Consider the following 115,343-nt stretch of genomic DNA (forward strand, 5'->3'; position numbering starts at 1 on the left):
CAGTTATGTAAATAAAGTTACCAGTATAAAAACAGAATGCGTCATCAATATTTATTAATTACTAACTGAATTAATAAAAAATAAACTTAGGCGCACTGGATAATAAATTATCCGGCGATTATTTAATTTATTGCTAACTCTCAATAAATCATAAGAAAAAATCATTACAGAAAATCTGACGTTAAACAGAGAATAAAATAACTCTCAACATATTGAAAATAATAAAATAAAAGCATGACACCCCATTGACAACGTTAAATACTGTATGCGATTTAAGCATGAATGTTATTGATAATGCATTTTTTGCATCAAACATGTGACGTAACTTTTATTACGCAGAAAAAAAAGCAGTAAAAACTCGATTTCGTTGTAATATCTGCGCCGCAGACACAGCACCCCTCCATAACAGGCCAGTGTAACGATTGCGTGCATTGATAAATGCGCGTTCATCGGATGCGCTGCAATAACACTGTGTGTTGTCTGAACACGGTCATCAACATGAGGTTAATATGCAAAGGCAGAAGTTAGTCATACAGATAGCATTGGCTATCATACTGGGGATTCTTGTTGGCTGGGCTTGCCATCAATATCTCGACGGCGGGCGCGCCAAAGAAGTCGCTTCCTATTTCAATATGATTACCGATATTTTCCTGCGGTTAATCAAAATGATTATCGCACCGCTGGTATTCGCTACGCTGGTATCCGGTCTGGCCAGCATGGGCAACTCTTCTGCCGTAGGCCGCGTTGGCCTGAAAGCCATGACCTGGTTCATTACCGCGTCCTTCCTGTCGCTGCTGATCGGTATGTGCCTGGCCAACTTCTTCAAGCCCGGCGTAGGCATGAACCTGGTGGCTACTGCCAACCACGTCACCACCGGTCTTAATACCGATGGCTTCACACTGAAGAATTTCATCAGCCATATCTTCCCGAAAAGCATCGTGGAAGCGATGGCCAATAACGAAATTCTGCAAATTCTGGTGTTCTCGCTGTTCTTCGGTTCTGCGCTGGCTTACGTCAAACACCATCACAAACAGGCCAACTTCATTCTCTCCACCATTGAAGAACTGGCCAAAGTGATGTTCCGCGTCACCGACTACGTGATGGCGCTGGCGCCGATCGCGGTCTTTGCCGCCATCGCTTCCGCCATCACCACGCAAGGCCTGGGCCTGATTTACGATTTCGGCAAACTGATCGGCGAGTTCTACATTGGTCTGGCGCTGCTGTGGTCAATACTGTTTTTGGTCGGATACGCCTTCCTGGGCAAATCCATCGCGGTACTGGCTCGCCTGATCCGCGAACCCACCATGCTGGCCTTCGCCACCGCCAGCAGCGAATCCGCCTATCCGAAAACCATGGAAGCGCTGAGCCGTTTTGGCGTACCGAAGAAAATCACCAGCTTCGTGCTGCCGCTGGGTTACTCATTCAACCTTGACGGCTCGATGATGTACCAGTCTTTCGCCATTCTGTTCATCGCCCAGGCGTACAACATCGACCTGAGCCTGACCCAACAGATCCTGATCCTGCTGACGCTGATGATCACCAGCAAAGGCATGGCAGGCGTGGCTCGTGCCTCCGTGGTGGTGGTTGCCGCCACACTGCCGATGTTCAGCCTGCCGGAAGCCGGTATTCTGCTGATTCTGGGTATCGACCAGTTCCTGGATATGGGCCGTACCGCGACCAACGTCATCGGTAACAGCATCTCCACCGCCGTGGTCGCCAGCCTGGAAAAAGGCGTAACCGACGATGAAGACGAAGAGGACGTTGAGGAAACGGTGGTCTTACAACAGGCCAACGCAACACAAGACGCCTGATGCGTTTCTGAACGTCATCTTCGCAAACAGCGGCCATCCGGCCGCTGTTTTTTTAAGGGAACGCTCTCACACTGCGGGATGCAACGCCTTCATCGTTCGCCAGAACGACTCCGAAGCCGTATTCAGGCGTGCATCCAGTCGATATAGATAAACCTGCATCGCCATGACTGCGTTTTCCAGATTCAAAATCGCCAGTTCCCGATGTTTAAGCTCTTCCCTGATGGAGTAATCCGGTAGCCAGGCGACGCCGAAGCCCTGCTTCACCATCCGCTTGAGCAGATCGCTCATGGAAGAGACGAACGTCACCGTGAAACGCTCGCGCCCGACGGCAGCGAGGTAGCGGTTCACCTGCCGCCCCATGTAGCTGGTATCGGTGTAGTTCAGCAACGGCAGCGAAGGTGCGCGCGCATCAAACAGCGGTTTGCCGGCGGTATCGCAGGCGCAGACCGGATAAAGCCGCGACGCCATCATCCGGGTATGCAGAAAAGGTTCCGACATCAGTTCTTCGTTCTGAAACGAAAAAATGAAATCGCTGCGCCCCTCTTTCAGATTGAGAACCGCGTCATCCACGTCGATGGACTCAACGTAGACGATACTTTCCTGCGGATTCGGCAGGGACTTCAGCAGCTCAGGCATGACGAACACCGACAGCGAATGCGCGGCAGCGATAGTAATGCGATGCCGCGAGTGGGCACCGCCGTGCAGTTTATTAATTTGATACTCCAGATCGTCGAGCGTATTGCGAATATGCGCATGGAAAACACGCCCCGGCTCCGTCAATTGCAGCGGTGATGCTGAGCGATCAAAAATTTCGAATCCTACCGCCTCCTCCAGCGCCCGAATACGACGGCTGAATGACGACTGCGAGATGTTGCGTTGCTCCGCCGCCAGCGTAAAGCTGCGGCACTCCTCAAGGGAGATAAAGTCATAAAGCCATTTGGTTTCAATGTTATTTAGCATTGTCGTTCACCACGCCAGTTTCGCCTGTAGATATCATAAAAAGCATAGCGTAATAGTGCTTATGCAAAACAGGGATAGCGAATGGGAATTTCGCAATTCACATTTCGAGGTGCTGTGCGATGATTTTCGCACTTGTACTGATTTCCACACCGGCACTGATTTTCGTACCGGCACTGATTTTCTTACCGGCACGGGAGATGATGAGATGAACCCTGTTATTGGTATTTTGGGCGGCATGGGCCCCGGCGCCACTGTCGACGCCATGCAGAAACTGATCAACAACACACCGGCGCACACCGATCAGGAACACATCCCGATGATCGCTGTATCCATTCCGGATATTCCCGATCGTACCCGCTGTATTCTGCAACAGGGCACATCCCCGCTTAGCAAAATGATCCAGTACCTGCGGATTCTGGAAAACGCCGGTGCGTCCTGCATCATCATGCCCTGCAATACCGCCCACTATTGGTTCGACGACCTGAAACGCCATACCCGAACCGAAATGATCAGCATCATCGACGCGACCTGTCAGTGGATCGACGAGCAGTCGCTGCGGCACGTCGGCCTGCTTGCCACTACCGCTACGGTACGCGCCGATATTTACCAACACGCGCTAAGCCGCCAGCAGGTGCGCTGCACACTTCCCTCCCAGACGGAACAGGATGTGGTGATGGACAGCATTTATGCTTACAAGGCCGGAAACTTCACCCTCGCCCGTCAGTTGCTGTTACCGATACAGGCGGAACTGCAACGACAAGGGGTGGAAAAGATCATTCTTGGCTGCACCGAACTACCGCTGATTCTGGCGCCGGAGATACTCGCCGCTCCGGCCGCTTATCTCGATGCCACCGAAGCGCTGGTACGCAAGACCGTCGCCTGGTACTACACGCACTCACACTCTGCCGCAGCCTGATACCGGAATGCCCACGCGCCCCGCGCCCCATGACCACTCATGCGGGATACCGGTCGACAATCCCTTGCCGACCGGACATCTGCTATCATGACGCCCTGCCCGATACCCAGGAACCCCGTCATGAAAACGAAACCCGTAACCTTGAACGAAGTGGCCGCCTATGCCGGGGTTTCGTACCAGACCGTATCCCGTGTGCTGAACCGCTCGCCCCAGGTTTCTCCCGCCACCAAAGAGAAGGTCGAGCAGGCCATGGCGGCGCTCAACTATATTCCCAACCGCGTCGCCCAACAGTTGGCGCGTCGGCGCCCCACCACCATCGGGCTGGCAACTATCGATCTGTCGCTGCATGCGCCGTCTCAAATCGCAGCCGCCATCAAAACCACCGCCAGCGAACAGAGCTTCAATGTGGTGGTCGCCATGCTCAGTGCCGCCGACGGGTATGACGCCCGGCGCGCCGTTAGCGAGCTGTTGGCGCAGCGGGTCGACGGGATTATCGTCAACGTCCCGCAGGAGCCGGCAATGGCCGAACCGCTCAACTCGCTTTGTGCGACAACGCCGGTGCTGTTTCTGGATACTCAACCCGATACCCCCTGGCCCCGCGTTATGTTCGACCCGATCCAAGGGGCGAGGTTGGCGATTGAGCATCTGGTCACGCGGGAGCATCGCCGGATCGCGCTGCTGACCGGCCCGCTCAGCGCCGTTTCCGCCCGCTTACGTTACGAAGGCTGGCTGCAAGGCTTACGCGAGCATCAACTCACCCCCTGCGCCGTTGCCGAAGGCGACTGGAGCGCACAGTCCGGTTATCGTTGCACGCCACAACTCTTGACGGCATCGCCCCAACCGAGCGCCATCGTGGTTGCCAACGATCAAATGGCGCTCGGCGTGCTGCGGGCGCTGCACGAATATGGATTAAGCGTACCGGATCAGATCTCGGTTATCGGATTTGACGATACCCAGGACAGCGCGTATTACCAGCCGCCGCTGACCACCATTCGGCAGGATTTCCGTCAATTAGGCCACGAAGCTGTGTTACATCTGGTCGCCCGTCTGCTGGCGCAGGAGCCGGCTGCCTCTCTGTTGCTGGAAACCGTGCTGGTGGAACGACAGACCACGGCGCACTATGCATCAAAGACCCCAGACACTCAGGCCATCGCTCATCAACTGATCGCGCTCGCACGGCGGTTGCAAGGATAAGTATCGACGGTTTTGTGATCTTCGACACCTTCCGTTCATCCCTTGTCTTACGCATTTCCATCCTTTTTTATGCTATAAAATGTGAGCGAATAACAAACCATCTGTAGCCAACACCCTCACGGAACAATCAAGGAAAACGCGCCATGTCCATCACCGCCACACAGCCCACGCTGGCACATATTCTCGCCAGACGGGACTGGGAAAACCCGACCTGCAGCCAGGTTAATCGGTTGGATGCCCATCCGCCATTTTCCAGTTGGCGCAATCTGCAGCACGCCCGGGACGATAAACCTTCCCGTCGACGCCAGCCGCTGAATGGCGAATGGGTATTCAGCTATTTCCCCCGTCCGGAGGCGGTGCCGGAAAGTTGGCTGACACAGGATTTACCGCAGGCGGATCGCACCATCGTACCGTCCAACTGGCAGCTATCCGGCTACGACGCCCCCATTTACACCAACGTGAAATACCCCATCCCGGTCAACCCACCCTTTGTACCGGCAGAAAATCCCACCGGATGTTATTCGCTCACATTCAAAGTTGATGATAGCTGGCGACAACATGGGCAAACACGCATCATTTTTGACGGTGTGAATTCGGCTTTTCATTTGTGGTGTAACGGCTGCTGGATCGGCTACTCGCAGGACAGCCGGCTTCCCGCCGAATTCGACCTCAGCAACGCTTTGCAGGAAGGAGATAACCGGTTGGCGGTCATGGTGCTGCGCTGGTCGGACGGCACCTATCTGGAAGATCAGGATATGTGGCGCATGAGCGGCATCTTCCGCGATGTGTGGCTGTTGCATAAACCGACGACGCAACTGCGCGACATTCAGCTCACCACCCCGCTCAGCCGGGATTATACGCACGGCACGCTATGCGTTCAGGCCAGCGCCAGCCTGTTGCCGGAAACGGCGGCCAACTGGCGTCTGCATGTACAGCTCTGGCGTCATGGTGAGCTTGAGGCGGAAGCGATCGCGCCCTTCGGCAGCGCCCCTATCGATGAGCGGGGCAACTATCACGATCGCGTCGACCTGCAACTAGACATCGCCAACCCTGCCTTGTGGAGCGCCGAAACGCCGCACCTCTATCGTGTGGTGGTGGCGCTGGAATATGCCGACGGCATGCTGGTGGAAGCAGAAGCTTACGATGTCGGGTTTCGCGAAGTGAGCATCAGCAACGGGCTGTTGAAACTCAACGGTAAACCGTTGCTGATCCGCGGCGTCAACCGCCATGAACACCACCCCGAGCACGGTCAGGTGATGGATGAAGCAACCATGCTGCAAGATATCTTATTGATGAAGCAGCATAATTTTAATGCAGTACGCTGTTCGCACTATCCCAACCATCCGTTGTGGTACCGCCTGTGCGACCGCTACGGTCTGTATGTGGTGGATGAAGCCAATATCGAAACCCACGGTATGCAGCCGATGAACCGATTGTCTGACGACCCGCGCTGGCTGCCTCCGATGGCGGAGCGCGTCACTCGTATGGTTCAGCGCGATCGCAACCATCCGTGCATCATCATTTGGTCGTTGGGCAACGAATCCGGTTATGGACGTGCGCACAGTGCGCTCTATCAGTGGGTCAAACAGCAAGACCCTACCCGCCCGGTGCAGTACGAAGGCGGCGGCGCCGATACCCCCGCCACCGATATTCTCTGCCCAATGTACGCCCGGGTCGATCAGGATCAGCCGTTCCCCGCCGTGCCGAAATGGGCCATCAAAAAGTGGATCGGCCTGCCGGACGAATCGCGCCCGCTGATCCTCTGCGAATACGCCCATGCGATGGGCAACAGCTTCGGTGGATTCGCCCGCTACTGGCAGGCATTCCGCCAGTATCCCCGGCTGCAGGGCGGGTTCGTCTGGGATTGGGTAGATCAGGCGCTGACCCGCTACGATCGCCATCCGCCGCACTGGGCCTACGGCGGCGATTTCGGCGACACGCCCAACGATCGCCAGTTCTGCCTCAACGGGCTGGTATTTCCGGATCGCACCCCGCATCCAGCGCTGTACGAGGCCCAACGCGCGCAGCAATTCTTCCAGTTCGAGTATCTTTCCGCCGAGCCGCTGACCATCGCCGTCACCAGCGAATACCTGTTTCGCGCCAGCGATAACGAAACCCTGCAATGGCGCATCATGCAAGACAATCTGACGCTTGCCGAAGGCCGCGTTGAACTGTCGCTGCCGCCGGAAGGCAGGCAGATCATCACGCTACTCGACACATTACCGACGGTTCGCCACCCCGCCGCCCTGTGGCTGAATCTGGACGTCATCCAACCCACGGCAACGGCATGGTCGCCCGCCGGCCATTGCTGCGCCTGGGATCAATGGGCGCTGCCGGCCCCCATGCCGACGCCGGCTCTTATGCCGTCAACAGGCGCCGCACCGCGATTATCCTCCACCGAGGAGGCCTTTGAGATCACGCACGGCGACCAGCGTTGGACGTTCCATCGTCATAGCGGATTACTCACGCATTGGCAGCAAGACCATCGGCAACGCCTGCTTAGCCCGCTGCGGGATAACCTCACCCGCGCCCCGCTGGACAACGATATCGGTATCAGCGAGGTGGATCGAATCGACCCAAATGCCTGGGTGGAGCGTTGGAAACTGGCGGGATTGTACCAGTACGAAACCGACTGCCTCGAGATGCGGGCCGACGCATTAGGCGACAGCGTGATACTCAGTACCACACATGCGGGCCGCTATCAGCAACAGACGCTGTTTGTCAGCCGCAAGCAGTGGCGCATCGATAGTCAGGGGCGGTTGAGCGTGAGCGTGGATGTCGAGGTTTCGCCGCACCTGCCGCCGTTGGCCCGCGTCGGGCTGAGTTGCCAGTTGGCAGAGGTGTTTCCACAGGTCAGCTGGCGCGGACTGGGGCCGCATGAAAATTATCCGGACAGACGCCTCTGCGCGCGTCACGGCCGCTGGCAGTTGCCGCTGGAGGCCATGCATACGCCTTATATTTTCCCATCCGAAAACGGCCTGCGCTGCGATACGGAAGAGTTGAACTACGGTGACTGGACTATCGACGGTGATTTCCACTTCGGCATCGGCCGGTATAGCCAACAGCAGTTGATGAACTGCAGCCACCACCATCTGCTACAACCGGAAACCGGCGTCTGGCTCAATCTGGACGGCTTCCATATGGGGGTCGGCGGCGATGATTCCTGGAGCCCGAGCGTTGCCCCCGACTTTCTGCTGACCCGCCCGCGCTACCACTACCAGTTGCGGATCTCACTCGGTTAAACCCTGACAGACCGGCGGCCTACTCTGCCGGTCTGTCACCCGGCGCGTCGGCCTCCTATGAAAAAACTCAGGCGTTTACCAAGAAAAACCACCCTATTGAGCAATCCCTCGCCAAACGCGCCGAAAAGAGGTGTTCTGCCTTTGACATACAACATCCCCACCGTTATCATGCGCCCCACTTCACCGATTCCTCTGTAGTTCAGTCGGTAGAACGGCGGACTGTTAATCCGTATGTCACTGGTTCGAGTCCAGTCAGAGGAGCCAAATTCAGAAAAGCAGATGTCGAAAGGCATCTGCTTTTTGCTTTTATATCCAACGCGATAGCATCGAAACCCTTTGCGATGTATGCCCGCTTTTCCCTCCGCATCGGGAGAATTTGGTGGTCAGATTTGGGGTCTTTCCGGTTCGATAATGCAGTGCCCCCTAAATATCGCTTAACGACGCGAAAATCCGCAACGTAAAACCCTCCGCAAAACCCTACAAAGTTTCCGATTCTCACGGTTTGTACCTGTTGTTTTTTACCTGTCCAGATACATGTCACGCCGCCACACACACCGGATTAGGCGCTGTCACTGCGAATGCCGCTTGGGGTGATTTGGAATAGCGATGTGTTCATGGCCACCGCGTTTATACCGGTGAGTGGGCTGCTGATAACTTGTAAGCAGCCCGGCAACCCAACACATTCACTTTTTGAGATTTTAGGGTCTTCAACCATCAGCCGATAATCCGCCGAACAGCACGGCCCGCTACGGGAGTCTCTGCGGCATCGTCCCTGTCATGGGTTAAGTGATAACAGGTGTCTGGACATATAGGGGCCAATTCACCGAGAGGCTTGACGCGGCCTCCGCCATAAGCCATTTTTTGAACCGTGCGCACTTTTCGTTCTGACTCAAGGCCTTTGGCGACAGCAGGCAGTAGCTGGAACCATCGCGAATAAAACCGTAAGGAGCATGTAACTGCCCACTTTCCAGTTCGTCCTGCACCATCAGAAACGAAACCATAGCCATCCCCAAGCCAGATGCCGCCGCCTGAACACACAAGTAGAAATGTTCGTAGTCCACGCGGATGCTGCCTTTCGTTGAAACACCCGACAAGCGTTGCCAAGCCGACCATGCTTTCGGCCGGGTTCCGGAGTGCAGCAATCGCACACCGTCAAGGCGCACTTTGGGTTCCTCCTTTGCACGAGTTACCGGCCCCATCCACTCGTCACAGATTTTCTCGGCATGAACATCCTGATCCCAATGGAAGTCGTCGCGACGTAGCGCCATATCGACCCCGGATCTGGCGAAATCGATCGGGCCGCCGGCAGCCACCAAATGCAGGTTAATATCGGGGTTTGCACGATGAAACGCGGGAAGCCGGGGAATCAGCCATTTCATGGCGATGGTCGGCTCACAGGACAGCACAATCACCTCTTCCCGCGCCGACTGCTGCAATCGATACACGGCACCTTCAAGTTGCTCAAACACCGAGGTGGTCGTCGCATGTAATAAGCGCCCGGCCGCATTCAGGAAAATCGCCCTGTTACGCCGCTCGAACAACTCAACACCCAGAGCCTCTTCCAAAAGCCGTACTTGCCGACTGACGGCGCCATGTGTCACATGCAGTTGTTCAGCCGCTTTCACAAAGCTGCCGGTTTGAGCTGCCGCTTCAAAAAAGCGGAATGAGGCCAACGATGGAAGTTTCATATACACGACGAAATCTGACAGATTTCCTTCAAGATAAATCGCTTTTTTCTCCAGTACAAGCACTCAATAATTCAATCGAAACCACACAAAAGCCAACGAAAAAATAAATATTGGAGTAATAAATGGAGAGATTATCGTCTGAAACAGACATTGTTGAACCAAAATTGAAACCGGCGGCAAATCATGATCGCATCAACAATCTGTGCGAAATCATCGCTAAAAAAGATTACATCATATTGCCATCCGAAATGTCCCAGTCGCTGCTCTCCGCTGAGGATGAGGACGTGCTGGACGATAGGACTGAATTCCAGAGGCGCTGGAACCGACGGGAACACGCCCCGTTCATGAAAGGTGGCGGGACGTATCGGTGGTCTACAACGCCACAGCATTCCAATGGAGTGTTAAAACAATGAACGAATTGATTGCAGTCGCCACTATCACAATTCTGGCCGTTATCAGTCCCGGCCCCGATTTCGCGATGCTCACCCGAAACAGTTATGCCTTCGGAGCACGCACCGGCCTGATTTCTGCGTTTGGTATCGCCTGCGGCGTACAGATCCATGTGATGTATACGGTACTGGGTATCGCCGTCGTCATCGTCAACTCGCCCCTGCTGTTCCTGGCAATGAAGGTGCTGGGTGCCTCTTACCTGATCTACCTCGGGTACAAATCGCTGACCAACAAAACCATGCTCAAACTGGGAGAGGCCTCTGGCGCTTCGCCATCTACCTTGGCGGCTTTCCGCATGGGCTTTCTAACCAACGCACTCAATCCCAAAACCATGCTTTTCGTTGTCGCGACCTATACCCAGGTTGTCCACGCGGACAATCCAATGAGCCATAACGTCGCCTACGGCCTGTTCATGTCGGTAGCTCACTGGATCTGGTTCAGCATCGTTGCGCTGTTCTTCGCAGCCCCAGCCATGCGCCGTCGTTTGCTCGAACACCAGCTGACTGTCGACAAGTTCATCGGCGTTGCCCTGATCGTGCTCGGTACATCCCTGGCTTTTACCAATGTCAGTGCCTGAGAGGGAAGAGAATCTGATGAAAATTGCCTGTATTGATCTCGACGGTGTTCTGATTCCATCGCCCGCTTACTGGAGCAGGGTTGCCACGTTCTGGCTGCGGGTGACGCCTTCAACGATCTTGCCATGTTGCGCCTGGCGCACAACGGCTTTCTGGTTCGCCCGTCGCAAGCGACAATGACGGCCGCCCAGGGCCTGATGGTGGTGGAGCACCTGCATGAAATCATCGAGGCCATCGGTGCCGTCGAGCCGTCATCGGACAAGCACATATCACGGTCTGGGTGAGGCAATATGGGTTGGTCGACAGCCTGCCGGGTACTTTTCAACCGGGATCAACGGGATCGCTATCCGATGATGTAGCAGCCCAATAATATCGCGCATGACACCGAGCAACAGCGGGTAAACGACGCATCTCCCGTATTAGCGTATACGGTGAATCGCATGGTTAAAACGTCCGGTATTCATCGCTAAAACAATCCTGTTCATCAGGAAAATGATTTAATGCGTCGATGGCTTCCCTGTTCTCTTCCTGCCACGCTGCCCGCCGTGGATGACGTTTTTCAATAGTCGAAACGCCCAACCATCCGCTGCGGTAATCGCGGGTAGTTTTACGCCGCCGCACATCCTGCAGTGACCAGGATTCATCGTTTCGCGGCGATCCCGGTCACAGAATCAAGACGGCAATTATTACCCTTAGACTAATAATCAGCGCCCTAGCTTAATTGATGCGCAACGTATCGGAGCGCAGACTGAACTGCAAGCAAAGCTCATCAAATTATTTGCTGAATCAGGAGGTTAATAATGAATGCTGGTCAAACTCCGGCACGGGCGTGGAACACCCGCCGCACGGAAAAGCAGCGCCGACTGGCGTCTGTTCCGGTGCAAGGCAAAGTGCTCCCGACCGACCAACTTGTTGAAATGCTAGAAAAACTGTTAGCGCCGGGCGACCGCGTGGTGCTGGAAGGCAACAACCAGAAACAGGCCGATTTCCTCTCCCGCATGCTGGCGGAAGTCGATCCGGCCAAAGTGCACGACCTACACATGATCATGCCTAGCGTCGGGCGTAGCGAGCACCTGGATCTGTTTGAAAAAGGCATCGCCCGCAAGCTGGATTTCTCCTTCTCCGGCCCGCAAAGCCTGCGTATCTCGCAGCTACTGGAAGACGGCCTGCTGGAAATCGGCGCGATTCATACCTACATAGAACTCTACTCCCGCCTGTATGTCGATCTGGTGCCGAACGTGGCGCTGGTTGCCGGCTATAAAGCCGATCGCAAAGGCAACCTCTATACCGGGCCGAGTACCGAAGACACCCCGGCGCTGGTGGAAGCCGCCGCGTTCCGCGACGGCATCGTGATCGCTCAGGTTAACGAACTGGTGGATGACGAGTGCGATCTGCCGCGCGTCGATATTCCCGGCTCGTGGATCGACTACGTGGTGGTCGCCGATAAGCCGTTCTTCATCGAACCGCTGTTTACCCGCGATCCACGCCTGATCAAACAGGAACATATTCTGATGGCGATGATGGCGATTAAAGGTATCTACGCCGAGCATCAGGTGCAGTCGCTCAACCATGGCATCGGCTTCAACACTGCGGCGATCGAACTGCTGTTACCCACCTACGGCGAACAGCTCGGCCTGAAAGGTAAAATCTGCCGGCACTGGACGCTCAACCCGCACCCGACGCTGATCCCGGCGATTGAAAGCGGCTGGGTCGACAGCGTGCACTGCTTCGGCGGCGAACTGGGGATGGAAGAGTATATCCGCGCCCGTCCCGACGTGTTCTTTACCGGCGCCGACGGCTCCATGCGTTCTAACCGCGCATTCTGTCAGCTGGCCGGTCAGTACGCGGTCGATATGTTTATCGGCTCTACGTTACAAATCGACGGGCAGGCCAACTCCTCCACCGTCACCCGCGGCCGCCTGTCCGGTTTCGGCGGCGCGCCGAACATGGGGCATGACCCGCACGGCCGCCGACACGCCACCCCGGCCTGGCTCAATATGATCAATGAACCCGACCCGATGCAGCGCGGCAAAAAGCTGGTGGTGCAGATGGTGGAAACCTTCCAGGCCGGCGTGAAACCGACTTTCGTTGAAAAACTTGACGCCGTCGACGTCGCTAAAACCGCTGGGATGCCGCTGGCGCCAGTGATGATTTACGGCGACGACGTCACCCATGTGCTGACCGAAGAAGGCATCGCCTACCTTTACCGCGCAAACAGTCTGGAAGAGCGCCGCGCCATGGTCGCCGCCGTTGCCGGCATCACCGACATCGGCCTCGGCGTGGATGCTCAACGTGTCGCCGCATTGCGCCAAAGCGGCAAAGTAGCGTACCCGGAAGACATGGGCATCCGCCGCAGCGACGCAACCCGCTCGCTACTGGCCGCCGGCAGCGTCGCCGACCTGGTGGAATGGTCTGGCGGCCTTTACAACCCGCCGGCGAAATTTCGGAGCTGGTAATGAAACAACTGTCACCGACACGTGCCGAGGCGCAGGCGATCCGGCTTGCCGAGGCCGCCACACAGTGCCTGATCGACGAAGCGCGCCTAAGCCCGAAGCCGGGTCTGGTAGACAGCCGGGGGAGCGGCGCCCATCAGGATCTCAATCTGGCGCTGATGGAGCGCTCGGCGCACAGCCTGACCCCGACGTTTTTACGACTGGCGCAGCAAAGCTGGCAACGCCCTGCCGATATCGCGCTACGCGAAATCATCGGCCGACTCGGGCGCGAAGGCGAACAGGACATGATGCGGGCAACCGACGGCGTGAACACCCACCGTGGCGCGATCTGGGCACTCGGGTTGTTAGTCAGCGCAGTCGCGATGCAGGGCGGCGATGCCTGTCCGCATCAGGCGGCGCAAACGGCTGCGGTCCTGGCCCGTCTGCCAGACCGCGCCGCGCCGACGATTTTCAGCAACGGCCGCAAAGCCAGCCGCCGCTGGCGCGTCCCCGGCGCTCGTGAAGAGGCGCAGCAAGGCTTCCCGCACCTGATGACGCTGGCCCTACCGCAGCTTAACCACAGCCGCAGACAGGGCGCCGCCGAGTGCGACGCCCGGCTCGACGCGCTGATGGCGATCATGACCTCGCTCAGCGATACCTGTGTGCTGTCACGCGCCGGGATGGCCGGGCTCGAGGCGATGCAACACGGTGCCCGCGCTGTCTTGCTGGCAGGCGGTTGTGCCCATGCACAAGGCCGCCAGGCGCTGGCCAGGCTCGATCAACAGCTGCTGGCGCTCAATGCTTCGCCGGGCGGTGCGGCCGACTTGCTGGCCGCTACGTTGTTCGTCGACCGGGTCTGCCGGCTCGCGCCCCGCTAACTCATCAAGAGGATGTTATGGAACAGATTAGATTGTCATTCCCGGCCCATCGCGCCTTGCGCGGTCACGCCCTGGCAGGTGTGGTGGGTTCCGGTGATATGGAAGTGCTGTACACCGCAGATAGCGGGCACAGCCTCATCGTTGAAATCACCACCTCGGTGGATAACAGCACCGCGCGCTGGAACGCGCTATTCGAACGCCTGAACCTGACCAACGGCCTGCCCGCCGGAAAGCTGGTGATTCACGACTTTGGCGCGACGCCGGGCGTGGCGCGCATTCGTATCGAGCAGGTCTTTGAAGAGGTGAACCATGCGTAACGACAGCAGTTTTATTGAATTACGCGCCCGTGAACGCGCCCACGCCCTGCTGGACGACGGCAGCTACCGCGAACTGCTCGACCCGTTTGAGGGCATCATGTCGCCGTGGTTGGGGCCGCAGGGGATCGTCCCGCAGTCCGATGACGGCATGGTGGTCGCCAAAGGCACCATCAACAGCCGGCCCGCAGTGGTGATCGCCATTGAAGGCACCTTCCAGGGCGGCAGCATGGGCGAAGTATCCGGCGCCAAAATGGCCGCCGCGCTGGAACTGGCGGCAGAGGACAACCGTAACGGCATCCCGACGCAGGCCGTACTGTGCCTGGAAACCGGCGGCGTGCGCCTGCAGGAAGCCAATCTCGGTCTGGCGGCGATTGCCGATATCCACGCCGCGATTGTCGATCTACGCCGCTACACGCCGGTCGTCGGCATCGTCGCCGGCACCGTCGGCTGCTTTGGCGGCATGTCCATCGCCGCCGCACTGTGCAGCTACTTGATCGTCACCCGTGAAGCACGCCTGGGGTTGAACGGCCCGCAGGTCATCGAGCAGGAAGCGGGCATCGAGGAGTACGACTCCCGCAATCGTCCGTTTATCTGGAGCATGACCGGGGGCGAAATCCGTTATCACAGCGGGCTGGTTGACGCGCTGGTCGGCGACGGCGTCAACGCGGTGAAAACCGCAATGAATACGGCCATTGCACAAGGCGTGCCGGCGCAGCATCGCAGCGATAAATACGCTGATTTTCTGGCCCGTCTGACCCGCTTCGACACCCGTCAGCAGGCCAACAGCGCACAAATTAAACAGCTTTTTGCCGGGGAGGAAAAATGATGAGTCAATTCAACAGCCGCGGCGCGTTATGGCTGAACACGTTGGCGCCGAACGCGCCGCTGATGCCCGGCCTGTGCCCGTCCGTACAGGTCGCCGACGGTGAACTCAACGGTGAGAGCGTGCGGTTTATCGCTGTCGTTCCCGATGCTGCCAACCACTATCCGCGTGCGGTACACGGCGAAGTCGGCCTGTTGGAAGGCTGGACGCTGGCGAAAGTGGTCAACGAGACCCTCGACGCCGATGCCGGCCGCACCGTTAAGCGCCCCATCGTCGCCGTGATCGATGTGCCAAGCCAGGCGTATGGCCGCCGCGAAGAGGCGTTCGGCATCCATCAGGCGCTGGCGGGCGCCGCGGGCGCCTATGCCAAGGCGCGCCTCGCCGGCCACCCGGTGATTGGCCTGATTGTCGGTAAAGCGATGTCCGGCGCATTTCTGGCGCACGGTTATCAGGCCAACCGGCTGATCGCGTTTAACGATAGCGGCGTACTGGTACATGCCATGGGCAAAGAATCGGCGGCGCGCATCACGCTGCGCACCGTCGACGCACTGGAAAAGTTGGCCGCCACTCTCCCACCGATGGCCTACGACATCAGTAACTATGCCACGCTGGGCCTGCTTTCCGCACTGCTGGACATCAGCGACCCGGACGCGCCGACCGCCAGCGATCTGGCGCAGGTTATCGACTCGCTGAACGCCGCTATCCGCGATGCGCGTCAGGATCCCAGCTTGAAATCCCGCCTGGGCGCCGACAACCGCCACAGTTCCGCGCGGGTGCGCGAACGTATGCGCGCCAGTTGGTAGCACGGAAGAACAAAACCGGCGGGCTTGTCTCACGCCGCCGGTGACGGTTCGCAACAGCGGGACAGGCTGACCGCCGGATGAAAAAACCTGCCGAAAGCAGCCTTTGCCGGGCGTCGTTATACGCCCGCGTTAGCCGTAATGCCGATTGGCGGCGTCGAGTCAGACGGGAAACGCAGGGAGGTTCACGGAAGAACGCCTTCCCTTCGCGGTCACGGTGCTGACATTGATACGTCGCTGACAACCATTACCCGCGTCAAGCGCTGCTTTTTGAAAATAATAACCATCGCGCCAGTGCTCTTTCCTTTTTATCTACAGGTGATTTATGACTTATGTGATTGTTCATGCTCTCGCGCCCATTTTCGTCATCATGCTGCTGGGCTTCTGGGCCGGCAAAGCCAAAATGGTCGATAACCAGAATGTTTCCCTACTCAATATTTTCGTGATGGATTTCGCGCTCCCCGCCGCGCTGTTCAGCGCCACCGTGCAGACGCCGTGGTCGGGTATCGTCGCGCAGTCGCCGCTGATTGTGGTGCTGACGCTGGGAATGTGGATCACCTACGTCGCCCTCTATTTCCTGGCCACCGGCGTATTTAAAAAATCGCCTCAGGATGCCGCCGTGCTGACGCTGACAGTCGCCTTGCCCAACTATGCCGCGCTCGGCCTGCCGATCCTCGGCAGCGTGCTGGGCGATGGATCGTCCACCTCGCTCTCCGTCGCCGTCTCCATCGCCTGCGGCTCGGTACTGATGACGCCGTTCTGCCTGCTGATCCTGGAACGCGAGAAAGCCCGCGCCAGCGGGGAAAACCGTGGTTCAACGTTGTCCATGCTGCCGGTGCTGATGTGGCGTTCGGTGAAAAAACCGATTGTGCTAGGCCCGCTGTTAGGGGTGGCGCTCTCCGCCATTGGCGTCAACATGCCGGAACTGCTGCTGGCATCCATCAAACCGTTGGGGTTATCGGCCACCGCGGCGGCGCTGTTCCTGACCGGCGTCATCCTCTCCGCCCGTAAACTGAAGCTCAACACCATGGTGGTCAGCGCCACGATCGCCAAACTGCTGATCCAACCGTTTATCGCCTGGGGTATCATTATCGCGTTTGGTCTGCACGGTTCCGTGGCGATCACCGCGATTCTGATGATTGCGCTGTCGGCCGGTTTCTTCGGCGTGGTGTTCGGCAACCGCTTTAACGTACAGTCGCCGGATGCAGAAGCCGTACTGCTGTTAAGCTCGGTGCTGTGTATCCTGTCGCTGCCGCTGTTTATCACCCTAACCGCTGGACTCTAATCATGTTATTCACGCCGCGCCCCCATGATCTGCTCTGGCTTCACGCCGCCGAGATGCTGGAAGACATTCAGGATGAGTGGGTCGCCAGCCAGTGGCGCGCCAGCCTGCCGGTGGTGGTGCGACGTGATCAAGACGCCGCCGGCCGCATTCCGGTCGGCGTGCGCGGCATGACACGCGGGCAGCGCGCCGCCGGCTGGGTGAAAGCCGAGGCGATCGCCCGCCTCATCACGCCGGAGATGCTGGTCGACGCCGCGCTGCTGCGCTCGCCGTTTCGCGCCCAGCCGCCGGTGCGGGCGGCCGCCACGCTTGCCGCGTATGACTGGCCGTGGCCATGGGGCATCCTTGGCAGCACCGCCTATGCGTTGGCGACCGACATCCCGGTACTGCATGCCGACAGCGATCTGGATTTGCTGATCCGCGCGCCGCTCGAACCGGCACGCGAGGCGCTACTGCGCTGGCAATCCGTCGTAGCGACGCTGCCGTGCCGCGTGGATACGCAGGTGGAAACCCCCGTCGGCGCATTTGCGCTCAATGAATGGCTGCGTGAAGGCCGCGCGCTGCTGAAAACCTCGCACGGCCCGCGCCTGAGCGCTTCACCCTGGAGCAGGGAGGAACCATGAAAATTCTGTTTACGTTTCCCGGTCAGGGAACGCAGTACCCCGGTATGTTGCAAACCTTACCGCACGGAGACGTGCTTGACGCCGCGCGCGCCGTTCTCGGCGCAGAAGCGGAAACGATCGACTCGCCACAAGCACTGCGCCACACCCGCGCCGTGCAGCTGTGCCTGTTAATCGCCGGTGTTGCCTGGGCGCGGGAGTTACAGCGGCACGGCATCCATCCCGATATCGTCAGCGGCTTATCCATCGGCGCCTACCCGGCCGCCGTGATCGCCGGGGCGCTGGATTTCACCGACGCGCTGCGTCTGGTCGCCCTGCGCGGCGATTTGATGGAACAGGCGTATCCGCACGGCTACGGCCTGACGGCCATCATGGGGCTGACCCGTGATCGCATCGAGGCGCTGATCGCCGACAGCGACGTTTATCTCGCCAACCTGAACGCAGAAACGCAAATAGTGATTGCCGGCAGCGATAAGGCGATGTCGGAGGTGGCCCAAAAAGCGCTGGCGGCAGGCGCCGGCAAAGCGCAGCGGTTGGCCGTCAGCGTACCGTCCCACTGCGCGCTGCTGGATAAACCCGCCGCCGAACTGGCGCAGGCGTTTTCCGCCGTGATGCTGACTCGACCACGCTGCGCCTATCTGAGCGGCACCACCGGCCGCGTACTGTGGGATCCTGCGCGGATTGCCGACGATCTGGCATTCAATATGGCGCGAACGGTGCAATGGCAAGACGCCATGGTGTCGGCGAACCAGCGCGATGCCCGGTTGGCGATTGAAATGCCGCCCGGCAGCGTGCTGACCTGCCTGACGCGGCAGGCCGCCTGGCAAGGAGAGTGTCTTTCGCTGGAGCGCAGCGGCATCGACGTGGCGCGCCATCTGGCGCAGGTGTTCAGGCGTTGACGTTGAGACTGCGGGTGTACATGCGCCCTTCCGCCGCCAGCGCCAGCAGATCCGGGTCGCGCTCGCGGTTATGGGCATAGACGATCGAAATCAGCTGGCGCATCTGGTACGGCTCCGCCAGCTTCAACAACTGTACATCCTGCTCATACACCTTTTTCATGCGGCCCGGAATCAACGCGAACCCGACCCCGGCCTGTACCAGGCTTATCATCGAGAAAATATCGTTCACCCGGGTCACGATCTTCGGTTCAAATCCGGCGATATGAAACGCCTCCTGAAAACCGTCATAGGTGGCGAACCCTTCGGCTAACGAGACAAACTTACGGTCGGCATAATCGCGCAGATCGGCAAGCTGATGGGTATCAAGCCGTTCGCTGGCAGGCACGGCCAGAAAGATATCGTCATGAAACAGCGGGATCACATCAAACGTCGACCCGTTGAACTCGCCTTCGCGGGTGGAGATCAGAATTGCGTCCAGCGCGTCATCCTCCAGCATATTGAGCAACATGTGGTTCGATCCCATCGTCAAATCCAGCTCCAGCGACGGGCGTCTGAGCTTCATGCCCATAATGATGCGCGGCACGGTTTCCAGCGTCAGCGAATACAGCGTGCCGATGCGCAACCGCCCCTGCCCGACGCCCGCGACCTTGCGGGTTTCTTCCAGGCCGCGCGTCATCAGGCCAATCACATCCTGGCAATACTCCAGCAGCGTCCACGCCGCAGGCAGCGGCACCAGGTTGCGGCCTTTATGGATAAACAGCGGGCAGCCGACGCCCTCTTCCAGCGTATGTAACGCGCGATGTACGCTGACACCGCTCAGCGCCAGCGCCTCCGCGGTGCGGGCGATATTGCCTTTCGACATAAACATCATGAAAACGGACAGCTTGCGGAAAGTAATATCCTGATTAATTTCATCTTTCATTGCGCGTTATCCTTAAAATGCGCTGAGCCGACCCGCAACAATGGCGACTGCCTAGCAGCCGCGCATCATCACCCAGCAGTAACACGCCTTACTTCACGCTGAAGCTGTATTGACCCTGGCTTTTATGCCCATCCACAGACAGCACATGCCAGTCGACGCTGTATTTTCCCGCGCTCAGCGGCGCGGCAAGCGGCGCCACCAGCCGGGTTTTATCCGCCGCATCGACAACTGCCTTGCCGGTTTTTACCGGGCTACCGGCGGCATCCTTCAGTTCAACGCCGCTGAAGGCCGCTTCAACGCCTTCGGTAAACGTCAGCGTCAATTGCCCCGGCGCAACCGCTACTTCGCTCTTGTCGGCCGGTTCGGCGGATTTCAGGTGGGCATGAGCATAAGCCTGCGATACCGGGAGCAGCGCCACCGCTAAAGATGCCGCTAACGTCAGGTGTTTCCATGAGTTTGTCATGTTCAAATCCAGTCAACTGATAATAAAAAAACCGCCGGGAAACCGGGCGGAAGCGAAAAAATACGGCGTGGTCATGACCGCCGGAGATAACCTTACCCTGAGCCGGGCTGCGCCCCTAGTAAAACAAAGCCTCCGCTGTCCCCCATACTGGCTGAACGCCCGTTATGGCCGCAGCTGCTATCGCGCATCAGGCAGAACATCGCCTGATACCCCGCGTGCAGCGCCTCGCTTTACTCATCGGCCTGTGGTGCTCCCGTCTCTGACGTCATCCCCAACATCCCGCCCTCTCGTGATGCCGTCTCCCGATAGAGTGACAGCGATCACATTGTCTCTAATTCGATAAATATTGTCCTTACATAACAATATATGCCATCGAGGTTGGCGGATAATTCTCGTCAGGCAGAGAGTTCAGCCGACATGACGCCGCGCCCTCTCGGCAAATCTCAATTTAACTCAGTGGCAAACTTCCATGCGTATGTCCATCAACGGTTTCTGGCATCAGGCCCGGGCGTTCATCCTGATTTACGCCTGTCTGTACCTCGGCAGCGGCATTGCCGCCCTCCTTCACATCAGCCTCCCGGGAAGCATCATCGGCATGCTGATCCTGTTTTTGCTGCTCGCCACCCAGTGGGTACCGGTGCAGTGGGCCAAACCGGGGTGCCATATACTGATTCGCTACATGGCGCTATTGTTCGTGCCGATTGGCGTCGGTGTGATGCAGTACGCCGACCTGCTGCGCACCCAGTTCGGGCCGGTGGTGATCTCCTGCACCGTCAGTACGCTGATCGTGCTCGTCACAGTAAGCGGGTGCTCACACCTCATTCATGGCCGCACGTCATCCCGGCAACCGGCCAAACCAAAGAAAGGAGCCGATCATGTGGCATGATATCTGGTGGTCGCTGCCACTGACATTATTGGTGTACTTTGCGGTACGTCGTCTGGCGCAGCGGCTGAATACGCCGCTGTTCAATCCACTGCTGATCTCCATGCTGGTGCTGATTGCCTTCCTGCTGGTCAGCCACATTCCCTACGCCCGTTATTTCAACGGCAGCCAGGCGCTGAACAGCCTGCTGCAACCTGCGGTGGTGGCGCTGGCGTTCCCGCTGTATGAACAGTTGCATCAGATCCGCATGCGTTGGAAATCGATCATTTCCATCTGCTTTCTCGGTAGCGTGGTCGCTATGGCGACCGGTACCTGGATTGCCCTGCGGCTGGGCGCGTCGCCCGCTATCGCCGCTTCCATTCTGCCGAAGTCCGTGACCACGCCGATCGCCATGGCGGTCGGCGGCAGCATCGGCGGCATTCCGGCCATCAGCGCGGTATGCGTCATTTTCGCCGGGATCCTCGGCGCCGTTTTCGGGCACAGCCTGCTGAACCTGATGCGTATCCACACCAAAGCCTCGCGCGGGTTGGCGATAGGCACCGCCGCGCATGCGCTTGGCACCGCCCGCTGCGCCGAGCTGGACTACGAAGAAGGCGCCTTCAGCTCGCTGGCGCTGGTGATTTGCGGGATCATCACCTCGCTTATCGCGCCGTTGCTGTTCCCACTGTTGCTGGCGGTGGCGAGCTAGTCGGCGTCGCACGCTGGTGGGCTGCAGACTGATAGCGCGTCGGCGGTACGCCGAACATCTGGCGGAAGGCAAAGGTAAACGACGCGGTGCTGGAATAACCGAGATCCAGCGCCACCTGGGTGACACTGCGGTTATCTTTCAACATGATGATCGACTCCAACAGCCGCAGACGCTTCTTCCATTCGCTGAACGACACGCCGGTTTCCTTCCTGAAACGGCGGGAAAAAGTCCGTACCGACATCCCGGTACGGGCCGCCCACGCCTCAATACCGTGCGCGGCATCCGGCGCTTGCTGGATATCGCGGCAGACCCGCACCAACACGACGGACTCCGGCCACGGTAACGAGAAACCCGCGTCGGGTAACTGTCGCAACAACGCCGTCAGCACATCGACCATTTTGCCGTCATCCCCGGCCTCGTCGTATTGTTCTGGTATGTGCTCCGTGGCGTAGTGGATAAATTCCCGCACGAAATCGCTGATCACCACCACCTTGCTGCTGCCATGGTCAATCGCGGCATACTCCGGTTCAACATACAGACTCTCCAGCAGTACATTGCTGGTCGCCAGAATCTGGTGCGGCACATTGGCCGGGATCCAGACGCCGTAAAGCACCGGCACGATCAGCGTCTTCCCTTCAATCTCCATACGCATACCGCCTTCGCGCGCATACAGAAACTCGACAAACGGGTGCTGGTGCTGCGCCACCTGCGTTCCTTTCGTCAACGGATAAGTCCGGAAATAGACCGAACGCGGCAGTGAGAATGGCGCCGGTGCGGGCATCAGCGCTGGTGCGGATAAAGACGGCATCACACTTGTCCTCTAATCAATGAAACTTGTCTTTATATAGTAAAACAGGACAAGGCGATTTACCCAATAATACGTCATTCTCCATTTTCCCAGTCACCAGAGAGAATCGCTCATCATCAAGGACGGTAGCACGCCATGGCATAAAAATTCGCTTTAAATCAAAGTGTTAATAGTGTCATTAGCGATCATGCCGGCTTGTATCCGGGAAAATGTCGAGTACCACCAACCGTTTCACTCATCGCCAATACCACGGAGATATCATGAGTAATGTATGCATCGTCACGGACGATGACCGTAACAATGAATGGATCCGAATAGCCAACGATATGCTCAGCCAGGCAGATATCACGATCAATGGCACGAACCCCTGGGATATCCGGGTAAAAAATCCGATGTTTTTCAAACGGGTATTACAACAGGGTTCTATTGGGTTGGGTGAAAGCTATATGGACGGCTGGTGGGAATGCGATCGGCTGGATATGTTTTTCCACCGGATATTAAACGCCCATCTGGATGAAAAGTTGCCGACCCGGCTCACGGATATTTTGCGCATCGCCGTGGCGCGGCTGGTGAATCTGCAATCCAGAAAGCGCGCCTGGCAAGTGGGAAAAGAACATTACGATCTGGGCAATGACTTGTTTTGCCGCATGCTCGATTCATACATGCAATATTCCTGTGGTTACTGGCAACAGGCCGATGATCTTGCTGCCGCCCAGCAGGCCAAACTGGCGATGATTTGCCAGAAACTGCAACTGCGGCCAGGAATGACGCTGCTGGATATCGGCTGTGGCTGGGGCGGGCTGGCGGCCTATGCCGCACGGCACTACAACGTCAGGGTACACGGCGTCACCATCTCGGCTGAACAGAAAGCGTTTATCGAATCTCACCACGATGGACTGGATATTCAGGTGCTGTTGCAAGATTACCGCGACTTGCGCCAGCAATATGACCGCATCGTCTCCGTCGGCATGTTTGAACATGTCGGCCCTAAAAATTACGCCGCCTATTTCGAGGTAGTCGACCGTTGCCTCAAACCTGGAGGCTTATTTCTGCTGCACACCATTGGGGCCAATAAAACAGCACGCAATGTCGACCCCTGGATCAATAAATATATTTTCCCCAACGGCTGCCTGCCTTCCATCAAACAGATCGCCGACACCAGTGAAAAACACTTCGTGATGGAGGATTGGCATAACTTTGGTGCCGATTACGACAAAACGCTCATGGCCTGGTATGCGCGTTTTCTTAACGCCTGGCCGCACCTGGCCGGCAATTATTCCGAACGCTTCAAACGCATGTTCACCTACTACCTCAATGCCTGCGCCGGCGCTTTTCGCGCCCGTGACATCCAACTGTGGCAGGTGGTGTTCAGCCGAGGAGTCGACAATGGATTGCGAGTACCGCGCTAACGGCGACGGTCTGGTCATCAACAGATCCGCCGCACCGACGCCAGGGGCCAGCATAGGCTCCGTACCCTAAAACATCATCGGCCCGCGTCGCTCCTCTCCACCGTTTCGGTTGAAGGTCGGGCCGTTTTATTTGAAAGAGAGAACCCAATGAATGTGAATGTCTTTGTCACCTGCCTTGGCGATGCCTTGAAATCGCGGATGGCGCAAAACACCGTGCTGCTGCTGGAGCAGCTCGGTTGTCAGGTACATTTCCCGGAAAAACAGGGATGCTGCGGGCAGCCCGCCCTCAACAGCGGTTATATCCAGCAGGCCACGCCGGGAATGAAAACGCTGATCGCCGCACTGGAGGAGAATGACGACCCGATCATCTCCCCCGCCGGTTCCTGCACCAACGCCATTCGCCACTACGCCCATTGGCTGGCGGACGAGCCCGACTGGGCCGCCCGTGCCGACCGGGTCGCCGCCCGCATGTACGATCTCACCTCCTTCATCGTCAACCGGCTGGGCATCGCCGACGTCGGCGCCCGGCTGCCGGGGAAAGCGGTCTATCACCCGTCGTGCAGCCTGTTTCGCAAATTGGGCGTGCGCGATGAACCCCTCACGCTATTGCACAATGTCCGCGATCTGGAATTGCTGCCGTTTCACGCCCAGGAGACCTGCTGCGGCTTTGGCGGCACCTTTTCCGTCAAAATGGCGGAAATCTCCGGTGAGATGGTGAAAGAAAAAGCGGCACACATCATGACGGCCGCACCGGATTACCTGATCGGCGCGGATATCAGTTGTCTGATCAATATCGAAGGCCGCCTGCGCCGCGAAGGCCATGCGGTCAAGGTGATGCATATTGCCGACGTCCTGATGAGCCGCTAAGGAGATAACATATGTACCTCAAAACCAGCGATGTGCCGTTTCGAAAACGTATCCGCCAGCAGATCGCCGACGACATCATGCGTCCGGCGGTCGCCAATGCTCAGGAGCGCATCGGCGCTAACCGGCAGAAAATGGTGGATGAACTGGGCCACTGGGACGACTGGCGCACGCGCGCGGCACAGATTCGCGCCCACGTACTCGACAATCTGGACGCCTACCTGTTCCAGTTGGCGGAGCAGGTGACGGCCAACGGCGGCAAGGTCTTCTTCGCCCAAACCCGTGAAGACGCCACCCGCTACATCCTGCAAGTGGCGCAGAAGAAAAACGCCCGTAAAGTGGTGAAATCCAAATCCATGGTGACGGAGGAGATCGGCATGAATGCCGTTCTGCAACAAGCCGGGATTCAGGTGATCGAAACCGATTTGGGGGAGTACATCCTGCAGCTGGACGAGGATGCGCCTTCCCATGTGGTGGTGCCCGCCATCCATAAGGATCGGCATCAAATCCGCCGGGTCTTGCAAGAAAAACTGGGCTATGACGGCCCGGAAACGCCGGAGGCGATGACGCGCTTCATCCGTCACACCATCCGTCAGGAATTTCTCAGCGCGGAAGTCGGCGTGACCGGCTGTAATTTCGCCGTGGCGGAGACCGGCTCGGTCAGTCTGGTCAGCAACGAAGGCAACGCCAGATTGTGTACCACCCTGCCCCGCACCCATATCGCCGTCATGGGCATGGAGCGCGTCGTCCCCACTTTTGAAGAGCTGGATATTCTGCTGGCCATGCTGGCGCGCAGCGCAGTCGGCGCACGCCTGACCGGCTACAATACCTGGCTCACCGGCCCGCGCGACGCCGACGACGTGGACGGCCCGCAGGAATTTCATCTGGTCATCGTCGACAACGGCCGCTCGAAAATTCTGGGGTCGGCCTTCCACGACGTGCTGCGCTGCATCCGCTGCGGCGCCTGCATCAACACCTGCCCGGCTTACCGCCATATCGGCGGGCACGGCTACGGCTCCATCTATCCAGGGCCGATCGGCGCCGTTCTCTCGCCGTTGTTGGGCGGTTATGAGGACTTCAAATCGCTGCCTTACGCCTGCTCGCTGTGTACCGCCTGCGACGATGTTTGCCCGGTACGCATTCCACTCTCCGGGTTGATTCTGCAACACCGGCGCGTGCTGGCGGAAAACAGCATGACGCCGGGTACCGAGCGGCTCATCATGCGGCTGTTTACTTACGCCAATAGCCATCCGGGGATATGGAAAGTCGGCATGGTGGCCGGTGCCCATGCCGCCCACTGGCTGATACGAAAGGGGAAAACACCGTTCAACCTCGGCGCTATCGGTGAATGGACGGAGGCGCGCGATTTACCCCAGCCGGACGGCGAAAGCTTCCGCAGTTGGTTCAAAAAGCATCAGAAACAGGAGCAGCAATGATGGAAAACCGCGATAAATTTCTGGCGACGATCGCCCGCCAGCTTGGTCGCGATCTGCGCCTGGCACCGACGCCGCTGCCCGCGCCGACGCACGACTACGCCGGAACGCGGCTGACGGATCTGACGCCGCAACAGCGATGCGACGCTTTTATCGACTACGCTTCCGGCGTGATGCTGGCGCATTGTGAGCTGACCCATGAAGCCGACGCCGCCGATGCCGCCGTCCGCCTGTGCGACCGTTACGGCCATGCGCCGGTGGTGGTCAGCGGCGACCCGCAGCTGCAAACGCTCGGGATTACCGATCGCCTGCGGCAGGCCTGCCAGGCCCACTGTTGGGACGCGCATCTGGGCGACGAAAATCTGCGGCTGGCGGAGCAGGCCAAAGTCGGCGTGGTTTACGCCCGGTACGGTCTGGTCGAATCCGGCGGCGTGGTGCTGTTTTCCTCACCGCAGCAAGGGCGCGCCATCAGCCTGTTGCCGGAGTCGACGATTTTCGTCGTGCGCAAAAGCACGCTGCTGCCGCGCGTCGCCCAGCTGGCGCAGGCATTACGCCAGTTGGTTCGGCAGGGAGAACGCCTGCCCTCCTGCATCAATCTGATCGGCGGCCCCAGTTCCACCGCCGATATCGAACTCATCAAGGTTGTCGGAGTTCATGGCCCGCTCAACGCGGCTTACCTGATCATTGATGACACGCCGGCGTCATAAGCGAGCGATGGGCGGCCTCTCGTGATGACGAAGACGCCGCCCATCTCGCTCGCCTGCGTCGTCACGGACAACCCTAAGGGCCACCCCCTGCGACCTGAAGTATGACGGGTATATTTACAGGAAAATAAGCTGGGTATTATTTCATTCACGCCTTTTATGAATAAACTATCGTTCGGTTAAAAAATTAAATTAATTAACAATCAGGCAAAATCAACCTCCCATTCTTAAATAACTTCAGTGACAAAAAAGCGGCAAGAGAGTGAATTCCGATGCGCTTATTCCACTAAATGATTCGAGTAAACAAACACAACCGACGCCTCTGTAATATAAAGTAGCCCGGGTATATTGCCTTCAATGATAAAAAGGCATCTAATAGCCGGTAATTTTGCTCACCCCGGCGTAACACATGACGTTCAAGCAACTCGAAGCACTTTATTGGGTCGCCCAGTTAGGCGGCTTTTTACCTGCCGCAATAAAGTTGCATACCACCCAATCCGCTATATCCAAACGCATACATGAATTAGAAAGTTTATTGGATGTCGATTTATTCGACCGGCATCAGCGCACCTCTCGTCTGACGGAAAAAGGCGAAGAGATGATGATTCTGGCCAAAAGAATGCTGGATATGCGAACTGCTTCGCTGGAGCAAATCAGCTCGCCGCACGTTATCGAACGTACCATCCGTATCGGGGTGACGGAGTTGACGGCAATGACCTGGCTACCCCGGCTGATCGCGCTGATCCAGCGCAACTATCCCCGGGTGACGGTTGAGCCTGACGTCGATATGAGCCTTAACCTCCGGGAAAAGCTGTTCACCGACGATATCGATCTGATGATTGTGCCCGACGCATTCGCTGAAGCCCGTTTCGCTTCGCAGCCTGTCGGCCAGGTTGAAAACGTCTGGATGTGCAAACCAGGGTTGCTCGACCACACTCAGCCCATTCAGTTGCACGAACTGGGCAAACATAAACTGTTGATCGATAAATCTGGCTCCGGTCTGCTTTACCACCGTTGGTTTAAATCGATCGGTTTTAAACCGGCGGATAAACTCATCAGCAACAGTATTGTCGCACTGATGGCGCTAACCATTTCCGGTCTGGGCGTCGGTTATTTTCCCCGTCACTGTCTGCAACAGTTGGTGACGATGGGAAAACTGGTGGAACTGGATATTTTCCCCACATTACCACTCACAACCTATGTTGCCATGTATAAAGCGGATGTTCGCAGCGAACTGGTTTCGTCTATTATTATGCTGGCGCAGGATTGCTGTAACTTTAATACCATCTTACGCAGCGAACCTTAAAAAAACGTATTATTCCCCGGCATAAAAATACCGACACCGACAAATAAAAAATCGCTTCCTGATATTCAGAAAGCGATTTTAAAATCATATTATCTTATATTTTAAGGCATCAACCGGGATAAATGCCGCGCTCTTTTCTTGCCGTCAGAATACGCTCACAGGCCACAATATAAGCAGCGGTTCTTAACGTACAATCTTTCTCTTTGGCTTTATTCCAGACATGTGTGATCGCATCACGCATAATTTTATCCATGCGGGCATTGATTTCATCTTCAGTCCAGAAATAACTGGCGATATCCTGCACCCATTCAAAATAGCTGACCGTCACCCCGCCGGCGTTACAAATGACGTCAGGAACCACCGTGATGCCGCGCTGCGTCAGGATGTCGTCGGCTTCCGGATAGGTCGGCCCGTTGGCGCCCTCCAGCACTAACCGGCAGCTCAGGCGTTGCGCGATATCGGCGGTGATTTGCCCCTCCAGCGCCGCTGGAATGAGAATATCCATGTCGATATCCCAAAAGCGGTCGCCCTCAATGGCCTCCGCGCCGGGGAAACCGGCAATACCCCGGTGCGTTTTTTGCCATTCCACCAGTTGTTCAACTTCAATGCCGTCGCGGTTATACAGGGTACCGGTGTGATCCTGCACACTGACAATATGAGCGCCGGATTGAGCGAACAGCAAAGCCGCTTCGCTACCCACATTGCCAAACCCCTGCACCGCCACCCGCAGGCCCGCCACCTCGATCCCCAACTGCCTGGCCACTTCAGCACCGGTGACAAACACACCGCGCCCGGTGGCCTTCACACGCCCTAGCGACCCACCGAGATGCACCGGTTTACCCGTGACCACGCCAGTCACCGTCGTGCCCATATTCATGGAATAGGTATCCATCACCCAGGCCATGACTTTGGCATTGGTGCCTACATCCGGCGCCGGAATATCCTGCTGTGGGCCGATAATCAACCCAATCTCACTGGTGTAGCGCCGGGTCAACCTTTCCAGTTCGCTTTCGGAGAGCGACGACGGATCGACCCGAATACCGCCTTTGGCGCCGCCGAATGGCAGATTGAGCGCGGCGGACTTGATAGTCATCCAAGCGGACAGCGCCATCACTTCGTTCAGGTCTACGTCGGGGTGATAACGAATGCCCCCTTTGCCCGGCCCGCGCGATAGATTGTGTTGCACACGAAACCCTTCAAAATGCCGGATGGAGCCATCGTCCATCACAATGGGAATATCCACAATCAACGCACGTTTGGGATGACGCAGCGTATCAATCCACGGCGACAGCTCCCCCAGATAGGGAGCAACGCGATCAATCTGCGCCAGGTAGGTTTTCCATGCTGTTGTCGCATTTTCACTGACATAAGAAAGCTGAGACATAATAACGATCCTGTATCAATCAATGATCTGGAACTTCTCGACGGTATCACTTCATTATGTATAACCGCAGCGGGCGGTTATTCCACCACAACCCGAAAATCTTACGGCGATGCCCCACCGCGCCAACCGATGCCGCGGTAAGAAATCATGCCAAATAGCGCCGATGCAAACAGGATGGCGCTCACATATGCCATGAAAATCAGGATGCCGTCATCCTGCCCTGCCGCTTCAGCCTGACGATCAACAACCCGGTCAGCGTCACATTCACCAGCGACAGCACCGTCACCGCCAGCAACACACTGCGGGCACCGCCGAACTCAAACAGATAACCGCTGAGTAACGGCGTCATCGCCTGCCCGATCAACGACGGTCGGGCGATGTTCCCCATCACCACGGCAAACTCTTCAGGGCGCAGAATGACCAACGGCAAGGTGCCGCGCACAATGGCGCGCATCCCATTGCCGGCGCCGTATACCACCACCGCCAATGCGGCATGCGCCGGGAATACGGCGATAAACACCACGCCAAGTAACACCAGCGTGACGGAAAACAGCAGCGACCAAACCGGATGACGAATGCGCGCCACCATATCCAGCACCCGCACCGCCACCTGGCTCGGCCCGATTAGCGCGCTTATGCCAATCGCTGCGGCAAGGCTTAGCCCTTCATCTTGAAGAATATCAATCAGTTGTACTGACATAACGGTCATTGTCACCGCTGAAAGCATGAAGATATTGGCCAACAGCAGGTACAACCGACGATCAACGGTAACGGCGACGGTCTGCGAGTGCGCGGCATTGGCACGCGCCTGGCGAGCAACAGGCAAGGTACTGCGATAAACCGGCCAGACAACAGCGACCAACAGGACGGCCCACAACACGCAGGTATGTCGCCATCCCCAGTGGGCAACGCCGAACGCCAGCAGCGGCCAGGCTACCGTAGTGCAAAAACCGGAAATCAGCGTGATCAGCGTAATGGCGTGTTTCGCCTGTTTGCCGTAACAGTCGCCCAGCGTGGCATACAGCGCGTCGTACAACCCCATCGCCATTGCTACGCCCAGCACCACCCAGGCACCGATGAACATCGGCAGTGTGGTGGAATACGCCATCAGTAACATGCCAAGCGCCGTGACTATGCCGCTCCAGGCCAGCATGTCGCGGCCGCCATGGCGAGAGATGTACCTGCCGCACCGGGGCATCACCAGACCGGACACCAGAATCCCGATCGACAGAGAGCCATACACCCACTGACGTCCCCATCCGGTCTCCGCCATAATCGGCCGGGCCAGTACGGACAGCACGAAGAAGGATCCCCCCCACACCAGTATTTGCGCCACGCCAATCATCACGATGGCTAACAATGTCGGGCGATCATTGACGACCTGCACCCCCACATCTGAATAAGACTGACTCACCACACACTCCCGCTACGCGCTCCCAAGAACCGGTAACGCTTCCCAAACATGACTCGTCGGAAACTTTTCAACGCTGCCCCGACATTTTTTTCAATTAAAACAGATAGAAAGTGCTGTGACGAACGAGTTAATTTCTCGCTGTCAGATGAAAAAAAGCGATATGAGCGTGACGTATGCCATCAAAAAACGCGGCAGGCAGCGGAGCAGGGTAACGTCGGAAGCCGTCGGTGGAATGCTGGAATGGCGCGCCGCGCTACCGACATGGACAGGGAATTGGCCGTCAAGACCGAGAGCAAGCAGTTGTTGGCGTTATAGGCTAACTTCATTACCATGTCGCGTTTGCATCAATGTATTGTCGGTAGACGTCAATCAGAGGAGACCAGGTTGTCCTTTTCTCAAACTTCCCAGATCTATTGGATGAATAGAAAACGGGCCGCCATCCTGTTTTCCTGTATGTTGCTAAGCGCATTTCTGGTGATCAGTTGGAGCAGTTATCAGGTTGCCCGCCACTCGCTATTCGATGAGATTTCAGAAAACTCGCTGCCGCTCACCAGCGACAATATCTACTCCGAAATCCAGCGCGACCTGCTCAACCCTATTTTCATTTCATCGCTGATGGCGCACGACACCTTCGTCAAAGACTGGGTGCTGGCGAATGAAACGGATCCACAAGCGATGATTCGCTATCTCAGAGAGATAGACCGCCGCTTTAACACGGTGGTTTCCTTTTTTGTTTCCAATAACACCCGCCGCTATTACGATCCGGATAGGATAAACCACACGCTTTCCGAGCAATCACCGGAAGACCAGTGGTTTTTCGACATCAGGAATGCGCAAAGTAGCGACCCTTACGACATTGAAATCCATACCGATCCGGAAAATCGCACCCGGATGGATATTTTCATCAACTACAAGGTGTTCGACTACAACGGTAATTTTATCGGCGTCACCGGCGTCGGCTTGCCGGTACAGCGGGTGACTCAACTGATTGAAACTTACGAACAACGCTACAACCGCACCATCTACTTTATCGGTGAAAACGGCGATGTCATGCTGCACAGTAAAACATTTCGTCGCGAACTGAACATTCATCGGCAACCGGGATTACAGCAGCTAGCGACACAAATATTGACGGCGCCCGGCGGTAACTATCAGTACCGATTGGATGATGACAATATCTTTCTGAACACCCGTATCATTCCGGAGTTTGGCTGGAAACTGATGGTGGAACAAAGCAGCAATCCGCACGACCAACGATTGTGGCTCATGCTGCTGAAAAACACCGGTCTCAGTATTCTGGTCAGTGTCACCATGTTGATATTGCTCTGGTTAACTATCGGCGCTTACCAGCGGCGGCTTGAGCTGATGGCAACCACCGATAAACTGACCGGCCTGATGAACCGACAGGCATTTGAATACATATTCCGGACGCTGCGCATGAAGCAATCGGCGCAGCACCACACCTTTTCCATCATTCTGATTGATTTGGATCACTTCAAAAAAATCAACGATAAGTACGGACACAACATCGGCGATCGGGTGCTGGTGCGCGCCGCCTCGCTGATAAAACGCGCGATTCGCAAAACGGACTTCGCCTGCCGCTGGGGCGGCGAAGAGTTCGTGGTACTGCTGGGGGATTGCTCGCTGCATCAGGCTCATCAAATCGCCGAGAAGATACGTCAGGCCGTCCGTTTTGCGCTGGTATCGCACCGGCATCAGGTCATCGATATCACCCTCAGTTGCGGTGTGGCGGAGTCCCATTCGGGCGAGAGCATCGACCATCTGGTGCAGCGCGCCGACAAAGCGCTGTACCAGGCCAAGCGCCAGGGGCGAGATCGGGCGATCATGGCCGATTAAACGCGAAAGAAGCGGTGTCGCCCCATCGGATGCCAAGAAACGGTATCGCCTAAATCGGCGCACCGGGGGAAGAAATACCGCCGGCTAAGCGTCAGTTACAACCGCCATCACATTTATCGCCGAAAAAAACGCGACCGCTTTGACTTTGGTACGAAGTCAGGAGTACATGAAACTATAAGGCGTGTAACTGGTAATGCAGGCAAGACCTGAAGTCAGCTTCTCTCTAGGAGAGATAGCGGCTTCAGGTTTTTTTTTGGCTCCGAGAAGGGGATCCCTCCGATGAATCTTCAAAAGACGGCGCAAGACATCATCCAACTGGTGGGTGGGCTGGAAAATATTACGCACATTGAGCACTGTTCGACGCGATTGCGTCTGAGCCTGAACGACAACGCTCGGGTCAAGGTCGCCGAACTGGAAAAATTGCCGGGGGTGCTGGGCGTAAGACTGAACGTACAGTGCCAGGTGATCATCGGCAACGACGTGATCAAGGTGTATGAAGCCGTGCGCGCACTGGCCGGCGACCAACCGGCGGCCACGGGCAATACGCCACCGAACGCTTCAGGCCGACTGGCGCTGGTGGTGGACTTCGTCATCAGCATCTTTCAGCCGTTGATTCCAGCCATCGCCGGCGGCGGGGTGCTCAAGTCTCTGCTGCTGCTGTTGGATCTGGTCGGTTGGCTGAGCCGCAACAGCGCTACCTATAAGATTCTGGATAATATCGGCTCCGCACCCTTGTTCTTCCTGCCGATTCTGGTGGCGATCACCACGGCGACGAAGCTGAAAGTCAACGTGTTGGTCGCGGTGTCCGCCGTCGCCGCGCTGGTGCTCCCGGCTATGACCAAGCAGTTGGCAGACGGCGCGGTGTTCATCGGGTTCGACCTAAAAAACATCGCCTACGCCTCGCAGGTGTTCCCGGCCATTCTCTGCGTCTTGTTCTACGCCCAGACCGAGAAAGTGTTTAACCGCTATTCGCCCGGTGCGGTGCGCATCTTCTTGTCGCCGATGCTCTCGCTGCTGGTAACGGTACCGGTGACACTGTTGATTCTCGGGCCGCTCGGCTACCAGTTGGGCAGCGGTTTGGCTACCGTCATCCTGTTTCTTTACAGCAAACTGGGGTTTGTCGCTACGGCGCTGCTGGCTGCCGTGTTGCCGTTCATGGTGGCTTCCGGCATGCATAAACCGATGATTCCGTATGCCGTCTCCTCCATGAGCCAGTTCGGGCGCGAGATGCTCTATTTGCCCGCTTCGCTGGCGCACAATATTGCCGAATCCGGCTCCTGCTTCGCCATTGCCTTAAAAACTAAGGATAAAACACTGAAATCCACCGCGCTGTCCGCCGCGATCTCCGCCCTGTTCGGCATTACGGAGCCCGCACTGTACGGGGTCACGTTGTTGAATAAAAAAGCGCTCTACAGCGTGATGACCGGCAGCATTATCGGCGGCGCGTTCATCGGCTGGATGGCGATCGATGCGTTTGCCCTGGTGGGGCCGGGGCTGGCCAGTATCTCGATGTTCATCTCGCCGGACAATAAACTGAATATCGTCTACGCCTTCGTCGGTGCAGGTATCTCCTTCGGCATCGCCTTCATCACCGCCTTGCTGCTCTGGCAGGACAGCCAACCCGAGACCACAGCAGCCACACCGTCGGCCGAGACCACCAGCATGATCGATCTGGGTTTCAACAGCCCGGCCGACGGCAAAGTGATCCCACTTAGCGAGGTCAACGACGAGGTATTTTCAACCGGCATCATGGGGGATGGCGTCGCCATTATTCCGTCCCACGGCGTACTCTATGCCCCCGCCGCCGGTACCATCGCCAACGTATTCGAGACCGGCCACGCGGTCAGCATGCTGACCCATACCGGCACGGAACTGATTTTTCATATCGGTATCGACACCATCAAACTGTGCGGTCGTTATTTTCATCCTAAAGTCGCCGCCGGTCAGGCGGTCAACACCGGCGACGTACTGGTGGAGTTCGATCTGGAAGCGGTCGTCAACGCCGGCTACGACCCGGTGATCATGATGGTGGTCACTAATAGCGGTCGCTTCCATGTCAACGCCGAAACGGCTGAAACCTCTATCAGCAACCGTCAAATCATCATGACTGTAAAGGAGTCTGTGTAATGGAAAAACCTGCGGCATTTCCGGATAACTTTCTGTGGGGCGGCGCCATTGCCGCCAACCAGGCCGAAGGCGCATGGAATCAGGGCGGCAAAGGGCCGTCCGTGGCCGATGCCATCGCGTATAAGTCGAATCTGGACGTCAAGAATTACGCCGGCCATATGTCGGTCACGGATGAAAACATTGCCGATGCCCTCAACGGCCTCAACGATGGGCAGTACCCCAAGCGGCGCGGCATCGATTTTTATCACCACTACCAGGAAGATCTGGCGCTGTTCGCCGAAATGGGGTTCAAAGTGCTGCGGGTGTCGATCGCCTGGTCACGTATTTTCCCTACCGGCGAAGACTTGGAGCCTAACGAAGCCGGTTTAATCTTCTATGAAAACCTGTTCCGCGAAATGCGGCGCCTGAAGATTGAACCGCTGGTCACACTGTCTCATTACGAAATGCCGCTGGCGCTGAGCGAGAAATACAACGGCTGGGTACATCGCAAGGTGGTGGACGCCTTCGTGCGTTTCTGCAATGTCTGTTTCGACCGCTACCAGCATCAGGTGCGTTACTGGCTGACCTTCAACGAAATCGACAGCATCCACCGTCACCCGTTCACCACCGCCGGGATCCGCGAGGAGAAATCCCAACCGGGTAAAGCGAAACAGGATATTTACCAGGGGCTGCACCACCAGTTCGTCGCCTCGGCGCTGGTCACGCGCGATTGCCACGCGAAAATTCCGGGTAGCCAGGTCGGCTGCATGCTGACCAAACTGACCACCTACCCCCGCACCTGCCGTCCGGAAGACGTGGAAGCGACGCTGCACAAAAATCTGGAAAACCATTTCTACGCCGACGTACAGGTATTCGGCGAATATCCGCCGCTGATCTTACGCAATCTCGAACTGCGCGGCATCCATATTGAGATGCAGCCGGGCGACCTGGAGATCCTCAAGCAGCATACGGTCGATTTCGTTTCATTCAGTTACTATATGTCGCTGACGGAATCCACCGAGGCCGATGCAGAACGCACCGCAGGCAATACCGTCCTGGGGGTGAAAAACCCGTATCTGCCCGCCTCTGAATGGGGTTGGCAAATAGACCCTGTCGGGTTGAAAATCTCGCTGCTGGAACTGTACGACCGTTATCGCAAACCGTTGTTTATCGTGGAAAATGGATTCGGTGCTCGGGATACGGTCGAGGCGGGGAAAATCCACGATCCGTATCGCATCGACTATTTTCGCGCCCACTTTGAACAGATGCGGGACGCGGTACATCTGGGTGTCGATCTGATGGGCTTTACAAGCTGGGGGCCGATTGACATTATCAGTGCGGGCACCTCGCAAATGTCGAAACGATACGGTTTTATCTATGTCGATCAGGATGATGAAGGCCAGGGTACGCTCAACCGGCTGAGAAAGGATTCGTTTTACTGGTACCAGAAGGTGATTGCCACCAATGGTGCAGATCTGACGTAAACCGCTGCACACAGCCGCAGGTGAATACGGTGATAATAGTCAAGAAATCCTTGAATAACAGTATGTTGCTTGTCGATAACAACCATCAGGAGATGATCCTGTTCGGCAAAGGCATCGGGTTTGGCACCAAACCCGGCACGCCGATCGACATGGCGCAGGTCGAGCAGGTGTTCATTCCGCTCGAAAACCCGAAATCAAGGCATTTTCTTTCGCTGGTCGACACCATCCCTGCGGCCTTTTTCGATGTTACGCACGACATCATCGCACTGGCGCAGCCGCAGTACACACGCAAACTGAACGCCATCCTGTTGTTCACGCTGGCGGAGCATCTCTACTTCGCGGTGGAGGAAGCCCGCAGCGGCAACCGATTCGCCAACAAGCTCAGTTGGGAAATCCAACGCTACTACCCCACAGAATACGCGATCAGCCTACAGGCCAGAGACCTGATCGGCGAACGCTTCGCCATCCATTTGCCGGATGACGAAGCCGTCAACATCGCTTTTCATTTCATCAACGCGCAAAGCAGCGAAGAGAGCGCCAGCGCCCATCAACAGGTGGAACTGGTCAACCGTATCGCCGAGATCGTTCGCTATCGTCTGAACCGGGATCTGGATACCCACTCGGTCAACTACATGCGTTTTATTACCCATCTGCGCTATTTCGCCGAACGGGTGCTCACCGGCAAAACCGTTGCCGACAACAACGAGGATTTTTATCAGGAATTCCTGAAACATCGCCCCGATGCGATGAAAGTGTCCTGGGCCATCCGGGACTATATTCAGGAAAAATACGCCATCAGCCTGCCGAACGATGAACTGACCTACCTGACGATTCATATCAGTCGACTCGCGACGAGCCCCTAATAGCGCCGACAAACCAGCGCCTGCCCCCCACAAGAGGCTGTTATCCTTCAAGGCCTATCCGTTAAAAAATCGGGCGTGCGGGACATCGTCGGGCGAGGCTCCCATGGCGAACCGCCCCCTTCTTTTTCCCGTGTATCACGACCCGATGGCTTAGGCTTGAGCGCATGGCATGACGTTATCCCCGTCATGACCGATGTTCAGGAACCCAGATAGTTGAAGATGGTCGCCCCCTGCTCTGCCGACGACACCGCTTGCCGGAAAACAGAAAACAGCTCCCGACCAGACCCGGCATGCTCGCGCGTCAGATCGATAACCGCGTTATCCCGTTGGCTGATATCCGTCAACACATCCATCCGCCCACTGGCGGCGTCAACCCGCACCCGATCACCGTCACGCAGACGCGCCAGCGGCCCGCCGCGCTGCGCTTCCGGCGAGAGGTGGATCACCGCCGGCACCTTGCCGGAGGCGCCGGACAGGCGGCCATCCGTCACCAACGCCACCTTCAACCCGGCTTTCATCAGGTTGCCGAGAATCGGCATCAATGTATGCAGTTCCGGCATCCCGTTCGCCGCCGGGCCGTTATAGCGCACCACGATCACCACATCCTGAGTAAATTCGTTAGCCTGGTAGGCTTTTTCCACATCATGCTGCGACGAAAACACCCGTACCGGCGCCTCGATGAAATGGTGCTCCGGCGCGACCGCGCTGATTTTGATCACGCCACGCCCCAGATTGCCCGATACCACTTTCAAGCCGCCTTGCTGGCTAAAACAGGCGCCCGCAGCGGCAATCACGCTCGGGTTGGTTGATGCGCCGGCAGGACGATAAATCACTTGTCCGTTCTCCAGTTGCGGCGTTTTCAGGTAGTCCGCCATCACGCCAAAGACCGGTGTCGCATCCATATGCAGCAAACCGCGATCCGCCAGTGCGCTCATCAACGCCGGCACGCCGCCGGCCTGCTGGAATTCATTGATATCCGCCGGGCCGTTCGGGTACATCCTCGCCAATAACGGCACCCCCTGCGACAGCGCGTCCAGGTCGTCCCAGGTCAGAATGAACCCCGCGGCCGCTGCTACCGCCACCAGATGGATCGAGTGATTGGTGCTACCGCCCGACGCCAGCAGCGCCACCAGACCGTTGACGATCGCTTTTTCATCCACCACCTGATACAGCGGGCGATACTGCGTGCCGTTCTGCGCCTGCGCCGCGACCTGTTCGGTGATCATGCGCGTCAGCGCCGCACGCAGCGGCGTATTCGGCGCAACAAACGATGCTCCCGGCAGCATCAACCCCATGGCTTCAAACACCAGTTGGTTGGTATTGGCCGTGCCGTAGAAAGTGCAGGTGCCCGGCGAGTGATAGGCATCGCATTCCATCTGCAACAGGGCGTCTTTCCCGACCTGCCCCGCCGCATATTGCTGTCTGACCTTCACTTTTTCGTCGTTGCTGATCCCGGTCGACATCGGGCCGGACGGCACAAATGCGGTCGGCAGATGGCCGAACGACAATGCCCCCATCAGTTGGCCGGGGGCAATCTTGTCACACACGCCGAGCAACAACGTCGCATCAAATGTATTGTGACTCAGAGAGATCGCCGTCGCCTGTGCGATGGCATCGCGGGAAAACAGCGACAGATCCATGCCGTCCTGCCCTTGCGAAATCCCGTCGCACATGGCAGGCACACCGCCGGCAATCTGGGCGCTGTGCCCCAGTTCCGCCAGTACCGCTTTGATCTGATCCGGGTAGTTGCCATACGGCTGATGCGCGCTCAGCATATCGTTGTAGGCGGTGATGATGCCGACATTGGCGCGAGTGAAATCGAGAATGGCGCTCTTTTGCGACGAAGAGCAGGCGGCGACGGTATGCGCCAGATTGCCGCAGGAGAGCTGCTTACGGGTTTTACCGTTCGCACCCTGCGTGCGCATTCGCGTCAGATAGCGGTCGCGGGTCTGGCGGCTACGTTCGGCAATCCGGCGAGCAACCTGTTCAATCATAAGATTCATGACACCACCTCCAGATGCCGCTCGGACAGACGTTCGATGGCCTTAAGGCAGCGTGCCACCACGTCGTCAAACGAACCGGCGATATCAATGTTCACCACATCGGTTTCCTCCGCCAGCGGCGCTTCCAGCGTATCGAACTGGCTTTTCAGCAATTCTACCGGCATGAAATGGCCGTTACGCGCCTGCATCCGCTGCCGTACCAGTTCAAAATCTCCGGCCAGATGCAGAAAAATGACACGCTGATTACCTTCGCGGATCTGATCGCGATATTTCTTTTTCAACGCGGAACAAACGATGATGCCGGTTTCGTTTTTCTGTTCGAGACTGAATGACGCATCACGGATACGTTCTAACCAGGGGGCGCGATCCTCATCATTCAGTGGCTGTTTACTGGCCATTTTTAGAATGTTGTTGCGCGGATGCAAATCGTCGCCATCAATAAATTTTGCCGACAACGCTTTAGCCAGCGCGGCGCCCACTGAGGATTTTCCGGTACTGGACACCCCCATCAGAATAAAGCTACGTCCCGTCATGATTTGGCCTCGGTCTCAAAAATTTTCATTACTTTCGTCACTACCGACGACTTTACCACGTTACCGGTAACATGTTACCGGTAACAATCAAATTTGTGACAAATGCCGCAAATCAGCATGTCATTCAAACCATGTGCTAAGCATCAATAGCCGCATGTTTATAGGCAACACATAGGATGGCGTTATAGACAGAAGAAGAGGCCGGGAAGAAGGAGGCTGGCGCACGGTTATTTCATCACATCGGGCGACGCGTTATCTTCTGGAGGGATAAAACCGGTTTATCAAATTTCATGTGTAGAATTACGCTGAGATACTACGCAATTCGGTAATTATCGCTTTACAATCTTAAAGCTGAGTCCCGTGATTATTCGCGACGCCGCCCAGATGCCACCAGGATAATTAATTTTTACGTTGATAATAACTATGTATAAACGAATTGGCATTTTCGCTGCTTACACACGCATTCTGTTTTATGGTCTGACACTATTTTATGGTCTGGTAATGTTTCCCAGCGGGACGGCATGGGCACAAAATGCCCGTATTCCGCTTAGTGAGTATTTCTTTGAAACCTGGTCGACAAAAGACGGCCTGCCACACAACAGCATTAACGCTATCGCACAAACACGGGAAGGATATCTGTGGTTTGGCACTTGGGAAGGCTTTGCCCGCTATAACGGCCAGAGTTTCCGCTTGTTTGAACGCGGCGCCGAAACCGGATTGCCCGATTCGGGTATTCAAGCGCTGATCGCGGAGCCGGACGGCGGTCTATTGGTGGCAGGCGCTCGCGGCGGGCTGTCATCGTACCAGAACGACATCTGGCAACCCTATGCGCCCGCGCCCACCATGATCAATTCCGTCATGCGTGACCAGGCCGGAAACCTGTGGATGACCATGCCAGGGAGAGGCGTCATCTTCCGTCCCACCGCTGAAAAAAGCGCCGCGCAAGATCAGCAAATTATCGATAACGTCACCGCCTACAAAATCGTGGAAGACGATAACGGCACGGTTTGGGTCGCTACTGACAATGGCCTTTATCAGGTGATCGACCATAAAGCCACGCTGGTTCCATTTGCCAGCGGTTTACCGCAAGTTCGCGTGTTCAGCCTGCTCGTCACCCGCGACGGCACACTGTTGGTCGGCACCGAAAAAGGCGTATGGAAACGCGACGGTCAGAATTTCACGCTGTTGCATCCCGCATTAGCCGGTGAAGTGGTGTCCGCCATGTTGCAGGATAACCAACAGGATATCTGGTTCGGCACCATCAACCACGGCATCTTCCGGCTCAGCCCGGCGGGGCTTGAGCAGCTCAACATCGATAGCGGCATTATTCGTAACCGCGTACAGGTGATGTTGCAGGATCGAGAGCAGAGCATCTGGATTGGCACCAACTCAGGGTTGCTTCGCCTGCGGCGGGCGCCGTTTATCACTATCGGTACCCGTCAGGGCCTGAACGGCGACTACATCCGCACAGTGATGGCGCATTCCGATGGTAGCCTGTGGGTCGGCAGCAGCACCGGCCTGAACCGCATCAATAATAGCCGGGTTGAGCAAATCAACTGGAGCGAACACACTCAACCATCGGTACTTAGCTTGGGGGAAGCCAGGGACGGTAGCGTGTGGATTGGTACCTATACCGATGGCCTATTACGCTGGAAAAACGGGCAGCTCACCGCCGTATTACGGCAAAACGACGGTCTGCCCAGCAACGAAATACGTTCAATCATCACCGACAGCCAACAAAACCTGTGGATCGGCACGGCGTCAGGGCTCAGCGTATGGCGCACTGACGGCACGATACGTAATTATACCGCCGATGATGGTCTGCCCGCCGGCTTCATCATGGCATTGCAGGAAGATGAACAGCATCGCATTTGGGTCGGAACCGGTATCGGCGTTTCTGTTTTCAGCGACGGCAAGTTCCACAAAATCGATATTTCCGGTATGGACAACGCGGAGTATGTCTTCGGTTTCTACAGTGAACCCGGCTATATGTGGATGACGACCGATCGTGGTCTCATTCGTTACCGCTTTCGGGATGGCGCCATCGGCATGGTTGGACGCAAAGCCGGCCTTCCCATCGACAAGCTGTTTCAAGTCACGCCTGATCATTTGGGGTATTTCTGGCTAAGCTCTAACCGCGGCATGATACGCATACGCCAGGATGATGCCCGGGATGTGGTGGAAGGCAAGAAGCGGAAACTCACCACTCAGCAACACTTCGGTGAAAGCGACGGTATGGTCAGCGCGCAGGCCAACGGCGGTTCGACACCTGCCGCCACCGTCGACCAGAACGGCAGCATTTGGATAGCCACCGCCAGAGGTGCGGCAATGGTGCATCCTGAAAGTTTGTCTGATTTCGGCAAAACACGACTGACGGCGGTGATCGAATCCGTCGACGGCAACCACAAACCCACTCGTGAGCACGATGGCCTCGTGTTCCCCGCCGGAACCACTCGCATCCGCATCAACTATTCGGGGCTGGGCTATGTGCTCCCCACCCGTATTCTCTATCGCACCCGGCTGGAAGGTTTCGATCCGCAATGGATCGACAGGGGTAATGATACGTCGGCGGAATACACCAACCTGCCGCCGGGCGTCTACCGCTTCCGCGTGACCGCCAGTTACCCTTATGGCGAGTGGAACGGTGCCGACACCGTCGTCAATCTGCGTATTGAGTCCTTTATCTGGCAACGTTCTTCCTTCCAGGGGCTGCTGGCGCTGACGCTGTTACTGACGTTGTTGCTGTTGTTCCGCTGGCGGCTGGGCCTGGCCCGCCGTAACGAGGCGCGCTTACGTGATCTGGTCGCCGTTAAAACGCTGGCATTGCAGGAGCAGGCTGAGGCGTTTGAACGCCAGGCCAGAGAAGATCAACTGACCAAACTGGATAACCGCCGGGTATTCGACGAACAGTTGATACGCTGTTTTGAAGACTCACAACGTCACGATTACCCATTAACGCTGGCTATCTTCGACATTGACCATTTCAAACAAATCAACGACCGCTGGTCGCATGTAGTCGGCGACAAAGTGTTGCAAACCATTGCCGATATCCTGCGAAATTTTCATCAGGATGCGATGTTGATCGCCCGCTGGGGCGGCGAGGAGTTTACCTTGCTGTTTCCCCGGATGGCGGTCGAACAGGCAGCGGTAGTATGCGAATCGCTGCGACTGGCGCTGACTAAAGCCGACTATCAGACCATCGCCGACGGGTTGAGCGTGACAGCCAGTTTCGGGCTGTGTGATTCATTCACCGCCAAAGACAGCCAAGAGCTGATAAGACAAGCCGATCATGCGTTATATCTCGCCAAACAAAGCGGCAGAAACAAGGTGGTGTGCTGGTCAGATAGAAACCCTATCGCTGCCGATCATTTCCACATCTGACGCGACTGCGCGTCGGACTGGGTAACGACGTCGCCCCGGCGTCCTCTGGGCCGGGGACGCACCGTTTCCGGCCCTTTTCTCAACCCGCGCACACCAGGCACGACACGAGAAACCCGTCGCCGTAATAGATTTGTATAACAACCTTATTAACGGAAATTATCTGGGGTACTATATACCCAAGCGATATTATTTCGGGCCGAAACGTGCAAACGCTACCGTACTACTCTCCTGATACAGATCATTTGAAGCTACGGGCTTTCCGCTTCATCCGGCGCATGTTTCTTATGCGTCAGCTCGGCACGTTTCTGTGCTTTTTCCCCATCGCTTCCGTACTGTATGAATTATCCCGCAGTTGGCCGCTGTTCTTGCTGCTGGTGCTCAATGCTTTCGTCTGGCCGCATATTGCCTATGCCGTTTCTTCGCACGCACGGGATCCGGTAAAAGCCGAATTTATTAATATGACGCTGGATACCGCTTTCGGCGGTGCCTGGGTCGCCTTGATGGGGGTATGCCCGCTTCCATCGGCGATCATCATCTCTATTCTGATCGCCGACCGCTACGCCGCCGGGGGGTGGAAGCTGCTGCGTATGTCGACCGTCGCCTCTTTCGTTTCCTTTATCCTGGTCTGGACATTGCTGCGCTTCGAGCATTACACGATATTGTCTGAACGCACGCTCTGGTTGACGCTGCCGCTATCCACCATTTACATGATCACGCTCAGCGTGGTGTCTTATCAGTTGGCGGCACGGCTGCGTGAAAAAAGCCGGGAACTGGAACGTATAACCCTGATGGATCCCTACCTCAGCATTCCCAATCGGCGGTTGTTCGAACAGCGCCTCGACAAGGAGTTTCTGCGGACACAACGCGGTGAAAGCCATGCATACCTGATGCTGATTGATGTTGACCATTTCAAGTATGTCAATGACAGTTACGGCCATGAAGCGGGGGATTACCTGCTGACCGAAATTTCCGTGGTATTGCGCACCATCGCCGGGAAATATGATGTGCCCGCCAGATTCGGCGGTGATGAGTTAGGGATCATTATCCAAAACAGCACGGATAAAATCGTCACGATGACGGCTCACCAACTTCATGCCAAAGTGGCGACCATTCGCCTGCCCGCCGACCCGTCCTTCTGTTGCACCATCAGTATCGGCATCGCCAGAGCCGAACACGCCGCCACCCCGCAAAGTTGGCTGAATAACGCGGATCAAGCGCTCTACGCCGCTAAAAAGAGCGGCAAAAACCGCTTCCATATGATGGAGCACGAGTCTGCGGCGTAATCAGCCGCGCCCATCAATGCCAGTATCCCTTATCCGCTTGCCAAGTGATAACGCGCGACAGACGAAATAAATCAGGCACCCGATGACGGATGCCTGATAGGTGTGACGCAGTCAACTTAGAAGCCGGTATCGATATCCACCACCGAGATCAGTTTGTGGTTAACGAACTCTTTAATACCGAGCCAGGTTAATTCCCGACCATAGCCGGAGCGACGGATCCCGCCGAACGGCAAATCCGCTTTAACCCGGGTCGGATGGTTGACATAGACCATACCGGTGGACAAACGCGACGCCACTTCAGCACCGTGCGCGGGGTTGCCGGTAAACACCGAACCGCCCAGACCAAAGGGCGAATCGTTGGCGATACGTACCGCATCATCTTCATCTTTAGCGCGGAACAGCATGGAAACCGGCCCAAAAAATTCCATATGGTAGGCCGGGTTATCCGACGTCACGTTGGTCAGAATGGTCGGTTGTACGAATGCGCCTCGCTCCGGCACTTTCGGCCCCACCTCTACCGCAGTGGCGCCATGCTGCACCGCCAGTTGAATTTTTTCCTTCACTTCATCCGCCGCGGCCTGAGAGGACAACGGCGCCAGCGTGGTTTCCTCACTCATCGGGTCGCCGGTACGCAGAGCGGCAACACCCTGGGTATAGCGTTCCAGAAAGGCGTCATAGATTTTATCGACGATGATCATCCGCTTGGACGATACGCAAACCTGACCGGCATTCCAGTGACGGCCGAATACTGCCCATTTCGCCGTTTTTTCCAGATCTGCATCCGCCAGCACCACGAACGCATCGGCGCCGCCCAGTTCCAGTGTGGACTTCTTCAACGCCGCCGCCGCCTGTTGGGCGACAATCGCGCCTGCGGCTTCGGAACCGGTCAGTGCAACCCCATGCACACGCGGATCATGCAGGATGGTCTCAATCTGCTGGCGTGTCGCGTACAGGTTTTTGAAGCAACCGGCCGGCAGGCCGGCATCCGCCATCAGCCGTTCAAAACGGGCGGCGCTTTGCGGCACGTTGGACGCATGCTTGAGCAGAATGGTGTTACCCGCCGACAGCTGCGGCGCAATAATGCGGGCGATCTGATAGTAGGGGAAGTTCCAGGGCTCAATCGCCAGCAGCACACCGAGAGGTTCATGGACAATGTGTGATGTGGCGTGCTTATCCGCGGTGGGAAGCGCCTCCGGCGCCAGCAACCGCTCAGCATTGTGGACATAGTATTCGAAAATCTGCGCCGACAATTCCACCTCGGCACGTGCTTCAGACAACAATTTGCCCATCTCCAGCGTCAAGAATCGGGCAAACTCGTCCGCGTTTTGTCGCAGGATATCGGCAGCCTTCTGCAAGATGGCGCCACGTTCGGCAAACCCGGTTTGCCGCCAGGACAAAAACGCATTGTGCGCATTGGTTATTGATTCAGCAACTTCGCTATCCGTAGCATTGGGGAAAGTCTTTATCTGTTCTCCGGTGTATGGATTTGTTGTTGCATATCCCATGATGACCTCCGTGAATAAATCCCGGCATACAGCAGGCGGCCTCCCGCAAAATAAGGAGCCCAAACCCGAGGGGACAGTCTGTCATACCGGGCAAGACCATTGTATATACCATCGCAACCATTGCGATCGGACCGGCATCCTTGACGTTGCCAATGGTGTCAAAGATGACTAGCATCATACGCCACCCAAAATGCAATACAAGTTTAACCACCATACGATACAGGACCGATGAGTCATGCAAAAATCAGGGGGTATTCAGGTTATCTCGAAGGCCGTAAAAATACTGCGATTACTGGGCAGTCAAGGGATGAGCCTTGGTGATCTGGCGCGGCAGGCCGGTCTTCCCCGCTCCACCGTTCAGCGCATTATCGATACGCTGGCAGAGGAGAATCTGGTGGAAACCGGCGTTTGCGGCGTCAGGCTAGGTTGGGGCATCAGTGAACTGGCCCAGAACGCCTATTCCAACGTAGCGGCGCGTTTGCGGCACCCGTTGGAGAAGCTATTTGAAAGCACACGGGAAACCGTCGATATTTCCACTTTTCACGGCCGGGAGGTGCTTTTTCTCGATCGCATTATTTGCGATCAGGCCGTCAGGGTCGTGCCGGTGTATGACCGGCTAAAACCGATGTATGCGATGGCGAACGGCAAGGCCATGCTGTCGCTGATGACCGATGAGGAGATCATCCGGTTGGTGAACAATGACTTGTCGGCGTTGACGGAAAATACCATCACCGGCATCGACCCGTTGTTGGAGGAAATTCGCCAAATCCGCACAACCGGCGTCGCGATTGATCGTCAGGAACATGCCGAAGGCGTCTGTGCGATCGGTATTCCGTTAGTGATTCCAGGCAAACAGACACACGCCATTTCCGTCGTCGTCCCGTCCTACCGTTTCGAGGCGCGGCTGCCGGCTATCCGGGAAGCGCTGGAAAACACGCGGGAAGCCTGCCGCAGACTCCTGGCGGGCTAACGGCCGCCGTTCGGCGGCCGCGCAGACTACAACCTTACACATTGATTGCGTCCTTTTTTCTTGGCCAAATACAAGGCCTGATCAGCGCCATCCTTAAGGCGCTGTACATCACAGGGGTTGGCGCTGGAAAAGGAGTAAACGCCGACACTCACCGTGACAATGTGATCCGGCAGCAAGGACTCTTGATGTGGAATTGCGCATGCCCTTATCGCCTCAACCACCTGTTCACCCAGCAACTCCGCCTGCTCGCCCGTCACATTGGGTAGGATCACCGCAAATTCCTCGCCGCCATAGCGAGCCGGCAGCGCACCGGACGGCCAGATCCTTCCCAACAGCACACTGCCGATCTGCGACAGACAGCGATCGCCCCGAACATGCCCATAGGTGTCGTTAAAATATTTGAAGAAATCCACATCCATCATAATCAGCGACAACACTTTGCCTTCATCACGCATTTTTTCCAGTGATTGCTCCAAATAGCTGTCGAAGCGACGCCGATTCGCCAGCCGGGTTAACGGGTCAACCAACGCCAACTTTTGCAAAACCCGATTTTTATCGGTTTCTTCCTGATGTAAACGTGTCAATACGTCCTTATTTCTGACCGTCAGCCGGATCTGTTTCAGCACCAGCGTCCCCATAAAAAGGATGGGAAACAGCACAAACACATTCAGCAGCATCGCCGGGAGATTTTCCACCAGCCAGCGTCGTTGTACCGCCGCTTTTTCCACACTGGCCGCCACCACCAGCGGATAACGTTTAAGCCTGACATACCCCACAATGCGCACTTTATTATCCAGCGTGACACGCCAGGTTCCACTGCCGCTGGCGAGTTGCTGACGTTGCTGGTCAAACAATCCGCCGGTTGTAAAATCGTCATTAATATAGGAGGCCGGATCGGGATAGATAAAAATAGCGTGGGCATCGGCATTCATCAGTGATAACACGCTGTTATAGCCGAGCGTAAAATAACGATAAAAATTACCGAAATAATTATGATCAATGGTCGCCAGAAAAATACCTTTGAACTCGCCATTTTCGCCAGTCAATCTTTTCGCCACAGGAATAATACGCCGCCCGGTCGTTGAACTGGTACTGACCTGACTTATATATAATGCCGACGTATTATGTTCTTTGAGCCAAATAAAATATTCTCTTCGTCCTGCATTATAAATATAGAGCGGCACTTTAGAGGTGGAGGAAACCAGATTCCCTCTTTCATCAAACAAATAAAAACCCACTAATTGCGGTAGCACCGCCCGATGGGTATCGAGAACGCTTCGCACTTTGTTGGAGTCCAGCATTCCGGTCTGTGCAAACTCCCGTAGCATATCGTCAATGGCGACTTCGACTGGGACGAAGGTATCCTCTGCCTGACGCGACATCGCGAATGATAAGTTGATCACATTATCTTCAGCTTCATCCAGACGATGCTGATAAGAAGTCCAGAAGTTCCAGACGCTGGTAACGCAGAATATCAGCCCTAACATCACTAAAAATCCCATCATGGTGATGCCCGGTGACGAAAAACGCCGGAACAGGAGCAAAAAGCGGCCAACATTCATAGGGGGAGGATTATTCGATGGCATATCCACTCTCGGGAAACAACTCTAAAAACAACCAATTAACAAATTAAACTCTAATTTTAGAGCGAGTTATCAGAATAAAACCCCGGTTCATTCTTAATAATCTCACTTTTGTAAGCATAATAGCTAAAAACCGCTCTCCTCACCACACACGAATTTGCATTTCGTCCATCTGTCGGCCTTGCCCTTTTTCAGGGCATAAGGCGATACGCCTTCCGCCTGAAAACTCGCTAATGCATCGAAAAAGCGCGCTTTATTAACGCACTCATCAAGCCTTATTATTATTGCATTAACATTTAACAATGATTATCTCAGCCATGATTATTACACCGTGCAATGGCACCAAAATAATGCAAAGGCTGCACGTATAAGACTTTTTTATTACCAGAGCATGTCATAATTTATAAAAATCGGCACACATTCATTTTTTAACTTTTTTTTGGTTTTTTATTTTTAACACAATCAATAAACCGTCACATAACGACACAAAAAAGGCGACAACGTGGAATAAAATTCTTATTTTTTATCAATATTGACAACATAACACTGCTTGGTAATATCAAACACAACACAATTCAGTGTGATTCCACTGTGATGACGATCAGATTTTATTTTTCGCCATCAACCCTGTTATTTCATCGTCGCATAATTAGCGATACGGCGGCCTATTGTCTTGAGTTTTATTTCAGGAATGGAGAATGTAATGAATATTAAAAAACCTTATTTGTTGTTTTTAGGTGATGCTCATGACCAACTGGCCGCTAAGGTGGCAATTGGTATTAAACAATGGCATCCGGAATATTGCGTCGGCCAATACCGTATGCCTGGTTGCCATGCCGATTGCGATTTGCCAGATTTGGACATCCCCGCCGCCCGCGCCGCCGGCGCGCAAACATTGGTCATCGGCGTCGCCAACCGCGGCGGCATCATCTCCGATGCCTGGATCGCCGTTCTGCGCCAAGCGCTGGAATGCGGCATGGATTTGGCGGCAGGTCTGCACAATAAACTGGCCGACGTGCCGGAACTGAGCGAGCTGGCAGCCCGCCTGGGGCGTTCGCTGTTCGATGTGCGCCATCCAACTCAAACCTATCCGGTAGCCAGCGGACGTAAACGTAGCGGCCAACGCCTGCTGCCGGTCGGCACCGACTGTTCCTGCGGCAAAATGTACACCGCGCTGGCCATTGAAAAAGAACTGCTGTCGCGCAACCGCAAAGCCACATTCCGCGCCACCGGCCAGACCGGGATCCTGATCTCCGGCGCAGGCGTTAGTATCGATGCCGTGGTTTCCGATTTCATCGCCGGCGCGGTGGAAACCTTAGCACCGGATAACGATGCCGATCACTGGGACGTGATTGAAGGTCAGGGTTCGTTGTTCCACCCGTCGTTCGCCGGCGTCACCACCGGGATCATCCACGGCGCGCAACCGGACGCCCTGGTGCTGTGCCACGAACCTACCCGCACCCACATGCGCGGCGTCGATTATCCGCTGCCGGATCTGCAGGCCTGCATCGACCTTAATCTGGCCATGGCGCGCCTGACCAACCCTCACGCGCGTTTCGTCGGCGTATCCATCAATAGCGCTCATCTGAGTGAAGCCGATGCCCTGTCTTATATGACGAAACTGGAACAACAACTTGGCCTACCCGTGGTGGATCCGTTCCGTCAGGGCGTTGGGCGCATTGTCGACCAACTCTGAGGAATTCGGCATGGCGGAACTGATTTTCACCCACGAAAGTTGGGCCCTGCGGGAAACGTTCACCATATCGCGCGGCAGCAAAACCCATGCGGAGGTGATTAAAGTCACCCTGAGCGACGGCAATCACATCGGACATGGCGAAAGCGTTCCCTATGCCCGGTATGGCGAAAACATCAGCCATGTAGAAGCCCAATTGCACAGCGTAGCCGACGCGATACGACAAGGAATGACGCGAGAAGCGTTGCAGGACGCGCTACCCCCGGGCGCTGCACGCAATGCGCTGGACTGCGCCTACTGGGATTTGGCCAGTCAACAGCAGGGCAAACCGGTGTGGCAGTTGGCCGGATTACCGCGCCCGACGCCGCTCGTCAGCGCTTATACGCTGTCGCTAGACACCCCGGAGCGTATGGCGCAATCCGCACAACGCAATGCTTACCGCCCATTGCTCAAACTCAAGCTGGCGGACGAACAGGATATCGATCGTGTAGCCGCTGTACGCCGCTGGGCGCCTGAATCGCGGTTGATCGTCGACGCCAACGAAGGTTGGGACGCCGCACTTTATCAGAGATTGGTACCGGAACTGCTGCGGCTGGGCGTCGCCATGATTGAACAGCCGCTACCCGCCCGCGAAGATGCGGCGCTGGCGTCGTTGCCGCGTCCGATTCCCATCTGTGCGGATGAATCCTGCCATGATCGCCGATCACTGGCCGGGCTTGCCGCACGCTATGACCTGATCAACATCAAGCTGGATAAAAGCGGTGGGCTAACAGAAGCCCTGCATCTGCGCCATGCCGCACGCGCCCAGGGGTTGAAAGTCATGGTGGGATGCATGGTCAGCACCTCGCTATCGATGGCGCCGGCCACGCTGGTGGCCCAAGGCGCTGACGTGGTCGATCTCGACGGCCCATTGCTATTGCAGGACGATCGCGTCGGTGGGCTCGAATGGCGCGATAGCCAACTGTACCTGCCGGAAAACGGCTTATGGGGCCAGGGTCAGTCCCGCACATGTTTAACAGGAGTAGCGTGATGTCTCGTACTGTTTATGTTAACGGGCAGTATCTGCCTGAAGAAGCAGCCAAAGTCTCCGTGTTCGATCGCGGTTTTCTGTTCGCCGATGCGGTGTATGAAGTGACGGCCGTCGTCAACGGCCGGCTGGCGGAATACGACGGGCATATGGCGCGGCTGGCGCGTTCCTGCCGCGAGCTGAACCTGCGTCTGCCGGTCAGCATCGAAGCATTGCGAGAGATCCACCTCGCGCTGATAGAAAAAAACCAACTTCAGGAAGGTGGCATCTACCTGCAACTTAGCCGGGGCAATACCGGTGATCGCGACTTTGCGTTTCCCGCCGACGCCGAACCGACGCTGGTCTTGTTTACGCAAGCGCGGCCGGTGATCCATCACCCCTGCGCCGAGAAAGGTATCAAGGTCATTACCTGCCCGGATCTGCGTTGGCACCGACGGGATATCAAGACCGTCAGCCTGCTGATGGCCTGCATGGCGAAGGAATGGGCGCACGAAAAAGGCGCCGACGACGCCTGGCTGGTTGAAAATGGCCTGGTGACGGAAGGCAGCTCCAGCAACTGCTACATTGTCGACGCTAACAACCACGTCATTACCCGGCCACTCAGCAACGACATTCTGCACGGCATCACCCGTGCCGGCCTGCTGAAACTGGCGGAGCAGCATAACCTGGTGATTGAAGAACGCGCCTTTACACCGGAAGAAGCCCGCCATGCCAAAGAAGCCTTTATCAGCTCCGCCACCACCTTTGTCTGGCCGGTTGTAGAGATTGACGGCGTCACGATCGGCGATGGGCGTCCCGGCCCGTTGGCGCGTCAATTGCGTGAGATCTACGTCGGCATGGTGCACGATCAAACGGCCGGATAAACGACATACCGTTTTCTTTCCATCGTTTATCTAAATCACCACACCTATCTATCGGATAGATAATGCAAAGGGGAGGCCCATGAGTGCCTCCCCCTTAATGTATTCGTTGCCGTCAGCGATAGGATCACGCTAATGGGAACAGCTGCCTAATCTCACCCTTTACTGCACAGTGGATTGTCGCCGATTTTGACCTTACCGCATTGCCAGCGGGTTGCCCCATCACTGATGGTATAGCCATTAAGTTCCGACTTCAGCTTAACATCGTCAGACTTCAGGCCTGACAACAACACCGGCTCCACGCCCAGAAACCAGACGCGCTTGCCGTCCGTCACCAGTTTGTCCGTTCCACGGACAACCTTGATATCTTCAACGTTCACTCCTGCCGGTAAGCCGGGATAAACACGATCGAACACATAGAATTTCTGTTTATCCAGCGCCGCGTTGAACGTCAGGCAACGAAAGCTGGCGACATCCACATCTTTGCGCGACTCCCCGCGAAAAAACGCCACGCCATCAACCGACGCCCAGCCGAAGCAATTACCGAACGCAGCGACTTTCTTGCTGTAGGGGGTCACGGTGATTTCCCGCTCAGCGTAATAGTAATTTTTCTTGTCGAACGCCTGACTACGACCTATCGATTTGAAACTATCGGCGTCCACGCCCTCCAGCGTCTCGCCGTCCGGCAGCCAGACATGGGTGCGATCGCGGAAGAAAGGGAAATCCAGCGCCTGAAAGGTATTAGCGTCAATATTGTGATTCATACGTTCGCAACTGAGGTAGGAACCAACATTCGACACCAGGAAGAACTCACCGCGGATCCTGGCGCTTTCCGCATTAAAACCGGCGGGCAGCGGCCGCTGGTTGCAGTAAAAATTGTTGCCCGACGCAGCCAGGATCATGCCCCGACTCTTCTGCAACACCCGGAAATTCTCCGGCTTTGCCCCCGGCAACACCTGCGCGGGCACATTCACCGAAATCTGCAACGCCACCTTCCCATCCACCACCTTATACGGCGGCGGAACATCCGCATAAGATGACAGCGTCACCATGCCCAAACTCAAGGCGCTCAACCAGATCCTTTTCATGGCGCTTCCTTCCTGCTCCGTTATCCAATCAACGCATGACTGCGTATCCGTTTCTTCCCGTTGCATCATCGATATTGCTGGTGCCCGATGAAATCTCATCACCACGATTTCAGCCGCGCATCAGAATACCGATCATCCCAAACACGTAGCTCTGTACGGATGGCAATATAGCTTGTGCTAAACACCTCGACTCAACTATCTCTCCGTTTTGCGACATTCACCAATATCTGACTAAACGTAAACAGTGTGTCACGGTGAAATGGGCAACAAACGCGCCACCAATGCACTCCATAACTGAACGCCGGTTTCGAGCAGTTCATCATTGAAATCATAGAATGCGTTATGCAAGGGACGGGAAGGCGCCAGACCATCAGCCCCCAACCAGAAATAGGCGCCAGGACAATGCTCCAGCATGCAGGCAAAATCCTCCGATGCCATGGAAGGTTTAACCTGCCAATGTACGCGATCATCGCCCAAAAGCGCCCGGGCGACATCGCTGACGGCCAGTGCGGCGGATGGGGTGTTCATCGTGACCGGATAACCGGGGAAATAGCGGATGTCTCCCCTGACGCCAAACACCACCGGTAACTGAGTGACGAACTGATCGATCAGAGTTTTTACCCGCTCTCGCACATCGGCCTGCAAACATCGGATCGTACCGCGCAAGATCACTTTCTCAGGAATAACATTGATAGCTTCACCGCCGATAATCTGCGTCACGCTGACCACTGCCGAGGATTGCGGCGACAAACATCGGGAGGTAATGGTTTGCAGCGACAGCACCAGTTGCGATGCGGCGACGATAGGATCCGCGCCACTTTCCGGCATGGCGGCATGACAACTCTTCCCGGTCAGCTCGATTTCAAAAGAATCCAGCGACGCCATTATCGCCCCTTCGCTCACGCCGACATGCCCGGCGGGCAGCCCCGGCCAGTTATGCAGCGCGTAGATACTTTTCATCGGGAAATGCCGGAATAACCCGTCTTCCACCATCCGACGGGCACCGCCCAGATTCTCTTCAGCAGGTTGAAAAACGAAATGCACCGTACCATTGAAATGAGGCTGTTGACTAAGATGACGCGCGGTTGCCAGCAGAATGGCGGTATGCCCATCATGTCCGCATGCATGCATCACACCATCATGCAGGGATTTATGTTCGCAATGCCCCAGTTCCGTCACGGGCAGGGCATCCATATCTGCACGCAACCCTATGGCTGGCCCGTCGCCATTTTTCAGCGTGCCAACAACGCCAGTACCCGCTAACCCGGTATGCACCTGTAAACCGAAGCTCGTCAGTAATTCCGCCACCATGCGTGATGTTTGATGTTCCTGATAGCCGAGTTCAGGACAGGAATGCAGTTGACGCCGCCACCTGACGGCCTGTTCCAGCAACGCCGGAGGAATGCTCATAGTCGTGCTACCCCTTCGTTATGCGAGCCGGCAAGAACATACACCACACGCACACCGTCTTTATCGATAACTTACTCTACGTCACCGGCCAAACAGAGTGAAATCACCTCTCTGCATAACTCATAACCGGATCCGCCTTCTGAATGAATGAGTATGGCGCGAGAGCGGCTTACTCATCCCAAGTGGCGCAGCCCCGTCAGGCCCATACGTTACGGTATCGTCGGATAAATCATGTTTCTTATCGTCCGTGCATCGCCCCTGTGTCACACTACTGCATTAGGCTGAGTCCCGTCGAAACCCCACCAAGGAGAAAAGATGAGTTACGTACCCGGAGCCGGTCTTTCCGCCAGCCAGGCGATCGATAAACTGGAAGCGCTCTATGACAATGCCGTCACCGCGCTGCGCGCTGCCATCAGCGCCTTTATCACCGACGGTTCATTGCCGGATGAAGCCGCCCGCGCCAAAGGGCTGTTCGTCTATCCGGAATTGCGCATCAGTTGGGATGGACAATCCCAGAAACATAACAAGACCCGAGCCTACGGCAGACTGACCCACGGCGGCAGTTACAGCACGACCATCACTCGTCCGGAGTTGTTCCGGGCCTATCTGGCCGAACAATTGGCGATTTTGGAGAGTGAATATTCGGCGGTTATCGAAGTGGTTCCTTCCGATAAGGAAATCCCTTATCCCTACGTGATCGACGGGGCTAATCTTGGGCTGAACCGCACCATGAGCGTCGGACTGGCACAGCATTTCCCCACCACCGAACTGTCGCTGATCGGCGATGAAACCGCCGACGGCTTGTTGCCGGATAGCGAGCATTATCCGTTGTCCCATTTTGATGCATTGCGGACTGACTTTTCGCTGGCACGGTTGCGCCACTACACCGGCACTCAGGCCGAACACTTTCAACCGTTCGTACTCTTTACCAATTACACCCGCTACGTGGATGAATTCGTTCGCTGGGCCTGTGACCAGATTGTCGACCCCACCAGCCCGTATGAAGCACTGGCGTGCGCAGGCGGGACGATCGTCACGGCAGATACCGCCTTTCCCGAACGCGCCGTGTCCGACCTGGCATGGAAAAATCATCAAATGCCGGCCTACCACCTTATTTCCCGCGAGGGACGGGGCATCACGCTGGTCAATATCGGCGTCGGGCCGTCGAATGCCAAGACGATTTGCGATCACCTGGCCGTATTGCGTCCACACGCTTGGCTGATGATCGGCCACTGCGGCGGGCTGCGGGAAAGCCAGTCCATCGGCGATTACGTGCTGGCGCATGCCTATCTGCGCGACGATCATGTGCTGGATACGGTGCTGCCGCCGGACATTCCGATCCCCAGCATTGCCGAAGTGCAGCGAGCCTTGTACGACGCTACCAAAAAAGTCAGCGGCATGCCGGGGGAAGAGGTGAAACAGCGTCTTCGTACCGGTACCGTCGTCACCACGGACGATCGCAATTGGGAGTTGCGCTACTCCGCATCGGCGCTGCGCTTTAACTTGAGCCGTGCGGTCGCCGTGGATATGGAAAGCGCCACTATCGCCGCGCAGGGTTATCGCTTTCGCGTCCCCTATGGAACGCTGCTGTGCGTGTCCGACAAACCGTTGCACGGTGAAATCAAACTACCGGGGCAAGCCAACCGTTTCTACGAAGGCGCGATTTCCGAGCATCTGCAAATCGGCATCTGCGCGGTGGATCTGTTGCGTGCCGAAGCTGAACATCTCCACTCTCGTAAACTACGCACCTTCAACGAACCGCCATTCCGTTAAGTACAGCCTCCGCCCGTATCACGCGGGCGGAGAACCGGTTTCCTGAAACAATGGGCCGCTAGATTCCCCCCACCATCAACAGGCATAGGCTTACATTGGCTGTGGGTATGATAACCACCGCAAATCGCTATAACAGGTATTCGCAAACAGCCATTCTCCGTATCACTACGTATAATGACGTCATACAACCTGATTCATGACAGTAAAAAATCATTGTCTTCCGCTGACAACGGATTTACATAAAGATCATGATGTTGTCATCCGGTCTTATGATCGACAGAGTTAGGTTTACACGTGAGGCCGTCATGCCTGAAACTGTCCCACATTGACATGCGGCCCGGTAATACTCACTGATAAGGAGAGCATATATGTCTGGCAGTAAGAAGAAAAAAAGCCCGATCGGCCTTGATGTTCAGCTATCAGAAAAAATTTCCGGCAAGCTGAACAAGCTGTTGGCGAATTACCAGATTCTCTATATGAATGTACGCGGTTATCACTGGAACATTTCCGGCGCAGCCTTCTTTGAACTGCATGCCAAGTTTGAAGAGATCTACAACGATCTGTTGCTGAAAATCGACGAGCTGGCGGAAAGAATTTTGGCCCTGGGCGGGCAACCGTTACACGCTTATAGCGATTATCTGAAAGTGGCCGATATCAAGGAAGACGTCAACGTCACCGACGGGAAATCCACGCTGGAAGGGCTGCTGGCCGGTTATGCCGCCTTATTGCAACAGCAGCGTGAAATTCTGCCGCTGGCGGCGGAAGCCGGCGACGAAGGTACCGCCTCCCTGATGACCGATTACATTCAGGAACAGGAAAAACAGATCTGGATGTATAACGCCTACCTGCGTTAATCCATTCGGCCACCGTCAAGCTGATACAAACAACAACGGAGCGGGGTTGCAGGCACCCCGCTCCGTTTTTCATTTTACGCCGGGCGGCGTTACGTCACGCCCGACAATCAGAAGTCCACGTTCACACCCAATTGGAAGGTTCGTCCCGGCATCACCGCCAGCGCCTTGTTGTAGAGATCCTGATTGGTCGCCAGCGTCAACTGACGGCTGCTGAGATAATCCCAGTATTTGCGATCGGTCAGGTTATACACGCCGCCGCTCAGCTTGACGTGAGGCAGCACCTGCCAGTAGGCGGTCACATCCACCAGCCCGTAACCGGGAATACGCAGGTAGCTGGACGACGAGTCCGTCAACGCCGCACCGCTGTTGCTGTAACTTTGACGGTTGGTCGCCGTGGCCTGCTTGCCTTTCTGGAAAGTGGTGTTAACCGCAGCGCCGTAGCGTTTTTCAGGGTCGTCCCATGCCAAACCGATCACCGCTTTCACCGGCGCCACGCTGTCCAGATCCACATAGCGATCGCCCAGATAGCTGGATTTAGACTTTCCTTCGCTATAGCCCACCGCCAGCGTGGTGCTCAACCCGTTCAAGGTGTTGAACCACGTCCCCCACTGAATACGGCTGCTGAATTCGGCGCCGTAAATATAGGCTTTGTCGCGATTTTCCGCCTGATAAGCGGTGTAAATGTTGCTCGGAACAGTGGTAAACCGCTCCGGATTGGCGGCGCGGGTGTAACGGGTATAGGCGATAAAATCACGATAGTTGTTGTAGAACAGCGCAGAACGGAAGGCCACGCCTTCGGTGATATCACCTTTCAGGCCCCATTCGTAGTTATCACTGGTTTCGGTTTTCAGCGAGGTGTTGCCAATCAGCGCGTACTGGGCGCGCCCGGCGTAGTTGGAGCCCAACCCCCAGGATCCGTACAACTGGCCGGCATCCGGGAACTGCGCGCCGCGGCGGTACTGCAGATAGGTGCTCAGACGCGGCGCCAGCTCATACTGCAAACTCAGCGACGGCAATACCTGCGTATCGCGGTTCGTCTTATCGTACAACGCCGTCACATCGTCGCTGTCAATCACGCTGCTGCCCGCGCTCAGGCTGGAGAGATTACGCGGTTTGGTATTCTGGTAAGCCACTCGCACGCCCGGCGTGATGGACAGCGTTTTGCTCACCACCTCGAAATCCATTTTATCCTGCGCAAAGCCGCCCAGGCTGTCGCTGCGGCTGTCCGCTTCCGGCTGCATGATCGCGTTGGCGTAGGTTTGCGTCGGCACCTGATGGAACGGGCGCTCGGTGTTGGACTGTTGCGCGTTAAAGCCCCAGGTGAACTGATGCCTGCCCCACTCTTTCAGCAGGCTGGTTTCGACGCCGAAGGTCTTCACATTGTAATCCGAGTAGGTGGTGTACATGCTGCCGCTGTCCTGCGGCAGATAGGTCTCGTCCTGCGCTTTGGAACGCTGGAAATACACCCTTGAATCCACCGCATCCACCAGGCCGCCGCTGGCTGCCGCCGTCCAGCTGTGACGCAAGTTCATGCTCCAGCGCTGGGTATCGCTCTCCTGATGTGAAGTGCCGACGATGGCGTTGCCGCTGGAGTTCCAGCCGTCATAGTGGGTATTGGTGGTTTTATCGTAGTAATCCAGCGTACCGGTGAAACGGTGCTGATCATTCGGTTGCCAGATGGCCGACGTCATGACCGCGGTAGAGTGCCAGTTCATGGGATAAGCCGACAACGCTTCGCTGTTGGTACGGGTTTCCTGGCCGTCGCGACGACTGATCGCCACAATACCGCGCAATGTCTTATCGCCGCCGGCGACAGTGACGCCATTCTGCCAGCTGCGATTGGCGGAGTCGTAACCGCTCTGGTAGCCGAAATACTGGGTTTTCTGCGCCGAGAGATACTGATCCGGCGATTTAGGGCGGAAAGACACCGCGCCGCCGATGGCGTTGTTCGCCCGTTCAACCGGCGTGGCGCCGGCATCGATACTGATCAATCCGTACATGTAAGGGTCGATGTAGTCGCGACCGATACCGAAGGTGCCAAGCCCGGCGCGCCCGGCATAGCCGCGGCTGGTCGCGTTCGGCAACGGAATACCGTCCACGTCGATCGCCACCCGGTTGCTTTCCAGGCCGCGGATGTTGTAGCCGGTATAACCGCTGCGATCGAAACCGCTCTTGCCGGAACCGGAACCGCCACTGGAGCCGGTCGCCCCGACCAGCGGCTGATAGCGCATAACGGAACCGAAATCGTTGCCGCCGTTTTTACGGATTTCTTCCTCTGTCACCGTCATGGTGGTGCCGGGCTTTTTCACCCTGGGTGATAAGACCGTAATCTGATCGCCCGTTGGCTGAGATTTATCGGCGGCGGATTTTTCCGTTTTCCTGGTGGTTTCCTCTGCGGTGGATGTCTCTGCCGCCAATGTTTGGCAGGCCAGACCGGACAACACGCCGGTCAGAATAATCCGGCTCAGGCCGGTGCGATGTGTTTCTGTGTTTCGATGCAAGAACATACTGCAACCTCGATAAATAGTTGTCGTTATCTTCCTGCCCAGCATTACTTTTCAGTATGTTTCGCCCGTTCGGAGCCGACCCCGACCACCCTGCCGCGATACCCAAGACGCACGGGCCTGGCAGCCGATCGGTATTTCTCTTTCAGGTCTATTGTTATGGTTCGTCTGCCAAAGCAGACCAAGGTTCATCCTTGAACACGTCGCCATCATCAGCGACGCAATACAATCTGCGGCACCGCCGCTTCGGCATGCTGGCCAACCAGAACATCCGCCTGATACCAGCGTGCGATAGACGCCGCATCCAGCACCTCGGCCGGCGCGCCTTCCGCCGCCTTGCGCCCATGGCATAGCACCAGCACGCGGTCAGCCCACAGGGATGCCAGATTCAGATCGTGCAACACGCAGCACACCGCCAGCCGGCCCGGTGCCGTCAGCGATCTGAGCAGGCGCAGCAATTGCTGCTGGTGATAGAGATCCAGCGCCGAGGTCGGCTCATCCAGAAACAACCACCCGCGCGGCCCATCGTCGTGCCACAACTGCGCCAACGCCTGCGCCAGACGCACCCGCTGCTGCTCGCCGCCGGACAGTTGCGGATAGATGCGGTTACGCAGATGCGCGCAATCCGTCAGGTCAAGCACCGCGTCAAGCGAGCGCGGATCCGGCCGGGACGACCAGGGCGAGCGCCCCATCGCCACCACCTCGGCGACGGAAAACGGCGCCGTCAGCGTATTTTCCTGACGCATCACCGCCCGTTGTCGCGCCAGCAGGCCGGGAGGCCAATCGGATAACCGGCGGTTCAACAACCGACAGTCACCCCGTTGAGGTGTGAAATAGCCGGTCAGCAACCGCAGCAACGTCGATTTGCCGGCGCCGTTCGGCCCGATCAGCGCCACCAGTTCGCCCGGCGTCAGCGTCAGGGACACATCATCAATCAGAACACGCTCGGCCAGTTGGTAGCCGAGATGGCTGGCGATCAGCGTGCCCGTAGCGATCTCAGCCATGGCGCCGCCTCAGTATCAGCCATAAAAACCAGGGGCCGCCGACCAAGCTGGTCAACAACCCGACCGGCATTTCCGCCGGTGTCGCCAGAGTACGCGCCAGCGTATCCGCCAACAGCAGCAAGCATGCGCCGCCCAACGCAGAACCGGGTAACAGCCAACGATGATCCACACCCAATGTGATACGCATCAGATGCGGCGTCACCAGCCCGACAAAACCGATAATGCCGCTCACCGATACCGCCGCCGCCACCAGCAATGCGCCCAGGATGACGATCCGACGCCGGGTGCGACGCACATCCACGCCAAGGTAGTGCGCTTCTTCTTCCCCCAATTGCAACAGATTGAGCGGTTGCGCCAGCCGGTGCAGCCACGCACAGACCGGCACCACCAGCGACGCCACCGCGATCACCGTCGGCCACTGCGCCTGCCCCAGACTTCCCATGCCCCACAGCGACAATTGCCGCAGTTGCTGATCATTACTCAGCCAGGCAAGCACGCCGGTAAACGCGGTGCAGACGGCGTTGATGGCGATCCCCACCAACAGCAACTGTGCCAGCGAACGTGTTCCCGACACACTGAGCACGAACAGCAGCAACATGACCAACAGGCTGCCGATAAACGCCGCCAACAGCGGCAGATAAAGCGCCATCAGCACAGGCAGCGCCACAGGAAACAGAATGGCCAACGCTACGCCGAGCGCCGCGCCGCTGCTGACCCCCAGCAGCCCCGGATCCGCCAGCGGGTTACGAAACACCCCCTGCATAGCGGCGCCGGACAACGCCAGCGCCATGCCCACCAGTAACGCCAGCACTACGCGCGGCAAACGGATATGCAGCCACACCTGCCACGACAGACTGTCCAGCGGGCTGGTTAACAGCAACGTCGGCGAGAGTTTCATCGCTCCGCTGCCCGCCGCCCCCAGCGCCAGCAACACCAGCGCGCCGGCCAGCAAAGACAGCATCATCCCCGGCCTGATTCTCACTGTCCGGCTTCCACCGTTTGACGCAGGCGCAGCAGCTCTGCGGGTGTGTCCAGACTGAAACCCAGCATCGCCATATCGTCCACCACTACCACACGGTGTTGCCGTCCCGCCGGTGTCATCGCCAATCCCGGCAGTGCCCAGATATCACCGCCGCCCAGCGAACGCATACCGTCCGTTGTCACCACGACCCAGTCAGGTTGACTGGCGACCACGCCTTCCTGCGACAGCGGCTGGTAGCGCTTGACGTCCTGCATGGCGTTTTGCAACCCGGCGGCGCGAATCGCCGCGTCGGCTGCGGTTCCCTGCCCGGCAGCCATTGCCGACATGCCGTTATGGCTAAGTACAAACAGCACTCGCGTCGGCAACGCTTGGGAAGGCAGCGCCGCCAGCTGTGCATCAAGCTGCTGCGTCAGATCGCGGCCTTTAGCCACCATGCCCAGCGCCTCGGCAATGGTCGTAATCTTGGTATTGATGCCGGATAAGCTCTGCGGCGCGGGCACGGTGACGACGCGCACGCCGCGTCCGGCAACCTGTTCCAGCGCCGTCGATGGCTGGACCAACGCGCTAACCAGTACCAGCGTGGGCTTCATCGATAAGATGCCCTCCGCATTCAGCTGGCGCATATACCCCACATCCGGCAAGGTTTTCACGGACTCCGGATGCAGGCTGGTACTATCGCGGGCGACCACTTGCCCGCCCGCACCCAATGCAAACACGATCTGGGTGACATCGCCGCCGATGGCGACAATGCGTTCCGCAGCCAGCAGCGAACCAGGCAACAGCAATAACATCAGCAAAAAACGTTTCATGCCGTTTCCCCTACCGCCAGTTGCGCCGTGATCTGTTCACGCCAGCGCGTCTGTTCCGGCTCACCCTCCGTGCGCTGCCCGAACAGCTGGGCGACCGGCGTACCATCGGCGGCGAACAATTCCAGGCTGGTCACTACGCCGTCTTGGGTGGGCTTGCGCGTGACCCAGCTTTCGGCAATGGCGCTTTCCAGTAGATGCAGGGTGAAGTCGCGGTTGAACACGTTGAGCCAACTCTCCATCGGCGTCACTTGCTCAATCACACCGGTGAAAATCTGTATGCAGCCCCGATTGCCGACAAAAATCATGATTTCATTTCCGTCCTGCTGCGCTGCCGCCAGCACGCGAGCCAACGCACGGTTATCCACCCGACAGGCCAGGTCGTCGCTCACCGCCCGAAACGCCTGCCGGCGCGTAACATGGTGGCGTTTAAGCAACGGGAAAAATTCATGAACGTCAGTCATCGCCCGCCATTCCCGCTCCAGTAATGCGACGTCCGTCGGCGCGGTATCCAACTCAGGAGCCATCGGCGACAACGATAACGGCGGGTTATCCACCCACGTAAATCGCGCCACCACCGACTGCCAGGCGGCCATATCCGTCTGCGCCGTGGCATACACTTTCAGCACCGCATCACCGTGCAGATCAAAGAACTGAATGCTGTGGCGGTCGCCGCGCGCTGTATTTTCCGTCAGCGCGAAAATGCTGCCCCACTGCTGTGGAAACCAGCGCAGGTCTAGTCCGCGCGGGTTCAACACCAGCCCGGCATGTTCGCCAAACCGCTGATTACGGTAATAACCAACTTGTTCATGCACGGCATATTCATTGCGGGTTATCGATTTGGTTTCCCCCACGGTTTCCAGCGCGGCCAGCAACGCGCCGGCGCCGCCAGACAGACGGCAAGCGTCATAACCGACGCGCAAAAACGCCAGTTCCGCCTCACGTCCGCCCATCATATGCGCTAAATCGCGAGCATATTTACGTGGATGCGCGGCTTTAAGTTGTTGATAGTGGGTGTAATCGTGATGCATGTGAGAAACTCCATCAAACGCGCCATCCGCTGGCAGGGTGAAACAAGATTCGCCTAGTTGTTAATAATAATTATTATCATTAAACAAAAATTAAAAACAAGATTATTAACAACAGCTGATTTACATAATTCTCACAATATAACTATGGCTATATCACTGTACTGGGTGAATGGAAGCCAGCCTGGTACACCCTCCCGTCGATAATGAATATTCCAGCACTGAGAACCACTAAGCAGGAAAAAAATAACGCTTTGAAATAAGATACAAGAATAAAATCATGCAGATTAATTCATTTCCGATCGCTAAAATAAATATAACTCAATATATTAATCATCGATTAAAAACCATAAAAAGCACATTTTATCAACAGCTATAAAATTAATCGCACAATATCATCCGTCAGTGAAACCTCTTTTCGTTATCCTCCTCAACGATCGCGCTTTAAATATGAGTCATGCGCCTACTGTTGAGGCGACAGGAAATAAAAAAGTCATGAAGACGTTATCGTCAGCGACGAAACATAGCGGCGACCTACCTCAATCATTCGGATTACCAGACCATCAGCCGACGCACTGAACAAGACAACACAACAAATCTTCAAAGCCAGGTTAAGTATGATGAGTCTCACGCGGTGATGCTGCGAGTCCGCACATTCGACGGCAACAGGTTTTTTACCAGACGGCGCAGAGATAAATCGCGGGTTTAATGTCATACAATTTTAGGGAGAATGCCGATAGATTAAACGGTTTTGAATAACCGCCAGGATGGCTGAAAAAATAACAAAATCTCATTATTATATCCTTAAATAAAAAATGATTTTTAAATAAACCCGAAACGAATTTATATTCTTATTTTTATTTTCGCTTTCCCTCAACCAACACTCAACCATGTTCACACAACGATTTTGTGACTCTTTTTTCTCATTATAATTTCCTGACTCGATACATCGCCAAATATTTTTCGACTTGCAATACCGAATATTCAGGAAATTATAATGAGCACTACATCGCCGCTGGCGCTTTTCTGCCAGCTTGTCACGGGTCATTTTCTATCAGAAAAAATCTGGCACAAAAATGATATTAAAACCAAATTCCTGTTGCGCTCGGCAACATTGCCATTGACTACCCGGCGACATCTGCAAAATATTTTGACTATCCCGGCAATGCGCACTGCGGTCAAAGCCAGGCCTATGCTGCCGACCAAAATACATCGCCCGTATTTACATGCGGGTATGTGTGCGACCGATCGCGTTGACGCCATCGGGCATCATTACCGGTTTATCGATACCATCGGCAATCCCTTTCTAAAACAGGCATTTCTCACCATGGGAGACCACTGTTTGACTCGTTTTTCCGGCAAAAACGACGAGATATTCTCGCTACTGTGCAGCATTTCCCGTTATGACAAAGAGGGCGAAACGACACTACGCATCCGCTTTAATGGTGTCATCCTCGCGTCGTTGTCATTCACGGTGATTCCCCATCAAAACGGGCACGCAATCATGATCGGCGGGCTGCAGGGAAAAGGACACGACGATACGCGGGAACGCACCAAAGAGGCGACCAAGGCCAGCTTCGGTCTGTTTCCCAAGCGTCTGCTGCTGGAATGTTTACTGACGCTAGCGGAAACGCTGAAGATTAATACGATCCTCGCCGTCGGCGATGGTAGCCATGTCTATCAGAACCTACGCTACTATTTCCGCAAAAAGAAAGTGCTGTTTGCCAGCTACAGTGACTTCTGGGCCGCCGTGAGCGCGGTTGAAATGCCGCAGCAGCTATACCGCATCCCAGCAGCAATCCCGAGAAAGAATATGGCAGACTTACCCAGCCGTAAGCGTTCGGAGTATCAACGCCGCTATCAGCTGCTGGATGACATTCAGAACCGGATACGCAACCTGAACCCTTACAGCAAAGACATCACCCCGTTCACACCGGCACCGACGTTCGACACGGGCGCATCGACACAGGAAGCGTTACCGGTATCGTTATAACCAGTCTGACGACATTTCCTGCAGGAACAGATAATCGGCGGCGGTCAGCGAACCGTCCGGAACACAGTCGTAAGCCACCGTATCAGGTTGGATCGCCGCGCTCCGGATGGCGGACAGCACCGAGTCCGAAAGCGTAGTCAGCCAGCATCCGCGAAATACCACGCCAAACGCCGTGCGTCCAGAGCCGTGTTGTTCGCCAGTCATCACCACCAGCCGCAGCTGTCCGGCGGCTTCCCCCAGGTACGGTGCCACCGCCGCTGCCGCAAAAATGCGCACGGTTTCATAGGCCATCAATCGATCGCTTCCGGCGGCGCCAGCCGCCAGCGAAGATTGCGCAATCAGTGCCAAAGGCGGCTGACCGCCAACGAAAGTGACCGGGAAGCGCCCCATACCTGGAATAAAAATAAAATCAACAGGATAACCCGTCACCAGACCAAAGACTTCTGACGGTGCAGTACAACGCATGACATTTCCTAACGGTTTATCGAATTTTCTTTATTGCACTTTATATTAAAAAAGTGCAATAACAGGCAATCAGAAAATCATGAATAAAAATTAATACGATGAAAAAAAAGATAAATTACCGCCACACCACGTACATGGGCATTGTTTTATATTGATAGATAAATCGGTCATACCCGATTACGCAGGTATAATGACGTATCCCTGATGCTGGCAGACACAATGATGACTCTTACTCCGCTACAGGCACGCATTGTGCGTGCGCTCATCACCCATATCCGTCGAGAAAAACTGGCGGTAGGGCATCACCTGGCCGAATCCGTACTGGCGCAAGCGCTGGGAACATCCCGCACCCCAGTCAAGCAGGTGATGCAATACCTGATGGAAAAAGGCGTGGTCATCTACGATCGCAATCGTGGTTTTTTTCTGGCGCAGCACGCGGAAGAATTGAGAGATTTGCTGACCGAGTTGCTGGATCAGGCGGAAGACCCGCTTTATCTGCAACTGGTCGAGTGGCGCGTCACCCGTCAGTTGCCGGAACAGTTTTCAGAAACGGAACTGCTGTTGCAATGGGATGTGAAGCGGCCGACGCTGCACAAAGCCTTACTGCGTTGTCAGCAGGAAGGATGGTTGGAACACCTGGCCGGGCAAGGATGGCGCTCGCTGCCGGTTATCGACTCGGTGGAAGCGTATGAAGAAAGCTTCGCCCTGCGGACTATCATTGAACCGGCAGCGCTGTTAACCGCCTCATTTCACATTGAACCACAGCAGTTGGCCGCCTGCCGTCAACAACAGGAATATCTGGCCGAAGAAGGGTATCTGACGATGACGCCGCTCGAAATGTTCGAAACCAACGCGGGTTTCCACGAACTGTTGGCGCAATGTTCAGGCAATCGCTTTCTGTTGCAAACCGTCAGACACCTGACGCGGCTGCGAAAACTCGTCGGGTTGGTGGAATACCGGCAGGAAAAATTTCGCCCGCAGCGCAAACACCATGCGCAGGAACATCTGCAAATCGTTCACTACCTGGAGCGCGGCGACAGGCTAAGCGCGGCCGACTTTATGCGGGTTCATCTGGAAAAAGCGCGGCGGCAAAAAGTTATTGCGGAACTGTTTGTCGCTCATCAGACGCCATAGCGGCAGACAGACTGTCGACGCACACCGAGCATCCCCGGCCGCGATTTTTAGCCTGATAAAGCGCCATATCCGCCGCTCTCATCCAGGCCCGGTGATCGGACATCTCCGCGCTAAACTGCACCAAACCGGCACTGATGCCGATGTGCAACAAGGGCGTATGATGCAACTGCGCACTTTCCAGGTACTCTCGCAGGCGCTCGACCACCAACCTCGCCTCATCCACCCGGGTTTCCGGAAACACAATGCCGAACTCATCACCGCCGAAGCGCCCGATGATATCCGCCTGTCGCAACGTCGATTTCAGACCGTTGCTCAGCAAAAGCAACGCATCGTCCCCGACATGGTGGCCGAAATTATCATTGATGGTTTTGAAGTGATCGACATCCAGCAATGCCAGCGTTGCCACACGCTGATAACGGGCACAGATGTCGAATTCGTTCTGCAGTAGTTGCTCCCAATGCTGGCGATTGTAAAGGCGGGTCATGCCATCATGGATACTCATCTCTTTAAGCCGCCGTTTGTGTTCGGCTAATTTCATCGCTGTACGATAAGTAACTAACCCGACGGAAATAGGATAAATAAACAACATGGGTAGGCAAAAATAGAGTTGTATCGTCGTGGTGGCGGTGTTGATGGGGCTCTGTATCAGCAACAAGAACACCGCGACACAAAGCGCCTGAACCCCCAGTCCTTGCAAGAAAAGCTTCAGACCGCCCGCAGCGATATTATTCATCCCCATCATCGACATAATCAGTACCGAAGGCAGACCATTCAACCCCATGACACCAATCCAGATCCCGCCAAATGCAGCATCTATCAGCAGGTTGCCATACTCCCTGCGCATCGGGTCTCTGGCGCGGGATGACACCTGGTAAGCGATGTGAGGCCAGAGGAAACCATGGGCGACCAACAGACCCCAGGCCCAGACGGGCAACTGTCGGCCATACAGCGCAGCTGCTACATAAAAGAATCCCAGACCCAGTCCAATCGCCCGAGGCATATATACACGCCGGGCAAATGCCAGCCCCGTTCGGCGACGTTCAGACTCTGCGTAAGTAATGGAGAATGACAACGTCATTCCATACTCCTTGTAGCGACCTTACGGTCAAAAATGGCCGGTTATTATTGCCGAAATTCCGACAATATAAAGCGATAGAGAGGGATATTTTTTATGACAAAAACATGCGTCGGCATGCAGAAATGCCGCCGGTAATGGCTCACCTCGTTAAAAAGTAGGTTATTTATCGCGTGTGCCGGGGATCGCATTGCAAGAAGGCAACAAGTGAGCCGACGAGCTCGCGCCCGTCAGTGATGAGGGTAAGCAACAAATCTGCCGATAGCCGATGTGAACACAGCGTACGACAGCCCCGCAAGAGCGAGAGCCCGGGATAGGCCAGGTATGTAACGTGAAGTATGAGGATGATAACCGCGGTATTCCGCCCGCATAAATTGCGGGCGGTTGCAAAATATCAATGACGGCCGTCATCAAAATGTTGATAGTGGAATCCGCCCGGCCCGCCATGACCACCGCCACCTCCACCAGGGCCGCCACCCGGCCCCCAGATTGGCGGGAAAAGACATCCGCTGAGAGAGGCTATCAACGCCAGTAAACCCGCCACCCTTACTACTTGTTTCATTATGAACCTCATTTGACTACTGTTTGGCTGGATCATAAGAACCCTACTGGGCGGCAACAAGACCATTATTCTTAAAAAGCTTATTATTTACAGCAAGTTATATTAATTACTTAATATTTCCAGAAAACGATCGCTATCTTTACACTTCGGCCGTAAAAAAGCCGGATAGCAATAACTATCCGGCTTTGCGATAGGGCAATCAGAAATGCAACAGGCGATTTATTCCAGCCATTCGGTATGGAATACGCCTTCCTTGTCGATACGTTTGTATGTGTGCGCCCCGAAGTAGTCACGCTGCGCCTGAATCAGGTTGGCAGGCAACACGGCGGAGCGGTAGCTGTCGTAATAGGCAATGGCTGCCGAGAAGGTCGGGGTAGGGATCCCCTGCTGAACGGCATAGGCGACCACGTCGCGCAGCGCCTGCTGATACTCATCGGCAATTCGGCGAAAATACGGCGCCAACAGCAGGTTGGCGATAGCCGCGTTCTCATTGTAGGCATCAGTGATTTTTTGCAGGAATTGAGCACGAATGATGCAGCCCGCCCGGAAAATCTTAGCGATTTCGCCGTAGTTCAGATCCCAATTGTTTTCATCGGAAGCCGCTTTTAACTGTGAAAACCCCTGGGCATAAGACACAATTTTGCCCAGATACAGCGCACGGCGGACTTTCTCAACAAACTCGGCCTTATCGCCCGCAAAAGCTTGCGCCGCCGGGCCACTCAGCACGCTGGAGGCAGCGACACGCTGCGATTTCAGCGACGACAGATAGCGCGCAAATACCGATTCAGTAATCAGCGACAGCGGTTCGCCCAGATCCAGCGAACTCTGGCTAGTCCATTTACCCGTCCCCTTGTTGGCGGCTTCATCCAGAATTACATCGACCAGGTAATTACCGTCTTCGTCTTTCTTAGTAAAGATATCTGCTGTAATTTCAATCAAATAGCTACTAAGTTCGCCTTTATTCCATTCAGAAAAAGTATCGGCCAATTGCACATTGCTGAGCCCCAACGCCTGTTTCAGCAAAGAATAGGCTTCTGCGATCAACTGCATATCACCGTATTCAATACCGTTGTGTACCATTTTTACATAATGGCCGGCACCGTCGGCGCCAATGTAGGTGACACAGGGTTCACCATCGGCGCGCGCGGCAATTTTTTCCAGAATCGGAGCGACCAGTTCATAAGCTTCTTTCTGCCCGCCCGGCATGATAGAAGGGCCTTTCAGCGCCCCCTCTTCACCACCGGAAACGCCAGTACCGATAAAATTGAAGCCTTCCGCAGACAGCTCGCGATTACGGCGAATAGTATCCTTGTAAAAGGTATTGCCGCCGTCAATCAGGATGTCGCCTTTTTCCAGATACGGTTTCAACGACTCGATAGTTTTATCGGTCGCTTCACCTGCTTTGACCATCAGCAGGATGCGGCGCGGTTTTTCCAGAGATTCAACAAATTCCTCAACGGTATAGCAAGGAACCAGCTTCTTGCCCGGATTCTCTGCAATAACTTCATCCGTCTTGTCGGTGGAACGGTTGAAAACAGAAACGGTATAACCGCGGCTTTCAATATTCAGGGCCAGATTGCGCCCCATCACCGCCATACCGACAACGCCAATTTGCTGTTTGGACATTCAAGCAACTCCTGTCTGAAGGGTAATCTATCTGCGATCCGCTTTCGCCGCAGACAATAAAAATCAGGGTGACATGGTACCCTAGCTCTCGCCGGGAGGGTAGTGATTGGTACCGTGACGCCGGGGCCGCCTTGTGGAATACCCCCACCCAGGCGATTTGTCGGGCAGAGTCCATAAAAAAAGCGAGGACTCCCGGGAGCCTCGCTTCAAAACGGATTGACGCGCCAGCCGCACTCGCTCAGAACGAAGGCGAGCGCTTATTTTGCCAACAACTGTTTGATATTGGCTTTAAAGTCTGCACCCAGCTCGGCATTACGCAGGCCATACGAAACAAACGCCTGAACATAGCCCATCTTTCTGCCGCAGTTGAAACTGCGTCCAGCCATCTGCACCGCATCCACCTGCTGAGTTTTGATCAGCTCGGCGATAGCATCGGTAAGTTGAATTCGCCCCCATGCTCCCGGCAGGATTTTTTCCAGAATCGGCCAGGCTTCCGCCGTCAGCACATAACGCCCTACCGCAGACAGATCAGACCCTTCAACCGGGGCCAGTTCTGGTTTTTCAATCATGGAAACAATCGCGGATGCGTCACCTTCCTGGGTTAGCGGAGACTGACATTCAATGATGGAATACTCCGGCAGCACTTCATATGGCCGGTGTTTGACCAGTACCTGGCTGTGGCCAGTCTCTTCAAAACGTGAAATCAGCTGGGCCAGATTATCTTTTGACTGATCAGCGGAATACTCATCCATCACGACGTCCGGCAACACCACCACAAACGGAGCATCGCCAACGATCGGCCGCGCACAGGAAACCGCATGCCCCAGCCCCAACGTTTGTCCCTGTCGAACATTCATGATAGTGACGCCAGGGGGACAAATCGATTTCACTTCCGCCAGCAATTGGCGTTTAGCACGCTCTTCCAGCAGGGATTCCAGCTCAAAGGAGGTATCAAAATGGTTTTCGATAGCATTTTTGGAGGCATGAGTCACCAACACGATTTCTTTGATACCGGCGTTGGCGCACTCGTTGACGATCTTTTCAATAACCGGTCGATCCACTAACGGCAGCATTTCTTTCGGAATTGCTTTAGTGACCGGCAATAAATTCATCCCCAAACCAGCAACGGGGATAATCGCTTTTAATGTTGTCATTTAATAGTCTCTCAAAAGCATGCAGCTAGCTGTTGCAGTGATGGGCAAGACCCCCCACCCGATAAGTACCGTACCTTACACCTAATCAGAACCAAAGAGATCGCGGGTATAAACTTTTTCTGCAACATCAGATAATTCTGTCGCCATGCGGTTGGAAAGAATCACATCGGACATCTGTTTGAACGTGTCCAGATCGCGAATAACGCGCGAGCGGAAGAATTCATCTTCTTTCAGCGACGGTTCATAGATCACCACATCAATCCCTTTCGCCTTGATGCGTTTCATAACCCCCTGGATAGCGGAGGCGCGGAAGTTGTCTGAACCGCTTTTCATTACCAGACGGTAGATGCCGACCACTTTAGGGTTGCGCCGAATCACCGAATCCGCAATAAAATCCTTGCGCGTAGTATTGGCATCGACAATCGCTCGGATCAGGTTATTCGGCACAGACTCATAGTTCGCCAACAGTTGTTTAGTGTCTTTCGGCAAACAATAACCGCCATAACCAAACGATGGGTTGTTGTAATGCTGACCGATGCGCGGATCCAACCCGACGCCTTCAATGATCTGTTTACTGTCCAGCCCCAGCGTCTGCGCATAGGTGTCCAATTCGTTGAAATACGCGACGCGCATTGCCAGATAGGTGTTGGCAAACAGTTTGATGGCTTCCGCTTCCGTTGGGTCGGTGAACAACACAGGAATATCCGTCTTAATCGCCCCTTGAACCAACAGCCCGGCGAATTTTTCCGCCCGCGACGAACGCTCGCCCACCACAATACGGGAAGGGTAGAGGTTGTCGTACAGTGCACGGCCTTCCCGCAGAAACTCCGGCGAAAAGATAATATTATCAATGCCGAATAACTCACGAACCTGCTGGATATACCCCACCGGGATGGTGGATTTAATCACCATCACCGCATCCGGATTGACCGCCAGCACGGTACGAATAACCGATTCCACCGAACCGGTATTGAAATAGTTGCTCTTCGGATCGTAATCGGTGGGTGTGGCGATAATAACGAAATCAGCGCCCTGGTAAGCCGATTCCGCATCAGTCGTGGCTCGAAAATTCAGTTCTGGCTTACGAAGATAAGCTTCAATTTCCTTGTCCACGATCGGTGAGATACCTTGATTAAGCATCTCTACTTTCTCGGCGACGATATCCACCGCCACCACTTCATTATGTTGAGCCAGCAGGATAGCGTTGGACAAACCAACATAGCCGGTACCTGCAATCGCAATTTTCATCATCGGGTTACATCATCCTATGTGGTACTCAAGGTACGCATCACACGAGCTACAGCGAGAGGAAAAACGCACATTCCCTGATGCTGCCGCTCTCTTCCGCCTGCATGTTATCAGGCGTGATAATACTCGCGATACCATTCGACAAACGCCCGAACCCCCTGCTCCACGCCAACTCTCGGGCGATAGCCGGTTACGGCGAACAGATCGTCGGTATCCGCGTAAGTCTGGTAAACATCGCCAGCTTGCATCGGCATGAAATTCTTGATGGTTTCGATACCCAATTCCCGCTCCAACGCAGTCACAAAGTCCATCAGCTTCACTGGTTGGCCGTTGCCGATATTATAAATGCGGTATGGTGCAGAACTGGTGGCGGGGGTTCCCTGCTCCACCGTCCAGGAGGGATCGCGCTGCGGGATCAAATCCGCGACGCTGATAACCCCATCGACAATATCGGTGACGTAGGTGAAATCACGCCACATGTCGCCGTGATTGTAGATATCGATACTTTCGCCAGCCAGGATAGCGCGGGTAAATTTGAACAGCGCCATATCCGGGCGCCCCCACGGCCCATAAACCGTGAAGAAACGTAACCCGGTCGTGGGAATGCCATACAGATGAGAATATGCGTGCGCCATCAATTCATTGGATTTTTTGGTGGCGGCATACAATGAAATCGGGTGATCGACGCTATCTCCGGTGGAAAATGGCGTTTTGCTATTCAAACCGTATACCGAACTGGAGGAGGCATAGACCAGATGGCCGACGCCGCTGTGGCGACACCCTTCCAGAATGTTCAGATGCCCGATGACATTACTCTCGGCGTACACCATCGGGTTTTCCAGCGAATAACGCACCCCGGCCTGAGCCGCCAGATGCACGACGCGATCGAATCGCTCCGCCGCGAATAGCGCCGCCACCGCCGGACTATCCGCAATATCCATACGTTCGAAGCGGAACCCGGGCAATTCTCTCAGGATAGCCAGCCGCGCTTCCTTGAGCGAAACATCATAATAACTATTGAGGCTATCAATCCCCACTACGTCATGGCCCGCATCGGACAATGACTGACACAAATGAAAGCCGATAAAACCGGCTGCTCCAGTAACAAGAAATTTCATGCGAAAACTCTTACAGTCAAACGGATGGCGCAGATAATAGCATCCGTCGTCTCAATTCAGAATCCACAACAGGCGAAAACACCGCATCACGCAGACGACGGTACATAATGGGTTAGGCAGCGAGACAGTCTCGCAACACGCTTGGTTGATATCCGTATCACCTGATACGCTATGCGGATATTAGGGTATACAAAAAGGTAAAACTGCCATATGGAATGGATCGCCGATCCAACAATCTGGGCTGGTCTGGCAACCCTCGTCGTGCTGGAACTGGTGTTGGGCATCGATAATCTGGTTTTTATCGCCATTCTTGCAGAGAAGCTCCCGGAAAAATCGCGTGATCGCGCCCGCGTCGTCGGCCTGCTGCTGGCATTGCTGATGCGTTTTGTCCTGCTTTCATCCATCGCCTGGCTGTCATCGTTGACGCAGCCGATTTTCAGCGTATACCACAACGCTTTCAGCGCCCGCGATCTCATCATGTTGATAGGAGGGCTATTTTTACTGTTCAAAGCCACAACCGAACTTAACGAACGGTTGGAAGGCAAAGACCAAAACCAACAGACCAACCGCAAAGGCGCACGCTTCTGGCCAGTCGTCGCACAAATTGTGGTGCTGGACGCTATTTTTTCGCTCGATTCGGTCATCACCGCCGTAGGTATGACCGAACACCTGCTGGTGATGATGGCCGCCGTCACTATCGCCATCAGCCTGATGTTGCTGGCCAGTAAACCGTTGACGCGCTTCGTCAACGCGCATCCCACCATCGTTATTCTGTGTCTGAGTTTCTTGCTGATGATCGGCTTCAGTCTGGTGGCTGATGCGTTTGGCTACCCGATACCCAAAGGCTACCTGTATGCCGCCATTGGCTTCTCGGTGATGATCGAGATGCTTAACCAGGTCGCCCAGTTCAACCGTCGCCGTTTTCTGTCTTCAGCCATGCCATTGCGTCAGCGCACGGCTGAAGCTGTACTGCGACTGTTGCGCGGCGAACCTGAAGACCAGGAACTGGACAAACCGGCATCCGACAAAACGGCCGAAAACAGCGGCGCCGTAAACCAGCAGGTTTTCAATCAGCAGGAACAGCGCATGATCGAGCGCGTACTTGGCATGTCGCAGCGCTCCGTCAGCAGTATCATGACCATTCGTCATGACATCGAACACATTGATATTCATACGCTTCCCGAACATTTTCCGATGTTGATGGAAAAAAACCAGCATACCCGTCTGGTCATCGTGGACGGCAGTCAATCCAACGAGCCGTTGGGCATCGTGCACGTCATCGACTTGTTGCGCCAACAATTACAGCAGCAGGCGCTGGATCTGCGCGCGCTGATCCGCCAGCCCCTGGTGTTTCCCGAACAATTGTCGTTACTGGCCGCGTTGGAGCAGTTTCGCGAAGCGCATACCCACTTTGCTTTCGTCGCCGACGAATTTGGCTCGGTGGAAGGTATCGTCACCCTAAGCGACGTGATGGAAACCATTGCCGGCAATCTGCCGCTGGAAGGCGAAGGGCTGGACGCCCGCCACGATATACAGGAAAACGATGACGGCTCACTGACGGCTAACGGCTACCTGCCGGTCGAGGACTTGCAGATGTACGTGCCGCTGAACTTGGATGAAAAGCGCGAATACCACACGCTGGCGGGTTTGCTGATGGAATATGCGCAGAAGATCCCTCAGGAGGGTGACGAGATACACATCGAAGGCACCCTGTTCAGGGTGCTGACGGTGGAAAGCCATCGTATCGTCAAGGTGCTGATCGTTCCCCGTAACGAGTCACTACCCGACTACGAAGTTTGAAACGCTCGTCGGCAGCGTTCCGAAGGTGGCGGTGGCAAAGCGCCCGCAGTATTACCCGTTGCGGGCGCCGATGAGCGCCAAGCCCGGCCCGCCACGCCAGACCGGGTACTCACACGCCAGTAGACGGATGCGGCCTAGCCTTTAGAAGGCTGTTGAACCCGCTCGGACCACTCGCCCAGACGTTTTTTCAACTCATCCTGTAAGCGCTTGCGCACCAGTTGATCCACCTGGAGCTGGTAATTCAAATTGCTGATATCACCGTATAAACGGAAAGGGATCGCCGTATCCTGTAGCATTTGCACCATTTGCTCATCGCCGGCCCATCCCTTCATCACCTTGACATCCAGATTGATATCGCACTGCTGAGCCGGCAAATCAAATTGACCAGACCCCGTCAACGCTAAAATGTCGGACTCGCCGGACACATCCTGCAACTGCAATTGACCACGGTTTAATACCGCCTGCGCACCGATACGCCGGATTTCGGTGAAACGGGAATAGCTATCCTGTCCCTGCACCCCGACATTATTACGCGCAACAGCCTGCTGAATCAGTTGTTGGATATTCAGCACCGGCAACCTCAACTGCTCAATCTGTACCGACCCTTTACCCCGCCATTGAGAAATCAATGCCGCCAGCGACAACGTATCACCGCTTACACTCCCTTGCAGACTGAGACGACCGCTCAGGCTATCCGGCAGCCCCAGGATATGCAGCACCTGCGACACCTCAATATTCTGCAACAGCGGCGAGACGATGATAGCCGGTACTCTGCCTATCTCCAGCGTTGCCGGCAACGAGAAGCGCCCATCACCCAACCGGCCACTAAAATCACTCACGTCAAGCTTGCCGCGCTGATTGTCGCCTTGCAGGTTGAACTGATCGACAGTGACGCCGCGATAGATCAGTTTATCCGCCGCCACCGCTACCCGGGCGCGGAAATCCCGCAACGCCTGATCAGATTCGGTGGTCTGCTCACGGGAAATGACCGGCGCCGCCGTCGTCTTGTCGACCTTGCCGACGTCCCCATCCGCGCCCGCTTTCTGGGTCAACCCCAGCAGCGTATCGACATCGAGTCGCTCCGACTTCAACGTCAACTGATAATCTGGAACCGCCCCCAACACCGCGCTGGCAGAGCCCACTAATGCACTGTTGTTGGCCGTCAGAGAAAATGCCCCGATCGTCACGCTTTCCGGCTGACGCTGATAATTCACCTGCATCGAACCCTGACCGCGGATCCCTTCCGGCGGGACGCCAGCCCCCTGCAACTGATAATCCAACGACTCGATATTCATCGCCACTTGCTGCGGGTAAGCCTGCATATCAAGCCGTGCTTTCATCGCGAAAGAGAGCTCTCGCTGATCGCGATTAATACGGCTGGAAAATGCCATTTGTACCTGACGCAGCCCGACGCTCTCCATCGTCAGATTGATATCCCGCACATTGATGGGGGGCGAATCGCCACGCTGAAACACCAGCAGGCTGTCGACAACCTCAACGCGGCCAAGATCAAAATGCCAGCGGCTGTCGGTTTCCGGTTCGGGCGAACCCGCCGGCGCGATCGGCACCGACGCGGCCTTTCGGGCTTCGCTCTCCGTCGTCAACCGCACCACGGCGTCTTTGAGCATGACCTGCCTGATTTCCAGCTGGTGCGACAGCAGCGGCCACAGCTTCACATCCAGCCGCATATTCTCCGCGCTGACGACCGGCGCGGCAGCGCCCGGCGCACTCAGCGACATACCGCCAGATAGGATGCTCAGTTGCGGCCAGACGTGCCAACGCAGCTCGCCCGACAGCGTCAGCCGGTATCCGGTTCTCGCTTCCACCTGACGCACCATATAATCCCGAAAATCATTCGGGTTTATCAGCAACACCAAGGCGGACATCCCCGCCGCCAGCACCACCAGCAAAATAATCAGGGCGGTAAATAATCTTCTCATGCCATCCTCATCATCGACGCGAACCGACGCCGGCTAGTCTTTATCTATCCGGCTGGCTACCGCGCCCTGCTGATCGCGATATTTGGCGTCCTCGCGACGGTTATAGGGACGAGCCGCCGAGCCGGACAAAGGTTCGAAACTCAACGCGCCGATCATCATGCCCGGACGCAGCGCCAGCGGCAGTTTGCCTGAATTATAGAACTCCAGCACAATGCACCCCTGCCAGCCCGGATCGATACGATGCGCAGTAACGTGCACCATCAACCCCAACCGCGCCAGCGAAGAACGCCCATCCAGCCAGCCGACCAGATTGTCCGGCAACGTTACCGACTCCAGCGTCACCGCCAGCGCCAGTTCGCCGGGATGCAGGAAAAAGGCTTCACCTTCCGGCAGATTGATTTCATCGCTCATCACACGGTCAAGCGCGGCGCTGACTTCGTCTTTCGGGCCGCTCAGATCGATGAACGGCGCGGTATGCCCACGAAACACCCGAAACTGGTTGCCCAAACGCACATCCACGGTCGCACCGTTAATCCGCTCCGCGGGTGGGCGGGGGGTTATCGCCAGGAGACCTTCATCCAGCCACTTTTCTATGTCACGGTCACACAGTCTCATCATCTTTTCCCTTCGATTTCGGCAGGTGATAAAACTGCCACAGCAGGCGGGTAAATGCCATGCCGGCGCACCCGCACAACAGATTATTCAAAGAATTGGCTGATTTTCGCCTTCAGAATATCAATCGCGATACGGTTCTTGCCCCCGCGCGGCACGATAATATCCGCATACTGTTTTGACGGTTCGATGAACTGCAAAAACATCGGCCGCACGGTTTTCTGATACTGCTCCATAACGGAATCCATTGAACGGCCACGTTCATTCACATCACGGCGCATACGGCGCATCAGACAAATATCCAGCGGTGTATCGACAAAGATCGAGAAATTCAGCTCTTCGCGCAGACGGGCGTCAGTCAGTAGCAGAATGCCTTCCAGAATAATCACTTTCTTCGGCGCCAAATGCACCGTCTCCGTCAGGCGCGTGTGTTCAACGTAACTGTACTGCGGCAGCGCGATAGGTTCGCCGGCCTTAAGGCGCTGTAAATGTTGCAGCAGCAGGCTGTGATCCATGGCATTAGGGTGGTCGTAGTTGGTTTTGACCCGTTCGCTCATGGTCAGATGGGATTGATCTTTGTAATAACTGTCTTCCGGAATAACGCCGATATGCTCGTCGCCCACCTGATCACGCAGCTCGCGATAGAGGGTACTGGCAATAAGGCTTTTTCCGGACGCGGAAGCGCCGGCAATCCCGATAATGACACACTGGCGAGACTTATCAGTCATGACGATAACGACCTGATTAACAAATAAAGAATTAAGGAGGGAAGCGCCCGGGCTTCAACACCGAGGGGCTGAACGCGGCAATTATAGGGAGTTACCACACAACGCGCCAGCATTACGCGGAATCACGGAGGTAAAGTCTGGGAAAACGTCGAAACACCGTTCTGTCCGGCAGAGGTGCCGAAATCAATAACGCCGGCGGTTGCCGGCGTCGTCTGAGCGTCAGCGTCAAACCGCCCGGAAAGCAATTTCAGTGGGAATGACTTCGCCCTGCCAGTAAAGCTGAGCGGCCACCTGCCCCGCCAGTTCGCGATATAGCGAGGTAAACTCACTCTCCGGCTTACTGACGACCGTCGGCTCGCCGCGGTCGAGATCCTCACGCAGCGAGATATGCAACGGCAGTTGCCCCAGCAAAGCGCAATGGTATTTTTCCGCCAATTTCTGCGCGCCACCGGTACCGAAAATCGGCTCCAGATGACCGCAGTTGCTGCAGATATGCACGCTCATGTTCTCCACGATGCCCAGCACCGGCACCTTGACCTTTTCAAACATGACGATGCCCTTCATCGCATCCACCAGCGCGATGTCCTGCGGCGTAGTGACGACCACCGCACCCGTGACCGGCACGTTTTGCGCCAGCGTCAGTTGAATGTCGCCGGTGCCCGGCGGCATATCCAGCACCAGGTAATCCAATTCGGGCCACAACGTATCTTGCAATAGCTGCAGCAACGCTTTGCTGGCCATCGGCCCGCGCCACACCATGGCGTTATCGTCAGTCACCAGATAGCCGATCGAGTTGGTCGCCAGGCCGTGCGCCACGATCGGCGCCATATGCTGCCCATCCGGCGAGGTGGGCCGCTCGCTGGCCGCGCCCAGCATGGTGGGAATGGACGGCCCGTAGATATCGGCATCCAGAATTCCCACGCTGGCGCCTTCCGCGGCCAGCGCCAGCGCCAGATTCACCGCCGTACTGGATTTACCGACGCCGCCTTTGCCGGAGCTGACGGCAATAATGTTTTTAACGCCCTTCACGCCGGGCTGGTCATTGGCGCGCCGCAGTGTGGCGATATTGTGGGTCAGACGCCACTCGACTTCACGCGCGCCGGTCAGGCGCAGCAACTCTTCACTCACGGTGTCTTTCAACACCGTCAGCCCGCCCAGCCAGACAAACGGCATGGTCAATTCAATATGCAGAACGCCGTCCAGCAATGCGCAATGGTGCAGCGCGTTGAGGGCGGTCAGATTGTTTTTCAGCGTCGGGTGCTTAAATGTAGACAGGACGCCATTCACGATGGCGCGCAATGCATCGGGGTTTTGCGCAGGGAGTTTCTCGTTCATCCCGGCTCCTTGAAGTTGAATAATAATGTCGTCAATGCCGCCATAGCATAACAGAACGCCACACAACCGGTGTACCTGAGAGCAAAAACCGTGCCCGCACCGACAAACATGCTTTTATTGACCAGGGGGAGCACCAAGGTTTACGCCCCAAGGCGCGATGGGGTAACATCAGCACTCCTTCTTATTCACCCAACAACATGCAAGTTCCCCACTATGACTCAAGTCGCAAGAAAAATTTTGGTAACGTGCGCGCTGCCTTACGCTAACGGTCCGATTCACCTTGGCCACATGCTCGAACACATTCAGGCGGATATCTGGGTCCGTTACCAGCGAATGCGCGGCAACCAGGTTCACTTCATCTGTGCGGACGACGCACACGGCACGCCGATCATGCTGAAAGCTCAGCAGATGGGGCTGGCGCCGGAGCAGATGATTGAACAGGTGAGTCAGGAACATCAGCGGGATTTTACCGGTTTCGATATCAGTTTCGACAACTATCACTCCACGCACAGCGAAGAAAACCGCGAGCTGTCCGGGCTGATTTACTGTCGTCTGAAAGAAAATGGCTTTATCAAGAGCCGCACGATTTCCCAGTTGTTCGACCCGGAAAAAAGCATGTTCCTACCGGATCGCTTTGTAAAAGGCACCTGCCCGAAATGCAAAGCGCCGGATCAGTACGGCGACAACTGCGAGGTGTGCGGCGCGACCTACAGCCCCACCGAACTTATCGACCCGAAATCCGCCGTTTCCGGTGCTACGCCGGTGATGCGCGACTCCGAACACTTCTTCTTCGACCTGCCGGCCTTCAGCGACATGCTGCAAGGCTGGACTCGCTCCGGCGCATTACAAGAGCAGGTCGCCAACAAGATGCAAGAGTGGTTCGACGCCGGTCTGCAACAGTGGGACATCTCACGCGACGCGCCCTATTTCGGCTTTGAAGTGCCGGATGCGCCGGGCAAATACTTCTACGTTTGGCTGGATGCGCCGATCGGTTACATGGGGTCGTTCAAAAACCTGTGCGACAAACGCGGCGACCTCCATTTCGACGAGTTCTGGAACAAGGACTCCACCACCGATCTTTACCACTTCATCGGCAAAGACATCGTCTACTTCCACAGCCTGTTCTGGCCGGCCATGCTGGAAGGCAGCGGTTTCCGCAAACCGACCAACCTGTTCGTGCACGGTTACGTCACAGTCAACGGCGCCAAGATGTCCAAATCCCGCGGCACCTTTATCAAGGCGGAAACCTACCTGAAACACCTGGATGCCGACTGCCTGCGTTACTACTACGCTGCCAAGCTGTCGTCCCGTATCGACGACATCGACCTCAATCTGGAAGACTTCATCCAGCGCGTCAACGCAGACATCGTCAACAAAGTGGTCAATCTGGCCTCGCGCAACGCCGGCTTCATCAACAAACGTTTTGCCGGCAAGCTGGCGGATAACATCGCCGACCCGGCGCTGTACCAGACGTTTATCGAGGCAGCGCAAACCATCGCCGATGCCTATGACAGCCGTGAATCTGGCAAGGCTGTCCGTGAAATCATGGCGCTGGCCGATTTGGCCAACCGGTATGTGGACGAACAGGCACCGTGGGTGGTGGCGAAAGAAGAAGGCCGCGATGCCGACCTGCAATCCATCTGCTCTATGGGCATCCACCTGTTCCGCGTACTGATGACCTACCTGAAACCGGTGTTGCCGGCACTGGCCGCACGCGCCGAAGCTTTCCTGAACGCGGAACTGCGTTGGGATACGCTGGCGCAACCGCTCAACGGCCATACCGTCAACGCATTCAAGGCGTTGTTTAATCGCATCGACAGCGCCCAAGTGCAGAATATGGTCGACGCCTCGAAAGAAGAAGCCGCGGCGGCGGCGGCCAAGCCAGTCAGCGGGCCGTTAGCGGACGCGCCGATTCAGGGCACCATCGACTTTGCCGACTTCGACAAAGTCGATATGCGCGTGGCGCGTATCGAGAACGCCGATCTGGTGGAGGGCTCCGACAAGCTGCTGCGTCTGACACTGGATTTAGGCGGCGAAACCCGCCAGGTATTCTCCGGCATCCGCGCCGCCTACCCGGATCCAGCGGCGCTGATCGGCCGTCTGACCATCATGGTCGCCAATCTGGCGCCGCGCAAAATGCGTTTCGGTGTATCCGAAGGTATGGTGATGGCGGCAGGCCCCGGCGGGAAAGACATTTTCCTGCTGAGCCCCGACAGCGGTGCCCAGCCTGGCATGCAGGTAAAATAAGGCATTACATCGGGCCGGTACTGTCCGGCCCGCATTCCTCGGCCCGTTTTTCTCCGCCCCACATGATAGCGCTGCCCGCCCCGCCGCCCCCGGTTGACACCTCCGACCATGTCGGTATTCGGATAAACGGCATAGCACTTCTACCGCCGCCGTGATAAACAGTACCTCGTCGTGATTATCACGCCACGCACTTAGCTGCGTGCGCTGTTGGCCTGCACCTTCACGTTGTGCGTGATGATCCGACACCTATCATCGATCATGGAGGAATATCGAATGTCCCGTATGACCCCGTTGCTGCTAGGCGCAGCGCTGCTTACCGTCACCGCGCCGGCGATGGCGTCCAACGCATTGAAAAGCACCGATGCCGTGATCACTGCCCTGACTCAAGGGCGCAGTGTGAATGTCACTATCGATTTGTCCGCCTGTACACCACAAGAGGGTACCCCAGCCAGCAAAACCCGCGGCGGGCTACAGATCAGCGCCTATCGTCTGATTGATAACGGTACGCTGTCATTCAGCGATGAACATTTCACCGTTGCCAACGATGGCACGCCGATTCAGCAATTCATGCGGTATCAGTTGCTGCCGGACAATACCATCCGCTTCACGACCTTTATGTTTAACCTGCCCAGCCTGCAACCGCGTGGCAACACCCTGAGTTACCAATGCAAACTCGGTCAGGATATCGGCTTTTTCGTGCAATAAGTCTTAGCCTGTGCGCCCAACCGGCCAGGTCGGGCGCATTTATTTCGTCTCGCCTCCCGCAGGCCGCCAGTCCATCTATCACATTGAACGAAAAGTTATAAGCTAAGCCCAAAAGGCATAATCCGTCCCCTTTCCACACTGCGCAGTTACCCGCTATGATTCCTCATTATTCAAATAGACATCCAGACATAAAGATATCCATAAACGGGCAAACCTGATTTCACAACACCGAGGATTGATCATGAAGAAATTCCCCATCGCACTGCTGGCCCTAAGCCTGTCGTCGTTAAGTTCATGGGCTGCCGAAACGCCGGCTACCGCAGCGCCGGTGCCGGCCGTCATCGCCGGCCATCAGGGGCCGGTACGTATCGCCGTCATCCGTAATCTGGGTTCCGACGATAACACCACGCAGTTCATCTCCGGGGTGTTGGAAGAGGGTAAAGCGTTGGGCTTCAAGATCAGTACCTTCCTCAGCAACGGCGATGACGCCAAATTCCAGGACTTCGTCAATCAGGCCATCAGTCAGAAATACGACGGCATTATTTTGTCGCAAGGCCGCGCACCGTACTCTACCGATCTGATTCAACGCATCGTCGACAGCGGCATCAAGGTGTCTGTATTCGACACCGCGGTCGACCGCACCATTGCAGGCGTCACCGTCACCCAGCAGGACGATGCCTCGTTGGCCAACGAATCGCTGGGGCAACTGGTGAAGGACTTCAACGGCCAAGCCAACATCGTTAAATTATGGGTAGCCGGCTTCCCACCGATGGAACGTCGTCAGGTGGCTTACCAGAGGATCCTGAAGGACAACCCGGGCATCAAAGAACTGGAATCCATCGGCGCGGTGTCCTCCGATGTACAGGGCGACACCGCGAACAAGGTCGGCGCGATCCTGGCGAAATACCCGAAAGGCAAGATCGATGCGATTTGGGGAGCCTGGGATGCGTTCAGCCAAGGCGCTTACAAGGCGTTGAAAGAGAACGGCCGCACCGAAATCAAACTCTACAGCATCGACATCTCCAATCAGGATCTGCAATTGATGCGTGAAGCCGGCAGCCCGTGGAAAGTCAGCGTAGCGGTAGACCCGAAACTGATCGGCAAAGTCAACCTGCGTCTGGTCGCCAACAAAATTGCCGGGGAAACGACGCCGGCCAGCTATGAATTCCGTGCGGCCGCCATCCCCCAGGCGCTGCTGCTAAGCCAACCGGGCCCGGTGAACGTGGCCGGTCTGGCGAAAATCATCCCCGGCTGGGGTCAAACCAATGATTTTGTCGCCCCGTGGTTTGCTACACTGGCGGCTAAAGCGAAATAACACGCAGCCGCAATCACCAGGAACAATGTGGGGAGGCTACCGCCAAGGCGCCTCCCCAACGCCATTACGCACCGATAGACCCGTATCAACAATCACGGAGGCTTGTTATGGCATCAGCGCCGTTACCCACGCCAGAGTACAGCCGCAACATGCGGTTGATTGGTCACAGCGATCAGGGCGGACGTCCTGATGGCGTTCAGGTTATGGTTCATCGGGGATATGCCTACATTGGGCACATGGTGTCGCAAGGGGTATCCATCGTCGACGTCCGCGATCCGAAAAACCCCAAACCGGCCGGATTCATCGCCGCGCCGACCGGCACCTGGAACATCCATCTGCAAACCCACGACGATTTATTGCTGGTGGTCAACGCGCGCGACCTGTTCGCCGATGCCCACTTTGCGGAAGAAAAGGTCTACTACACCCGTTCCGTGGCGGATACGGTCAGCACCCGGCAGCAGGATAAAACATGGAGCGCCGGGCTGCGGATTTTTGATATCTCCACGCCGGATCGCCCGCAGGAAATCAGCTTTCTGCCGCTCGACGGCATCGGCATCCATCGCATCTGGTACGTGGGCGGCCGTTGGGCCTACGTCTCTGCGTTGCTCGACGGTTACAGCGACTATATTTTCCTGACCATCGATTTGGCTGACCCTCGCAGGCCGGAGGTTGCCGGCCGCTATTGGCTGCCGGGGATGCACACCGCGGGCGGCGAACACCCCGGTTGGCCGGAGGGCAAACGCTACGCGCTACACCATGCGATCGTTAGCGGCGATACCGCTTACGGCAGTTGGCGCGACGGCGGCCTGACACTGCTGGATGTCAGCGATCGCACCCAACCGACGCTCATCAGCCACCGCAACTGGAGCCCGCCGTTTGGCGGCGGTACGCACACCGCGCTGCCATTGCCGGATCGCGACTTGCTGATCGTACTGGATGAAGCGGTACTGGATAATCAGGAAGATGGCGAGAAACTGATTTGGGTCTTCGACATCCGTGATCCGGCTAACCCGGTGAGCATCGCCACCTTCCCGCAGCCGCATGAAACGGACTACGTCAAAAAGGGTGCGCACTTCGGCCCGCACAATCTGCATGAAAACCGGCCAGGCAGTTTCATCAGTTCCTCGCTGATCTTCGCGACCTATCAGAATGCCGGGGTACGCGCCTACGACATCAGCAACCCATATCATCCCAAAGAAACCGGCGCATTAGTGCCCGCCGCGCCGGAACGCATGATCGACCAACGCCCGGGGCGCCCTCGAGTGATTCAGTCGTGCGATGTGTTTGTGGATGCGCAAGGGATTATCTACAGCACCGACTACAACGCAGGTCTGTCGATTATTGAGTACCGCGGATAGTTCGTGATGCGTTCAGGAGAAGTAGCCCGCGACCGCGGGCTGTAGCGCGCCGTCAACTGATGCGGGCGCACATCACGGCATACTGACGGCAATGTTCGCCAGGAAAACACACCGGTAAATGTGGTGATGCTGTTTTCATTAATCCTGCGCGAATCGCGCCCTGCGGCCGTTAGCGGTTGTGGAACCAGCGCGGATCGATATTGCCCATGTCGATACCGTATAGACTGGAAATCGACAACAGCGCGGCAAGCCAGTGATAAACCTCACGCTTGTCGCGTTCAGCACTCAGCGTTTCTTTTCGGGTAGCGCGTTTCCCTATTCCTCTGAAACGTTTTGCGACAGCAAGCATCATGTTCACCTCCACCTGTTGGTTCAAACCGGAATACGCTCAGGTATTGAGTTAATCGAAGAATGCACCCAAAAGGAAATATGGCTTTCTGCGGTGGATATCCGGAAATATGCTAAGAGCCAGCGGTAATGGTTTGGTCGTCGGGCATCGAGCAACAGATAGGCTGACGCCTGGTGTAGTGCAATTTACCCAGCACTCGAGCCCACATTCGGGATAATGGCGCCGCACCCGCGTGACCCGGCGCTCGACATCGCCCATCGTTCGTTTTCCGGTCCGTCTCGTCTCAGGCGAAATACTGGCGCATCAAAATCTCCGCACCGTCGTCAATCGCCTTGTGGATCGCCCTGACGCTGCGCTCGCTGTCACCTGCCGCCAGCGCCTCCAGCAATTCATCGTAATTGTGGTGCCCCTGCGCCGTTTCGGTGGACTGCGGATAAAGATAGTTAAAACAAGGACCAATGCGGACCCACAACTGCTCGATCAGCGAGGTCAACGTCGGCATCCGCGCATCGTCGTACAGCCGGAAACGAAATGTCCGATTGGCCTGCAGCGCCAGTTCAACGTTCCCCGCCAGCTTAGCGTCGCGAAATGCGCTGCAGAACTGCGCCAGCACCACCCGCTCCTCCTCGGTCATCCGCTGCGACGCCGCCGCAACAGCCATCCCTTCCAGATGCTTGCGGATCAGAGTGATCTCCTGGTAACAGGTCAGCGAAATCTCCGGCACCATGAACGCCTGGGCGGGGGCGGCATCCAGCGCGCCGGACGACGCCAGCCGCAGCAAAGCCTCGCGAACCGGCGTGATGCTGGTGCCCAGCTGTTCGGCAATCTCTTTGGTGATCAGTCTCGCGCCCGGTTTCAACGCCCCAACAATCAGTGCGCTCTTCAATTTTCCCTCGACCTGCATGGTCAGGCTGACACGTTGCGCTTTCTCCAACTCCAGCATGCTTTTTTCCTATAGCAAAAAACCAAATTTGCAATTGCGGTTTACTGATTGGCCTGTCATATATGAAGTATATAGGATATATCATGTATCTTTAAGCTCAATATATACACCGGTTGACGCCATCCATCGTGTGAGCTCAGACCGGAAAGGCCGGATACCACGTTTGCTGTTATCAGGCTGTGTTCCTCAATGAACCCGGCGCGGCAGGTTCGTCATCAGACAAGACTGAGACATCATTCATCTCAGAGCGGTTGGTGAGCACGCCGTGGCGACGAAATCCTCGGCAGTCACGCCATTGAGGAACACAGCCTGTATTTTCCAGTCATGTCCGTTGCCGGACACAGGTATAAGGATTGATGTAATGAAACATTCTGTCCGTACTATTGCTTCTTTGGTTGTGCTGTTCAGTTTGCTTTCGCCCGCCGGCCGGGCTAGCGAACTGGTGATTGGCCAACCTGCTTCCGCCACCGCCATGGATCCCGGCTTCCTCAAGGAAGCCGCCACTCTCGTCGACAACATTTTCGATACGCTGGTGTTGCGCGACGCCGATATGCGGCTGCAACCTGGCCTCGCCACCGCCTGGAAAGCGCTGGATGCCACCACCTGGCAGTTCGATCTTCGGCAGGGCGTCACCTTCACCAACGGGGAACCGGTCAACGCCGCGGCGGTGAAATTCTCCATCGATCGGATTCTGGATCCGGCCAATAAGGCGCCGACCATCTCTTATATCCGTACCATCGCCTCGGTGGAAGTCACCGGCGATTATCAGGTACGCATTCACACGCAAGGTCCGGACCCACTGCTGCCCACGCGCATGAGCCGCTACCCGACGTACATCGTTCCGCCCGCCTATATCAGTAAGGTCGGCGCGGCGGAATTCGCCCGCAGGCCGATCGGCAGCGGCGCTTACCTTATGAAAGAGTTTATTCCCGACGAGCGGGTGGTGATGCAGGCCAATCCGAACTACTGGCGCGGTAAGCCCGCCATCGACCAGGTCATCTGGCGCCCAATACCTGAAGCTACCGCCCGCATCACCGCCTTACTGACCGGTGAGGTGCAACTGGTGGACGGCGTACCGGCCAACCTGGTACCGGCGTTGCAAAACAAGCCTGGCGTACGGCTGGAACAGGTGCAAGGCGGCGGGTTAACTATCTATCTGGGGCTGAAGAACAACCAGAAACCGTTGGATGACGTCCGGGTGCGTCAGGCCATCTCGCTGGCGCTGAACCGTCAGGCATACACCAGTCAGTTACTGCATGACTTCGGCACGCCGACCGGCACCCTGCCGCGGCCGAAGGATTTCGGCTATCTGGATATTCCAGCGCCGAAACAGGACATCGTCAAAGCCAAAGTCCTGCTGCAGCAAGCCGGCTACCCGGATGGATTCAGCCTGAAATTCCAGGCGCCGCGCCGCTACATCGCCAGCGCCGAAGTGGCGCAGGCCATCGTGCAGGATCTGGCCGCCATCGGCATCAAAGTGCAGTTGGAAGTGCCGGAATGGTCGGTGTACACCCAGCAGGTGGCCTCCGGCAAGCAGGCGGAACTGTATATGCTGGCCTGGGGATCGACCCAGACGCTGGACGCAGACGCCGCGCTCTACCCGGTGCTGCATTCGGGCGAACCCTACTCCACCGTCAATTCGCCGGAGTTGGATACCTTGCTGAACGACAGCCGCGCCACCGTCGACAGCCAGAAGCGCGAGCAGATCCTGCATAAAATCCAGCAGTGGGTGGCCGAGCAACAGCCGCTGATCCCGCTCTACCGCGAAGATTCGCTCTACGCCGGTAGCGACAAATTGCATTTCACCGGCCGGGCCGACGCCCGCATCCCCTTGTTCGATCTGACGCTGCAATGATCGCCGCGCCCCGACGTTCCGCTCGCCGTCGCCGTTTCTACGGCGACGGCGTACTCGGCGGCCTGCTGATCGTCATGGTGTTGGCGGCGGCCCTGCTGGCACCGCTGCTGCCGCTGGCCGATCCGCTGGCCGGCAGTTTGACGGACATTTTCCTACCGCCGGGCAGCGTCAGCGCCTCCGGCCACCACTGGCTGGGCACCGATCAGCTGGGTCGCGATCTGCTGTCCCGCATACTGGCGGGCACGCGGTTATCGCTGACAGTGGTAATGCTGGCGGCGTCGATCGCCGTGGTGCTCGGCAGCCTGCTCGGCATGATCGCCGGCTACGCCGGCGGTTGGCTTGACGCGCTGATCATGCGTCTTATCGACATCCAACTGGCGGTGCCCTTTATTTTATTGATCCTGCTGGTGATGGTGCTGTTCGGCACCAACCTGCAAAACATCGTCATCATCATGGGCGTCACCAGTTGGGCGGTTTACGCCCGCGTCGCACGGGCTAAGACGCTGGAAATCCGGGAGTTGGAATTCATCGAAGCGGTTCGTGCGATGGGCTTTTCCGCCCCACGCATACTGCTGCGTCATATTCTGCCCAACCTGGCGACGCCGTTAGTGGTGTTGTTAACGCTGGATATTCCGCGCCTGATTGTGCTGGAAGCGTCGATCGGCTTTCTTGGCATGGGCGTCCAGCCGCCGACCCCGACCCTCGGCAATCTTATCGGCGAAGGGCGCTCTTATCTGCTGCTGGCGCAATGGCTGGTGCTGTGGCCCGGCGTGGTTATCGCCGCACTGGTCGTCGGCTGCAACCTGCTGGGCGACGCGCTGCTGCGCCGCACCCACACGAGGCTCGAATAACATGCCACGCTATATTTTCTCGCGCATCGGGCAAGCCGTGTTAGTCATGTTCGGCGTATCGCTGCTGATTTTTTACAGCCTGCATCTGACCGGCGACCCGGCGGCGCTCATGATGCCACCGGGCTCCAACCAACAGGAGATCGATGTCTTTCGTCACAGCATGGGATTCGACCAGCCGTTGTTGCAGCAGTACGGCCGTTACCTCGGCAATGTGCTGCGCGGCGACCTCGGCGCTTCGCTGCGTTACGAGCAGCCGGTGGTCAGCCTGATCGCGGCGCGTATTCCAGCGACGCTGCTGCTGGCGGCGACCGCTCTGGCCTGGAGCACGGCGGCCGGCCTGTTGCTCGGCATCGTCAGCGCCGTCTGGCGACATTCGGTCTGGGATCTACTGGCCCGGCTGCTGGCGTTCAGCGGACAGGCCATCCCGGTGTTCTGGCTCGGGCTGCTGCTGATTATCCTGTTCAGCCTCAATCTGCACTGGCTGCCCTCCGGCGGCTATGGCAGCGCCAGCCAGTTGCTGATGCCCGCCGTCAGCCTGGGCGCCTACTACATGAGCGCCATCGCCCGGCTGGTGCGGGCCAGCCTGATCGATGTATTGCAGCAGGACTATATTCGCACCGCGCAGGCCAAAGGGCTGAGCCAGACGCGCATCCTGATCCGCCATGCGCTGCGCAACGCACTGATCCCGGTAGTGACCGTCCAGGGCATGTATTTTGCGTCTTTGCTGGGGGGCGCGCTGGTCACCGAGATCATTTTTGCCTGGCCGGGTATCGGCCGGCTGGCGGTACAGGCGATCCAAAACCGCGATTTCCCGCTGGTGCAGGCCATCGTATTGCTGGCGGCTCTGGTGTTTGTGGTCGTCAACTTACTGATCGACCTGCTGTATGTGGTGCTCAATCCGAGGATAAAACTGTGACCGGGCAACGAACCGATCTGTTGGAAGAAACGCTGGCGCTGTTGACGGCCATCACGCCGTTTCAAAGCGTTAGCGGCAATCTGTCACAGCAGCGCACGCTGGCCGCCTGGCTGGAACAGTGGCTGCAGACCCACCTCAACGCCCAGGTCGTCTACCCGGTCAGCCGGCAATTGCAGCTCGACCGACCGCCGTTGGTGCACGTAAGGATCGACATCGGCGCCCGCACCTCGTTGACGCTCTACAACATGTACGATGTGATGCCCGCCGACGCCGAAGGCTGGCAGTCCGATCCCTTCAACGGCGTCATTACCCGCCGGGCGGACAAAGGCGACGTGTTTGTAGCGCGCGGCGCGGAAAACAACAAAGGGCCGCTGGCGGGCATGCTGGCGGTCGTACGCCAGCTGTGGCGCTCCGGTCGGCTGCGCGTCAATCTGGATATCTTGCTGGAAGGGGAAGAGGAAACCGGCAGCGGCCATCTGCGGCGCTATCTGGCCCGGCAGCCTTGCCCGGTCGCGGCGTCGCAGGCGGTGCTGTTTCCGTCATTGTGCGAATACGGCGGCGGCCCGCCGCGCATTTATCTGGGCTTTACTGGGCTGACCTCCGCGCGATTGCAGGTGAACGGCGGCGATTGGGGCGGCCCGCAGGCGGCAGTCCACGCCAGTAACGCCGCCTGGATCGCCAACCCGGCCTGGCGGTTGACGCAGGCGCTGGGGCGGATAGCGCCTGCCGAACAGAATGGCGTATTGCTCACCTGCCAGCCGGACGACGACGCGCAAGCACTGCTGACGCCGCTGGCTTCCCGTTTCGTTGTCGCCGATGAGCTGCGCTTTCGTCGCAGCGCCCGGCTGGCGATCGAGGGCGATACGCTGCATTGCCTCAACCATCTGCTGGGCAGCGCGGTACTCAACATCGCCGAAATCCATACCCTGCCAGCCGGCGGACGCGGCGTGATTCCCTACGCTGCATCCGCCGAACTGGCGCTGCGCGTGCCGCCGCATCTCGACCCGCAAACACTGCTGCATGACATCCGGTACGCCTTGTCACGCCCGGAACTGGACGGCGTCGCGCTACATATCGCCGATAGCTATCCCGGCTGTCGCTTCGGTATGCAGGATGCGGGGGTGGCCGAGCTGCTGCACAGCTACCGGCGGCAACAGGCCGAGCCGGATATCTGGCCGTGGGCGCCGGGATGCGCCCCTGCTTACGCCTTTGCACCGATCGCGCCCGCCTTTCTGATTGGCGGGCTCGGTGAAGGCGGCAACGCGCACGGCATCGACGAATTCGCCACGCTGCGCGGTCTGACGCGATTTACCCAATCGCTTGTCGACTGGCTGGGCGCTTTTTACGACCCTCCCCGCACCGCCGGGGAACACACCGAAAACAGGAATGACGTATGAAAACACTGGCTGATTTTGAGCGCGTCACGCTGGGATTTTTCCCCACCCCACTGGAGCCGCTGCCGCGTCTGGGCGACGATCTCGGCATTTCGTTGTCGATTAAACGCGACGATTACACCGGGTTCGGCGGCGGCGGCAACAAAGTACGCAAACTGGAATACCTGATGGCCGACGCCTGCCGCCGGCAGGTGAACGTGGTGATCACTACCGGCGGCCATCAGTCCAACCATGCCCGCATGGTGGCGGCTGCGGCGCGTAAATACGGCATGAAGCCGGTGCTGGTGTTGCGCGGCCATGCGCCCGACGCCTATCAGGGCAATTTGCTGCTCGACCGGCTGTTTGGCGCGGAGCTGGAATTTCTCGACCCGGACGCCTATTTCACCCAGATTGACGGCGCCATGCAGGCGCACGCCGACGCGGCGCTGGCCCGCGGCGAAAAACCGCTGGTCATTCCGCTGGGCGGTGCGACGCCGCTCGGCGCGCTGGGTTACGTCCGCGCAGTCGAAGAAATGGCGGCGCAGTTGAGCGAACGCGGCGATAATCCGCCGGATTACCTCGTCGCGCCCTGCGGTTCCGGCGGAACGCTGGCGGGCCTCTACGTCGGCGCCCGCCGCTATTGGCCGCAGACGCGCATCATCGGTATCAGCGTCAGCGCCAAGTCCGAATGGTTTCAGACGCGCATCGCCGTCATGGCGCAGGCATGCGCCGATCTGCTGGAATGGGATCAGCGTTGGCTGCCCGAAGACATCCAGGTAGAGGACGGCTACGTAGGCGCCGCTTATGACGTGCCGTCTCCCGGCGGCATCGATGCTATCTATCAGGCGGCGCAGTGCGAAGGCGTGCTGCTTGATCCAGTCTATACCGGCAAAGCCATGCACGGCCTGTTCGCACTGGTGGCGCAGCGGCGCATCCTGCCGGGCAGCCGGGTCGTCTTTATCCACTGCGGCGGATCCCCCGCGCTGTACCCCTTCGCGCAACGCTTACTGGAGGCCTGAGCATGCCGGCGCCGTTACGCTTTCTCAATCAGTCCCAGGTGCGAGCACTGGGCGGCGAAGACCCGCAGCAGGCGTTTCTCGACGTGGTGGATACCGTGCACCTGCTGCGTCAGGGAACGGCGAGTATGCCGGCGGAAACCCACGTCGGATTGGACACGCCTGGAGGGAAAGTCTATGCCCTGCCCGCTCGCGTCGGCGGCCGATTCAACATTACCGGGGTGAAATGGACCGCGCATCGCCCCGACGCCGACGATGGTTTCCCGATGGCGATGACGCTGACGCTGCTCAACCGGGCGGACAACGGCGTTCCTATTGGGCTGCTGGAGAGCGGCGGTCTGACCGCGGCCCGCACCGCCGCCGTATCGGCAGTGGCGCTGCATTACGCCGCGCCCAGGCCGGTGGAGCGGGTATTGCTGCTGGGCGCGGGTGTGCAGGCCCGCGCCCACCTCGCCATGCTGCAAACACTGTTCCCGCATCTCGCCCAAGTCACCTGCTGGAATCGCACGCCCGCGCACTTAAAGCAGATGTTGGTCGGTGCCGGACGTTCCCCCTGGCTCATCGTCGCCAAAACCAAGCTACAGGACGCACTGCAGCAGCCCTACGACGCGTTGATCAGTTGCACCGGCAGCCCGACGCCGATACTGACGCCCGAGGCGATGCGCGACGGCACGTTGCTGATTCAGGCGGGCTACCACGAAGCCGCGTTTGAAACCATCCGCCGCGCTACGCAGGTGGTGGTGGATGCCTGGGGCGATTTCTGCCGCACCAGCGCCAAAAGCCTGTTCCAAATGTTTCGCGCCGGCCAGTTTACCGAACGCCAGGTTGCCGCCGATCTGACGCAGTTGATTGTGGACGGCTGGCGGGCGACGCCGAACGATCGGATCTACTTTTCTTCGTTCGGCCTCAACGTGTTCGATATCGCGCTGGCGGGGCGGGTGCTGCAACAGGCCGCCGCCAGCAACACCGGTACCGCGTTGCCGCTGTTTACAGGATCCCCGTTATGCTGATAGATGCTTCCACCTTGCGCCGGCGCCTGGCGACAGGGGAAAAATTCGACCTGATTGATGTCCGAGATCACGTCGATTGGCGACAGGCCACATTGCCCGATGCCCACCATCTCAATGTGTATGACTATTTCATTCCTGACGCCACCGAAGCGGGCGTGCAGCAGATGGCGGCGTCTTTCCTGCACGCCTGGCGACAACTGCCGCTGCGCCCTGACGCCACCCCGGTGTTTTTTGAACACCAAGTGGGCATGCGTTCGCCGCGCGGCGTCTGGTTTTGCGAACTGGCGGGCGAACGCAGCCCGCTACTGCTGGACGGCGGGTTGACCGCCTGGCGGCTGGCGGGCGGGGCGGTGTCGCCGGGCCGGGGGATCAGCGCCGTCGTCAGCGCGTCGCACCATGTGCCGCTGCCGGTCGATTTCCGGCGCGAACATACCGCCACCCGCGATGAAGTCATCCATGCGGACGGCGTAACGACCCTCATTCTCGATGCCCGCCGCCCCACCGAATTCGACGGTAGCTTTGCGCATCCGTGCTGTCCGCGTGCGGGCCGGATCCCCGGCGCAATACTGCTGTTCTGGGAAGATATGGTTCATGGCGGGCGTTTTCTAGCGCCGGAAGAGATTGCCCGTCGAGCGCAGGCCGCTGGGTTGCAACCGCATCAGCGCATTATCGCCTACTGCCACCGCGGCGCGCGCGCGGCCACCGTCACCACCGCATTGCGGCTGGCAGGCTATACCCGGCTGGCGGTATACGTCGGTTCCTGGCATGAATGGGCCGAACACCAGGAACTGCCGCTGCAACGCGGTGCGCCGACGGGCGCCGGCCCTCAGGCCTGATCCCGATCACCGGGCGGCGCGTCGTTGGCGCGCCGCTGCGCCAGTGACTGGCGGATATCCGGCGCCGCCGCCACCAACCGTCGAGTGTATTCATGAGCGGGACGATCGAGCACCTGTTCGGTCGTTCCGCGCTCAACGATAACCCCATGGTACAACACCACCACCCGATCGCAGATCTGACGCACAGCGCCCAGATCATGGCTGATGAACAGGATGCTCAACCCCAGCGTCGCCCGCAGTTGGCCGAGCAACGTCAGTATCTGCCCGCGCACCGATACATCCAGCGCGGACACCGCTTCGTCCGCCACCAACAGTTCAGGTTCCAGCGCCAACGCACGCGCAATGACGATGCGCTGACGCTGACCGCCGGAAAATGCGCCGGGCCGCCGCCCGGCATGGTGCGGTTCCAGCCCGACGCGCATCAGTAATGCCGCCACCCGGGCCGGGATCTCGCCGGCCGGGCACAACCGGTGTACCCGCAGCGGTTCAGCAATCTGTTCACCGACGCTCATTGCCGGGTCAAGGCTGGCGTAGGGATCCTGAAAAATAATCTGCGCTCGCCGGCGCAGTTGCCGACGCTGACGGCGATCCGCCTGACCGAGGTCGATACCGTCAAACTCCACCACGCCGTCATCCACCGGGATCAACCCAATCGCCGTGCGCCCCAGCGTCGTCTTACCCGATCCCGACTCGCCGATCAGCCCGACAATTTCTCCCCGCTCCACCGTCAGCGAAGCGGCGTGCAGCACGGTATGAGATCGCCCCGGAAAAAATGGCACGGCGGCCGGCTGCGCGTAGGATTTCGTAACGTTCTCCAGCCGGATTAACGGGTTATCGCTCTGCGCCACCTGCCGGGCGGCGGCCGGTTCCGGCTGCGACGCGGCGATCAGTTTACGGGTGTAAGCCGCCTGCGGACGGCTGAGCAAAACCGGGACATCCCCTTGTTCGACGATATTCCCCTGATGCATCACGCAGGCGCGATGGGCATAGCGCGCCACTACGCCAAGATCATGGGTAATAAGCAACACGCCCATTCCCCGCTCCCGTTGCAGTTCCTGCAACAAATCCAGAATCTGCGCCTGAATGGTGACATCCAGGGCGGTGGTCGGCTCATCGGCTATCAGCAACGACGGTTTACAACTGATGGCGCTGGCGATCATCACCCGTTGCCGCATGCCGCCGGAAAGCTGATGGATATACTGCCTGGCGCGCCGGGCCGGTTCGACGATACCGACTCGCTCCAACAGCGCAATGGCTTCCCGCTGCGCCTGACGCCAGCCCAAACGCCGATGCCGCACCAGCACTTCCGCAATCTGTTCTCCGACCGTCAACACCGGGTTCATACTGCTCATCGGTTCCTGAAAAACCATGCCGATACGCTGCCCGCGCACCTGCGGCGCGTAGGCGTATCCCGGCGCTGCGATCGTCTGCCCGTCAAGACGCACCTCGCCAGCGGCATGATGCAGCCCTTCCGGCAGCAATCCCACCAGTGACAGAGCGCTCAGGGTTTTACCGGAACCCGATTCCCCGACCAACGCCACAATCTCCCCGGCGTGAACATGGAAGGCAATGTGATTCACCAGCGGCTTATCTCGGAAAGTTCGGATCGCCAGATCGGTAACGGTCAACAGTGGGGATGCGGAAGTCATAGCGGTGTACCGGTCAGAAAACAGATTGATGATATATAATATATTCTTTGCACAACCCCGGCTCAATCATAGGGTCAGTCGATTTTCTGATGGCTTATAGCCGGGGGTTATCAGGAATGCGGAATGCCCGCCAGGCGCGCCGATGCAGGACGACGTCGAATAAAAAAACCGCTTGTCTTAAAGATCTCGCGGCGTGGGAAGCCGTCTCCGACGGCCAGTACGGGGCAATGCTATCGGGTAGAAAAATCAGTCCGCGCCGCCCATCGCTGAAACACACCGGAGAGGAGCAGGAAAACGCCTCTCCGGCGGTCGCCTCGCAAGTCATACGGCTTAACGGACTCGCATGACGCAGGGCGCGGTCTTATCTATGCCGCCACTCAGGACAGCGCCAACACCGACACCCACATCGGCCCCTGGCCGACCGCATAACGCGCCAGCGGCGTCAGCCCGCCGTTGCCCGCATCAATACGATACACTTCGATATGGTGGGATTTCTGCCCGGCGGAAATCAGGTACTGGCCGGTATGGTCGAGATTAAAACCGCGGGGCTGGGTTTCCGTCGGTTGATGACCGAGTAGCGTCAACGCACTGCCGTCTTCCGCCACCTGGAGGATACTGATCAGGCTAGCGGTGCGATCAGTGGTGTAAAGATGGCGTCCGTCCGGCGTGATATGGATATCCGCCGACCAGCAAGTACCGTTGAAATCCGCCGGCATCGCATTCAGCGTCTGCACCCGGCGAATCTGTCCATCGAGTGCATAGACGTCCACGGAGCTATCCAACTCATTCACACAGTAGGCGAAACGCTGGTTCGGGTGGTACGCCATATGGCGCGGACCCGCGCCTGCCGCCGTGTTCTGCTCTTCCGGCTGATGTGGCGTCAACGTGCCGTCGATGCCGAGGTCATACAAACGGATACGATCTTGTTTCAGACAGGGTGCCCACAGAACGCGGTTTTCCGGATCGATATTGGAAGAGTGGCACCCTTCCAGACCGTCTAGCTGCTGAATCGGCGCGGCCACTACCCCCTCAACGCCGATCGGGCTGACGCTGAGGCAGGCGTTACTATAGGAAGCGCTGAACAAAAAACGTCCCTGCAAATCGGTGGACAGGTGAGTCGGGCTACCCGGCAACGGCGCGACGCCCGCCTGCGTCAGGCACCCTTGTTCATCAATGCGATAGCTAATCACCCGGAACTCCGGCCGCACGCCGACGTACAGATGACGATTGTCCGGTGCAATGGTCATCGGCTGTACCTGCCCAGGAACGTCAACCACCTGGAGCAGACTCAGTTCACCACTGGCCGCCAGTTGCCAGACGTGAATCTGCTGGCTTTCCGGGCTGGCGATATAAACCACTTGCTGCATTCAATTCTCCTTGTTAATTCGGATGGCCGGCCGCGCCGACGCCATCACTGATAAATCGGATCATTTCTCATGCCGTACACAGGGAAACGGGAATAAATCACAGAATAAAGAACCATTAACCTGTCGACCTGCCTGCATCCAGTGTACCATCGCCAAGAATGCTTCTGACAACCGGATGAGAGATCTATGACCTACCGTGTAATCGCCCTGGACCTTGACGGCACCCTGTTAACCCAAAAGAAAACCATTCTTCCCGAATCGCTGATGGCGCTGGAACTGGCCAAACAAGCGGGCATCAAGATCCTGATCGTTACCGGACGGCACCATTCGGCCATTCACCCTTTTTATCAGGCGCTAGAGCTGGATACTCCCGCTATCTGCTGCAACGGCACTTATTTGTATGATTATCAGACCCAGCGGGCATCCTGCGCCAATCCACTGCAACCACATCAGGCGCGTCAGGTGCTGGACATGCTGGAGCACTTCGCTATCCACGGGCTGATGTACGCCGACGACACCATGATGTATCAGCACACCACCGGTCATATCACCCGTTCACTGGCCTGGTCGCAGACGCTGCCGGAGCATCAACGCCCGGCGTTCCAGCAGGTGGAAAATCTGCACGTCGCCACCCACGATGCCGGCAATATCTGGAAATTCGCCACCTCGCACGCCGACAGCGCGGCGCTGAATGAATTCGCCGCTTCGGTGGAGCACGAACTGGGTTTGGCCTGTGAATGGTCGTGGATCGATCAGGTCGATGTGGCGCAAACCGGCAACAGCAAAGGCAACCTGTTGCAGCGTTGGGCGGCATCGCAGGGCATCGCCATGAACGAGATCGTGGCCTTCGGCGATAACTTCAACGACATCAGCATGCTGTCCAACGTAGGGCTAGGCGTGGCGATGGGCAACAGCGCCGACGACGTGAAAGCGCGTGCCGATCTGGTGATCGGCCACAACGAACAACCGGGCATCGCCGATATCATCATGAGCAGAGTGTTGAACTAAACCGGAATGATTATCCCGGTGTGCGGCAGAGGATACGGCCGGCGCAGCCATCACCGTCAGTAACGGCGCGCCGGGCGTTTTCTGTTTTTTATGTCGCCATACAGTTACCGCAACATTATGACGTGATAGAGACGCTTTTTATCTGAGCATACAGCCACTGATAGGGCCGCAACGCCAGCTCATCCCGCGCCCAGGTGGTGATTCTGGCCCACAACGCTTGCTCGCCAATCGCCAGCTTAACCTCCACCTGATCACCCACTTCTATGCATTCCAGCACCTTGGCCGCCAGAATATTGCGGATACTGCTGACCGGTGGCCGCTGCATCACCAGCGATACATCGGCGGCGTTGACGCGAATGCGCAACGTCTCCCCTTTCGGTGCGTCGAGCCGCCCCACCCACAGGTGTTGCTCGCCCAGCGACAGCGCCGTCATCGCATAATTCGGATGGTGTTCCAGCACGGTAACTTTCAGCACGCTGCTCTGTTCACCCTGCGGCAGCCAGGCACGCAACGCGGTGCTGGCCCAGACTTCCTCCAGCGGCCCCTGCGCCTTGATCTGGCCTTTGTCCAACACCACCACGCGATCCGCCAAGCGCAATACCTCTTCTAGGCTGTGGCTGACGTACAAGATCGGGGTGTTGACCTCTTTTGATAGCCGTTCCAGATAGGGCATCAGTTCACGCTTGCGGGGAAGATCCAACGACGCCAGCGGCTCATCCATCAACAGCAATTCCGGTGCCGTCAACAACGCGCGCCCTATCGCCACCCGCTGTTTTTCACCACCCGAGAGCGTCATTGGATAACGGCGCAACAGAGGGTCGATACCCAATAGCTGTACGATGTCGTCAAACTGTGCCGCCATTTTTTCCGCCATGCCATAGCGCAGATTGCCTTGCACGCGATAGTGAGGAAACAGACGAGCATCCTGGAAGACGTAACCGATCCGTCGTTGTTCCGGCGGTAGGAAAACCCGCATATCACTGTCAGACAGCACCCGCTCATTAAGCTGAATGCGTCCTTGATCGGGTTTGGTCAACCCGACAATCGCGTTGATCAGTGAGGTTTTCCCCGCACCGGATACGCCAAACACCGCAGTAATGCCGCTGGACGGCAGCGTGGTTTTCACGCACAGCGACAAATCGCCCAGTTGCTGGGTAAAATCCAATTGCAGCATTATCCCCCCAGCCGCTTACGGCCCCACTGTGTCAGCCACTCCGATAGCAGCAATGAAAGCAATGAAAGCGCAATGGCGATAACACAGAGCCGGGCGGCCAGCATTTCCGCCCCCGGCGTTTCAATCAAGGTATACATGGCTGATGGGATGGTACGGGTTTCGCCCGGAATATTGGAAACAAAGGTGATGGTCGCGCCGAACTCCCCCAGCGAGCGGGCAAAGGCCAGCACGGTGCCCACCACAATGCCGGGCAGCGTCAGCGGCAAGGTTATGGTGAAAAATACCCGCCACGGGCCGGCGCCCAACGTGCGGGCCGCCAGTTCGAGCCGACGATCCACGGCTTCCAGCGCCAGTCGTATCGCCCGCACCATCAGCGGAAACGACACCACCGCCGAGGCCAGCGCGGCACCATGCCAACTGAAGCTGAAGCTGAAACCAAACCATTCATACAACCAGGCGCCGATCACTCCCTTGCGGCCCATCCCTATCAACAGCAGATAACCAATCACCACCGGCGGCAACACCAGCGGCAAATGGATAATGCTGTCGAGCAGGGATTTTCCGGGGAACCGGCAACGCACCAACACCCAAGAAGCCAGAATCCCCAGCGGCAGGCTGAAAAACACCGCCACCACCGAAACGCGGAGACTGAGTTCTACGGCCTGCCATTCATAATCGTTGAGTATCATCAGCGCGGTGTAAAGCCGTAACGTTTGAACACGGCGGCCGCCTGCGGCGTTTTCAGGTAGTCAAAGAAAGCCTTGACCGCTGCGTTATTATGACCCTTGACGATCGCCATCGGGTATTCCACCGGTTTATGGGTATCGGCGGGGAAGATACCGACCACTTTCACCTTAGTGCTGGCGACGGCATCAGACCCATACACAATGCCCAGCGGCGCTTCTTCGCGCTCCACCAGCACCATGGCGGCACGCACGTCGTTAGCCCGCGCCATCAACGGAGAGAGCGTATCCCAGGCTTTCAATTTCTGCAGCGCTTCCTTAGCGTAAATACCGGCCGGCACGTGATCTGGATCGCCGACGGACAGGCGACCGCCTTTCAGCAGGCTTTTCCAATCCGTGGTGTCGTTGATTTTAATGCCCTTGATCTCGGAAGACTTAGGCGCAATCACCACCAGCTCGTTGCCCAGCAGAGTATAGCGCGTGTCGTTTTCCATCAGCTGTTTGTCTTGCGCGTAGTCCATCCACTGCTGATCGGCCGAAATGAACATATCGGCGGGCGCCCCTTGCTCAATCTGACGAGCCAGCGTTGAAGAAGACGCAAAGGATGACACGATGGACACCTCTTTACCCTGCTGATACTGCGTGGCGATCTCCTGCAACGCATTGGTCAACGACGCGGCGGCGAACACCGTCACTTTTTCCTGTGCAGCGTAAGCGCCTGCGGTCATTCCCAGAGTCAACGTGGCGGTAGCCAGCCATTTAGTCCACTGCAATTGCATAGATTCCTCCCAGCATTTATCGTTGTGTAAAAACCAATATAACGATAAATATCGAATCTACTACGATTTTTCATTGTTCTGACGCAAAAAAACGCCGTTCGTCACACGTCAAAGGCATAAAAAACGCCGGGAACGTTTTTCAATCGCGCCTGACGTCCGTGCGTTGGTGGCGTACAGAGATGTACGTCATAAAAAAACCCGACGTCGCATAAACGGCGACGCCGGGTTTTTATTGGGATTCGCAATAAAATATTGTGTTATTTGCTCACCAAGGAAGCATCTCGGCGGCTGCCCATACCAATGGCGGAGAACAGGTTGAACAGTTCTCCCAACCCATAAATAGCGCCCAAAATCACCGCCATCATCACCGGTACCATACATACTGCAAACAACAGACTTTTCAGCAATTCCAACATGTTGACCTCACTTCTTACCAGACTGACCGCATTCAGCCAGCAATGCTTTTCTTCAGGGTGGGTTATCATACGGCAGTCTACCTGAACCGAGGGAATTCATACGTCCATTTGTGCGATTTCCTCACCGATATATACCCTAAATCATTCAGATGCAGGCCGCTATATACACATCGGCATATTATACGTCGGCACTTTGGGACAATCGTTATCCGCGCCTTGTCACGCAATAACCAGAGGAATACCCAAAAACTTACCTCGGTAAGCGGCAGGATCGAACAGCGACATTGCCGTGGGCTGCGGTGAAAACAGCGAGTTGTGTCGCGAAAGAGGCAAGCCCATGGAGGGAAGGAGTAATGAAGTCAAAGGGATGACAGGTATAATCTATTGAATAATCACTAATACGGAACCTTGCCATGCAAGCAGAAATTCTTCTTACCCTCAAACTGCAGGAACGTCTGTTCGCCGATCCCCGACGTATTACCCTGCTGAAACAGATCAAACAGACCGGTTCAATCAGCCAGGGAGCAAAACTGGCCGGTATCAGCTACAAAAGCGCCTGGGATGCCATCAACGACATGAATTTGTTGTCGGAACAAACCATCGTCGAACGCTCCACCGGCGGCAAAGGCGGTGGCGGTGCACTGCTGACGCGCTACGGCGACCGGCTGCTGCAGCTGTATGATCTGCTGGCGCAAATCCAGCAAAAGGCGTTTGACGCGCTGCAACAGGACAACCTGCCGCTCGACAGCCTATTAGCGGCCATCGCCCGTTTTTCACTACAAACCAGCGCCCGCAACCAATTTTTTGGAACGGTGCTGGAACGGGATCATCAGCAGGTTCAGCAGCATTTAGCGATCCTGCTGGCAGACGGCAAAACCCGATTGCAGGCCGCCGTCACTCAACAGAGCGCCGAGCGCCTACAACTGGAAAGCGGCAAAGAGGTACTGGTATTGATCAAGGCCCCTTGGGTGGACGTCACCGCCGCAGGCATCCCGGCCCCCGACGCCGACAACATCCTGCCCGGCCAGATCACCCGCCTGCAACCGGGCGCCAGCCATAGCGAAGTATTGGTGACGCTGGACGGCGGCGAAATCGTGTGCGCCACGCTGCCCAACGAAACGGTCGCACGGCAGGAATTGCATGCCGACCTGCGGGTCAACGTCAGCTTTGACGCGGATAAAGTCATTATCGCGACATTGTGCTGACTTACGCTTCAAGCCTTGACTGACGCCACCATGCGCCTTATCCCTAAGGGCTTGATCACACAAACAGGGAATTATTATGTCATTGCTGCAAATCCGTCAGGCACAATTTCGATTGAGCGATACCCGCACGTTACGCCTTGATGAACTGATGATATGCCAGCAACAAAGCTGGGCGTTTGTCGGCGCCAACGGCAGCGGCAAATCCGCGCTGGCGCGAGCGCTCTCCGGTGAACTGGTGCTGTTGAACGGCGATCGCCAATCTCAATTTCAGCGCGTGGCGCGGTTATCGTTCGAACAGTTACAGCAATTGGTTTCGCAGGAGTGGCAGCGCAACAACACCGACATGCTGAGCGCCGACGAGGACGACACCGGCCGCACCACCGCCGAAGTTATTCAGGACGACGTGAAAGAGGCGGCGCGTTGTGAACAACTGGCAGCACAGTTCGGCATCACCCACCTGTTATCGCGACGTTTCAAATATCTGTCTACCGGAGAAACCCGTAAGGCCATGTTGTGTCAGGCATTGATGACGCAACCGGATCTGTTGGTGCTGGACGAACCCTTCGATGGTCTGGACGTCGCCTCGCGCGCGCAACTGGCCGCATTGCTGGCCACGCTGGCGCAGGGCGGCCAGACGATGGCGCTGATTCTCAATCGTTTTGAGGATATACCACCGTTTATCGGGCAGGTCGGCATTCTGGCGGACTGCACGCTCACGCGCCAGGGGACGCGGGACGCGGTACTGTCCGATGTGCTGGTGTCACAGCTGGCGCATAGCGAAGCGGTCGCCAACACCGCACTCCCCGCAGCGGAGGATCCGACGCTACGTCCGACGCTGGCCCCGGATACCGCTCGCATCCAATTACATCACGGTGTGGTGAGTTACAATGATCGCCGCATTCTGGACGATCTCTCCTGGGAGGTTCTGCCCGGCCAGCACTGGCAAATCGTTGGGCCGAACGGCGCAGGCAAATCCACGCTGTTGAGCCTGGTGACGGGCGATCATCCTCAGGGCTACAGCAACGATCTCACGTTATTCGGGCGCCGTCGCGGCAGCGGCGAAACCATCTGGGACATCAAACGCCATATCGGCTATGTCAGCAGCAGCCTGCATCTGGAATACCGGGTTAACACCAGCGTCAGCAACGTGATCATTTCCGGTTTTCTCGACTCCATCGGCATCTATCAGGCGATTTCAGATCGGCAACGTTTTCTGGCCGATCAATGGCTGTCGTTACTCGGATTAACATCGCTGGCCGACTCGCCGTTCCATGCCCTTTCCTGGGGCCAGCAGCGCCTGATCCTGATCGTGCGGGCGCTGGTTAAACACCCCACGTTGCTGATTCTGGACGAACCGTTGCAAGGGCTCGACCCGCTCAACCGGCAGTTGGTTCGGCGCTGGCTGGATATCCTGATTGGTCAGGGAGAGACGCAATTGCTGTTCGTTTCCCACCATGCTGAGGACGCCCCTGGTTGCATCACCCACCGGCTGACCTTTGTCCCTCAGGGAGACGCTTACTATTATCAGACCGAGCGCCTCTGACTTCGCGCCGGGCATTCATTCTGATGAGCGCCCGGAGTGATAACGTTACCACAAAATCCCTCTTCCTGTTTTTAAATGACGAAACTACTGGCGTCGTTATTTCATCGCGATATGCTGATCCCTCTACATCAGCGTCACACTGAGATTGCTTATAGTTCGGCGCTGATCACCTTTTTATCCTTTTTGTCATGGTATTTTTTTTAATGAAATCACATTGGAGATGTTTCTATGAAAGTCCTGATCACCGGTGGTAGCGGTTACATAGGCAGCCATACCTGCGTACAACTTATCGCAGCGGGGCACCAACCGATCATCCTCGACAATCTGTGCAACAGCAAAGCCAGCGTGATCACCGCCATCACTCGGGTCAGCGGGCAAGAACCTATTTTTTATCAAGGCGATATTCGCGATCGCCCTCTGCTGCAAACGATTTTTGCCCAGCATGATATCGACGCCGTTATCCATTTCGCCGGCCTGAAGGCGGTCGGTGAATCGGTACGTGAGCCTATCAGCTACTACGATAACAACGTCTACGGCACCCTAACGCTGGTGGACGCCATGAAGCAGGCAGGCGTCAAAACGCTGATTTTCAGCTCCTCCGCCACTGTTTACGGCGATCAGCCTCAGATCCCTTATCAAGAAAGTTTTCCCACCGGCACGCCTGCCAGCCCTTACGGCCGCAGCAAACTGATGGTGGAACAGATCCTCGCCGATCTGCAGCGCGCCGAGCCGGACTGGAGCGTGGCGCTATTGCGCTATTTCAACCCGGTGGGCGCCCATCCATCGGGCGAGATGGGCGAGGATCCGCAAGGCATCCCCAATAATCTGATGCCCTATATCGCGCAAGTCGCGGTAGGCCGCCGCGAATCGCTGGCGATTTACGGCCACGACTACCCAACGCCGGACGGCACCGGCGTGCGCGACTTCATCCACGTCGTCGATCTGGCGGATGGTCATGTCGCCGCCATGCGCGCGCTGCACCAAAAACCGGGTGTGCATATCTACAATCTGGGCGCTGGCGTAGGGTACAGCGTGTTGCAAATGGTAGAGGCCTTCAGCCGGGCCTGCGGCAAACCGCTGCCCTATCATTTCGCACCGCGGCGTGATGGCGATTTGCCCGCCTACTGGGCCGACGCCGAAAAAGCCGCCCGCGAACTGCACTGGCGCGTCAGCCGCACGCTGGACGAAATGGCGGCCGATACCTGGCGTTGGCAGTCCCGCCACCCGAACGGTTTTCCCGATTGATTTGCCGATAGTCGCAAGAACGTCGACCACGCATGAGAAAAAAGGTACCCCATGGCGCATTTTGATCCTGTCGAACATCCACATCGCCGCTATAACCCGTTGACCGGCCAATGGGTGCTGGTTTCCCCACACCGGGCCAAACGTCCGTGGCAAGGTCAGCAGGAGACGGTCTCATCCGATTCGCTGCCGACTCACGATCCTCAGTGTTTTCTCTGCCCCGGCAACATACGGGTGACGGGTGATAAAAACCCGGACTACCAGGGGACACATGTGTTCACCAATGATTTCGCCGCGCTGATGGCGGATACGCCGCCCGCGCCGGACAGCCACGATCCATTGCTGCGTAGCCAGAGCGCGCGCGGCACCAGCCGGGTGATCTGTTTTTCGCCGGATCACAGCAAAACGTTGCCGGAACTGCCGCTGACCGCGCTGGAACAGGTGATTGCCACCTGGCAACAGCAAAGCGAAGAATTGGGACAAACGTACCCTTGGGTGCAGGTGTTCGAAAACAAGGGTGCGGCGATGGGGTGCTCTAACCCGCATCCGCACGGGCAGATCTGGGCCAACAGCTTCCTGCCGAACGAAGCGGAACGGGAAGACCGGCTGCAACGTGACTATTTCCAGCAACAAGGAACGCCGTTGCTGGTGGATTATCTGCAACGCGAGCTGCGGGAAAAAACGCGGATAGTGGTGGAAACCGATCACTGGCTGGCGGTGGTGCCCTACTGGGCGGCGTGGCCGTTCGAAACCCTGCTGCTGCCCAAAGAACAGGTGCTGCGTCTGCCGGAGATCACACCGTCACAACGCCAGGATCTGGCACTCGCGCTGAAAAAGCTCACCAGCCGCTACGATAACCTGTTCCACACCTCGTTCCCTTACTCCATGGGCTGGCACGGTGCGCCATTCACCGACGGCGACCACAGCCACTGGCAATTGCACGCCCACTTTTACCCGCCGCTGCTGCGCTCCGCCACGGTTCGCAAATTCATGGTGGGATACGAAATGCTGGCGGAAACCCAGCGCGATCTCACCGCCGAGCAGGCCGCCGAACGGTTGCGTGCGGTCAGCGACATTCATTATCGTGATTCAGGAGTTTCTCAATGACCTTATCCGCACGTACCCAGGCCGTGTTCCTGCAGCAGTTCGGCTATCCCCCCGCCGTCATCGTGCAGGCGCCGGGCCGGGTCAATCTGATCGGGGAACATACGGATTACAACGACGGCTTCGTGCTGCCCTGCGCCATCAACTACTGCACCACCATCAGCGCGGCGCCGCGTGCGGATCGGTTGATTCGGGTCGTGGCGGCGGACTACCACGATCAGTTGGACGAATTTTCGCTGGATGCGCCGATTGAGCCCCATCCGAACTGGCAGTGGGCCAACTATGTACGCGGCGTCGTCAAGCACCTGCTACGCCGCAGCCATGCTTTTGACGGCGCAGATCTGGTGATTGGCGGCGATGTGCCGCAGGGCGCCGGGTTAAGCTCTTCCGCCTCGCTGGAAGTCGCGGTCGGCAAAGCAATCCAGACGCTATATCAACTGCCGTTGGATAACGTGGCGCTGGCGCTGAATGGACAGGAAGCGGAGAACCAGTTCGTCGGCTGCAACTGCGGCATTATGGATCAGCTGATTTCCGCGCAAGGCCAGCGCGACCATGCACTGCTGATCGATTGCCGTTCACTGGAAACCCGCGCCGTACCGTTGCCGAAAAATGTGGCGGTCGTCATCATCAATTCCAACGTCAAGCGTGGACTGGTAGACAGCGAATACAACACCCGCCGCGAACAGTGCGAAGCGGCCGCGCGCTACTTCCAGGTCAGTGCGCTGCGCGATGTCAGCGAAGCGGACTTCGCCGCCCGTTCAGCCGGGCTGGATCCGCTGGCGGCCCGCCGTGCCCGCCATGTCATCACCGAAAACGCCCGCACGCTGGCGGCGGCCGATGCACTGGCTCTCGGCGATTTACGGCATATGGGAGAACTGATGGCCGCCTCTCATGCTTCCATGCGTGATGACTTTGAGATCACCGTTCCACCGATTGATACCCTGGTGGAGATCATCAAATCCGTCATCGGCGCCGAAGGCGGCGTGCGAATGACCGGCGGCGGGTTCGGCGGTTGCGTCGTGGCGCTGGTTCCTGCGCATCTGGCCGATGTAGTGCAAAACACGGTGGCGCTCGAGTACCCTCAACGCACTGGGCTGCAACCCACCTGTTACGTTTGTCAGGCTTCGCCGGGAGCAGGTTATGTCGAGTAACCTTACCGAAACTACCGAGCTGGCGCCGGATGGGCAGCCTTTTCAGCTCGTCACGCTGTGCAACCGCGCGGGTATGCACGTCACACTGATGGACTGGGGAGCCACCTGGCTCTCCTGCCAGATCCCCTTGTCCGACACGGAAACACGAGAGATCCTACTCGGTTGCGCGCCGGAGCAATATCCACAGCAAAATGCCTACCTCGGCGCGTCCGTCGGCCGTTACGCCAACCGTATCGCCCGCGCCACACTGCACTACGACGGCAATGACATTGCACTCACCGCCAATCAGGGTCGTCACCAACTGCACGGCGGCCCGGACGGTTTTCATGCCCGCCGCTGGCAAATACTGCAACGGGACGCGCGACAAGTGGTCTATCAACTTCATTCACCGGACGGCGATCAGGGATTCCCCGGCGCGTTGACGGCGCAAGTGCGCTATCAACTGACTGAGCAGAATGCGCTGGCAATCGACTATCAGGCGGTGGTGGATCAGCCCAGCCCGGTCTGTTTAACCAACCATGCCTATTTCAATCTGGACGGCCGTCGTTCCGATGCCCGGCAGCACCAACTGCAAATTATGGCGGATTACTACCTGCCAGTGGATAGCGAAGGCATCCCCCTCAACGGACTGAAAGCGGTACAGGGCAGCAGTTTCGACTTCCGTCACCCTAAAACGCTGCTGAAAGATTTTATGATCGATCGGGATCAGCAGGCCGTCAGCGGCTACGATCACGCCTTCCTGTTGCACCGCACCTGCGGCTCCAGCGAAAGCCCGGCAGCCAAGCTGTGGTCTGCCGACGGTCGACTGGAACTGGCGGTGTATACCAGCGCCCCGGCGCTGCAGTTGTATAGCGGCAATTTTCTGACCGGCACCCCGACGCGGGAAGGCGGCCGTTACCAGAATTTCGCCGGCATCGCGCTGGAGAGCGAGTTTCTACCGGACAGCCCGCATCACCCCGACTGGCCACAGCCCGATTGCTGGTTGAAGCCCGGCAAACGCTATCATTCTCTCACTACCTACGCGCTGAGCATTCATCCCTGACGGTATGCCGGAGAGCCTCGCTTTCCGGCGCTTTACAAAACTCTTCAATTTGTTGCTTGTCGTAAGGTTTTTCAGACTTTTACACTGGCGCTAGTTTTTATTCGGACACTTGCCATGACTACACGCCACTCAGCGTCTCTCAGCTACCGGCATCTGCGTTACACCAGCAGATGGGGTTGGCTGTTGACGCTGTGTTGGCTGTTGCTGAACACCCAACTGGCGGTGGCGGGCCACGCATGTTCGTTGTCGATTGTCGCCGCGCCGGCGGTTATCCAGCACCAGGCCCATACCCAGCCAGCCGGCATGACGATGAACCACAACATGGCGGACGGCACGCCGGTGGCGAATACGGCTGACGCCGGCCCGTTGTGCGACAAGCACTGCCTGCCGGACTCCGCCAGCCAGGATACGCCGTCCATCGCCTTGCTGGCGCTGCCAGCCGAGACCGAACTACAGCTCGCCCTCCCGGCGTCTGCACTCGTGGTTTCCGGGCCGGATTGGTTTACCCCACCTGTCATAGGGCCGCCGGCGGAAATCCGTTTCTGCCGTTTCAGAGAATAGCTCTCCCGATGAATAACCCGTTATGCGCGTTTCTGCGCAGGCTTTTTGTTATTTATCGATTTGATTTTTGGAGTTATTTATCATGCGCACCCTCTTTTTCGTCATCTCTGTCCTGTTTTTCTCCACGCCGCTGCTGGCGGAACAAACACAGCAACCCACCCACGACATGGCCGGCATGAACCACAGCGGTATGAATCATGGCGACATGTCGTCCATGAATCACGCGGCGGCGGCCCTCTACCAAACCACCGGCACCGTAAAACAGTGGCATGCTGACGGCGTCACGCTGGCGCACGCCGCGGTTCCCGCGCTGCGCTGGCCCGCCATGACCATGACGTTCAAACTGCCGGCGGATCGGCAATGGTCGCCGCTGCCGCAGGGCACCGCAGTCAATTTCAGCTTCGTTCAGGACGCAGACGGCTACACCCTGACGGCCATTACTCCACAACAGCGTTAACGGAGAACACCATGCAAACACGCAGCTTCCGCGCCACGCGCGCGTGGCTGGCGATGTTGCTGTGGCTGCCCGCCGCGGGCTTCGCGGCGGATCTGGATCTGGAAGGGGCATTACAGGCGGCGGAGCGTTATTCCGCCGATCTGTCCGCTAACCAGCACCGGATCACCGCGCTACAGAACATGGCCGTCTCCGCCACGCAATTGCCCGATCCGCAACTGAAATACGGGATCGAAAACATTCCGCTCGGCGGCAATAACACCAGCCGCCTGACGCGGGAAAGCATGACCATGCAACGTATCGGCATCATGCAGACCTATGTCAGCAGCACCAAACGCGAACGCAAATCGCAGGTGATTCAGGCCGAGGCCGACAGCGTCAAGAGCAACAACGAAACGGTACGCGCCCGCTTGCAGCGGGAAACCGCACAAGCCTGGCTGGATTTGGCGCTCTCGCGCCAGACGCTACAGGAGGTGCAATCGCTGGTCGATGAAAGCCAGCGTCAGGTGGCCTTGCAGAAGGCAGGGGTAGCGGCCGGCGGCGAAAGCAGCCGGGTGCTGGACGCTCGGCTGACGCTGCTCGCCATGCGTAACCAGTTGGAAGACGCCAGGCGGGACGTTCAGGTGGCGCAGGCCCGGTTGACCCAATTGACCGGCGTCGACGCTATCCATACACGCGGCCCGCTGCCGCGTATCGAACGTCTGCCCGCCTCACCGCACGAACTGCAGGCGGCGATCCCTCAACATCCGGAAATGCGGGAAGCCGAACAGGAAACCCGTCTGGCACAGGCGCGTGCCGCGCAATCGGCCGTCGCAGCGACCCCGGATGTCGGCGTGGAGGTCTACTATGGGCGTCGCGGCAACAACTTCGACGACATGGCCGGAATTGAAATCAGCGTCGACCTGCCGTTGTTCCAGTCCAAACGTCAGGATCGCGATCACGCCGCCGACCTTTCCCGTTCGATGGAAGCGCGGGATCGGGCGCTGACTACCGAACGGGAACATCAGGTGCTGCTGGATACGCTGATGGCGCAATATCAGGCGGCACAGGCCCGATGGCAACGACAACGCGACGAAGTGCTGCCGCTACAACAGCAGCGTCTGCGTCTGCTGCAAAGCCAGTACCAGAGCGGCGCCAGCGATCTGGCCAGTATCCTCGAAGCACGCCGCAACCTGCTGGACAGCCGCATCGCCACCCAGAATGCCGCCAGAGACATGGCCAGCCTGTGGGCGGCCATACGCTACCTGACACCACAAGGAACCCCCGCAAGATGAACCGAACTTTCACTGTCAGCCTGTTCGCCGTCGCATTGGCGGCGGCTATCGCCGGTTACTACGTGGGACAGGGTGCGAGCGCCGTCAGTGCTCCGCCCGCCGCCGCGAGCGGAGCAGGCCAGGACGCCGGACGGAAGGTGCTCTACTGGTATGATCCTATGTCGCCGGGCGCTCGTTTCGACCAACCCGGCAAGTCCCCGTTTATGGATATGCCGCTGGTACCGCGCTACGCCGATGACGTACAGGACAACGGCGGCGTCGCCGTCAGCCCCCGTCAACAACAAAATCTGGGAGTACGCACCGCTAAAGCGGAAATCCGCACGTTCCAGCCGCAGCTATCCGGTTACGGTACCGTCGCCGTCAATGAACGCGGCTTGCGCACGCTGGTTGCTCCCAGCGGCGGCATCGTCGAACAGCTCTATGTCAATGCGGTGCAACAGCACGTGCGCAAAGGTCAGGCGCTGGCGGTGCTGTGGAACCCCGCCTGGGCGGCGGCGCAGCAGGAATATCTGGCGGTACGCCAGTTGGGCGATGCTGAACTGACCCAGGCGGCGCGGCAAAAATTATCGCTGCAGTTCATGCCAGACAGCGTGATCCGTCAGGTGGAACGCAGCGGCAAACCCCAACCGCGCCTGACGATCAATGCACCGATAGAGGGATACATCAACCGGCTGGAGGTGCGAGCCGGTACGCAACTGACGCCCGCGCAGCCACTGTTTGAATTGGCCGGTTACGATCCGGTATGGGTAGAGGTGGAATATCCGGAATCACAGGCTGCCGGGATGACGCTCGGTGCGCCGATGACCGCCGCCAGCAGCGCCTGGCCGGGTGAAACATTTACCGGCCGTATCGCCGAGTTGCTGCCTCAGTTGGACAACGCCACCCGAACACTAAAGGCCAGGGTCGAGTTGCATAATACACAGCAACGCCTCAAGCCCGGTATGTACCTGACGGTTCAGCTAACCGAGCGCCAAAACCGTCAGGCACTGATGATCCCGCAGGAAGCGCTGCTGCTCAGCAGCCGCCAGAATCGGGTATTGCTGAGCGACGGCAACGGTTACTTTACGCCGCGACAAGTACAGATTGGCGCTACGCAGGACGGTTTCGCCGAAGTGCTCTCAGGATTGAATGCCGGTGATACCGTGGTGACATCCGGCCAGTTCCTGATCGACTCCGAAGCCAGCCTGCGCAGCTCGCTGACCCAGATGAGCGACGCGCCTGCCGCTAACGACAAACCGGCCCCCGCTGCAACGCCCTCCTATCAAACCCGCGGGGTCGTCAAGGCGATCAACGGCAAACAAGTGACCCTTGCCCACGAAGCCGTGCCTGAGCTCGGCTGGTCGCCGATGACCATGGACTTTACCTACGTCGGCGACGTGCTACCCGTCACAGTACAGCCCGGCAGTCAGGTTATGTTTCATTTCAGTCTGGATGATGACGGCGCGCATCTGTTGGACATCATGCCCGCCGAACAGGGAGGCCACCCATGATCGCCTGGATTATTCGCTGGTCGATAAGAAACCGCTTTCTGGTATTGATCGCCACACTGCTAATGGCAGCGTGGGGCATCATCGCATTGCAGAAAACACCGCTCGACGCCCTGCCCGATCTCTCTGATGTTCAGGTCATCATTCGCGTCAGCTACCCCGGCAAGGCGCCGCAGGTGGTGGAGAATCAGGTGACTTACCCGCTCACCACCACCATGCTGTCCGTACCCGGCGCCAAAACCGTTCGCGGCTTTTCCATGTTCGGCGATGCTTACGTCTATGTGCTGTTCGAAGACGGTACCGATCCCTACTGGGCCCGCTCCCGAGTGTTGGAATATTTAAGCCAGGCGCAATCTACCCTGCCGGGCGAAGCCAAAGCGTCGCTCGGGCCGGATGCCACCGGTGTCGGCTGGATCTTCGAATACGCGCTGGTCGATCGCACAGGCAAGCGCAATCTCGCCGATCTGCGCGCGCTACAGGATTGGTTGTTGAAGTTCGAACTGAAAACCGTCCCCAACGTGGCGGAGGTCGCCAGCATCGGCGGCATGGTGCGGCAATATCAGGTGGTGCTCAATCCGGAACGGCTGCGCGCCCAGAATATTACCCACCAGCAGGTGATTGATGCGCTGCAAGCCGCCAACCAGGAAAGCGGCGGTTCGGTGATCGAAATGGGCGAAGCGGAATACATGGTGCGCACCTCCGGGTATCTGCTTAAACCGGAAGATTTCCGCCATGTGGTTATCACCCTGCGCGCGGGGATCCCCATTCTGCTGCAGGATGTGGCTGAACTGCGTCAGGGCCCGGAGATGCGCCGCGGGATCGCGGAACTGAACGGGGAAGGCGAAGTCGCGGGCGGCGTGGTGATCTTGCGTTCCGGCAAGAACGCGCTGGAAACCCTGCATGCGGTCAAATCCCGGTTGCAACAGATCCAGCAAAACCTGCCGCCGGGCGTGGAGATCGTTACGGCCTACGACCGCTCGCCACTGATTGAACGCGCGATCTCCACCCTCAGCCAAAAACTGCTGGAAGAGTTCATCGTCGTGGCGCTGATCTGTTCGTTGTTCCTGTTCCATTTCCGCTCATCGCTGGTGGCAATCATCAGTTTGCCGCTGGGCATTCTGGGGGCGTTCATCGTGATGCATTATCAGGGCATCAACGCCAACATTATGTCGCTCGGCGGCATCGCCATCGCTATCGGCGCCATGGTGGACGCCGCTATCGTGATGATCGAAAACATGCACAAGGTGGTGGAGCAATGGCGACATCAACATCCTGATGAAGAGCCCACCGCCGATACTTGGTGGACGCTGGCGACCCAAGCGGCTACCGAAGTGGGCCCGGCATTGTTCTGCAGCCTGCTTATCATCACGCTGTCATTCATTCCGGTGTTTTCGTTGGAAGCGCAGGAAGGCCGTATGTTTTCGCCGCTGGCGTTCACCAAGACCTATGCCATGGCGGTCTCCGCCGGATTAGGCATCACGCTGGTGCCGGTACTGATGGGGTATTTTGTCCGTGGACGGATCCCCGATGAGCAATCCAACCCCATCAACCGCTGGCTGATCGCCGCTTATCAGCCGGTGCTGGAGCGGGTGCTGCGCTTTCCCAAGATCACGCTGGCCGTTTCCGCGGTCTTGCTGCTGCTGACGCTGTATCCCTTGAGCAAGCTGGGCAGTGAATTCATGCCGCCGCTGGATGAAGGCGACCTGTTGTATATGCCTTCCACGCTGCCCGGCATTTCGCCACGCGAAGCGGCAAGGCTGTTGCAGCAAACCGACCGGCTTATCAAAACCGTGCCGGAGGTGGATACCGTGTTCGGCAAGGCCGGACGCGCCGACAGCGCCACCGACCCGGCGCCGCTGACCATGATGGAAACCACTA

The 115,343-nt window shown here is 57.1% G+C and carries 97 protein-coding genes, 1 tRNA gene and 2 pseudogenes (1 of these 100 running past the window's edge); 61 read left to right on the plus strand and 39 right to left on the minus strand.

The window, feature by feature from the left end:
• The first annotated feature begins 509 nt into the window (after positions 1-509).
• Positions 510-1,811 carry a dicarboxylate/amino acid:cation symporter gene (locus HEP82_RS05130; protein ID WP_192457113.1) on the plus strand — a complete coding sequence of 434 codons (1,302 nt, stop codon included), beginning with the start codon at positions 510-512 and terminating at the stop codon, positions 1,809-1,811.
• A gap of 66 nt (positions 1,812-1,877) precedes the next feature.
• Here the strand turns inward: HEP82_RS05130 and hypT are convergent, their stop codons facing one another.
• Positions 1,878-2,771 (minus strand): hypochlorite stress DNA-binding transcriptional regulator HypT, encoded by an 894-nt coding sequence (gene hypT / locus HEP82_RS05135; RefSeq protein ID WP_192457114.1) that lies wholly within the window; start codon positions 2,769-2,771, stop codon positions 1,878-1,880.
• Between the two features lie 205 nt (positions 2,772-2,976).
• Here hypT and cuyB point away from each other — a divergent pair, with 205 nt between their 5' ends.
• The 4 genes from cuyB (at position 2,977) to HEP82_RS05155 (ending at position 8,387) form a co-directional block, all read left to right on the plus strand.
• Positions 2,977-3,687, plus strand: coding sequence for a cysteate racemase (gene cuyB, locus HEP82_RS05140; RefSeq protein ID WP_192457115.1), 711 nt, complete (start codon positions 2,977-2,979; stop codon positions 3,685-3,687).
• 120 nt (positions 3,688-3,807) lie between these two features.
• Positions 3,808-4,881, plus strand: a complete 1,074-nt coding sequence (locus tag HEP82_RS05145; RefSeq protein ID WP_192457116.1) for a LacI family DNA-binding transcriptional regulator — start codon at positions 3,808-3,810, stop codon at positions 4,879-4,881.
• A gap of 143 nt (positions 4,882-5,024) precedes the next feature.
• On the plus strand, positions 5,025-8,123 hold the full coding sequence (locus HEP82_RS05150; RefSeq protein ID WP_192457117.1) for a beta-galactosidase: 3,099 nt from the start codon (positions 5,025-5,027) through the stop codon (positions 8,121-8,123).
• A gap of 188 nt (positions 8,124-8,311) precedes the next feature.
• Positions 8,312-8,387 (plus strand) — tRNA-Asn (locus tag HEP82_RS05155).
• Between the two features lie 250 nt (positions 8,388-8,637).
• Here HEP82_RS05155 and HEP82_RS05160 read toward each other — a convergent pair.
• Positions 8,638-8,788 (minus strand): annotated as a pseudogene (locus HEP82_RS05160) (IS3 family transposase); the annotation flags it as partial.
• A 117-nt stretch (positions 8,789-8,905) separates the two neighbouring features.
• Positions 8,906-9,811 (minus strand): LysR substrate-binding domain-containing protein, encoded by a 906-nt coding sequence (locus HEP82_RS05165; RefSeq protein ID WP_192457322.1) that lies wholly within the window; start codon positions 9,809-9,811, stop codon positions 8,906-8,908.
• 122 nt (positions 9,812-9,933) lie between these two features.
• Between HEP82_RS05165 and HEP82_RS05170 the strand changes: the two genes are divergently transcribed.
• The 3 genes from HEP82_RS05170 (at position 9,934) to HEP82_RS05180 (ending at position 11,120) form a co-directional block, all read left to right on the plus strand.
• Positions 9,934-10,224: a vWA domain-containing protein gene (locus HEP82_RS05170; protein WP_269150412.1), complete on the plus strand. Its 291-nt coding sequence runs from the start codon at positions 9,934-9,936 to the stop codon at positions 10,222-10,224.
• Positions 10,221-10,838, plus strand: a complete 618-nt coding sequence (locus HEP82_RS05175; RefSeq protein WP_192457118.1) for a LysE family translocator — start codon at positions 10,221-10,223, stop codon at positions 10,836-10,838. The genes HEP82_RS05170 and HEP82_RS05175 overlap by 4 nt, the downstream gene beginning before the upstream one ends.
• Positions 10,839-10,961: 123 nt before the next feature.
• Positions 10,962-11,120, plus strand: coding sequence for an HAD family hydrolase (locus HEP82_RS05180; protein ID WP_225622361.1), 159 nt, complete (start codon positions 10,962-10,964; stop codon positions 11,118-11,120).
• Positions 11,121-11,280: 160 nt separating this feature from the next.
• Here the strand turns inward: HEP82_RS05180 and HEP82_RS05185 are convergent.
• Positions 11,281-11,397: pseudogene (locus HEP82_RS05185) on the minus strand (type II toxin-antitoxin system CcdA family antitoxin); the annotation flags it as partial.
• Positions 11,398-11,636: 239 nt separating this feature from the next.
• Between HEP82_RS05185 and mdcA the strand changes: the two are divergent.
• The 8 genes from mdcA to mdcH all read left to right on the plus strand — a co-directional run bounded on the left by mdcA (position 11,637) and on the right by mdcH (position 18,887).
• Positions 11,637-13,292 (plus strand): malonate decarboxylase subunit alpha, encoded by a 1,656-nt coding sequence (mdcA, locus tag HEP82_RS05190; RefSeq protein ID WP_192457119.1) that lies wholly within the window; start codon positions 11,637-11,639, stop codon positions 13,290-13,292.
• A complete protein-coding gene (locus HEP82_RS05195) occupies positions 13,292-14,146 on the plus strand; it encodes a triphosphoribosyl-dephospho-CoA synthase (protein ID WP_192457120.1) in 855 nt (284 codons plus the stop codon). The genes mdcA and HEP82_RS05195 overlap by 1 nt, the downstream gene beginning before the upstream one ends.
• A 17-nt stretch (positions 14,147-14,163) precedes the next feature.
• Entirely contained in the window at positions 14,164-14,463 is a 300-nt protein-coding gene (mdcC, locus tag HEP82_RS05200; RefSeq protein ID WP_192457121.1) for a malonate decarboxylase acyl carrier protein, read from the plus strand.
• Positions 14,456-15,289, plus strand: a complete 834-nt coding sequence (locus HEP82_RS05205) for a biotin-independent malonate decarboxylase subunit beta (RefSeq protein WP_192457122.1) — start codon at positions 14,456-14,458, stop codon at positions 15,287-15,289. Before mdcC ends, HEP82_RS05205 begins: the two co-directional genes overlap by 8 nt.
• The gene (mdcE, locus tag HEP82_RS05210) at positions 15,289-16,089 is read left to right on the plus strand and encodes a biotin-independent malonate decarboxylase subunit gamma (protein WP_192457324.1); all 801 of its coding nucleotides are present in this window, start codon (positions 15,289-15,291) and stop codon (positions 16,087-16,089) included. Before HEP82_RS05205 ends, mdcE begins: the two co-directional genes overlap by 1 nt.
• Positions 16,090-16,411: 322 nt before the next feature.
• The gene (locus HEP82_RS05215; RefSeq protein ID WP_192457123.1) at positions 16,412-17,371 is read left to right on the plus strand and encodes an AEC family transporter; all 960 of its coding nucleotides are present in this window, start codon (positions 16,412-16,414) and stop codon (positions 17,369-17,371) included.
• A 2-nt stretch (positions 17,372-17,373) separates the two neighbouring features.
• Positions 17,374-17,991 (plus strand): malonate decarboxylase holo-ACP synthase, encoded by a 618-nt coding sequence (locus HEP82_RS05220; RefSeq protein ID WP_192457124.1) that lies wholly within the window; start codon positions 17,374-17,376, stop codon positions 17,989-17,991.
• Positions 17,988-18,887: a malonate decarboxylase subunit epsilon gene (mdcH, locus tag HEP82_RS05225; RefSeq protein WP_192457125.1), complete on the plus strand. Its 900-nt coding sequence runs from the start codon at positions 17,988-17,990 to the stop codon at positions 18,885-18,887. Before HEP82_RS05220 ends, mdcH begins: the two co-directional genes overlap by 4 nt.
• On the opposite strand, the gene HEP82_RS05230 is transcribed toward mdcH, so the two are convergent.
• The gene (locus tag HEP82_RS05230) at positions 18,877-19,809 is read right to left on the minus strand and encodes a LysR family transcriptional regulator (RefSeq protein WP_192457126.1); all 933 of its coding nucleotides are present in this window, start codon (positions 19,807-19,809) and stop codon (positions 18,877-18,879) included. The genes mdcH and HEP82_RS05230 overlap by 11 nt on opposite strands.
• A gap of 88 nt (positions 19,810-19,897) precedes the next feature.
• Positions 19,898-20,272: a copper homeostasis periplasmic binding protein CopC gene (gene copC / locus HEP82_RS05235; RefSeq protein WP_192457127.1), complete on the minus strand. Its 375-nt coding sequence runs from the start codon at positions 20,270-20,272 to the stop codon at positions 19,898-19,900.
• 469 nt (positions 20,273-20,741) lie between these two features.
• On the opposite strand from copC, the gene HEP82_RS05240 reads away from it, so the two are divergent.
• Positions 20,742-21,158, plus strand: coding sequence for a CidA/LrgA family protein (locus HEP82_RS05240; RefSeq protein ID WP_192457128.1), 417 nt, complete (start codon positions 20,742-20,744; stop codon positions 21,156-21,158).
• Positions 21,148-21,843: a CidB/LrgB family autolysis modulator gene (locus HEP82_RS05245; RefSeq protein ID WP_192457129.1), complete on the plus strand. Its 696-nt coding sequence runs from the start codon at positions 21,148-21,150 to the stop codon at positions 21,841-21,843. The genes HEP82_RS05240 and HEP82_RS05245 overlap by 11 nt, the downstream gene beginning before the upstream one ends.
• Here the strand turns inward: HEP82_RS05245 and HEP82_RS05250 are convergent.
• The gene (locus HEP82_RS05250) at positions 21,797-22,651 is read right to left on the minus strand and encodes a helix-turn-helix domain-containing protein (RefSeq protein ID WP_192457130.1); all 855 of its coding nucleotides are present in this window, start codon (positions 22,649-22,651) and stop codon (positions 21,797-21,799) included. The two genes, HEP82_RS05245 and HEP82_RS05250, sit on opposite strands and share 47 nt — an antisense overlap.
• Before the next feature lie 260 nt (positions 22,652-22,911).
• On the opposite strand from HEP82_RS05250, the gene cfa reads away from it, so the two are divergent.
• From cfa to HEP82_RS05275, 5 genes are all read left to right on the plus strand, one after another.
• Positions 22,912-24,060 carry a cyclopropane fatty acyl phospholipid synthase gene (cfa, locus tag HEP82_RS05255; RefSeq protein WP_192457131.1) on the plus strand — a complete coding sequence of 383 codons (1,149 nt, stop codon included), beginning with the start codon at positions 22,912-22,914 and terminating at the stop codon, positions 24,058-24,060.
• Positions 24,061-24,207: 147 nt separating this feature from the next.
• Positions 24,208-24,927, plus strand: coding sequence for a (Fe-S)-binding protein (locus tag HEP82_RS05260; protein ID WP_192457132.1), 720 nt, complete (start codon positions 24,208-24,210; stop codon positions 24,925-24,927).
• An 11-nt stretch (positions 24,928-24,938) separates the two neighbouring features.
• Positions 24,939-26,360 carry a LutB/LldF family L-lactate oxidation iron-sulfur protein gene (locus HEP82_RS05265; RefSeq protein ID WP_192457133.1) on the plus strand — a complete coding sequence of 474 codons (1,422 nt, stop codon included), beginning with the start codon at positions 24,939-24,941 and terminating at the stop codon, positions 26,358-26,360.
• Entirely contained in the window at positions 26,360-27,064 is a 705-nt protein-coding gene (locus HEP82_RS05270; protein ID WP_192457325.1) for a LutC/YkgG family protein, read from the plus strand. Before HEP82_RS05265 ends, HEP82_RS05270 begins: the two co-directional genes overlap by 1 nt.
• A gap of 406 nt (positions 27,065-27,470) precedes the next feature.
• Positions 27,471-28,367, plus strand: coding sequence for a LysR family transcriptional regulator (locus HEP82_RS05275; RefSeq protein WP_192457134.1), 897 nt, complete (start codon positions 27,471-27,473; stop codon positions 28,365-28,367).
• 109 nt (positions 28,368-28,476) lie between these two features.
• Here HEP82_RS05275 and HEP82_RS05280 read toward each other — a convergent pair whose 3' ends face one another.
• Both HEP82_RS05280 and HEP82_RS05285 read right to left on the minus strand, forming a co-directional pair.
• The gene (locus tag HEP82_RS05280) at positions 28,477-29,751 is read right to left on the minus strand and encodes a Glu/Leu/Phe/Val family dehydrogenase (protein ID WP_192457135.1); all 1,275 of its coding nucleotides are present in this window, start codon (positions 29,749-29,751) and stop codon (positions 28,477-28,479) included.
• Positions 29,752-29,950: 199 nt separating this feature from the next.
• Positions 29,951-31,165, minus strand: coding sequence for an MFS transporter (locus HEP82_RS05285; protein WP_243061604.1), 1,215 nt, complete (start codon positions 31,163-31,165; stop codon positions 29,951-29,953).
• Between the two features lie 417 nt (positions 31,166-31,582).
• Here HEP82_RS05285 and HEP82_RS05290 point away from each other — a divergent pair, with 417 nt between their 5' ends.
• From HEP82_RS05290 to HEP82_RS05305, 4 genes are all read left to right on the plus strand, one after another.
• Positions 31,583-33,022: a sensor domain-containing diguanylate cyclase gene (locus HEP82_RS05290; protein WP_192457136.1), complete on the plus strand. Its 1,440-nt coding sequence runs from the start codon at positions 31,583-31,585 to the stop codon at positions 33,020-33,022.
• Between the two features lie 279 nt (positions 33,023-33,301).
• Entirely contained in the window at positions 33,302-35,149 is a 1,848-nt protein-coding gene (locus HEP82_RS05295) for a beta-glucoside-specific PTS transporter subunit IIABC (RefSeq protein ID WP_192457137.1), read from the plus strand.
• Complete coding sequence (locus tag HEP82_RS05300) at positions 35,149-36,612, plus strand: glycoside hydrolase family 1 protein (protein ID WP_192457138.1); 1,464 nt, start codon at positions 35,149-35,151, stop codon at positions 36,610-36,612. The genes HEP82_RS05295 and HEP82_RS05300 overlap by 1 nt, the downstream gene beginning before the upstream one ends.
• A 29-nt stretch (positions 36,613-36,641) precedes the next feature.
• A complete protein-coding gene (locus HEP82_RS05305; protein ID WP_192457139.1) occupies positions 36,642-37,475 on the plus strand; it encodes a PRD domain-containing protein in 834 nt (277 codons plus the stop codon).
• A 197-nt stretch (positions 37,476-37,672) separates the two neighbouring features.
• Here HEP82_RS05305 and edd read toward each other — a convergent pair whose 3' ends face one another.
• Positions 37,673-39,478: a phosphogluconate dehydratase gene (gene edd, locus HEP82_RS05310; RefSeq protein WP_192457140.1), complete on the minus strand. Its 1,806-nt coding sequence runs from the start codon at positions 39,476-39,478 to the stop codon at positions 37,673-37,675.
• Positions 39,475-40,011, minus strand: a complete 537-nt coding sequence (locus tag HEP82_RS05315) for a gluconokinase (protein ID WP_225622340.1) — start codon at positions 40,009-40,011, stop codon at positions 39,475-39,477. The genes edd and HEP82_RS05315 overlap by 4 nt, the downstream gene beginning before the upstream one ends.
• Before the next feature lie 423 nt (positions 40,012-40,434).
• Between HEP82_RS05315 and HEP82_RS05320 the strand changes: the two genes are divergently transcribed.
• Positions 40,435-43,392, plus strand: a complete 2,958-nt coding sequence (locus tag HEP82_RS05320; protein ID WP_192457141.1) for a ligand-binding sensor domain-containing diguanylate cyclase — start codon at positions 40,435-40,437, stop codon at positions 43,390-43,392.
• Between the two features lie 275 nt (positions 43,393-43,667).
• Positions 43,668-44,675, plus strand: coding sequence for a diguanylate cyclase (locus HEP82_RS05325; RefSeq protein WP_407938274.1), 1,008 nt, complete (start codon positions 43,668-43,670; stop codon positions 44,673-44,675).
• Positions 44,676-44,791: 116 nt separating this feature from the next.
• Here HEP82_RS05325 and HEP82_RS05330 read toward each other — a convergent pair whose 3' ends face one another.
• Complete coding sequence (locus HEP82_RS05330) at positions 44,792-46,180, minus strand: NAD-dependent succinate-semialdehyde dehydrogenase (RefSeq protein ID WP_192457143.1); 1,389 nt, start codon at positions 46,178-46,180, stop codon at positions 44,792-44,794.
• A gap of 235 nt (positions 46,181-46,415) precedes the next feature.
• On the opposite strand from HEP82_RS05330, the gene HEP82_RS05335 reads away from it, so the two are divergent.
• Entirely contained in the window at positions 46,416-47,150 is a 735-nt protein-coding gene (locus HEP82_RS05335; RefSeq protein ID WP_192457144.1) for an IclR family transcriptional regulator, read from the plus strand.
• A 26-nt stretch (positions 47,151-47,176) separates the two neighbouring features.
• On the opposite strand, the gene HEP82_RS05340 is transcribed toward HEP82_RS05335, so the two are convergent.
• On the minus strand, positions 47,177-48,655 hold the full coding sequence (locus HEP82_RS05340; protein ID WP_225622342.1) for a sensor domain-containing diguanylate cyclase: 1,479 nt from the start codon (positions 48,653-48,655) through the stop codon (positions 47,177-47,179).
• Positions 48,656-49,436: 781 nt separating this feature from the next.
• Here HEP82_RS05340 and dgcN point away from each other — a divergent pair.
• Genes dgcN through HEP82_RS05355 form a run of 3 tightly spaced genes read left to right on the plus strand, consistent with a single transcriptional unit; the run spans position 49,437 to position 52,316 of the window.
• Positions 49,437-50,429 carry an N-acetyltransferase DgcN gene (gene dgcN, locus HEP82_RS05345; protein ID WP_192457146.1) on the plus strand — a complete coding sequence of 331 codons (993 nt, stop codon included), beginning with the start codon at positions 49,437-49,439 and terminating at the stop codon, positions 50,427-50,429.
• Between the two features lie 10 nt (positions 50,430-50,439).
• On the plus strand, positions 50,440-51,456 hold the full coding sequence (gene dgcA, locus HEP82_RS05350) for an N-acetyl-D-Glu racemase DgcA (protein ID WP_192457328.1): 1,017 nt from the start codon (positions 50,440-50,442) through the stop codon (positions 51,454-51,456).
• Positions 51,456-52,316 carry a D-amino-acid transaminase gene (locus tag HEP82_RS05355; RefSeq protein ID WP_192457147.1) on the plus strand — a complete coding sequence of 287 codons (861 nt, stop codon included), beginning with the start codon at positions 51,456-51,458 and terminating at the stop codon, positions 52,314-52,316. Before dgcA ends, HEP82_RS05355 begins: the two co-directional genes overlap by 1 nt.
• A gap of 152 nt (positions 52,317-52,468) precedes the next feature.
• Here HEP82_RS05355 and HEP82_RS05360 read toward each other — a convergent pair whose 3' ends face one another.
• The gene (locus tag HEP82_RS05360; RefSeq protein WP_192457148.1) at positions 52,469-53,401 is read right to left on the minus strand and encodes a DKNYY domain-containing protein; all 933 of its coding nucleotides are present in this window, start codon (positions 53,399-53,401) and stop codon (positions 52,469-52,471) included.
• Positions 53,402-53,650: 249 nt separating this feature from the next.
• Positions 53,651-54,811, minus strand: a complete 1,161-nt coding sequence (locus HEP82_RS05365) for a M20 aminoacylase family protein (RefSeq protein WP_192457149.1) — start codon at positions 54,809-54,811, stop codon at positions 53,651-53,653.
• A 315-nt stretch (positions 54,812-55,126) separates the two neighbouring features.
• Here HEP82_RS05365 and HEP82_RS05370 point away from each other — a divergent pair, with 315 nt between their 5' ends.
• Both HEP82_RS05370 and HEP82_RS05375 read left to right on the plus strand, forming a co-directional pair.
• On the plus strand, positions 55,127-56,584 hold the full coding sequence (locus tag HEP82_RS05370; protein ID WP_192457150.1) for an AMP nucleosidase: 1,458 nt from the start codon (positions 55,127-55,129) through the stop codon (positions 56,582-56,584).
• Between the two features lie 368 nt (positions 56,585-56,952).
• Complete coding sequence (locus tag HEP82_RS05375; protein ID WP_192457151.1) at positions 56,953-57,438, plus strand: Dps family protein; 486 nt, start codon at positions 56,953-56,955, stop codon at positions 57,436-57,438.
• Positions 57,439-57,545: 107 nt separating this feature from the next.
• Here the strand turns inward: HEP82_RS05375 and HEP82_RS05380 are convergent, their stop codons facing one another.
• The 5 genes from HEP82_RS05380 to HEP82_RS05400 all read right to left on the minus strand — a co-directional run bounded on the left by HEP82_RS05380 (position 57,546) and on the right by HEP82_RS05400 (position 63,765).
• A complete protein-coding gene (locus HEP82_RS05380; RefSeq protein ID WP_407938275.1) occupies positions 57,546-59,939 on the minus strand; it encodes a TonB-dependent receptor domain-containing protein in 2,394 nt (797 codons plus the stop codon).
• Positions 59,940-60,154: 215 nt separating this feature from the next.
• The gene (locus tag HEP82_RS05385; RefSeq protein ID WP_192457153.1) at positions 60,155-60,946 is read right to left on the minus strand and encodes a heme ABC transporter ATP-binding protein; all 792 of its coding nucleotides are present in this window, start codon (positions 60,944-60,946) and stop codon (positions 60,155-60,157) included.
• Entirely contained in the window at positions 60,939-61,910 is a 972-nt protein-coding gene (locus tag HEP82_RS05390) for a FecCD family ABC transporter permease (RefSeq protein ID WP_192457154.1), read from the minus strand. Before HEP82_RS05390 ends, HEP82_RS05385 begins: the two co-directional genes overlap by 8 nt.
• A 14-nt stretch (positions 61,911-61,924) precedes the next feature.
• Positions 61,925-62,737, minus strand: coding sequence for a heme/hemin ABC transporter substrate-binding protein (locus HEP82_RS05395; RefSeq protein ID WP_192457155.1), 813 nt, complete (start codon positions 62,735-62,737; stop codon positions 61,925-61,927).
• Positions 62,734-63,765 carry a hemin-degrading factor gene (locus tag HEP82_RS05400; protein ID WP_192457156.1) on the minus strand — a complete coding sequence of 344 codons (1,032 nt, stop codon included), beginning with the start codon at positions 63,763-63,765 and terminating at the stop codon, positions 62,734-62,736. Before HEP82_RS05400 ends, HEP82_RS05395 begins: the two co-directional genes overlap by 4 nt.
• 994 nt (positions 63,766-64,759) lie before the next feature.
• On the opposite strand from HEP82_RS05400, the gene HEP82_RS05405 reads away from it, so the two are divergent.
• Positions 64,760-65,755: a VirK/YbjX family protein gene (locus tag HEP82_RS05405; protein WP_192457157.1), complete on the plus strand. Its 996-nt coding sequence runs from the start codon at positions 64,760-64,762 to the stop codon at positions 65,753-65,755.
• On the opposite strand, the gene HEP82_RS05410 is transcribed toward HEP82_RS05405, so the two are convergent.
• Positions 65,750-66,220, minus strand: a complete 471-nt coding sequence (locus tag HEP82_RS05410; protein ID WP_192457158.1) for a hypothetical protein — start codon at positions 66,218-66,220, stop codon at positions 65,750-65,752. The genes HEP82_RS05405 and HEP82_RS05410 overlap by 6 nt on opposite strands.
• A gap of 219 nt (positions 66,221-66,439) precedes the next feature.
• Here HEP82_RS05410 and HEP82_RS05415 point away from each other — a divergent pair, with 219 nt between their 5' ends.
• A complete protein-coding gene (locus HEP82_RS05415) occupies positions 66,440-67,354 on the plus strand; it encodes a GntR family transcriptional regulator (RefSeq protein WP_192457159.1) in 915 nt (304 codons plus the stop codon).
• On the opposite strand, the gene HEP82_RS05420 is transcribed toward HEP82_RS05415, so the two are convergent.
• The 6 genes from HEP82_RS05420 to HEP82_RS05445 form a co-directional block, all read right to left on the minus strand.
• Positions 67,317-68,432: a diguanylate cyclase gene (locus HEP82_RS05420; protein ID WP_192457160.1), complete on the minus strand. Its 1,116-nt coding sequence runs from the start codon at positions 68,430-68,432 to the stop codon at positions 67,317-67,319. The two genes, HEP82_RS05415 and HEP82_RS05420, sit on opposite strands and share 38 nt — an antisense overlap.
• Before the next feature lie 391 nt (positions 68,433-68,823).
• Positions 68,824-68,991 (minus strand): hypothetical protein, encoded by a 168-nt coding sequence (locus HEP82_RS05425; RefSeq protein WP_192457161.1) that lies wholly within the window; start codon positions 68,989-68,991, stop codon positions 68,824-68,826.
• A 219-nt stretch (positions 68,992-69,210) separates the two neighbouring features.
• The gene (gndA, locus tag HEP82_RS05430; RefSeq protein WP_192457162.1) at positions 69,211-70,617 is read right to left on the minus strand and encodes an NADP-dependent phosphogluconate dehydrogenase; all 1,407 of its coding nucleotides are present in this window, start codon (positions 70,615-70,617) and stop codon (positions 69,211-69,213) included.
• A gap of 257 nt (positions 70,618-70,874) precedes the next feature.
• Positions 70,875-71,771, minus strand: a complete 897-nt coding sequence (locus HEP82_RS05435) for a sugar phosphate nucleotidyltransferase (RefSeq protein WP_192457163.1) — start codon at positions 71,769-71,771, stop codon at positions 70,875-70,877.
• Positions 71,772-71,852: 81 nt separating this feature from the next.
• Entirely contained in the window at positions 71,853-73,019 is a 1,167-nt protein-coding gene (locus HEP82_RS05440) for a nucleotide sugar dehydrogenase (protein ID WP_192457329.1), read from the minus strand.
• 110 nt (positions 73,020-73,129) lie between these two features.
• Positions 73,130-74,137 carry an NAD-dependent epimerase gene (locus HEP82_RS05445; protein ID WP_192457164.1) on the minus strand — a complete coding sequence of 336 codons (1,008 nt, stop codon included), beginning with the start codon at positions 74,135-74,137 and terminating at the stop codon, positions 73,130-73,132.
• 210 nt (positions 74,138-74,347) lie between these two features.
• Here HEP82_RS05445 and HEP82_RS05450 point away from each other — a divergent pair, with 210 nt between their 5' ends.
• Entirely contained in the window at positions 74,348-75,937 is a 1,590-nt protein-coding gene (locus HEP82_RS05450) for a TerC family protein (RefSeq protein ID WP_192457165.1), read from the plus strand.
• Between the two features lie 134 nt (positions 75,938-76,071).
• On the opposite strand, the gene asmA is transcribed toward HEP82_RS05450, so the two are convergent.
• The 4 genes from asmA to apbC all read right to left on the minus strand — a co-directional run bounded on the left by asmA (position 76,072) and on the right by apbC (position 80,552).
• Positions 76,072-77,877 carry an outer membrane assembly protein AsmA gene (gene asmA / locus HEP82_RS05455; protein WP_192457166.1) on the minus strand — a complete coding sequence of 602 codons (1,806 nt, stop codon included), beginning with the start codon at positions 77,875-77,877 and terminating at the stop codon, positions 76,072-76,074.
• Between the two features lie 33 nt (positions 77,878-77,910).
• The gene (gene dcd / locus HEP82_RS05460) at positions 77,911-78,492 is read right to left on the minus strand and encodes a dCTP deaminase (protein ID WP_192457330.1); all 582 of its coding nucleotides are present in this window, start codon (positions 78,490-78,492) and stop codon (positions 77,911-77,913) included.
• 83 nt (positions 78,493-78,575) lie between these two features.
• Positions 78,576-79,217 carry a uridine kinase gene (gene udk, locus HEP82_RS05465; protein ID WP_012764818.1) on the minus strand — a complete coding sequence of 214 codons (642 nt, stop codon included), beginning with the start codon at positions 79,215-79,217 and terminating at the stop codon, positions 78,576-78,578.
• Between the two features lie 225 nt (positions 79,218-79,442).
• The gene (gene apbC / locus HEP82_RS05470; RefSeq protein WP_012764817.1) at positions 79,443-80,552 is read right to left on the minus strand and encodes an iron-sulfur cluster carrier protein ApbC; all 1,110 of its coding nucleotides are present in this window, start codon (positions 80,550-80,552) and stop codon (positions 79,443-79,445) included.
• A 213-nt stretch (positions 80,553-80,765) separates the two neighbouring features.
• On the opposite strand from apbC, the gene metG reads away from it, so the two are divergent.
• From metG to HEP82_RS05490, 4 genes are all read left to right on the plus strand, one after another.
• Positions 80,766-82,799: a methionine--tRNA ligase gene (gene metG / locus HEP82_RS05475; RefSeq protein WP_192457167.1), complete on the plus strand. Its 2,034-nt coding sequence runs from the start codon at positions 80,766-80,768 to the stop codon at positions 82,797-82,799.
• Positions 82,800-83,072: 273 nt separating this feature from the next.
• A complete protein-coding gene (locus tag HEP82_RS05480; RefSeq protein WP_192457168.1) occupies positions 83,073-83,504 on the plus strand; it encodes a VirK family protein in 432 nt (143 codons plus the stop codon).
• Positions 83,505-83,745: 241 nt separating this feature from the next.
• A complete protein-coding gene (locus HEP82_RS05485) occupies positions 83,746-84,819 on the plus strand; it encodes a sugar ABC transporter substrate-binding protein (protein WP_192457169.1) in 1,074 nt (357 codons plus the stop codon).
• Between the two features lie 107 nt (positions 84,820-84,926).
• Positions 84,927-86,177 carry an LVIVD repeat-containing protein gene (locus tag HEP82_RS05490; RefSeq protein WP_192457170.1) on the plus strand — a complete coding sequence of 417 codons (1,251 nt, stop codon included), beginning with the start codon at positions 84,927-84,929 and terminating at the stop codon, positions 86,175-86,177.
• Between the two features lie 169 nt (positions 86,178-86,346).
• Here the strand turns inward: HEP82_RS05490 and HEP82_RS05495 are convergent, their stop codons facing one another.
• Both HEP82_RS05495 and HEP82_RS05500 read right to left on the minus strand, forming a co-directional pair.
• Entirely contained in the window at positions 86,347-86,529 is a 183-nt protein-coding gene (locus HEP82_RS05495) for a hypothetical protein (protein ID WP_192457171.1), read from the minus strand.
• 280 nt (positions 86,530-86,809) lie between these two features.
• Positions 86,810-87,469, minus strand: a complete 660-nt coding sequence (locus tag HEP82_RS05500) for a GntR family transcriptional regulator (RefSeq protein WP_192457172.1) — start codon at positions 87,467-87,469, stop codon at positions 86,810-86,812.
• A gap of 361 nt (positions 87,470-87,830) precedes the next feature.
• On the opposite strand from HEP82_RS05500, the gene HEP82_RS05505 reads away from it, so the two are divergent.
• The 7 genes from HEP82_RS05505 to HEP82_RS05535 are packed head-to-tail and all read left to right on the plus strand — an operon-like array spanning position 87,831 to position 95,326.
• A complete protein-coding gene (locus tag HEP82_RS05505) occupies positions 87,831-89,324 on the plus strand; it encodes an ABC transporter substrate-binding protein (RefSeq protein WP_192457173.1) in 1,494 nt (497 codons plus the stop codon).
• On the plus strand, positions 89,321-90,175 hold the full coding sequence (locus HEP82_RS05510) for an ABC transporter permease (protein ID WP_192457174.1): 855 nt from the start codon (positions 89,321-89,323) through the stop codon (positions 90,173-90,175). Before HEP82_RS05505 ends, HEP82_RS05510 begins: the two co-directional genes overlap by 4 nt.
• 1 nt (position 90,176) lies before the next feature.
• Positions 90,177-91,091 (plus strand): ABC transporter permease, encoded by a 915-nt coding sequence (locus tag HEP82_RS05515; RefSeq protein ID WP_192457175.1) that lies wholly within the window; start codon positions 90,177-90,179, stop codon positions 91,089-91,091.
• Entirely contained in the window at positions 91,088-92,488 is a 1,401-nt protein-coding gene (locus HEP82_RS05520) for a M20/M25/M40 family metallo-hydrolase (RefSeq protein WP_192457176.1), read from the plus strand. The genes HEP82_RS05515 and HEP82_RS05520 overlap by 4 nt, the downstream gene beginning before the upstream one ends.
• The gene (locus HEP82_RS05525) at positions 92,485-93,483 is read left to right on the plus strand and encodes a 1-aminocyclopropane-1-carboxylate deaminase/D-cysteine desulfhydrase (RefSeq protein ID WP_192457177.1); all 999 of its coding nucleotides are present in this window, start codon (positions 92,485-92,487) and stop codon (positions 93,481-93,483) included. The genes HEP82_RS05520 and HEP82_RS05525 overlap by 4 nt, the downstream gene beginning before the upstream one ends.
• 2 nt (positions 93,484-93,485) lie before the next feature.
• Positions 93,486-94,490, plus strand: coding sequence for an ornithine cyclodeaminase family protein (locus tag HEP82_RS05530; protein ID WP_192457178.1), 1,005 nt, complete (start codon positions 93,486-93,488; stop codon positions 94,488-94,490).
• Complete coding sequence (locus HEP82_RS05535; protein WP_192457179.1) at positions 94,484-95,326, plus strand: sulfurtransferase; 843 nt, start codon at positions 94,484-94,486, stop codon at positions 95,324-95,326. The genes HEP82_RS05530 and HEP82_RS05535 overlap by 7 nt, the downstream gene beginning before the upstream one ends.
• Here HEP82_RS05535 and HEP82_RS05540 read toward each other — a convergent pair.
• Both HEP82_RS05540 and pgl read right to left on the minus strand, forming a co-directional pair.
• A complete protein-coding gene (locus tag HEP82_RS05540) occupies positions 95,317-96,975 on the minus strand; it encodes a dipeptide ABC transporter ATP-binding protein (protein WP_192457180.1) in 1,659 nt (552 codons plus the stop codon). The two genes, HEP82_RS05535 and HEP82_RS05540, sit on opposite strands and share 10 nt — an antisense overlap.
• A gap of 377 nt (positions 96,976-97,352) precedes the next feature.
• Positions 97,353-98,342, minus strand: coding sequence for a 6-phosphogluconolactonase (gene pgl / locus HEP82_RS05545; protein WP_192457181.1), 990 nt, complete (start codon positions 98,340-98,342; stop codon positions 97,353-97,355).
• A 186-nt stretch (positions 98,343-98,528) separates the two neighbouring features.
• On the opposite strand from pgl, the gene HEP82_RS05550 reads away from it, so the two are divergent.
• Entirely contained in the window at positions 98,529-99,350 is an 822-nt protein-coding gene (locus HEP82_RS05550) for a pyridoxal phosphatase (protein WP_192457182.1), read from the plus strand.
• A 115-nt stretch (positions 99,351-99,465) separates the two neighbouring features.
• On the opposite strand, the gene modC is transcribed toward HEP82_RS05550, so the two are convergent.
• From modC to HEP82_RS05570, 4 genes are all read right to left on the minus strand, one after another.
• On the minus strand, positions 99,466-100,524 hold the full coding sequence (modC, locus tag HEP82_RS05555; protein WP_192457183.1) for a molybdenum ABC transporter ATP-binding protein ModC: 1,059 nt from the start codon (positions 100,522-100,524) through the stop codon (positions 99,466-99,468).
• Complete coding sequence (gene modB, locus HEP82_RS05560; protein ID WP_012764799.1) at positions 100,524-101,213, minus strand: molybdate ABC transporter permease subunit; 690 nt, start codon at positions 101,211-101,213, stop codon at positions 100,524-100,526. The genes modC and modB overlap by 1 nt, the downstream gene beginning before the upstream one ends.
• Positions 101,213-101,986 (minus strand): molybdate ABC transporter substrate-binding protein, encoded by a 774-nt coding sequence (gene modA, locus HEP82_RS05565; protein WP_192457184.1) that lies wholly within the window; start codon positions 101,984-101,986, stop codon positions 101,213-101,215. Before modA ends, modB begins: the two co-directional genes overlap by 1 nt.
• 257 nt (positions 101,987-102,243) lie before the next feature.
• Complete coding sequence (locus HEP82_RS05570) at positions 102,244-102,402, minus strand: AcrZ family multidrug efflux pump-associated protein (protein ID WP_192457331.1); 159 nt, start codon at positions 102,400-102,402, stop codon at positions 102,244-102,246.
• A 413-nt stretch (positions 102,403-102,815) separates the two neighbouring features.
• On the opposite strand from HEP82_RS05570, the gene modE reads away from it, so the two are divergent.
• From modE to HEP82_RS05625, 11 genes are all read left to right on the plus strand, one after another.
• The gene (gene modE / locus HEP82_RS05575; protein ID WP_192457185.1) at positions 102,816-103,607 is read left to right on the plus strand and encodes a molybdenum-dependent transcriptional regulator; all 792 of its coding nucleotides are present in this window, start codon (positions 102,816-102,818) and stop codon (positions 103,605-103,607) included.
• A 76-nt stretch (positions 103,608-103,683) separates the two neighbouring features.
• Positions 103,684-105,150 (plus strand): molybdate ABC transporter ATP-binding protein ModF, encoded by a 1,467-nt coding sequence (gene modF, locus HEP82_RS05580; RefSeq protein ID WP_192457186.1) that lies wholly within the window; start codon positions 103,684-103,686, stop codon positions 105,148-105,150.
• Positions 105,151-105,378: 228 nt separating this feature from the next.
• Positions 105,379-106,395, plus strand: a complete 1,017-nt coding sequence (galE, locus tag HEP82_RS05585; protein ID WP_192457187.1) for a UDP-glucose 4-epimerase GalE — start codon at positions 105,379-105,381, stop codon at positions 106,393-106,395.
• Between the two features lie 51 nt (positions 106,396-106,446).
• Entirely contained in the window at positions 106,447-107,499 is a 1,053-nt protein-coding gene (galT, locus tag HEP82_RS05590) for a galactose-1-phosphate uridylyltransferase (RefSeq protein WP_192457188.1), read from the plus strand.
• Positions 107,496-108,647, plus strand: a complete 1,152-nt coding sequence (galK, locus tag HEP82_RS05595; protein ID WP_192457189.1) for a galactokinase — start codon at positions 107,496-107,498, stop codon at positions 108,645-108,647. Before galT ends, galK begins: the two co-directional genes overlap by 4 nt.
• A complete protein-coding gene (gene galM, locus HEP82_RS05600; RefSeq protein WP_192457190.1) occupies positions 108,637-109,689 on the plus strand; it encodes a galactose-1-epimerase in 1,053 nt (350 codons plus the stop codon). The genes galK and galM overlap by 11 nt, the downstream gene beginning before the upstream one ends.
• Before the next feature lie 114 nt (positions 109,690-109,803).
• Positions 109,804-110,250, plus strand: a complete 447-nt coding sequence (locus HEP82_RS05605) for a hypothetical protein (RefSeq protein WP_192457191.1) — start codon at positions 109,804-109,806, stop codon at positions 110,248-110,250.
• Positions 110,251-110,332: 82 nt separating this feature from the next.
• Positions 110,333-110,707: a copper-binding protein gene (locus HEP82_RS05610; protein WP_192457192.1), complete on the plus strand. Its 375-nt coding sequence runs from the start codon at positions 110,333-110,335 to the stop codon at positions 110,705-110,707.
• An 11-nt stretch (positions 110,708-110,718) separates the two neighbouring features.
• The gene (locus HEP82_RS05615) at positions 110,719-111,978 is read left to right on the plus strand and encodes a TolC family protein (RefSeq protein WP_192457193.1); all 1,260 of its coding nucleotides are present in this window, start codon (positions 110,719-110,721) and stop codon (positions 111,976-111,978) included.
• Positions 111,975-113,468 carry an efflux RND transporter periplasmic adaptor subunit gene (locus HEP82_RS05620; RefSeq protein ID WP_192457194.1) on the plus strand — a complete coding sequence of 498 codons (1,494 nt, stop codon included), beginning with the start codon at positions 111,975-111,977 and terminating at the stop codon, positions 113,466-113,468. The genes HEP82_RS05615 and HEP82_RS05620 overlap by 4 nt, the downstream gene beginning before the upstream one ends.
• Positions 113,465-115,343: the 5' portion of an efflux RND transporter permease subunit gene (locus HEP82_RS05625; protein WP_192457195.1), read on the plus strand. The gene runs 1,259 nt beyond the window's last position; the window shows 1,879 of its 3,138 coding nt (coding positions 1-1,879); its start codon is at positions 113,465-113,467; its stop codon lies beyond the right edge, outside the window. The genes HEP82_RS05620 and HEP82_RS05625 overlap by 4 nt, the downstream gene beginning before the upstream one ends.

Source organism: Musicola keenii (genome assembly GCF_014855505.1).
Taxonomy (GTDB): domain Bacteria; phylum Pseudomonadota; class Gammaproteobacteria; order Enterobacterales; family Enterobacteriaceae; genus Musicola; species Musicola paradisiaca.

Excerpts from the sequence above, each read along its gene's own strand:
- HEP82_RS05130 (WP_192457113.1), top strand. The coding sequence starts at position 510 with ATGCAAAGGCAGAAGTTAGTCATACAGATAGCATTGGCTATCATACTG.
- hypT (WP_192457114.1), bottom strand. The coding sequence starts at position 2,771 with ATGCTAAATAACATTGAAACCAAATGGCTTTATGACTTTATCTCCCTT.
- cuyB (WP_192457115.1), top strand. The coding sequence starts at position 2,977 with ATGAACCCTGTTATTGGTATTTTGGGCGGCATGGGCCCCGGCGCCACT.
- HEP82_RS05145 (WP_192457116.1), top strand. The coding sequence starts at position 3,808 with ATGAAAACGAAACCCGTAACCTTGAACGAAGTGGCCGCCTATGCCGGG.
- HEP82_RS05150 (WP_192457117.1), top strand. The coding sequence starts at position 5,025 with ATGTCCATCACCGCCACACAGCCCACGCTGGCACATATTCTCGCCAGA.
- HEP82_RS05165 (WP_192457322.1), bottom strand. The coding sequence starts at position 9,811 with ATGAAACTTCCATCGTTGGCCTCATTCCGCTTTTTTGAAGCGGCAGCT.
- HEP82_RS05170 (WP_269150412.1), top strand. The coding sequence starts at position 9,934 with ATGGAGAGATTATCGTCTGAAACAGACATTGTTGAACCAAAATTGAAA.
- HEP82_RS05175 (WP_192457118.1), top strand. The coding sequence starts at position 10,221 with ATGAACGAATTGATTGCAGTCGCCACTATCACAATTCTGGCCGTTATC.
- HEP82_RS05180 (WP_225622361.1), top strand. The coding sequence starts at position 10,962 with ATGTTGCGCCTGGCGCACAACGGCTTTCTGGTTCGCCCGTCGCAAGCG.
- mdcA (WP_192457119.1), top strand. The coding sequence starts at position 11,637 with ATGAATGCTGGTCAAACTCCGGCACGGGCGTGGAACACCCGCCGCACG.
- HEP82_RS05195 (WP_192457120.1), top strand. The coding sequence starts at position 13,292 with ATGAAACAACTGTCACCGACACGTGCCGAGGCGCAGGCGATCCGGCTT.
- mdcC (WP_192457121.1), top strand. The coding sequence starts at position 14,164 with ATGGAACAGATTAGATTGTCATTCCCGGCCCATCGCGCCTTGCGCGGT.
- HEP82_RS05205 (WP_192457122.1), top strand. The coding sequence starts at position 14,456 with ATGCGTAACGACAGCAGTTTTATTGAATTACGCGCCCGTGAACGCGCC.
- mdcE (WP_192457324.1), top strand. The coding sequence starts at position 15,289 with ATGAGTCAATTCAACAGCCGCGGCGCGTTATGGCTGAACACGTTGGCG.
- HEP82_RS05215 (WP_192457123.1), top strand. The coding sequence starts at position 16,412 with ATGACTTATGTGATTGTTCATGCTCTCGCGCCCATTTTCGTCATCATG.
- HEP82_RS05220 (WP_192457124.1), top strand. The coding sequence starts at position 17,374 with ATGTTATTCACGCCGCGCCCCCATGATCTGCTCTGGCTTCACGCCGCC.
- mdcH (WP_192457125.1), top strand. The coding sequence starts at position 17,988 with ATGAAAATTCTGTTTACGTTTCCCGGTCAGGGAACGCAGTACCCCGGT.
- HEP82_RS05230 (WP_192457126.1), bottom strand. The coding sequence starts at position 19,809 with ATGAAAGATGAAATTAATCAGGATATTACTTTCCGCAAGCTGTCCGTT.
- copC (WP_192457127.1), bottom strand. The coding sequence starts at position 20,272 with ATGACAAACTCATGGAAACACCTGACGTTAGCGGCATCTTTAGCGGTG.
- HEP82_RS05240 (WP_192457128.1), top strand. The coding sequence starts at position 20,742 with ATGCGTATGTCCATCAACGGTTTCTGGCATCAGGCCCGGGCGTTCATC.
- HEP82_RS05245 (WP_192457129.1), top strand. The coding sequence starts at position 21,148 with ATGTGGCATGATATCTGGTGGTCGCTGCCACTGACATTATTGGTGTAC.
- HEP82_RS05250 (WP_192457130.1), bottom strand. The coding sequence starts at position 22,651 with ATGCCGTCTTTATCCGCACCAGCGCTGATGCCCGCACCGGCGCCATTC.
- cfa (WP_192457131.1), top strand. The coding sequence starts at position 22,912 with ATGAGTAATGTATGCATCGTCACGGACGATGACCGTAACAATGAATGG.
- HEP82_RS05260 (WP_192457132.1), top strand. The coding sequence starts at position 24,208 with ATGAATGTGAATGTCTTTGTCACCTGCCTTGGCGATGCCTTGAAATCG.
- HEP82_RS05265 (WP_192457133.1), top strand. The coding sequence starts at position 24,939 with ATGTACCTCAAAACCAGCGATGTGCCGTTTCGAAAACGTATCCGCCAG.
- HEP82_RS05270 (WP_192457325.1), top strand. The coding sequence starts at position 26,360 with ATGGAAAACCGCGATAAATTTCTGGCGACGATCGCCCGCCAGCTTGGT.
- HEP82_RS05275 (WP_192457134.1), top strand. The coding sequence starts at position 27,471 with ATGACGTTCAAGCAACTCGAAGCACTTTATTGGGTCGCCCAGTTAGGC.
- HEP82_RS05280 (WP_192457135.1), bottom strand. The coding sequence starts at position 29,751 with ATGTCTCAGCTTTCTTATGTCAGTGAAAATGCGACAACAGCATGGAAA.
- HEP82_RS05290 (WP_192457136.1), top strand. The coding sequence starts at position 31,583 with ATGAATAGAAAACGGGCCGCCATCCTGTTTTCCTGTATGTTGCTAAGC.
- HEP82_RS05295 (WP_192457137.1), top strand. The coding sequence starts at position 33,302 with ATGAATCTTCAAAAGACGGCGCAAGACATCATCCAACTGGTGGGTGGG.
- HEP82_RS05300 (WP_192457138.1), top strand. The coding sequence starts at position 35,149 with ATGGAAAAACCTGCGGCATTTCCGGATAACTTTCTGTGGGGCGGCGCC.
- edd (WP_192457140.1), bottom strand. The coding sequence starts at position 39,478 with ATGAATCTTATGATTGAACAGGTTGCTCGCCGGATTGCCGAACGTAGC.
- HEP82_RS05315 (WP_225622340.1), bottom strand. The coding sequence starts at position 40,011 with ATGACGGGACGTAGCTTTATTCTGATGGGGGTGTCCAGTACCGGAAAA.
- HEP82_RS05320 (WP_192457141.1), top strand. The coding sequence starts at position 40,435 with ATGTATAAACGAATTGGCATTTTCGCTGCTTACACACGCATTCTGTTT.
- HEP82_RS05325 (WP_407938274.1), top strand. The coding sequence starts at position 43,668 with ATGTTTCTTATGCGTCAGCTCGGCACGTTTCTGTGCTTTTTCCCCATC.
- HEP82_RS05330 (WP_192457143.1), bottom strand. The coding sequence starts at position 46,180 with ATGGGATATGCAACAACAAATCCATACACCGGAGAACAGATAAAGACT.
- HEP82_RS05335 (WP_192457144.1), top strand. The coding sequence starts at position 46,416 with ATGCAAAAATCAGGGGGTATTCAGGTTATCTCGAAGGCCGTAAAAATA.
- HEP82_RS05340 (WP_225622342.1), bottom strand. The coding sequence starts at position 48,655 with ATGATGGGATTTTTAGTGATGTTAGGGCTGATATTCTGCGTTACCAGC.
- dgcN (WP_192457146.1), top strand. The coding sequence starts at position 49,437 with ATGAATATTAAAAAACCTTATTTGTTGTTTTTAGGTGATGCTCATGAC.
- dgcA (WP_192457328.1), top strand. The coding sequence starts at position 50,440 with ATGGCGGAACTGATTTTCACCCACGAAAGTTGGGCCCTGCGGGAAACG.
- HEP82_RS05355 (WP_192457147.1), top strand. The coding sequence starts at position 51,456 with ATGTCTCGTACTGTTTATGTTAACGGGCAGTATCTGCCTGAAGAAGCA.
- HEP82_RS05360 (WP_192457148.1), bottom strand. The coding sequence starts at position 53,401 with ATGAAAAGGATCTGGTTGAGCGCCTTGAGTTTGGGCATGGTGACGCTG.
- HEP82_RS05365 (WP_192457149.1), bottom strand. The coding sequence starts at position 54,811 with ATGAGCATTCCTCCGGCGTTGCTGGAACAGGCCGTCAGGTGGCGGCGT.
- HEP82_RS05370 (WP_192457150.1), top strand. The coding sequence starts at position 55,127 with ATGAGTTACGTACCCGGAGCCGGTCTTTCCGCCAGCCAGGCGATCGAT.
- HEP82_RS05375 (WP_192457151.1), top strand. The coding sequence starts at position 56,953 with ATGTCTGGCAGTAAGAAGAAAAAAAGCCCGATCGGCCTTGATGTTCAG.
- HEP82_RS05385 (WP_192457153.1), bottom strand. The coding sequence starts at position 60,946 with ATGGCTGAGATCGCTACGGGCACGCTGATCGCCAGCCATCTCGGCTAC.
- HEP82_RS05390 (WP_192457154.1), bottom strand. The coding sequence starts at position 61,910 with ATGATGCTGTCTTTGCTGGCCGGCGCGCTGGTGTTGCTGGCGCTGGGG.
- HEP82_RS05395 (WP_192457155.1), bottom strand. The coding sequence starts at position 62,737 with ATGAAACGTTTTTTGCTGATGTTATTGCTGTTGCCTGGTTCGCTGCTG.
- HEP82_RS05400 (WP_192457156.1), bottom strand. The coding sequence starts at position 63,765 with ATGCATCACGATTACACCCACTATCAACAACTTAAAGCCGCGCATCCA.
- HEP82_RS05405 (WP_192457157.1), top strand. The coding sequence starts at position 64,760 with ATGAGCACTACATCGCCGCTGGCGCTTTTCTGCCAGCTTGTCACGGGT.
- HEP82_RS05410 (WP_192457158.1), bottom strand. The coding sequence starts at position 66,220 with ATGCGTTGTACTGCACCGTCAGAAGTCTTTGGTCTGGTGACGGGTTAT.
- HEP82_RS05415 (WP_192457159.1), top strand. The coding sequence starts at position 66,440 with ATGATGACTCTTACTCCGCTACAGGCACGCATTGTGCGTGCGCTCATC.
- HEP82_RS05420 (WP_192457160.1), bottom strand. The coding sequence starts at position 68,432 with ATGACGTTGTCATTCTCCATTACTTACGCAGAGTCTGAACGTCGCCGA.
- HEP82_RS05425 (WP_192457161.1), bottom strand. The coding sequence starts at position 68,991 with ATGAAACAAGTAGTAAGGGTGGCGGGTTTACTGGCGTTGATAGCCTCT.
- gndA (WP_192457162.1), bottom strand. The coding sequence starts at position 70,617 with ATGTCCAAACAGCAAATTGGCGTTGTCGGTATGGCGGTGATGGGGCGC.
- HEP82_RS05435 (WP_192457163.1), bottom strand. The coding sequence starts at position 71,771 with ATGACAACATTAAAAGCGATTATCCCCGTTGCTGGTTTGGGGATGAAT.
- HEP82_RS05440 (WP_192457329.1), bottom strand. The coding sequence starts at position 73,019 with ATGAAAATTGCGATTGCAGGTACCGGCTATGTTGGTTTGTCCAACGCT.
- HEP82_RS05445 (WP_192457164.1), bottom strand. The coding sequence starts at position 74,137 with ATGAAATTTCTTGTTACTGGAGCAGCCGGTTTTATCGGCTTTCATTTG.
- HEP82_RS05450 (WP_192457165.1), top strand. The coding sequence starts at position 74,348 with ATGGAATGGATCGCCGATCCAACAATCTGGGCTGGTCTGGCAACCCTC.
- asmA (WP_192457166.1), bottom strand. The coding sequence starts at position 77,877 with ATGAGAAGATTATTTACCGCCCTGATTATTTTGCTGGTGGTGCTGGCG.
- dcd (WP_192457330.1), bottom strand. The coding sequence starts at position 78,492 with ATGAGACTGTGTGACCGTGACATAGAAAAGTGGCTGGATGAAGGTCTC.
- udk (WP_012764818.1), bottom strand. The coding sequence starts at position 79,217 with ATGACTGATAAGTCTCGCCAGTGTGTCATTATCGGGATTGCCGGCGCT.
- apbC (WP_012764817.1), bottom strand. The coding sequence starts at position 80,552 with ATGAACGAGAAACTCCCTGCGCAAAACCCCGATGCATTGCGCGCCATC.
- metG (WP_192457167.1), top strand. The coding sequence starts at position 80,766 with ATGACTCAAGTCGCAAGAAAAATTTTGGTAACGTGCGCGCTGCCTTAC.
- HEP82_RS05480 (WP_192457168.1), top strand. The coding sequence starts at position 83,073 with ATGTCCCGTATGACCCCGTTGCTGCTAGGCGCAGCGCTGCTTACCGTC.
- HEP82_RS05485 (WP_192457169.1), top strand. The coding sequence starts at position 83,746 with ATGAAGAAATTCCCCATCGCACTGCTGGCCCTAAGCCTGTCGTCGTTA.
- HEP82_RS05490 (WP_192457170.1), top strand. The coding sequence starts at position 84,927 with ATGGCATCAGCGCCGTTACCCACGCCAGAGTACAGCCGCAACATGCGG.
- HEP82_RS05495 (WP_192457171.1), bottom strand. The coding sequence starts at position 86,529 with ATGATGCTTGCTGTCGCAAAACGTTTCAGAGGAATAGGGAAACGCGCT.
- HEP82_RS05500 (WP_192457172.1), bottom strand. The coding sequence starts at position 87,469 with ATGCTGGAGTTGGAGAAAGCGCAACGTGTCAGCCTGACCATGCAGGTC.
- HEP82_RS05505 (WP_192457173.1), top strand. The coding sequence starts at position 87,831 with ATGAAACATTCTGTCCGTACTATTGCTTCTTTGGTTGTGCTGTTCAGT.
- HEP82_RS05510 (WP_192457174.1), top strand. The coding sequence starts at position 89,321 with ATGATCGCCGCGCCCCGACGTTCCGCTCGCCGTCGCCGTTTCTACGGC.
- HEP82_RS05515 (WP_192457175.1), top strand. The coding sequence starts at position 90,177 with ATGCCACGCTATATTTTCTCGCGCATCGGGCAAGCCGTGTTAGTCATG.
- HEP82_RS05525 (WP_192457177.1), top strand. The coding sequence starts at position 92,485 with ATGAAAACACTGGCTGATTTTGAGCGCGTCACGCTGGGATTTTTCCCC.
- HEP82_RS05530 (WP_192457178.1), top strand. The coding sequence starts at position 93,486 with ATGCCGGCGCCGTTACGCTTTCTCAATCAGTCCCAGGTGCGAGCACTG.
- HEP82_RS05535 (WP_192457179.1), top strand. The coding sequence starts at position 94,484 with ATGCTGATAGATGCTTCCACCTTGCGCCGGCGCCTGGCGACAGGGGAA.
- HEP82_RS05540 (WP_192457180.1), bottom strand. The coding sequence starts at position 96,975 with ATGACTTCCGCATCCCCACTGTTGACCGTTACCGATCTGGCGATCCGA.
- pgl (WP_192457181.1), bottom strand. The coding sequence starts at position 98,342 with ATGCAGCAAGTGGTTTATATCGCCAGCCCGGAAAGCCAGCAGATTCAC.
- HEP82_RS05550 (WP_192457182.1), top strand. The coding sequence starts at position 98,529 with ATGACCTACCGTGTAATCGCCCTGGACCTTGACGGCACCCTGTTAACC.
- modC (WP_192457183.1), bottom strand. The coding sequence starts at position 100,524 with ATGCTGCAATTGGATTTTACCCAGCAACTGGGCGATTTGTCGCTGTGC.
- modB (WP_012764799.1), bottom strand. The coding sequence starts at position 101,213 with ATGATACTCAACGATTATGAATGGCAGGCCGTAGAACTCAGTCTCCGC.
- modA (WP_192457184.1), bottom strand. The coding sequence starts at position 101,986 with ATGCAATTGCAGTGGACTAAATGGCTGGCTACCGCCACGTTGACTCTG.
- HEP82_RS05570 (WP_192457331.1), bottom strand. The coding sequence starts at position 102,402 with ATGTTGGAATTGCTGAAAAGTCTGTTGTTTGCAGTATGTATGGTACCG.
- modE (WP_192457185.1), top strand. The coding sequence starts at position 102,816 with ATGCAAGCAGAAATTCTTCTTACCCTCAAACTGCAGGAACGTCTGTTC.
- modF (WP_192457186.1), top strand. The coding sequence starts at position 103,684 with ATGTCATTGCTGCAAATCCGTCAGGCACAATTTCGATTGAGCGATACC.
- galE (WP_192457187.1), top strand. The coding sequence starts at position 105,379 with ATGAAAGTCCTGATCACCGGTGGTAGCGGTTACATAGGCAGCCATACC.
- galT (WP_192457188.1), top strand. The coding sequence starts at position 106,447 with ATGGCGCATTTTGATCCTGTCGAACATCCACATCGCCGCTATAACCCG.
- galK (WP_192457189.1), top strand. The coding sequence starts at position 107,496 with ATGACCTTATCCGCACGTACCCAGGCCGTGTTCCTGCAGCAGTTCGGC.
- galM (WP_192457190.1), top strand. The coding sequence starts at position 108,637 with ATGTCGAGTAACCTTACCGAAACTACCGAGCTGGCGCCGGATGGGCAG.
- HEP82_RS05605 (WP_192457191.1), top strand. The coding sequence starts at position 109,804 with ATGACTACACGCCACTCAGCGTCTCTCAGCTACCGGCATCTGCGTTAC.
- HEP82_RS05610 (WP_192457192.1), top strand. The coding sequence starts at position 110,333 with ATGCGCACCCTCTTTTTCGTCATCTCTGTCCTGTTTTTCTCCACGCCG.
- HEP82_RS05615 (WP_192457193.1), top strand. The coding sequence starts at position 110,719 with ATGCAAACACGCAGCTTCCGCGCCACGCGCGCGTGGCTGGCGATGTTG.
- HEP82_RS05620 (WP_192457194.1), top strand. The coding sequence starts at position 111,975 with ATGAACCGAACTTTCACTGTCAGCCTGTTCGCCGTCGCATTGGCGGCG.